Raw genomic sequence first — 115,343 nt, forward strand, 5'->3', positions numbered from 1 at the left:
CATTCGGCATTACCTTCATTACTTGTTTCAGGTATGCCTGAGTGGCAAGTGCATAACCAGAGCGACAAACATCTCCAGAGCTGGTATTGCCGTCAACTACGTTCTGCACTGTTATTTCATGAGCCTCGGATTGCGGCGTTGCAGGTCAATTTGAAAGAAGCGTACAGCCACACGCTGGCGATCAGCCTTGAGATAATGCTGCACCACGACGATGAACCGCTAACGTTTGATCTGGTCTGGGATAGTGGCGGTTGGTGTAGTGCGACGCTGGAGAATGTCAGCTAAGCACAATCTCCAGCTCGCGCAGTTCGCGCCAGAAGCGTTCGGCCACGGGATTCATACGGGTGTTCATCCGGTATGCATAGGCCTGAATCGGGATCACCAGTTCGTCCCGATTCAGAACGATAAGCTTCCCGCTGCGAATTTCTTGTTGGATGGCGTACTCCGGCAGCCAGGCAATCCCACAGCCGTCGAGGGCAACCTGCTTTAAAAGCTCGCTCATCGACGAGACAAAAAAGGTGCTGAAACTTAACTCACTGTGGCGCGTCAGGGTACGGTTAATCAATCGCCCCATGTAGGAGTTGCGGCTGTAATTCAGTAACGGAAAGTGTGGCTGTGCGAGGTTAAAAAGTGCTTCTCCGTGTTCGTCACTGGCGCAGACGGGGAACAATTGAGATTCAAATAAGCGAATGTGGTCAAACGGCGCTTCCAGCAAATCTTCGTCATGAAAGGAAAAAATACAGTCGCTTTGCCCTTCACGCAGTTTATCGACCGCTTCATCAACATCAATGGCTTCAATCGCCCAGGTAAAGAGCGGCGGCATCTGGCTGATAATTGACGGTAAAAGACCGAGAGAAAGAGAGTGTGCAGCGGCTACCTTGATTTTACGTTGCGCGTAATCGCTGCCGCCACGCAGTTCTGCAAGGTTGCTCTCTAACTGTTGCAGCAGATGGCGGATCTGCGAATGGAAGATTTTCCCTTGTTCCGAGAGTTGCAGAGGCGTCACCTGGCGGTTAAACAATTCAACGCCAATTGCCTGTTCCAGCGCGCGGATGCGACGGCTAAATGCGGGTTGTGAGACGTTGCGACTGACTGCCGCCTGGGAAAAGTTGCGGCATTTTTCCAGGGTCAGAAAATCATAAAGCCATTTTGTTTCAATATTATGCAAAACCGCACCACAGTCATCCATTACGTTTTACTCTGTCAGCCGCCCTTGCGGGCATTCTACGTCCATTCGGGCGGCTGACAACCGTTTATGCCGTTTCAAACGTTCCTTTCACGCAGGCTTTGCCGTCTTTAACCATCAGTTTGCCGCGGGCGTATACCTGTTCAATGCGCAGTTCTGGCGTCATGACCAGTAAGTCTGCGTCATTGCCTGGCAGAATTTCGCCTTTCCCGCTCAGGTTAAGGAAACCGGCTACGCTACTGGTGAGCGGGCGCAGGGCATCGCTGATACTGAAATCATAGTCTTTGACCAGAACCTGCACGGTTTCCAGCAACGTTTCAAAACCTGCAACACCGATATGGGTTAAATTCCCTTCGTCATCGAAGAACGGCTGGCTACCGTTGCCGTCAGAGCTGAGGGTGACGCGTGCCAGCGGAATACCGGCCTGAACGGCGCGGGCAATACCTTCGGCAGGGGCGACTGGTTCGTCAATGCTGCTGGTGATGTCGATGGTACCGCCTTTGCGCGCAAACTCCAGCGCCTGTTCAAACAACGGTACGTTGCGGTTAACGTGGGTCGGCAGCAACTTATTGATGGGAACATCGCAGTTTTCCAGCAGGTCATAGATAGGCTGCAATGCCTTTTTGCTGTCGCCCATGTGGAACACAGTGACGCCAGGCTTACCGCCGAGCAAACCGCCAACGCGGGATTCCGCCGCCATATTGGCCAGGTGATAAACGTCCGGTGCGGCAGAGCGGTGATCAGAGATAGCGCATTTCACGCCAATCACGCGATCGATAATTGCCACGTCTTTTTCCACGGAACCTGTAATGGTGCGGGAAGGTACATGATAAGCGCCGGTCAGCATCCAGGCGCTGATGCCTTCCTCATTGAGCGCACGGGTCTTGGCGAGCAGGGATTCCGGGTGGCGAGAGACAGAGTCGGTGCCCAGCAGTCCAACCACTGACGTGACGCCCGCTTCTGTCAGACGACTTAACGCCACTTCCGGCGTACGCGTAGTGGGGCCAGCTTCTCCGCCACCGCCAATCAAATGGACGTGTTGATCAATAAAACCAGGGCAGAGGATCTGCCCGCGGAGATCGACGACCATGCAGTCAGGTACGATGTCAGAAGGGATATTGCTGGCAACTGCGATAATTTTGCCGTTAGCGACGAGGACATCGCAAATTCCCCGATCTTCCGGCGCATACAAATGCGCTCCCTGCAGCAGGGTAAAACCGGCTGCGGAATAATCAATCATGATAACTCCTTGTTAAACAATAAGCTGCATAACCCAGATCGACAGCAATGCGTTAATGACGCAGACCGTAATGATGTGCGGGTAATATTTGGCATTCACTTCGGCTGTCCCCAGGCAGCGACCGACATTTTGCACCGGGTTGCCCATTAAATACATTGCAGGCAGTAAAACAGTGACATCGTGGCCGGTTAATGCGCCGGCGGTTGCCAGACTGGCGGCAACACCGACTGCGCCGCCCATACTCATTAATGCGGCTAAAAGGACGGTTGCCGCTTCACCGGGCAATCCCCACAGCGCCATTACGGGTTCACAGATATGCCCCACCCAGTCGAGCAGGCCGGTAATTTTCAGCGCCTGAATGATGACAAATGCCATCACCACGTTCGGCAGCAGGTTGGTGGTGGCGATAGTAAAGCCACGGCGTGCGCCATCGATAAACATATCCATGACATTTTTGCGGACCTGAGTTGTCATGCTTGCGCTCCTTGCGTTGGGTTGCGACGTTCTTCGAAGTTAAGCCAGACGCGCAAAATGTTGGCTCCGACAAATTTAAACACCAGGATGACGGCTAAAGGTACGATTACGGACGTGCCCAGAAAGGCAAACACCGCGACGCCGGAAGAGAAGTAGTTGGTGATGATGGCGCTACCGCTGGTTTGATATGCGGCGAAAATCACTTTATCGCGTTCGGTAATTTCACCTTCCTGCGCCAGCTCTTTGGTCATACCGGCGGCGGCATCGGTGTTTTGTAGGTTAGCGATCAGCGCCAGCGAGCAGATTCCTGGAATGCCCAACAATGGTTTTAGCACAGGTGTCATTAACTGCTGCGCGGCGCGTAATCCACCAAGACCATCGGTAATTGAAATAATCCCCAGAGAGAGAATGACTGATGGTGCCAGCTCCAGCGCAAAGAGAAAGCCATCTTTAGCCCCCGCGCCACCCGCTCCGCGAAACGAGGTGGTGGCTCCGTTCGCACCAGGCAGTTGCCCAAACGATCCGTTCAGAACGGAAAAATCAAAAACGCGCCACCAGCTGTCTGTCCCGGAAAAAACACCGGAAAAAAAGATTATGGTAAGAAAAAAAGCCAGATACCCTTTAATGCCCACTTTTTCTGTCGCCAGCTCCCCGGCTACAGCATCCCCTTGTTGTGTCATAACAATCCCCATTGTTTTTTTGTGTTTGTGTGTTGCTTGAGCCAGGAAAATTCCTGGAGCTGAAAAACCTTATCAGCCATGTGGGTATGGGGAAAATGCAAGTATGTTTCTGGCTATGCGTTTTTTGCATAGCGGAAAAATTACGCTGTTTGAACAAGATGCTGCGAAGGATTTCGTTGCAGAAAATTCATAAATCCAGTGACAATGACGTGAGTAAATAAAAACGGAAAATCCAGGGACGAAAACGCGATGGTAAAGTACAACGAAAAAGAGCTGGCGGATACAAGCAAGTTTTTAAGTTTTGTTCTCCGACATAAACCGGAGGCGATTGGTATCGTACTTGACCGTGAAGGATGGGCGGATATTGATAAGCTCATACTTTGTGCACAAAAAGCAGGTAAGCGGTTAACCCGTGCATTACTGGATACCGTTGTCGCCACCAGCGATAAAAAGCGTTTTAGTTATTCCAGTGATAGTAGGTGCATTCGCGCGGTTCAGGGGCATTCGACTTCGCAGGTCGCCATTGCCTTTGCCGAAAAAACACCGCCACAGTTTCTCTACCACGGTACGGCAAGCCGCTTTCTTGACGAGATAAAAAAACAAGGGCTGATTCCAGGAGAGCGTCATTACGTGCATCTCTCTGCTGATGAAGCAACGGCACGCAAAGTGGGAGCAAGACACGGATTGCCGGTTATTTTAACCGTCAAAGCACAGGAAATGGCGAAACGAGGCATCCCTTTCTGGCAAGCGGAAAACGGGGTCTGGCTGACATCAACGGTTGCTGTTGAGTTTCTTGAGTGCCCGAAGAAAAGAGCTGATTAATGTTTGCTCGTGCCAGATGCGGCATAAACGCCTTGCGCTCCCTACAAAAGCATAAAAATTCAATATATTAGAGAGATAGTGTAAGCCTGATAAGCGTAGCGCATCAGGCAATTTGGCTTTTGTCATGAGTCTGAAAGGATACCCTCGCAAAAGGGTATCCTTTAATAACTACTTCAGAAATTAAAGTGATTTACGGCAGGCAGTTAGTTGAGCGCTGGAATCTGCGTCGCTTCCAATCCTGCCCGTCAGCATCTGCACATAGACGTGTCTATTGTAATCATCCTGTTGATTGGTCCAGTAAGCACCCGCGGTAAATTGCGAATCACTGGAAAACTCCCCAACGTTCCCCCACTCACCATATAGCGATCCCAACGTGCGTTTGTTTTCGCCAGACGTTAAATGTGCGACGCCAGGAAGATTATATCCATCACTTTTCGCGTTGCAGAACGCATTGGCAGTTAGCCAGATATTGGTTTGATTCCCATGATTCACCCACCAGCCTTTCAGCTTAATTAATGTCTGGTAGGTTGTACCTCCTTGTCTGGGAACAGCGCTTATTACGACTGAAGTTTGGTCGCCGGTATTTGTGAAAGAAACTTTACCTGAAGCATCGACAGACACCCAACTCTGTGAACTTGTGAACATATAATCACTAACGGTTTTACCCGCTTCAAAGTTGTCATCATTAAGTGTGTAGTACGCCCCTATAAAACCTTCACTGGGGAATGTAGCCGTTGTGAAGGTATGGTTGTTGACTGTTACATGACCGTGCATGTCTTTTATTGAGCGGACAAGATCCAGTGATATGCTTAAGTTTGCTTGATGAACACCGTTCAGCATAGGAATGAGAGTCGCTCTGCCCTCTACGCCGCCAGTGACAGTGACGGTGTACTCGCCATAATTTCTTTGGCTGTAATCAATATTGCTCAACTTCAGGAGGTTCACGTAGGCACCTGACTGGACAAATTCCAGATGATCAGACGTCACTATCGGGTTACCGTACTTGTCTTGCAATATTAACGTAAGTGTCGCGCTCTCCTGGAAGTCAGCCATAAAAGAGCTAACGCTAGATTTCAATGTTGATTTACTTTCATCTGCCGTACCAGGAATCAATGTAATGGCTGCGGATTTGTGGACTGTGCCAGGGACCTGAACATTGACAATTAGAGCTTCTGCCAATGTACCTGTTATTGTCGCCGTGACTTGCCCGGACTGATCGGTACGCGTAGTTGGATTATTAATCACCGGGCTGCCTTTGGTGTCTAAGCTGTAACTAACGTCGACACCTTCAACCGGGAATCCATAATCATCTTCTACTCGTGAAGTGATGGTGCTGCTATCAACCCCGTCGGCGATTATGGTGTCAGGAGAAGCCACTACACTCACAACATGTGCCGTTGTAGCATCAGCCTTAACCGCAACCGTCACCTGGCTCTGAACGGGAACGTCTTTGCCCATTGTGGCCGTAACGGTATATACATTGACTTTGTCACTGGTCAGCGTCACTTTGGCCTGACCTGACTGATCAGTCAGGATTTCCCCTGTATTGCTTAGCGTTGCACCATCAGGTGTTACGCTAAAGGTGATAATTTGCCCCGGCATCAATTCACCCTGAATATTTCTTGCCGTTGCGGTCAGTGTAATACCTTCACTGTTATGGACCGTGGTTTCTGGCTTCGATGATGTTAACTCGAGTTTGCCCTTTGCCACACTCACGTCAACTTTACGACTACTGTTATTGTCCAGCGATGCTGTCACCTGATAGACCCCAGGCTGGGTGCTGATAAGGTTAACGTACGCATAGCCGTTATTATCGGTGTAAGCCGTATCGTCTATCGTAATGTTAGCGGTTGGCAGCGCACTTAATCTGACGCGTTGACCGGCTATGACGTTATTAAACGCATCCTGTACGTGTATTCGTAGCGTGATGTTTTCGCCAACCATTATCGTTTTTTCGGCTCCGGTTATACTTATTATCTTCGCCGAACTTTCATCCGGGAGCACTGATAAACTAAACGTTTTATTATCGGATGATTGCGCTTTCCGGCTCACCACTACGTTATGTTGTCCGGCAATATTGCTGGTCATTATTACCGTCGCTTGACCCTGCGTATTGGTGGTGACTTCTGTTCCGCTTAGTGTGACATCGTTACTCTGGAAAGTGACCTGTTGGTCTTTAAGCGGATTTTGGTAAGCGTCCAGGATCGTTGCTGTCAGGGTACTCCCCGTACTGTTGCCAGCAACTATGGTATATAATGAGGCAGTCAGCGGCTGGAGCTGCGCGCTGCTTGTATCCCCAATAAAATAGACTAGCTGATTAGCACTGGTATTATTTCTGCTCAGTGTCGCCGTCACTGTAAACTCACCCGCTTTTGTGCCTCGCAATGTGACCACGGCATTGCCGTTTGAATCGGTGCGAGCGGTGTCACTACTTAGCGTGAAGTTCCCTGTCATAGATGCTGGCAAGGTAAATTTCACATCCTCATCCGGTAGTGAGTGTCCATAAACATCTTTCACACTGGCAGTCAGGGTAACGGTATCTGTATTGTTAGCAATCGTACTGCCCGATCCGGCATTCAAAATAATTACCGATTGTTCCCTGTTTGGGACCACGGTAACCGTAACCGACTGGTGAATATTTTTATCCGCCTCAAGCGAGGCATCGACGGTATAGTTACCTGCTTTTGAACTGGTCAGGTGCACCCGCGCAATCCCGGACTGGTCAGTTGTGGCGGTCGTGTTGTCCAGTTGCGAGTCAGTTGGTGCCACAAAATTCACTTTCATATCTTTTAACGGGTTGTTATGAAAGTCTGTGACGGTGGCGGTCAGGGTACTACCCTGGCTATTACCAGCACTAATGGTATCTGGCGCGGCAACCAGTTGTTTGAGTTTTGGCGTATTCGAATCGCTAACAAATTTCGCAGTTACCCGTTGAGTAGAACCATTTGGCAGCGTAGCGCTAATCGTATTTTCTTCCGCAACCTGACTTATCATGTTGATTGTGGCAACACCATGTGCATCAGTATTTTGCTGCGTCGGTTCTACAAATTCCGCGCTTCCTTTCTCATTCTTAAAGGTGACCTGATGATTTCTCAGGGGATTATCACTCTCATCAGTGACGTTAATAGTGATGGTATTAAACGTCTTTTTATCGGCGTAAACGTCATTATTCGTTGCGGATAATGTGGCGACGTGAGCCTTATTCTGGTTTGCTTCGATATTATAAATATGCGATTGCAGAGGAGTATTCCAGTTGTGAAGGCTAAGTTGTGCCCTCAGGGCTGCTCCTTGCTTATGGGCCGGATAATTCGCTGCATAAACGCCCGGATGCTCTTCGTGCCAGACAACCGTGGCGCCAGGTTTGCTGTTCTCGACAGTGACGGCTTTTACCAACGCGTCTTCTTGATATTCAACCGGTTTATTTTTGTCGTCTTTCAGTTCTACCCTGACTTTGATGTCGTCTCCGGCATAATACAATATGTTATCTATGGATATTGAAGAATGGTCGCGGGATGAGACAACAGGGACGATATTAACGACGATGGATTCTTTTACCGCACTCTCACCGTTAAGTTGCGGTGTCAGTGTTACTGAACCTGAAGTCGTTCCTGCAGTCAGCATCTGTGTGTAGCTACCATCCCCGTTATCTGTCCAGTCAGACAGAGTGATATCCTGAACACCTTCACTGCGGGTTTGCAGTGCCAGCCCCGGAACCGGGGTACCGTCGGAATCGTGCGCAGTCACAGTCAATGTGGTAGTCGATTTTTTATCTGCTGCCAGGGTTAGCGGATTAACGGATAACAGAGAATCTTTCTGGCTTAATGCCGGAGCCTGGATGACGACCATGCTTTGCTCACGATGTGACAGATTACCTTTTACATCCTCAGCGGTAACGTCTATCGGCCACGTATTATCGGTTTCCGGGGTGTTAGTGAAGCGGTAACCAGGCAGCGTGACCGTGATATCTTTTCCGGAAGTGCTGACTTTTCCTCCAGCAGATTCCAGCGCAGCAGCGTCGATTTTATAGCCTTTCAGGGCATATTTGGTCTGTAGCGAGGAAACCAGCGGTTTTATTTCTCCCGATTTCCCTTTCACTGGGTCCAGCAGACTCAGGCGGATAAGCTCTTTCTTGCGGTATTCCAGAACGATGTTGTTGTTGCGATCAATCAGGTCATAACGACTACCGGCCAGACTGCGCCGTCCGGCCACTTCGTCCGGGTTAAGCTGTTTCTGCATTGAGCTGCTGGGTTGCCAGGTCAGATCAACGGCAAACCGTGAGTCATTTTCACCTTGTTTCCCCTGACGCTGTTCTGCACTGAGAGTCAGAAGCGGGAAGGGGGTATAGTTGAGGCCTGCGGTAATAGCATGGGGATTACTTTGACGATCATTCTTGTCAAACAGCGCCACTTCATCGCCATAGTATTGTTCATAGACCAGTTTTCCACCCAGATGCGGCCAGGCAGGTAACCAGCCTTCTGCGCGTAAATCCCAGCCGTTAGCCGGGCGGGCTTCGTAGTCATTATCCAATTCTGGTGCGCTACGCCAGCCGGTCAGGCCGATATAAGCATTGCTGCTCAACTTCAGATAGTCACGCCAGTATTCTGCGCCAAGTCCCGCGCGGGAGTGATAGCGGCTCAGGTCGTGATCAAAAAACAGGTTGATGCCTGACATCCAACTGGGGGTGAAGTAACGCCAGCCTAAACCGGTGTTGATCTGGGTGCGATCGTCCGTTCGGTGAAGAGTATGCTGGCTGAAGAGCAGATAATCGGGTGTGTCATACCATGGATGCAGGAAGTCGAATTCCGAATTTTTCAGGCTAAAATCTTCATCCACGCCCAGAGAGATTTTCGCGGTGCCAAAGTCATTTAACCAATCAGTCATCGTGCCAGAGGCTTCTGAAGACGCCCAACCACGCGCCATGCTGCTCGCCTGCTCACTATTCATATCTTGTGAAAGCAGAGTGCCAACTCGCTGTGAAGTACTGGCTATTTGATTCTCCAGAGTGTTTTCGGCATTCGCCGGTGATACGGCATTTTGTAGCTCATGACTTCTCTGCGAGGTTGTTGCCGGAACATCCAGTTCTTCACCCTGACGCACGTTATCAAAGCCGCGGGCAAAAGTACGAAACTGATTAAGACGACGAAGCTCTTCCAGTGAAATACCAAACCGGTCAGCAACACTTTGCGCTGATTCCAGCGCGCCAAGCGTGTAAGGTACGGTTTTATTTTCTGTAAGAGGGGGAGGAGATGAAACTGTCATCTGGGGTTTAGCGTGTACCACATTTTGTGCAGTCACCATGACGGGGAAAAAAATTTGTGTGAATAAACAAACTCCGGCGGCCAGGCGGCGTATTTTGTCACCCAGACCGCATAAAGAGTTTTGATCATTATTTTTTATTTGCTGCGCATTTGTCGAAGCCATAGTGACCTTCCGTGAAAAAACAGAATTAAACGTGTTTTTTCTAGCACGGAGGTATAAAACGATCCTGACTATAATATGACCAGAAATAATGAATTAGCCGTAAATTTGCTAAACCATGAATAATAGTGGCGGTGGCTGAGCACCGCCAAAGAACAAGGGGGTTTTAGTTATTTTACGTGCTGTACTGAAAAGTTAAATTCATTAAATCAACTAAGAGTAATTCGTATGTATTTTGAATATTTGCATCCCGCAGATTAACGCTGCGATAAATAGCGCAGCTGCGCCACAGAGCGTGGCACTGGCGAGCGCCGACGTTCCGTTGCCGAGCATGCTGGTCAGCACCGGGCCAAGAATTTGCCCGATACCATAAATGAGTGTCACAAAGCCCAAAAGGTTAAGATTTCCCGGCACGCTAAGCTGGCGGGCGATGGTCATCACCAGCGAGGTCGTCCCCATAAAGGTGCCGCCAAAACCAATACTGCTGATGATGAGTAATAAAGGAGAGCTACTGGCGAGGGTTAACAGCACGCAGACAGCCTGCACCAGCAAATTTGCGGTCAGGCAAGGTAATGCTCCCCACCGTTTGGCTGCCCATAGCCAGCCAAAACAACCTGGGACAATCGACAAGCCAACCAGTGTCCAAAGGTGAGCCGTCAGCACAGGCTGGCCCGCGTCTTTCGCCATGAGCGGCAGGTAGGTGGCGACGATGATATAACCAAAACCCGCCAGACCATACAAAATCGCCAGTAACCACCAGCTCATGGGTTGTTGCGCGATTTTTGCCAATGGCGCTGGCGCGATAATATGTTTCTTCGACGGAATGAGCAGCGCCAGAACAAGCAATATTATGGCAGAAAGTGCCCCGGCACCTTGCCACAACGTTTGTGAAGAGAGGGAAAAATGCAGGCCTGCCAGTACATATTCATTACCCAGAGCAATACCGACGCCAACGCCAGAAAATAGCGCCGCAAGAACAAAGGGATGGCGGGTATGTTGCATGATAAGCGTCGAGCCGAAAATCAACATCCCGGCGCTGGCGACCCCTGCCAGAAAGCGAATGATGAAAACCAGAAGAAACGGCGGCAACCACGCCATCGCGAGGATTAATAATCCAGTTGCGAGGGCGGAAGTTAACAGGAATGGGCGCAGGCGTGAGGGCAAATGAAACGCGCCGAATGAAAACAGCAGGCTCCCCGCCAGATACCCGGCATAGTTACCACTGGCGATCCACGAGAGTTCGCTAAAGGAAAACTCGCCTTCCGCTAGCATGACTGGCAGCATAGGCGTATAGAGAAAGCGGCCTAAACCCATACCTAAGGTCAGAACCAGCATCCCGAATAACGCGGTGCTGAAAGAAAAACGTTCTACAGGATGCGATGTCGAATTCATGTTCTGCCTGATTTGTATTAATTGAGTTAACAATTTAATAACAAAAAAGGCGAGCCTGCCAGACTGTTATTGTGATTTTGTCGACGTAAAGCGATAAAAAAGATTGGGTTCGCCAACGATATAGATGTTGCCACTGGCATCCATCGCTATCCCTTCCGCCTGCTTGATATTGTGTGAAAGGCCATACCTGCCTTTGGTTAACGACATTTCGCCGATAACGTCACCTGTCACGGTCACTTCCTGCAGGGCGCGTGACTCATGTGACAACACCAGCAACGTATTTTTTTGTGGGTTAAATTCCGCGCCAGAAACATCATCCAAAGTAAACTGACGCTGCAACGCTTTATCTTTGCTGATATGCAACTCATCGCTACGCAATAGCCCGGTAACTTTGTAGACCTCTATCGGATTTTTCTCTTTAAAAAACCAGAAGGTATGGTCCTGAGAGGAATAAGCCAGCCCTTCAAAGCCACAGTTGGTTGGCGTTTCCTGCAATGGGATTTTAATTTTTTTGAGGATGCTCACTTCCGAATCAGCGTTAAGTGAAATCACATAAATGGCATAATCACGTTCATCACTGATGACAAATTTATTATCACCAATGTATTCAATCGTCTCGAGATCCTTAACGAAATCGAGCGGAATGGTGCGGATCAGATCGCCCTCGGTCGTCATTTCAACGATGGTTGCAGGTTTGTTGATAGTGCTAAACAAGGTATTGCTCTGCGCAGACCAGGTCAGTGAGGAGATATTTTTAGTTACTCCTGTAATCTCTTTACCATCGATAGTGGCCTGATAATTCTGAAACCCTGCGACATGCTGGCTTTTACGGACGCAGGATTGCACAAAAAACAGGCTTACCGCCACGATGGCGCAAAGAAAAACGATAAAGGTGATGCGCTTTTTCAACTTGTTGCTCCTTATTATTGCTTTTTTCTCGTCAAATTCAGTGCGACAGATAAGGAGTATACGGATGAAGCTTAATGAATTCTTAACGCGGGGCGATGAAATAGTAAACGCCGCAGGGGAGTTGCGGCGTTTGTCTTTGGATGGCGGAACATTTTCAGCTTACATCGACTGATAAATGCGCCTCATCCATGAATGATAGATGAGGCGGTTAACAATTTATATCCTCTGCCATACTCACTCTGTTTGGGTGATTATTGAACTATTCGTCAACTATATACGTTGGCTGATAAGACGTTAAACCCGGAATGGAAAAACTGCTATTCACTTCTTTCTTTAAACGGGCTTGATTAAAACTGTTACTGTCCTGTTGCTCGGTACTGTTCTTGTCTTGTTTATCGGTACTGTCATTGGCTTTTTTATCGATATTATCATTGTAAAGATATGCACTCTTAAGAGAAACATTATTCACTTTGGCATTGAAAAAACAGGCATTTTTAAAAATTGTATCTATAAATATCGTATTGAACAACCATGCATGGTTAAATAGAATATTAGAACCTTCTGTACCAGTGAAATTAGTATTGTTAAATGTTGCAGCAGAAAAGTTTGTATTAAACAGTTTGCATTTTGTTAAATTAGCGTTTGTAAAATTGGTAAACATGCAGACAGTACCAGTAAGATCATATTCTGAAAGATCTTTATCCGATAGATCGGAATAATTTAGTATTGCTCCAGTAAGAATTACTTTAGGTGTACCAGGTATTCGAGGTGTTGCAGGTATTTTAGGTGCTCCAGGTATTTCAGGTATTTTAGAAGTATCAGATGTTGCAGATGTTGCAGATGTTGCAGATGTTTCATATAGAATGACTGATGTGAAATCTATGTGTTCAAGATAAGCATTACTAAGGTCACTTCCAGTAAAATTAACGCCAGTGAGAACTTTTCCGCTGAAGTTACAGTTTCGTAGATTTGCGTTTTTGAAATTTACATAAGTCAAGTGGCGAACTTTACGAAAATCATTATTTTCTAATGTGGCATTTTCGAATTTTGCATTACGCAGATCACAATCTGTAAAATCCACGCCTTCACAGATCGTACCGGAGAAATCCGCTTTTCTAAGAATGCTGCCATTAAAATTGACATTCCTTAGAGCCATTTTAGACAAGTCTATGCCGGTTAAATCCATTCCCGCTAAATTCAACCCTTTGATACACCGTTGACCCGTTGAATCTTTAGGAATAGCAGTGCTAATAGTATTGATAACAACATCACCTATCGTGAAGGTCATTGTAATTTCTGCGTCAGAGATAGAGAGTTTTCGCGTAAGGCGTTCACTCTTATCTCCAGTGATACTCTTCTGAGCAACGTAAAAGCGCTCACATGTATGACAAAATCTTTTCCAGCTCTCATTTGGTGTCAGATTATTGTCCGGGAGGAAATTAGCAATGCTATAAAGATCGTTCAGGACGCTACTTCTTATTTCAGGAGAGGCGCACTCTATAATTTCAGAGGTGGATATTGTATTTTTTATTTTATCTCTATTATCCGTGAAATTTCGTGATCCTGATATATTTGGCTGCTGGTGATTTTCTCTGTAGTATTGCAGCACATTTTCCCATTGTAAGTTTGTCAACGAGATAGTTTCAGTCTCGTTATTATTATCCCGTATGGTTAATTGACTTTCTACTGGGTCAAAAGAAATCATGAAGTTATTCAGATGTCGATATTGATGAGTGGCATCTAATTTCACTTCAAATGAATTTGAACTTTTGCAGGCATGTGTTAAAAACTTATCAAAGGGAAGGTATTGCTCTTTTTCTACGTGCTGTGGGTCATTTCGCAAAACAGAGAAAATGCTCTCTTTCAAATTGTTCTTGTCAATATAGATTGGTAGTTGCGCTTTTTGTTCCATTATTTTAATAAACTGCTGCAGTTGCTCGGTTTTAACATTGCAACTATGACTTATATCTTTGTGGTAAACAGTTAATACGCTTTCATTATCATCTTGTCGATTAAATATTATTTTTAGATCGTTAATTTCAAACTCATTTAAACCATTTCTTTTGGTTTTGGCGATGATTTGTTCTGTTGTTGATGAATATCGATTTAAGGTTAATTCGAGATTGTCGGGATTAGAGATAAGGTGAATAAAAACATTCAGTACACGCTTAATAAAACCATCATTCAAATGATTTATATCATAATTAATTTGTTTTTGTATGGTTTCAATTTCCGTGTTAATGTCAAATGGTTGGTTGCTTTTTTTATGGCAAGGTTTTAGTCCCGAATACATGTCGAGTGTTGGAAGAATATCGCCGTATATGTTAAATGTGGAGCCCATATTTTTATCCTTGAATTGTGAAATGTTCTTCTAAATATAAAATAATCATGGGGGGGTAAAGATAAGCTTCACACTGAAACTTATCTTTATCATTACCACACCCGGTAATCATTTTATTTCTCTATGCATAATTATGTTTTAAGTATAATATAATGTTTATTGTATTTTAGACGCGCAATAGCAAGGTGCTATCAAAAATCGCTCATTTTGTGGATGGGAAATATTTCACAGCAGGCGAGATATTTAATACAACTTCCTTCATGCAGGATTATGTGCAGCCAAATATCCGGGCGTTATATTTAAAGATCTTATTGCCTGGTTGACGCTTCTGAGTCGTAATGCACCACGCACTGCCAGTTGCTGCCCTGCTGGCAATATATCGCTTCGGTCTGCCCAGGGATCACCCATTGTATTTCCTCGCCGGGCAGACAGGTCAGCCAAATACATAACCCGCAGCCGCCGCGTAAATCACGGGGAATATCGCTGACGCGAAAAGTCATGCCCGCTGCCTGCAACGCCTTGCGGGTTTGTATGACGCCGACCGTGGAGTGAAATAAAAATAAAAACTCTTTCATCGGCGTTTTCTCACTCGTTGACCAATTACCGCTGCGCCAATTGCGCCAGCAAATTGCGCATCAGGATGGGTATTTACCGGCATTCCCAGGTGAGTTTCCAACATCCGGGCAAACGTCTGGCAATGACTAACGCCACCAGTAAACAGAATCGGCGCTTCACAGGAGAGACGAGCAATGAAATTGGCACTCCGCCGCGCCATCGCGTTAATCACTCCAGCGAGAATCGCTTCTGGCGCGACGCCCGCTGAGCGCAGGCTGATCACTTCTGATTCGGCAAACACCGTACACATACTCGTGATGGCGTGCGGCGTGACATTTTCGGTAATGCTGTCGAGTTGCTCGACGCTGGTGCCAAGCGTGCGCGAGATCACCTCCAGGAAACGCCCGGTGCCCGCCGCGCATTTGTCATTCATCAGGAAATCGCACAGGTTACCGTCGTCATCAAGCTGAATCACTTTGCTGTCCTGACCACCGATGTCGATTACCCCGCGCGTTGCTGGCGCAAGAAAACGTGCGCCCAGCCCGTGACAGGAGATTTCCGTCACCTGTTTATCGGCAAAATCCACCAGTTGCCGCCCGTAGCCGGTGAGCGTCAGAAACGGCGTTGTTTCTAACCCTTCGCGCAGAGTTTCCCAGGCTTCAGTAATTGCTGTTGCCGGGCGAAAGGGTGTTGGAACGAGGAAACGGCGCGTAATCACGCCGTCTGCCAGTAAGATCCCTTTGGTGGCGGTTGAGCCGGAATCAATGCCAATCGAATATGCCACTGCCACTCCTTACAGCATCTCAATAAAGGCCGCGACACGGGTGCTGAGCTGCCCGACATCTGAGGTGGAGTAGTCTGTTTCAATAGCGATATAAGGAATGTTGTGCTGCTGACGCACATGACGTTTAATCGCCAGCGATTCCACCGCGTAGGTATGGCACGCCTGCAAAATCACATCAACTACGCCATCGACCTGATATTCTTCAACCATCTGGCTGAGCATTTGCAGGCGCTGATCGTTCGGCGAAACACAGGAGCAGCCAATCGCCAGATATTTATCCGCCAGCGCGTCGTAGACATCGCCCGTTTCTGCCACGCATTGCTCGGTCGCTTTCGCCCCGGTGCAGTTTTCATAACCGACAACCCAGCCGCCATTCTCTTCAATCGCGCGCACCACTTTCTCTGCTGCGCCGCCAATTGGGCAGCCGGTGATTAAAATGCGTGGACGCGGGTCCAGTCGCTGGCCTTCTTCCCACTGCTGACGAACGCGGGCGGTCATTGCATCCAGTTCATTGATCAACGCTTCTTTTTCAAAACGGAAGGTTGCGCCGTAGACCACTTTCAGAATGTCGCTGCCGCTAAGCGCTGGAGGATTTAACTGCCCAAGATGATAAAAATTGGCCAGTGCGCGACGTTCGCGGTTTTTCAACGCAATGGAGTCGCGCAATGCATCTTCGCTAATCTCGTGCCCAAAACGTTCTTCTACCGCTTTTTGTAAGCGCAGCATCTCAGCTTTCCATAATGCACGCGAGGCATCGTCCTTAATGCTGTTGGGCAATTGCATCACATGAACGGGCTTAAACTCTGCCATGTATTCATACATTTTCTTTTTGCCGTCGCAGGTGGTTTCACCCACCACCAGATCGGAAAAGTAGAAGTAGGGGCATTTATCGGTTTTGCCGAAGCCATAGCTGCTTTTAATCAGCGGGCAGAGATTGCGCGGCAGGTCTTTTTCCGCTTCTTCAATGGTTTCATCAGAGGTGGAACAGAGTGAAACCACAACCGCACCGGCTGCCATTGGGATCTCTTGCGGCATAAAAGTACAGTAGGTACCAACCAGCGGAATGCCGCGCTCCTTGAGATCCATGACGGTGAGAAAGCCTTTCTGGCGAGCTTCAGAGAACTGATCGAAAATAGCGGGTAGATCGGTGACAAGTGACATGATTTTCCTTCCCCGTACCACGGGAGATAATGAAAAGAGGCCACATTATTACCATTCTTTTAGTGTGGTTTATTTGATCTCTCTCGCGGTTAGCCACTTAGTTTTTCATGGATTTCTAAAAATTGCCGAGGGGAAACAAGGCCGGGAGCTGCGACAGCAAATATAAAATCAGCCCAATACATCCGCCAACCAGCGTACCGTTAACACGAATAAACTGCAGATCTTTGCCGATATTTAACTCGATTTGCCGCGACATATCCCTGGCATCCCAGCTTTTTACCGTATCGCTGATGTGGCGCGTCAGGAATGCGGAAAACTCAGGCGCAACGCGGTGCGCGGCTTGTTCCAGATGACTATTTAACGACGCCCGCAAGGCATCATCGGCAATTAACGTTTCGCCAAACCATTGACCCGCTCGTGCGATACGTTCTTTCACACGAGAATCTTCGCTGTTGATATCCGCTTTCAGCCATTCCCGTAAATCCCCCCACAATTCACTGAGATAGCGGTTAAAAGCTTCATCTTCTTTCAGATAGCTTTTTACGGCATCGGCTCGCGCTGCCATTTCCGGATCGTTTTTCAGCTTGTCGATCAGGGCGAAGGTGGCGCGATCAAACGCATGGCGGATCTGATGCGCACGATCGCGACTAATATCATCAAGCAAAGAATTCACCGCGTCAGAAACTAACTCCGCGCTATGTTCGCCCAGCCATTCAGTGGGCAAAATTTTGGCTTTTAGCGGATGCTCGCTCTCCAGCCAGCGAACAATTTGCTGGGCGATAAACTTGCGCGATTTATCGCGCTGAAGCAGGGCGATCAACTGTGCGATCAGCGTATCCAGCAGCACCTGATGGCGATCGTTTTTAGTCATGCTTTCCAGCATCAGTGCACTGGTGCCAGAAAGATCGACCTTATCAATCGCCCGATGGACTGCGCGCTTAAGCAGGCGTTGAATACGCGCATCATCGGTCAGTTCAAGAAAACCACTCATGATCTGCAGCAGATGTTGACCGACGCGGCGGGCGTTCTCCGGCTGACTAAACCAGTTACCGATCAATAACGCTGGTTCATGACGCCGAATCAATGCCACCAGCGACTGGGTATCGAGAAATTTTTCCTGCACGAACTGGCCGAGATTTTCACCAATCCTGTCTTTATTACGCGGGATAATCGCCGTATGACGAGAAATGATCGGAATCGGCACGCGGCGAAATAGCGCCACCACCGCAAACCAGTCAGCCAGCGCGCCGACCATCGCCGCTTCAGCAATCGCCTTCACGCCGCTCACCCAAAAATTGGGCGGCAAAAACAGCGTAACGACAAAGGTAGCAGCGGCGATAAGCAGTAAAGAGAGCGCCAACCTTTTGGCGCGTCTGAGTTCGATGAGTTTATTCATAACGTTAAGAATAGAGCCTGACGGCAGGATCGCGCAAAAATCACCGCTCCTCCACCAGCTCGGCAGCCTGATGTTGGCGCACGCGATTGAGCAATCCCGCTAGGGTGAAAACGACAATAACGCCCGTCACAACGGCTAACAGATGAAACGGCAAGCGACCGCCGTTAAACCATAGCCAGCGGCCGATTTCGACCGAGACCGACATCACCATCAGGATCACCATATTTAGCGATGCGGAGACGGTCCCTTTCGGTAAGTTATTGGAAAACAGCGTAAAGCGGAATAAGGTCGGGAAAATCAAACCAATCCCGAAAGCATACAGACTGGTGCCCAGCACCGACCACAGCCAGACGTGCGGCGACAGCAGATTGCCGATAATCAACAGCGAGAGGCCGACCAGTTGAATGGGTACGGCACGCCAGATAAACCGCGGTTCGGTCGGATCTTTAACGAAACGCGCCACGATGGCATTCGCAACAATCACCGCGCCGAACACCGGAACCTGTGTCCAGGCGAACTGCGAAGTTGTTAAGCCGCCTGCATCGATAAGGATCACCGGCGAGACAGCCACCCAACTCATCATCGGGATATAGCTTAAAGAGATGGTTGCTGCGCCAAAGAGGAACAGCCGATTGCAAAAGACATTACGAAAATCGCGCAAGACGCTTTTGGCGCTAAACGGAACCGCGCCGCGCTTCACTGTCTCTGGCATCGCCAGCAGTAAGCCAACAAATGAGATAAAACCCATAATCGCAATGATGGCAAAAAGGACTTTCCAGTGCACAAAGTGCATCAGAGCTGCGCCGGAAAGCGGGCCGATAATTGGCGCAATCAGTACGATGGAGGTGATAATCGCCATCAACTTGATCCCTTTTGTCTGCCCGAACGCTTCCTGCACCGTGACATAACCGACGGTAGCAATAAAACAGATACTGGTGCCCTGAATTGCACGCGCGATAAGAAATTGTGTCATTGACGTTGTGAACATTGTCGCGGCGCAGGCAAGGGTAAAAATAAGCGCCCCGGTAATCAGCACCGGCCTGCGGCCAATTCTGTCGGAAAGCGGCCCCAGCAGCCACTGTAACGCCATACCGCCAGCAAGATAGAGACTGACGGCAGCAGGGGCCAGACTGACATCGGCATTAAAATCACGTACTACATTAATAATCCCTGGCTGGATTAGATCCGTCGACAGGTACGCGGCAAAGTCATACAAAATCAACGCCATCGGGAAAAACAGCGTGGCGGCATGGCGGGCAAAAAAACGTGGCATAACAAACAACTCCTTGTCCGGAGAACCCCAACGGGGAAAACGAAATTCAATACCGTCGGTAATGACGAAAGGCAGGTGAGAAGGGCAACGAGACTGCAAATGTACTGAATTTCATGTAATCAACCACACTGCCTGTGAACACACAGACAGAGAAATACTTTCTGACTTCGGGTCAGAATGTATAACGATTACAAATAGTCATCAGCACATTACACCTCTTGAATTGATGGGTTGCATAGAAAATATACACCTTAAGTGTAATTAAAATTTGCGGTTAATCAAAAGAGCGCGGTGGAAAGGGGAATATCTGCCGGGTACAGGACATGTAAAAACACGAGCCTGTTTCCGGAAAAATGTATCGTTTGCAGAAGAATAAAAATAGCCTGGAAAGCCACTCGGGGAATGGGAAATTGCCGGGTGAGAATGGTTTTGTTAGTCGCTAAAGTCAGGCCATCTTTTTCAACAGGTGATGGATCGCCATGACAAACTTCACGACCAGCACGCCGCATGATGCATTATTTAAAACCTTTCTCACGCACCCTGACACTGCGCGGGATTTTATGGAGATTCACTTACCTAAAGATTTACGTGAACTGTGCGATCTCGATAGCTTAAAACTGGAATCCGCCAGCTTTGTCGATGAAAAATTGCGGGCGCTACACTCCGATATTTTATGGTCGGTAAAGACCCGCGAAGGCGATGGCTATATCTATGTGGTGATTGAACATCAGAGCCGCGAGGATATTCACATGGCTTTTCGGCTGATGCGATATGCCATGGCGGTGATGCAGCGCCATATCGAACATGATAAACGCCGACCGCTACCGCTGGTCATCCCGATGCTGTTTTATCACGGTAGCCGTAGTCCTTATCCCTGGTCTTTGTGCTGGCTGGACGAATTTGCCGACCCGACTACCGCACGGAAGCTTTATAACGCCGCGTTCCCGCTGGTGGATATCACTATCGTGCCGGATGACGAGATTGTGCAGCATCGCAGAGTCGCCCTGTTGGAGTTGATCCAAAAGCATATTCGCCAGCGCGATCTAATGGGGCTTATTGATCAACTGGCAGTATTACTGGTTACAGGGTGCGCTAATGACAGCCAGATAACTGCGCTGTTAAATTACATTTTACTGACTGGCGATGAAGCGCGTTTTAAGGCGTTTATCAGCGAACTTACCAGGCGAATGCCACACCACAGGGAGCGAATAATGACAATTGCAGAGCGAATTTATAATGATGGATGGCTGTTGGGGAGGGAGAAAGGGAAAGAAGAAGGGGAACAACGCCTCCTTAGATTGTTGTTGCAGAATGGGGCAGATCCTGAATGGATACAAAAGATTACCGGACTTTCGGCGGAGCAAATGCAGGCATTAGATCAGCCCTTGCCTGAAAGCAAGCGTGATCCATGGATCGAGTACTAATCAGAGACTGATGACAAACGCAAAGCAGCCTGATGTGCTACGCTTATCAGACCTACATTTTCTCTACAATCTATTGAATTTGCGCGGTTTGTAGGCAGGATAAGGCGTTCACGCCGCATCCGGCATGAACAAAGCGTACTTTGCTTAATTCAGGCTGGAACGTGACGATGACCCTGCAAAGATAAAACGAGTCACACGCGATTCGTGAGAGGAAATCAGGCGCTTCGCCACTATTTCGAATTCATTCCATTGCCCGATACACGGCCTCGCCAATTTGCTTCAGTGCTTCGCGATAGGTTTCGCTGAGCGGTAAAGCGCAGTTGATGCGTAGACAATTACGGTATTTGCCGGAAGCCGAGAAAATCGAGCCTGCCGCCACCTGGATTTTCATGCGGTACAGCTGTCGCGCAACGCAGACCATATCGACCTGTTCAGGCAATTCTATCCACAGTAAAAATCCGCCTTTCGGGCGCGTAATACAGATTTCGCAGGGAAAATATTCCCGTATCCAGCAGGTATAAAGCGCCAAATTGCGCTGATAATTCTGCCGCATCCGCCGAATATGGCGATGATAGTGACCTTCCAGCACAAACGTTGCCGCCGCCATTTGCGTGGACGGCACATTAAAGCTGCTGATGGCATATTTCATATGCAGCAGTTTATCGTGATAACGTCCCGGCGCGACCCAGCCCACGCGCAGGCCTGGTGCAATGCTTTTACTGAACGAGCTGCACAACAGCACTCGCCCGTCGATATCCCAGGAATGAATGGTCCGCGGGCGCGGATACTCCGTCGCCAGTTCGCCGTAGACATCATCTTCAAAAATCACAATATCATGACGCTGAGCGAGAGAGAGAACGGCCCGTTTGCGTGCGTCCGGCATAATAAATCCCAGCGGATTATTACAGTTTGGCACCAGAATGATGCCTTTAATCGGCCACTGTTCCAGCGCGAGTTCCAGCGCTTCAACGCTGATGCCAGTTTCTGGATCGGTTGGGATTTCAATCACTTTCACGCCCATGCCGCGCAGCATCTGCATCGAACCGTAATAACAGGGGGATTCGACCGCGACAATATCGCCCGGTTTACACACTGCCATTAACGCCAGCGACATCGAGTTATGGCAGCCGCTGGTGATGATGATGTCATCGGCGGTGACTACCGAGCCGCTGTCGAGCATCAGGCGGGCAATCTGCTCTCGCAACACTCGCTGACCGGCTAACAAGTCATAACCGAGAACGGTTTGCAGATTATGCTGTACCACCCGGCTTAGCTCCCGCCAGAGTGGTTTCAGGCTGGGCGTTTCGACATCCGGCGTGCTTTTGCTTAACGGAACAATGGAACTGTCGCTATGCGCCTCCAGCATATCCAGTACCTGATCCCACTGGGTAATTTCCACCGGGCGCTGCACCGGACGTGACATCGGCGGCACTGGCGGCTGGGCTTTACGTTGTGCGACAAAATACCCCGAACGCGGCTGCGGAGTGATGAGCTTCATCGTTTCCAGCATCTGATACGCCTGCTGCACGGTGCTGATACTGACGCCGTGCTCCTGACTCAAGTTACGCACCGACGGCAATTTCTCCCCGTGACGATACAGCCCTTGCTCAATCCGCCCGGCAAGCAGAGTCGCCAGATGTTGATAACGCGTCATGCTGTACTCCTTATTTGGACCATACAGAGAGAAAAACCGGTACAGATGAGGCTAAAAAACCGGATGCAGATGTTGTTTTAACCTGTCTGTATGTTAAATAAAACTAATATTTGCATCTGTATTGTGAACTGCCAGAAGGCGGATGATGAAGCCTCTGAAAGATGAGGAGGCAGCAGATGGAATTTCACGAAAACAGAGCTAAAGCGCCGTTTATCGGCCTGGTGCAACTCTGGCAGGCGGTGAGGCGTTGGCGGCGGCAAATGCAGACCCGACGCGTGTTACAGCAGATGAGTGATGAGCGGTTGAGAGATATTGGGTTACGCAGGGAGGATGTGGAGTGAGGGGGCAATTCATCGCAGATAAACCGGATTTCTCTATAACCTTCACAAGGAAGTGGTTATTATTGCGAAATCATCGCTTCACGGATAGACGTCAGAATGAAAGCTACAGAAGCTCGCCTACTCGATTATTTAAAACGTTCGCAGCAGTTTGTTATTCCCATTTATCAACGGACTTATTCATGGACCGGGCAACAATGTCGGCAACTTTGGGACGACATCATTCGTGCCGGAAAGCGTGACGATATATCAGCGCATTTTATCGGTTCGGTTGTTTATATAGAGCAGGGATTGTATCAGGTTTCTGGTATTTCTCCGTTGCTGGTCATTGATGGTCAGCAGCGGCTGACGACCGCAATGTTGCTGATTGAGGCTTTATCGCGCCATCTTGGCGAAGACGAAGTTTTTGATGGCTTTTCGGCAATGAAATTGCGTAATTATTATTTGCTCAATCCTTATGAGTCCGGCGAGAAAGGATTTAAATTACTGCTTACCGAGACTGATAAAGACAGTTTGCTGGCGTTAATAAAACAAAGACCAATGCCAGAAAACTATTCCCATCGAATAATGGAAAACTTTACTTTCTTTGATGAACAAATTGCCAAACTCGGTGATGACTTGATCCCCTTATGTCGTGGGTTAGCAAAGTTATTAATTGTCGATGTGGCGCTTAATCGTGGTCAGGATAATCCGCAACTGATTTTTGAAAGTATGAACTCCACCGGTAAGGCGTTAAGTCAGGCCGATCTGGTGCGCAATTTTATTCTGATGGGTCTCGAACCAGAGTATCAAACCCGGTTGTATGAAGATCACTGGCGACCCATGGAAGTCGCCTTTGGTCAGCAAGGTTACAGCGAATATTTTGACAGTTTTATGCGTCATTATCTGACGGTAAAAACGGGGGAGATCCCTCGGACAGATGAAGTCTATGAGGCTTTTAAACTCCATGCCCGTAGCCAGAGTGTTGCTGAAAAAGGCGTAGATCGGCTGGTTGAAGATATTCACATCTACGCGGAGTATTACTGTGCAATGGCATTGGGAAAAGAAAGTGACAAATCGCTTGCTACGGCTTTTCAGGATTTGCGCGAGTTAAAAGTCGATGTGGCGTATCCTTTCTTACTGGCGCTTTATCATGACTATAAAAATGGCGTTTTGTCTCGTGAAGATTTCCTGAGCATAATTCGTTTAATTGAATCTTATGTTTTCCGCCGTGCAGTATGTGCGATTCCAACAAATTCTCTTAACAAGACGTTTGCCACTTTTTATAAAGTTATTAATAAAGAAAATTATCTGGAAAGTATTCAGGTACATTTTCTGAATCTACCTTCATATCGTCGTTTCCCCAACGATGATGAATTTAAACGGGAATTAAAAGTTCGCGATCTCTATAACTTCCGCAGTCGCAGTTACTGGTTACGACGACTGGAAAACAATAAACGCAGAGAGCGCGTGGAAGAGTTTACGATTGAGCACATTATGCCGCAGAACGAAAATTTGTCGGCTAAATGGCGCGAAGAGCTGGGAAGCGACTGGCAGCGTATTCATAAAGAATTGTTGCATACGTTGGGGAATCTCACTTTAACGCGCTATAACTCCCGCTACAGTGACAGACCTTTCGCGGAAAAACGCGATATTGAAGACGGCTTTAAGCATAGCCCGCTTTATTTGAATATCGGTCTTGGACAGTGCGAAAAATGGGATGAAGCTGCCATTCACGCCCGAGCCGATCGTCTGGCCGATCTCGCGGTTCAGGTCTGGCAAGCGCCTTCTCTTCCTGAAGAGGTTTTAGCTGTTTATCGGGGGCAGCCGGAAAACAAAACCAGTTACAGCCTGAGTGATTATCCTTTTCTTGCTGATGGTTCGCATAGCCGGGTGTTATTCGATCATCTTAGCGATGAAGTTTTGCGCCTGGACGCAGGGATCACGCAGGAAGTATTGAAGCTCTATATTGCGTTTAAAGCGGAAACGAATTTTGTTGATGTTGTGCCGCAAAAAAGCCGACTGCGATTGTCGCTTAATATGCAGTTTCATGAACTGGTCGATCCGAAAGGTATTGCCAAAGATGTGACAAATGTTGGGCGCTGGGGCAATGGCGATGTAGAAATTGGTTTCAGCGACCTCGCACAACTTCCTTACATTATGGGATTAATTCGTCAGGCATTTGAAAAACAGATGGAGAGCGCGTTGGTATAACGTGGCGAATAATACCCGGTAGCACTGGCGCTACCGGGTCAATGTATCAGGCGACTTTCTGTTTACCGGCAATCACCCCAATAAACTCCTGCACCTGCTTCTGTTTACGCGCTGACAGTTTGCACACCTGGCGCAGTGACTGCATCAGTTCGCTCTCCTCGGCGGCGGGTGGTTGGGCGGTGAGGACAATACAGCCTTCCATCACTTTGACATCTACCGCCGTGCCGGTGGTAAAACCGGCGGTTTCCAGCCACTGACCTTTCAGAGTGATGGCGGGAATACGGCTGTAATCCGGGTAGCGGCTCGCATAACTCACGGTTAATTGACGGTTATTTGCCGGGGAGACTTCTGCTTCGAACGGTTGTGCAATAGAATGCGTGTCAGTCATGATTACTATTCTCGTGAAATAGGGATTGTGATGAGCGGTGCGGGTGTGTTGGCGCACATTCGCACCGCGCTAAATACCTGGACATATCATCAGTAAATATGGGGAAAGTCCAGCTAAAAATTAATGAAAATAAGATGAAAATTAGCGAAAAATATAATTTTTGGTGATGTGAATAAAGCGGCTATTTAGCCGCTTTATTGGTTTTATGAGGGCGAGAAAATTAGTTTATCGCCGCGTCAGTGAGTGCATCTGCAAGGTGCAGTTGGGTTTGTTTTTTTAGATTTATATAATTTTTCAATCTATCACAATAAGCTAATAGCATATTTATTCGTTCTGTAATACGAAATTGTTCTTCTAATGGAGGCAACGGTAAAACCAAATTGAAAAGTTTATCTGAAACAAGTTTACATGTGCCATGAGAGGAGCGGTCAACTAAGCATATTACTCGAGTCTCGTTTGCTTTAAGTAAGTAAATTAAAAAATCAGTATTTAATTGATTAGTTGATATGGCTTTCATATCTTGATTAATAGTGACTTCTTTTTTTGTTATTGCTACGGGGAATGTATGGGCTAAAATCATGCCTCGGACAACAAAAATAAGACTATTTTCAGGAATTAGATGTACTGAACTCTCCAATACAGCCTCTTTTGAAATATTTAGTTGACTTTTGGAGATGTAATTAACCTTCATATCCTTTGGTGAAACCCATGGAATATTACCTTTCCAAAAATCAGGATTGTTTTTACTTGGGGTTCCGCCCCCTTTAACTTCACCAATATTTCCTAGTCTAATCCATTCCCACCCTTCCGGCAGTTCAAAAGGTTTTTCCTCATCGCTAATCGGCGGCAACGGTTTTTGTTTTTTTATTTTTCCTTCTTTCACCAGTTGAGCTTTTTCCTGCGCAATTCGTTTGAGCAGTTCAGAGGCTGGTTCGTCATTCGGATCATGCGGCACAAGTTTGCCCATTACGGCCAGTTGCAGAATGGTCTGTTTTAACGCATCCACGCTGGCTTCGGTGGTAAATAGGGTGTCGAAATGCTCGCTAATACGCGCCCAGTTTTCAGCCAGTTCCTCGGCGTTTTGGCTGTCTGTAAGCGTTCCCAACAGGGTTTCAACCAGTTGCTGATGTGCGTCCAGAGTGGTCAGGGATTGCTGTTCCAGTTGGTCACATAGGGACATGAACTCCTGTACTTTGGATACAATACGTATTTGTTCTTGGTAAGGTGGTAAAATAACAGGGATCTCTTTTAACTTAGACGCTTTTATTCCTGTTGCGGTCATGCCTGTAGATTTGTCACTTAGTTGTGACTGGAAGGGGATCGCCAGGATTTGAATAAGCATAAAAGGGCTTATCTCTGGAGTATGCCATTGAAAACAGATAGAACGTTGAGCAAGAGCGAACTTTCCGTCTAAATCAATAATCGCTGCATTCCCCAGTGGTGCTTCAGTTGTGAATAAAATATCACCACATTTAGGAAAGCCTCTTGTCATCCATGATATGTAATCTTCTTCAGATATGAATTCTTCTGGATTGAGATCAATATAGCCCTTTCTGATATTTTTTGCTGTTATAAGCCTTATACCATTTTCTTTTTTATGTGGTGTTTTTCCTCGGTAATCGATGAATTTAGCTAAATTACCAAGTCTTATCCATGACCACTTTTCGGGGGTATCGATATAATATTCATTTCCATGGATATTAGTGCTTGCTGTGGTTTTCATACCATTATTGCGCGCTAATTCTTTTTTCCGTTCTTCATTACGCTTCAGCAGCTCCGACGCCGGTTCATCATTCGGATCCTGCGGCACCAGTTTACCGCGCACAGCCAGTTCCAGAATCAGCTCACGTAATTTCTTAATGCCATATAAATCAATTTTTCCGGAACTGCCGCGCCCGGCGGTGGAACGGGTTTGCAACGCCGAGGTCCAGGTTTCCATATGATCAACGATCAGCTTTTCCACACTCATCAGTTAACCTCCTTGCCAGACAGCGCAGCGCCAAGAATATCGCGCAGTTGATTACGCAGCGTCTGGATCTCCGCCTGCTGCTTTGCATACTGCGCTAACAGCTCGTCCGGATCATGGCTAACGGTTTCCGCCTGATGTGGGTTTTTAATATCCAGATTGAAGTTACGCGCAATCACGTCATCAATGCTGACTTTCCACGCCTGCTCATTCTCGACGCGGCTGGCAAAACCATCGGCCTCGTTCCCCCACCAGTCGATTTCCGCCTGAAACTCTTCAAACTTCATCGGCTTGGTTTTACTGTAATTTTTCACGCCCGCCGGATACGGATGCTCATAGAACCAAATCTCTTTGGTTGGCTGACCTTTGGTAAAGAACAACAGGTTGGTTTTAATGCCGGTATAGGGGTTAAACACCCCATTCGGTAAACGCACGATGGTATGCAGGTTGCACTCTTCGGTAAGCAGTTTTTTGATTTTGGTTTTAACGCCTTCGCCAAATAGTGTGCCATCCGGCAATACCACCGCCGCGCGACCGTTTTTCGCCAGTACTTCCACAATCAGTTGCAGGAACAGATCCGCCGTTTCGCGGGTTTGCATCTCTGCCGGAAAGTTCTTCTCAATACCGTCTTCTTCCGTGCCACCAAACGGCGGGTTGGTAACAATGACATCCAGTTGCTCATCCCAGGAGGAAAGCGGTTTGTTCAGGGTGTTGTCGTGACGAATTTGTACTGGTACTTCAATGCCGTGCAGCAGCATATTGGTGGTCGCCAGCAGGTGCGGAAGCTGTTTTTTCTCGACACCGTGGATCTGTTGTTGCAGCGTCTGATGATCGGCGACGCTCTTCACGTATTTGTTCTTTACATGATCAAATGCGCAGGCAAGAAAACCGCCCGTACCGCAGGCCGGGTCCATAATGGATTCGCCGAGTTTCGGATCAACGCGATCCACCATAAAGCGAGTGACGGCGCGTGGAGTATAGAATTCGCCAGCATTGCCCGCAGATTGCAGATCTTTAAGGATCTGTTCGTAAATATCACCAAACAGATGGCGTTCGCTGGCGCTGGTAAAGTCAATTTCGTTCAGCTTGTTGATCACCTGACGCAGTAGCGTACCGTTTTTCATATAGTTATAGGCATCGCTGAACGCCTGCTTCACCACGTAGCCGCGTGGGTTTTTATCGATAGGCGCAGTGAGGTTTTTCAACGCCGGGAACAGATCATCATTAACGAATTCCAGCAGGGAATCACCGGTAATGCCCTGCGCGTTTGCGGCCCAACTGCGCCATAAATAACGCTGTGGGATCGGATATTGATAGTTATCCTGCTCCAGTTCCAGCGCCTCTTCCTGGGCATCGAAGATTTTCAAAAACAGCAGCCAGGAGAGTTGACCGAGACGCTGCGCATCGCCGTCCACACCGGCATCTTTGCGCATAATATCTTGTAATGATTTGATTACTGAACTGATAGACATGTTGTATTCCATGAAAAACAAGGCCTTCTGCAACATGATGGTTGCAGAAGGCGCAAAAGAGAGTTGTTAAGCAGAGCGGGGCGGTAATTGGTAGATTTCGTTTTCCAGCTCGCTGAGCGCCTGATTATACCCGTTACGGTCGCCAAATCCGGTTTTAATAATCTCCGGTAAGGTGCCCATGCTGTCGAATGGTTTAAGTTTCAGCACCTGAATACTTTCGATCTCCTGTACGCCCGCATCGGCGTATTTATCCAGCAGATTATCGAGCACGGTTTGCGCTGCTTCAGAGTATTTTGTGAAGTAGTTCCGCTTGCGCACGTTCTCGGCACGCTCTTTGCGGGTTAACGGCGGCTGACCATACACTACGTGGCAAAGCATGTCGAACGGGTCGAGATCTTTACCGACTTCTTCTGCCAGTACTTCCCAGATGATCCCCTGTTGCTCCAGCTCGTGAATGATCGCTTCTTTGCGATCGGCGTCCTGCCACTTGCGGGTAAAGTCATCCAGCGAGGCATATTCTTTGAGCAGTGTTTTGCGGGTGTAATCTTTAAAAGATTCGGTAACCAGTTTACCGTCGGCATCGTAATACTGAACACGCTGCGCAATAACGCCCACCGCTACACCGTTGACGTGAAACTTGCGGATTTTCTTCTCGTCTTCTTCCGGAAGTGGGCCGACATCATCGCTATCGGTAACCTGGTATGGTGGCACAGGCGGTTCATCAACGCCTGTTACCTGTTCGTCGTCATGTCCGCTGATTTCTTCGAGTTTCTCTTCAAAATCAGATTCTGGATCGGCGATATCCTCTGGTGTGGTATCCATGACTTTTTCGGGAATGCCATCGAAACGCTCATCGGCAAACAGTTCGGTGGCTTTTTTAAAGTCGAGGATGGTAAACCAGAGTTTGCCGTAACGTTCGTCGATGCGTGTACCACGACCGATAATCTGCTTGAATTTGGTCATCGACTGGATGTTCTGGTCCAGTACTACCAGTTTGCAGGTTTTAGCATCCACACCAGTGGTCATCAGCTCTGAAGTGGTCGCGATAACCGGGTACGGTTTTTTCGGGTTGATGAAGTTATCCAGCTGAGCTTTGCCAATTTCATCATCGCCGGTGATTTTCATGACGTATTTGTCGTTCTTTTTCACCTGCTCCGGGTTGAGATTAACCAGGGCGCGGCGCATACGTTCTGCATGATCGATGTCGTTACAGAAGACGATGGTTTTATCCATCGGGTTGGTGCGCTTGAGGTAGTCGGTAATGGTTCTGGCAACCAGTTCTGTGCGTTCGTCGATTACCATCGTGCGATCGAAATCTTTCTGGTTATAGATACGATCGTCGATCACTTCGCCGTTTAAGTCAGTTTGCCCTTTGGTTGGGCGCCAGCCTTGCAGATCAACATCAATATCAACACGGACAACTTTATAAGGGGCGAGGAAGCCGTCTTCGATCCCTTCTTTTAGCGAGTAGACGTAAACCGGATCGCCGAAGTAATCCGTGCTGGAGACTTCATGCGTCTCTTTTGGCGTGGCGGTTAAGCCAATTTGGGTGGCGGAACTGAAATAATCAAGGATCTCTCGCCAGGCGCTGTCTTCGGATGCGCTGCCGCGATGGCATTCGTCGATGACTATCAGATCGAAGAAATCTGGTGCGACTTGTTTAAACGCTTTTTGGTCTTCCTCCGGGCCAGTTATAGCCTGATAGAGCGCGAGGTGAATTTCATAAGCGGGATCAATGGTGCGTCCGCTGACTTTGGTCATTGCCGTACCAAATGGCTGGAAATCATTATTTTTGGTTTGGTCGACCAGAATGTTGCGATCGGCAAGGAACAGAATGCGTTTTTTATTTTTTGATTTCCACAGGCGCCAGATGATCTGGAATGCGGTATAGGTTTTCCCTGTTCCGGTCGCCATGACCAACAGAACGCGGTTTTGCCCGTTGGAGACGGCTTCAATGGTTTTGTTGATTGCCTGAAGCTGGTAATAACGTGGCGATTTACCGCTGCCATCGTCGTAATAGTCCTGAGTAATAACCGGAAGCTGAGCTTGTGTGTATCCTTTCCAGAGGCAGAATTTTTGCCAGAGTTCAGCGGGGGAAGGGAAGTCATCCAGCGTTATTTGCTTTTCAAGGCATTCACCTTCGGCTGCGGTGGCATCGCGGAAGATAAAGCCATCACCGTTGGTGGCAAAAACAAAAGGAACGTCCAGCAGGCGCGCATATTCAATGCCCTGTTGCATCCCTTTGCCAATTTCATGTTTGTTGGCTTTTGCTTCAATCACGGCTAAGGGAATGCCTGGTTTGTGATACAGCACGATGTCAGCAGATTTTACCGTTCTGCGTGCCGCAACTTTACCACGTACGATGACTTTACCGTCCCGGAGTTTGACCTCCTGTCTGATTTGCGTTGTGTTGTCCCAGCCTGCATTGAGAATGGCTGGCATAACGCATTTGGTAATGATGTCTGCTTCCGTCAGGTTACTTAGGTTCAGTTCCGCCATTGGGTATTCTCGCTTTTATCAGGACGATTCTGATTGTACATAAAATCAATAGCCTGGCTATGACTTAGGGCGGTATGAGAGCATTATGTTCTGGAGATAACTCGCATAATGGTGCAGTGAAGGTCGCAGTCAAGAAGGAAGTTAGGGTATAATTCATGTTGATTAAGGGGCTGAAATTTTGATTCAGCGCCCTATTTTTATGAATAAATAATTCGATAAATTTTTAAAGGTAATTTTACCATGAGTAATGCGGATGTAGAAAACGACAGCATTGAACTCGAAGATCAAGAAGAGCTTGAGTTAACATCTCATCCGCATCAAATGGGGACAGATACTGAGGTTCGAATTGCAAAAGAGCAATCCAGTGTTTTCGAATTACTCCGTCGCGAAGCTCGTGGGCAACTGGTTCTTGCTCCAGATTTTCAGCGTAAACTTGTCTGGGATAGAAAACACCAGTCAGAATTAATTGAATCTATTTTAATGGGGATTCCTATTCCATTAATTTATCTTTTTGAGGATGAAAATGGTGTCAGGCAAATCATTGATGGCAAACAACGAATATCTGCATTGAAACGCTATGTTAACAATGAATTTTCTTTAACTGATTTATCTATGTTGCCTGACTTGAGAGGAAAAAAATTTTCTGATATTCCTCCATTATTACAAGCAAAGCTTGAAGATTGCCAGTTACATTCTTATGTGATTCAACCCCCAACACCTGAATATGTGAAATTTAATATTTTTGAGCGTGTAAATCGAAGTGGTATTAATCTAAATAAACAGGAAATGCGGCATGCTCTTTATCAAGGCAAGGCCACAAAGTTAATTAAGGATCTCGCTGAACACGAGTCTTTCAGGCTTGCAACAGGTAATGGCGTAAAATCTGAGCGTATGCGAGACAGATATCTGGTTTTGCGGTTCGTAGGATTTTATTTGCTTGTAACAAATCAAATGCCAGGTGTTGAATTTAGGTCTGATATTGATGCTTTTTTAGCATCTGCGATGAAATTCATTAATACAAAAGCTGATGATGAGTTACTGGAAGAAGTTGAAGATGCTTGTATAACTGGTATGACTAATGTCTATAAAGCGTTGGGTTCAGAAGCATTTAGATTTTCAACAAAATCAGGTGCTAAAAGGCGACCAGTGAATATGGGATTATTCGAAGTGTTAGTTATGGTATTCAGTCAGATAAGTTTTGAATTTTTATCAAAAAATATTGAATTAAAACAGCTTATTGAACAATACAAGTATAATTTTGATGAGATTGGTATTTTTTCTGGTGCAATTGATACAACACAATATGTAAATATGCGTTTTGATTTTGCGAAGGAAATAATGGAAAGGATTAAAAATGCTTACAAATATTAACATTCAAGGATTTAAAAGTTTAGGCTCAACAAGTCTGGTGTTATCACCACTGACCATTTTAACTGGAACTAACTCTTCTGGTAAATCCAGCGTTATTCAGGCATTGATGTTACTAATTAAAAATAGCGCTTCTGTTAATCAGTATAGTATGGAAGAAGTTATCCGATTTCTAGCTGATTTTCCTGTTATTAGAAATAAAAAAAATAACGCAAAATCTATTGTTATAACAGTCCAGGATACAGAAAAAAATTCTCATTCGTTAACGCTCAACTCAGAAAATATCGAAATTGATAGTCGTCTGGGATATCAATACGAGCCAAGAGTGCCTGGTAGTGAACCTGAGTTGCTCTATCTGAATGCCAACCGCTTGGGGGCACAAGAATTTGTGCCCACCGCAGAACGTCGAGTAGGTGTTGCAGGAGAATTCTTGTTTTCAACATTTGATAAAATGAAACATTTGCCAGTACCTGAATATCTGGTGAAAGTTCACGAATCTACAACACTTGCATATCAATTATCTTATTGGTTGAAACTGATTACAGGAACGACGTCTGAATTAGTTACTGAAAAAGTTGGTGACCAGATTAAGGTCGCTTTTACCTTAAAAGAGCTTGAAGGAAATGTTTCTCCTCTTAATCTTGGGGCTGGGATGAGTTATATTGCAAAGGTTTTGATTATTTGTTTGATGGCAAAAAAAGGCGATCTTATTTTGCTAGAAAATCCCGAAATTCAATTGCATCCGAAAGCGCAGTCTCATTTGGCAATTTTTTTAGCATTTGTAGCAAGTAAGGGTATCCAGATTATTGTAGAAACGCATTGTGAACATTTAATCAATAAACTTGCGTATTTGGTTTATGAAGATGTTATAACTTCTGAGGATATTTCTGTACATTATAAACCTGATGTGGATAAAGATTTTATCTCGATGAGAGTTAATGAAGGTGGGAAATTTACCGATCTGCAAGAGAATGTTACGGGATTCCCTTTAGGTTTTTTTGATGCAACCTTAGATGATTTGATGAAGATGAGGTAAAGAAATGTCTTATCAAATGGTTCTTGATACATCTTTATTAGTTGCATATGAAAATATGGATGATAAGAATAAGGTGAAGAGATTACATAAAAAACTAGTACTACCTTATTTAACTAACAAAAGGCAATGGATTGAGGCAAGAAATTTAGGATTGAAGATGCCGGAGTTAGAATATCGACAATATTTATCTATGTTAGCAAGTCAGCCTGAAAGTGATGATGATCTTGTTACTTTAGCATCTAAATCGTTGTTGAAAATAATCCTTACTGAGAATGATAATTTATCACTTCCCTTTGTACATTATAAAAAAGGTATGGTTAATAATCAAGTTACCGTTACATTAAGCCCTACAGATAATAGAATATATTTAAAAAAGTATCTGGAAATGCTATGTTGCAATGCAAAAAAAGTAATTATATGCGATAATTACTTTGCACAGAATTGGGAGAATACATGCAGCTTATTTCATTCCGTACTACCTAGAAAAGAGCTTGTTATTGAATTTTCAGAAATCGCAGTAGGTGTCGCTGCAGTCCAAAACGGAAGTAAAATAAATAGTAATTTTGTTCATTGTATCCATCCTGAATGGAGTGTGCAAATCACTACAAATCCCAAATATACAAACTGCCATGATCGCTATTTACTAATTGAAAGTCCGGAAGGAAAAATAGAAGTCATGCTGTCGAGTGGCTTTGACCATATATGGAAAGCAAGTCCTAAAGAACTTACCTGTGTATTTCGTGATGTTTCATAAGAGAATTGCACTTTCTTAAGCCGGTGGGGTATATATATCTTCCGGCTTAAGAAAAATGTGAAATTTTACTTCCTCAATCCCGCAAACGCAGCCCGAATCTCTTCCTCCGGCAGCTGAATCCCGATAAACACCATCGTGCTATGCGGTTTTTCATCGCCCCACGGGCGGTCCCAGTCGGCGCTGTAGAGGCGCTGGACGCCCTGGAACAGCAGGCGATTTGGTTCGCCGTCAATCCATAGCATCCCTTTGTAACGCAGCAGTTTATCCGCCGACTCCAGCAGCAGGTTTTCCATCACGCGGGAAACTTCGCTGATATCTACCGGGTAATCCAGTTCTACCACAATCGACGAAATATCGTTTTGTTTATCCGCGATAAAGTGGAAACGCGGTTTGGTGCTGACGACGTTTTCTTCCAGCATAAAACCGTTGGTGTTGAACAGCAGGCCCAGATCGATGTCGCCGTGGGTGACGGTGTAGACCGGTGCGCGGGCGTTGATGCGTGCCAGGCGTTCACGCAGTTTTTCTGCTTCGCCTGCGACGTCGGTTTTGGTCAGCAGAATGCGGTCGGCGTAGCCAACCTGTGACTGGGCGATGGTGAACTGGTTCATCTGCTCATCGGCATGTACCGCATCCACCAGCGCAATCACGCCGTCCAGCAGGTAACGCTGGCATAAAATCTCATGGGAGAAAAAGGTCTGAATAATCGGGCCGGGATCGGCCATGCCGGTGCATTCAATGACCAGACGATCGAACTGAATATTGCCCTTGTCGAGATTATCCAGCAGGTCGAGTAGCGCGTCCTCCAGCTCGTTGGAGCGCGAACAACAGATGCAGCCGTTGGTCAGCGTTTTGATCTGCGTGGCGCGGTCGCCAATCAGTTGATCATCAACGGAGACTTCGCCGAATTCGTTTTCAATCACGGCAATCTTGTAGCCGTGCTGTTCATTAAGAATATGGCGCAGCAGGGTGGTTTTGCCTGCGCCTAAAAAACCGGTGAGTAGGGTAACTGCAATCGGGTTCATGCTCTCTCCATTAACAACAGCGCATACCGCCTTTACCATCGCCGCCGTAGCGCGCGTTCTGGCGTTCGCGGAAGAATTCTTCATAGCTCATGTACGGCTTGTCGGGATGGTTGGTCTTCATATGCTCGACGTAGTTGTCGTAGTCTGGAATGCCAATCAACATCTTCGCCGCCTGGCCGAGATATTTTTTTGCCTGTCCTAAGTTACCAAACATAGTTCACTCTGATAAGAACAAAGCCCCGCCGAAGCGGGGCTAAACACGGTTAGTGGTGCGAAGAGATCTTCACGCCGCCTTCCGGGATTGGAACGTACGGAGTTTCTTTGTCAGTACGTTTGTCGCTGTTACGCACCTTCAGCCAGGTTTTGAAACCGTAGAAGATGATGCTGTACACCACAATCAGGAACAGAATACTCAGACCCGCGTTGGTGTAGTTGTTCACAACGATGTGGTTCATGTTGGCAATCTGCTGTGCCGTCAGGTCAGTACCGTTAGCAATCTTCTCTTTGTACTGGCTTGCCATGTAGAAGAAGCCTTCCATCTGCGGGTTGGTGCTGAACAGTTTCAGGCCCAGCGCCCAGGTGGTGCAGATAAGCAGCCATACAGCCGGAACAACAGTCACCCAGATGTATTGGGTGCGCTTCATCTTAATCAGCACAACGGTGCCCAGTACCAGCGCTACGGCTGCCAGCATCTGGTTGGAGATACCGAACAGCGGCCACAGGCTCTTAACGCCGCCCAGCGGATCGACCACGCCCTGATACAGCAGGTAGCCCCACAGACCCACACAGCCCGCAGTACCGATGATACCGGCAACCAGAGAGTCGGTTTTTTTCAGGAACGGGATGAAGTTACCCAGCAGGTCTTGCAGCATAAAGCGGCCAGAACGGGTACCCGCATCCAGCGCGGTCAGGATGAACAGGGCTTCGAACAGAATACCGAAGTGATACCAGAAGCCCATGTCAGCCATCGGCAGCACTTTGTGGAACACGTGAGCGATACCTACCGCCAGCGTCGGCGCACCACCTGCACGGTTCAGGACAGAAGGCTCACCAATGTCTTTCGCGGTTTGCAGGATCTGCTCTGGCGAAATCACGAAGCCCCAGGAGCTGACAGTCGCTGCCGCGTGTGCGGTAACGTCTTTCAGCTGCGCCATGATGATCGGCGCGTTCTCGCCACCCATTTCATGCAGGTTAGGCATGGTGATGCCAAGGCCCGCAGGCGGGGTATTCATCGCGAAGTAAAGACCCGGTTCGATGATGGACGCAGCAACCAGCGCCATAATCGCCACGAAGGACTCCATCAGCATTGCGCCGTAGCCAATGAAACGCGCGTCGGTTTCGTTAGCCAGCAATTTCGGCGTTGTACCGGAAGAGATCAGCGCGTGGAAGCCAGATACCGCACCACAGGCGATGGTGATGAACAGGAACGGGAACAGAGCGCCTTTCCACAACGGGCCAGTACCGTCAATGTACTGGGTCATCGCAGGCATTTTCAGTTCCGGGTTCAGCACCACGATACCCAGCGCCAGGCCGACGATAACGCCGATTTTCAGGAAGGTTGCCAGATAGTCGCGCGGTGCGAGGATCAGCCACACCGGCAGCAGTGCGGAAACAAACGCATAGCCAATCAGTGCGAAGGTAATTGTGGTGTCTTTAAAGGTCAGTGCCGGACCCCAGTACGGATCGTGAGCAATCACGCCACCGAAGTAGATAGAGGCAACCAGCAGCACGATACCAATAACAGAGACTTCACCTACACGCCCCGGACGGATAAAGCGCATGTAGATACCCATGAACAGCGCAATCGGTACGGTTGAGCAAACGGTGAAGACCCCCCACGGACTTTCGGCCAGGGCTTTAACCACAATCAGCGCCAGAACGGCGAGGATGATGATCATGATTAAGAAACAGCCAAACAGCGCGATAGTCCCCGGTACTGGCCCCATCTCTTCTTTGATCATCTCACCGAGAGATGCGCCGTTACGGCGAGAAGAGATAAACAGCACCATAAAGTCCTGTACCGCACCGGCCAGCACTACCCCCGCCAGCAGCCACAGTGTGCCAGGCAGGTAGCCCATCTGCGCGGCGAGAACCGGACCAACCAGCGGACCAGCACCGGCGATAGCGGCGAAGTGGTGACCAAACAACACGTAACGGTTGGTCGGAACATAGTTCAGACCGTCATTGTTAATAACCGCAGGCGTCGCGCGCGTGGGGTCGAGTTTCATCACTTTCTGGGCGATGTACAGACTGTAGTAGCGATAAGCCACCAGATACACTGACACAGAGGCGACCACGATCCACAGGGCACTGACGTGCTCCCCCCGACGTAATGCAACTACCGCGAGGCAGAATGCACCGATGATTCCAAGAATCACCCAGGGTATGTGCTTGAATATCTTTTTAGTATCCATAGTAAAACCTGGTATGTATTGATTAATAGTTGGCCGAAGCCGTTCTAGGTTTGCGTTGCGTTTGAGGAGGTAAATTGACCGCTATCCTGCAGTGATGTTGCCAGAGTTACGCGCGCGTAAAGTAAGGTAAATAACTGAGTGGTTATATTTGGGACGTAAGCGGTCAGGAATGGCGGTGAGCGGTTGGGCAAGAATTATTCGTCGGGTGGATATGTGATTGAGATCACAATAAAAATGCCCCTTCGATAATTAACCGAAGGGGTATTCTTAGAAGAGAGTGTCTAATTCTGCCAGTACGTTGTAGTCGTCATCAGCCAATAACAACGTTTTCCATTTGTCGAAGGTCAGGCACGGATGCGATGTGCCAAACACCAGAATATCCCCCACTTGCACGTCGCTATTAGCTGACAGTTGCAACATGCAGTGCTGATCCATAATGCCTGTACTGCGAATCGCCTGTGGATCAAATGCCAGTGATTTGCCGTTGCGATAGTGGGCGACTGGTTGCGGCAGTCCGGCGTCGAAGGCGCAATCACGCTTACCAAAATTTACCACCGCACGATCAGCTTCCGGCACCGATTGCACCATGGCGACCAGTTCCAGCGCAGATGTGAGATCGCCTGCCAGATCACAGGCCACAGGATCACGGGCGAGCAACTGTTGTTGTGCCGCGTCGTAGATCCCGGTGTCGTGAGTGATGTAGCAGCCAGGGCGAATAACAATGCGGCAGTTATCAGGCTTTTCTGCCGCCAGCCAGATATTGCACACCACGTCATACCAGACCGTGCCTGCTCCGGTGAGAATAAACTCGCCATCAACCAAACTTGCCATATCACAGGCCAGTTGTGCGGCATCCCGCAGCAGAGCTTCTACCTGCGGTTGTGGATCGTCACCGTGTAAAACACCTTCATATAACTCAAGCCCGCGCAGACGTAGCCCTGGTAATTGGGCCGCCTGTTTAGCCAGTGCCAGTACGGCATCCGTTGAGCGGCAACCACAGCGTCCGCCGGGAACACCCAGCTCAATCATCACGTTCAGTGTCTGTTGCTGACTGGCAAAAAAGGCAGACAAAGCGCGGGCGTTCTCAATGCTGTCGATACAGCAGATAAAATCGACCGTCGGGTAATGTTGTTGCAACCGGGCAATCAACTGCATATTCGCCTTGCCGACCAGCTGGTTAACCATCAGCACTCGCTGAATACCGCTCGCCATTGCCGCACCAGCCTGCCATGCGCTACCGACACCTATTGCCCAGGCACCAGCCGCCTGCTGCGCCTGAAAAATCCACGGCGTCATGGTGGTTTTACCGTGCGGTGCCAGTGAAACGCCGCGCGCGTCAGCGTAGCGTTGCATCCACGTAATGTTGTTCTCCAGGGCCTGCTTTTTAATGATCGCGGCAGGTAAACAGACATCTTCGGCAAGGAGATTTGCGGGCATTTGCATCAGGGCAGATTTATGGGGAACCAGAGGTTCTGAGTGGTATTTCATAACATTTACCTTTTAAGTTTTTCACCGTATCGGATGTGAGTATTATTTGTAACTAAATGAAATATAAATATTTAGTTTATTTATCTTATAGTTTATGAATAAAAGTATCATAAAATCATCTGGGTTTTGCGTAGTTTTCCACTGTTTTTCGTCCTTGTAAATGGTTAACTTGTCACCATTGCAGAAATGGAGTGACGAACATGCAGGTTGACTGGTTAATCAAAAATGTGACCGTTATCGACGGTAGCGGCGGCCCTGAATTTCGCGGTGACGTGGCAATAACAGGTGATCGGATTGTCGATATTGCCCCTGCGCTTAACGTTACGGCGCAGCAGGTCATTGACGGGGAAGGGCGGGTGCTGGCACCAGGGTTTATCGACGTTCATACCCATGACGATATCAACGTTATTCGCATCCCGGAATATCTGCCAAAGATCAGTCAGGGGATCACTACGGTGATTGTCGGTAACTGCGGGATCAGTGCGGCGTCGGCGAAAATGAAAGGTGAAGTTCCTGACCCGATGAATCTGTTGGGGGAAGCGGAGCACTTTATTTATCCTACCGTTGAAAGCTATGCCCAGGCAGTGGAAGCAGCCAGGCCGTCACTGAACGTTGGCACGCTGATTGGTCATACGGCGCTGCGTAATAACCATATGGACGACCTGTTTCGCCCGGCGACGGCGGATGAAATTGCCGCCATGCGCGCCGACTTACGTCTGGCGTTGAGTCAGGGGGCGCTGGGGTTAAGTTCCGGGCTGGCCTATGCCACAGCATTTCAGGCGACTACCGAAGAAGTCATGGCGCTGGCGGAAGAATTAGCCGGTGAGAAGGGCGTTTATACCACCCACCTGCGTTCTGAATTTGAACCGATTCTCGATGCCCTGGATGAGGCGTTTCGTATTGGGCGTCATGGCAAAGTGCCTGTCGTGGTTTCCCATCATAAATGCGCCGGGGCGAAAAACTGGGGGCGGACAAAAGAAACGTTGGCCTTTTTTGACCAAATGCGTCAACACCAGGAAATTGGCTGCGATGTCTACCCTTACTCAGCCAGCTCTTCAACGCTGGATCTCAAACAAGTCACCGACGAATTCGATATTATGATCACCTGGTCACAAACACATCCGCAGCAGGCCGGGAAAACACTGGCGCAAATCGCCATCGACTGGCAGATGAGTATGCTGGAGGCCGCGAAGCTGCTAATGCCTGCCGGGGCTATCTATTACAACATGGACGAGCGCGACGTCCGCCGAGTGTTGAGTTATCCGGTCAGTATGATTGGCTCTGACGGCCTGCCCAATGATCCCATGCCGCATCCACGTTTATGGGGCGCCTTCCCTCGTGTGCTGGGCCACTATTGCCGTGATGAAGGCTTATTCCCACTGACCACGGCTATCCACAAAATGACCGGGCTTTCTGCCAGCCGTTTTCGCCTGCCCCAGCGTGGACTGGTGAAAGTCGGTTATTTTGCGGACCTGGTGTTGTTCGATCCACAAACCATTCGTGATGTTGCCAGCTTTTCTGATCCCAAACGCCCGGCAGATGGCATTGAGGCGGTGATGGTGAACGGCGTTATGAGCTATGGTCGCGATAAACATATTACAGGCCGTGCGGGACGCTTCCTGCGCCGGCAGACCTCACATTAAGGAGTGAATATGAGCATTAAACGTTACGGTACGGAAGGTGGAACAGGCACTGGCGGGCAGCATTTGCCTTTTGCCAGGGCGGTTGAGGCGGGCGGCTGGCTGTACGTCTCCGGGCAAACACCCATGAAAAACGGTGAAGTGGTAGAAGGCGGAATCGTTGAACAGTCACGACTGGCGATCCAAAACTGTGTCGACATCATGACTGAAGCCGGTTATAGCCTGGCGGATGTGGTTCACGTGAAAGTGATCCTGACCGACGCCCGCTATTTCCAGTCATTTAATAAAGTATTCAGAGAATTTTTTGGCGAGAATCCGCCTGCACGTATTTGTTGTGTGGCTGATCTGGTTGTCGATTGTAAAGTCGAAGTCGATGTGACCTGTTATAACGCGACCCGCTAATAAATTTAAGAATTAAAAAAACAGACCGCAATTGAGTGCTGAATACATTCAGCACTCCGGGAACTCTTACATTATTCTCTCTCTACTGGCAGGATGTGAATTATGAACAGTCATATCTTTTTAGTCGGCTTTATTATTTATGCCATCGCCATGATTTGGCTTGGTTGGTTTGTTTCTCGTAATCAGAAAAGCGGAGAAGATTTTCTGTTGGGCGGGCGTTCGCTGCCGCTGTTTCTGACGCTGGGGTCAACCGTTGCCACGATGGTTGGCACGGGTTCCAGTATGGGCGCAGTGGGCTTTGGCTACAGCAATGGCTGGGCCGGAATGCTTTATGGCGTCGGTGGGGCCGTAGGTATATTACTGGTGGCGTGGCTGTTTGCACCGGTACGTAAATTACGTTTTATGACCATGAGTGAAGAAATATCTTATTATACTGGCGGCAGCCATTTAATTAAAAATATTGTCGGCCTGATGATATTTATTGCCTCTATTGGCTGGCTGGGGGCGCATATATTAGGTGGAAGTATGTATCTTGCCTGGGCAACAGGTATTGATCTTACGGTGTCAAAATTAATTATTGCCTTAGCTTTTGCGATTTACGTTATTATCGGCGGTTATTCGGCGGTAGTGTGGACAGATACTATTCAGGCCCTAATTCTGTTCTTTGGCTTTATATTAATGGCTATTCTTGCCGTTGTTCACGTTGGTGGCTGGAGTGCGATTGAACAGGCGATGGACCCAAAAGCGATGAGCCTGTTTGCGATTGATAAAATGGGCGTGCTGCCTGCGCTTTCGCTGGCGCTGGTTATTGGTGTCGGCGTACTGGCCACACCATCTTATCGCCAGCGTATTTACTCGGGAAAAGACGTTCCCTCTGTACGGCGTTCATTTGTTATTACTGGCGTGTTGTATCTGTTCTTCTCGATTCTGCCTGCCATTATCGGCATGGCGGCGTTCACCATGAACCCGAATCTGGAAAACAGTAACTATGCCTTCTTGTTCGCGACCAGCTTCTTACCTGCCATTCTTGGGCTGGTGGTGCTGATTGCCGGGCTTTCAGCCACCATGTCTTCCGCCAGTTCTGATGCCATTGCGGCGGTGGCGATTATGATGCGCGACGTCTACACCATGATTACCGGCAGAATGCCGCCGGAGGACAAGGCCATTACTTACTCACGCTGGATGTTGACCTTTGTTATTGGCCTGGCGCTGGTCTTTGCTCTGACCTCTAATGACATCATCAGCTACATTACCAAAATGATTTCGATGCTGATGTCCGGGCTGTTTATCTGCTCGATTCTCGGTCGCTTCTGGCTACGCTTTAACTGGCAGGGCGCGCTGGCGGCGTTAGTGAGCGGTATGGTGATGTCAATTGTGGTGCTGATGAATGCCGACTGGCTGGCTTACTGGGGTAACCCGTGTATTCCGTCAGTGCTGGGCAGCCTGGTCGCTGGCGTACTGGTGACGTTGGTAACGCCAGCTAGTCAGGTCAGCCGGGAAGAAGCTTTGGCGATTATCACCAATGAGCGTGAAAACCAGAGTGTCGTGATCACCAAACCTGAAGAAGCATAACCGACAATGCTAATCGCCAAGTGGCTGGCGGTTAGCGCCCCCACGGTGGCTGTCTAACACCAGTTTTATCCGCCGCAGGCGATCTTTCGCCTGCGCTTTATTTGCCATTGCCAGTTCTGTTGCCAGTACATCGACCATGGCTAACATCGCGTAGCGGGAAGGCGTGGGTTTAAAGATGTAATCACTCTCCTGAACCAGCAGCGGCAATACCAGATCCACCTGTTCCGCCAGCGGTGTTTGTGCTGGCGTAATGGCAATAACACGCGCGCCATACTGACGGGCGATTGCCGCACTTTCGATGATTTCCGGTGTATAACCGCCCAGCGACAGCACAATCACCACATCCTGCGGCATCACTGCCGAGCACATCATTCTCATCATCAGGGCATCATTCTGACTGACCACTGGTAGCCCCAGACGGAATAAACGGTACTGAATCTCCTGTGAACAGATAGTGGAACCGCCGCCAGTTCCCAATGCAAGAATTTGCCGCGCCTGACTTAACCAGCTTACCGCCTGGCTGATGGCATTCATATCCAGCGAACGACGATGCGTTTCCAGCACGCTAATAATCGCTTCGTAGATCCCCTGAACACCGTCAAGATCCGGTACATCGAGAATAAACCGCTGCCCGATAGCCAGTGACTGCGCCAGTTTGACTTTCAGCTCGCGGACATCTTTGCACCCCAGTGCACGGGCAAAACGCGTCACCGACGCCTGACTGGTTTGCGTTAACCGTGCCAGCTCAGCAATTGGCAGTTCCACCGCGGCGGGGACATCATCAAGAATAAATTGTGCGATACGCTTTTCAGTGGCTGTTAACGCCATAAACCGTTCGGTAATGCAGGAGATGATATCGATGCTATAAGCCATAGGAGTATCACTGATTCGAAGAAGATTGATACTTTGTACCATAAACTGCCGCTATAGAGTGTGACCCTCACAAAAAACGCAAGTTTGCTGCAACAAAAGCAGTGCCGACGCTTTTCCATAGCATAAAGTTTTCCACCACCAGGCCGACAACCAGTGTATCTGTCTAGTGGAAAGAGAAACCATGTTAAAACGTATCAAGATCGTGACCAGCTTACTGCTGGTTTTGGCCGTTTTTGGCCTTTTACAACTGACATCAGGCGGTCTGTTCTTTAATGCCTTAAAGAATGACAAAGAAAATTTCACTGTTTTACAAACCATTCGCCAGCAGCAATCCACGCTGAATGGCAGCTGGGTCGCGTTGTTGCAGACGCGTAACACCCTCAACCGCGCGGGTATCCGCTACATGATGGATCAGAACAATATTGGTAGCGGTTCAACCGTTGCCGAGCTGATGCAGAGTGCCAGTATTTCGCTGAAACAGGCGGAAAAAAACTGGGCGGATTACGAAGCATTGCCGCGTGACCCGCGTCAGAGCACCGCCGCAGCGGCAGAGATCAAACGTAATTACGATATTTATCACAATGCGCTGGCGGAACTGATCCAACTGTTAGGTGCAGGCAAAATCAACGAATTCTTTGATCAGCCGACTCAGGGATATCAGGACGGTTTCGAGAAGCAGTATGTGGCTTACATGGAGCAAAACGATCGGCTCTATGATATCGCCGTCAGCGATAATAATGCCTCCTACAGCCAGGCGATGTGGATTCTGGTGGGCGTGATGATCGTCGTACTGGCGGTCATCTTCGCCGTCTGGTTCGGTATTAAAGCCTCGTTGGTAGCGCCAATGAATCGCCTGATTGACAGCATTCGTCATATTGCAGGTGGCGATCTGGTGAAACCGATTGAGGTGGATGGTTCTAATGAGATGGGGCAACTGGCAGAGAGTTTGCGCCATATGCAGGGAGAGCTGATGCGTACCGTCGGTGATGTGCGCAACGGGGCCAATGCTATCTATAGCGGTGCCAGCGAAATCGCCACCGGCAATAACGATCTCTCTTCGCGCACCGAGCAACAGGCCGCTTCGCTGGAAGAGACGGCAGCCAGCATGGAGCAACTGACCGCAACAGTGAAACAGAACGCCGAGAATGCGCGTCAGGCTAGCCATCTGGCGTTAAGTGCTTCCGAAACGGCGCAACGTGGCGGCAAAGTGGTTGATAACGTGGTGCAGACCATGCGCGATATCTCTACCAGCTCGCAGAAAATCGCCGATATTATCAGCGTAATTGACGGCATTGCCTTCCAGACCAATATTCTGGCTTTGAACGCGGCGGTTGAGGCTGCGCGCGCGGGTGAGCAAGGGCGCGGTTTTGCGGTGGTTGCGGGAGAAGTGCGTAATCTGGCCCAGCGCAGCGCCCAGGCGGCTCGCGAAATTAAAAGCCTGATTGAAGACTCAGTGGGGAAAGTGGATGTTGGCTCTACGCTGGTCGAAAGCGCCGGGGAAACCATGGCAGAGATTGTCAGCGCTGTGACCCGCGTGACGGACATTATGGGCGAAATTGCTTCTGCTTCTGATGAGCAGAGCCGTGGTATCGATCAGGTTGGCTTAGCGGTTGCTGAGATGGACCGGGTAACTCAACAGAACGCTGCGCTGGTGGAAGAATCTGCCGCTGCCGCCGCCGCGCTGGAGGAGCAGGCCAGTCGCCTGACCGAAGCTGTGGCAGTGTTCCGGATTCAGCAAGAGCAGCAACGCCAGCGCGAAGCATCGGCAGTAGTAAAAACCGTGACGCCATCTGCGCCGCGCAAGGTGGCAGTGGCAGATAGCGGAGAGAACTGGGAAACGTTTTAATCGCCATAAAATGCCCGATAAGCAAAATGTTATCGGGCATAGGGAAATTAATCTTTACGTGGGTCGTTGATCGGCTGACGAACCAGGAAGATGTATGCCAGTGCACCCGCCGCGGTGACGCAACCGCAGATGATTAGCGCCAGACGGAATGAGTGGGTGGTATCGACAATAAAACCAGTAATGATCGGCGCAAAAGAGGCGCAGATGAAGCTGGCAAAGTTCTGGATACTGCCCACCGATGCAGTCATGCGAGAAGCGACAGCGACGTGGATCAATCCCCAGCAGGATGTTCCGGCAAAGTGAATGCAGAACAGTGCCATGCCAATCAGCAGAACCGCCGTCATGGATGTTGTCGCTTGCGGTACTACCAGCGTAAAGGCGGCAGAACAGAACATCCCGGCAATAATGCAGATCTTACGGCTTTTAATCGGAGCCATTCCTCCTTTGACCAGCCAGTCGGTAACGTAACCATTGACCAGCATCCCGGCAGCCCCAAACAGGAAAGGGATAGCCGCCATCAACCCGGTGCTTTTTAAATCCAGATTATAGGCTGTTTGCAGGTAACCTGGCAGCCAAGCCAGATACAGCCACGCAGTGTAATTGATGCCACTGAATCCGAGCATCATTCCCCACATTGTGCGGTTACGGAACAGGCTGCGCCATTCAGCAAAACTGAGTGGATCACGGCGGGCATTGACGCTACCGGCATTGAGATAGGCTTGTTCAACGGCAGTCAGTTCTACGTGCTCGCGGTTGCGATAGAGCATATACCAGCCAATGGCGAGAAAAATACCCAACACACCAATGGTAATAAACATCCCGCGCCAGCCCATCACCAGCATCATCGCCGCCAGAATCGGTGGGCTTACGGCAACGCCAATGGTAGAAGCTGCGTTGAAGAAGCCCATCGGGCGTCCGCGCTCTTTGATGTTGAACCAGTCGTTAATGACTTTTACACCGCATGGGTTCATCGGCGCTTCACCAATCCCCATACCGATACGCACCAACACGAACTGCGTAAAGCTGTGCACCATGCCAGACATTGCCTGGAACAGTGACCAGAAGAACATCCCCAGTCCCAGCATCAGGCGCGGGCCTTTACGATCCAATAGTGGGCCGCAAGGAAGTTGCGCAATCCCGTAGGCGAGTGAAAACACGGAGAGCAAAGCGCCGATTTCGGTGGCACTTAATCCCAATTCTTCACGAATCGTTAAATTTGCTACCGACAGTGAACTGCGGTCGAGATAATTGATTACCGCCGCAAAAAATAATAACAACATGGCGGTGGTTTGAATGCGTTTAATTCGGGTACTGCGTTGAACTAATCCATCTGGTGGCACGGGAATATCTGCCGACGAAGATGGAGTAAATGAAGAACGCGGATCGAGGGTGATATTTTCTTTTTCCACGCCGGACTCCTGTATTTATAATTTTAATTGTTTACGTAATTGTGCATTACGCAAGGTTGACATTAACGGCAGGTAAAAGTTTTAGGACTTTACTACCGCTCACAAAAACATTTTTAGTCGACTGATTGTGAGCATAGGTAAGCGGGAATTTTCCGGTATTTATCTTTTGATAAAACCGTGCACCCGCTAATAGTTTGCTGTTTTTAATCCGTACTTAATGAGCATAACGCGTGTTCTCATTAATGGATCGAATCATTGATTGTTTAGCTGAATTCAAATGGTTACGGAGCGCAAGGGTGGCATCCAGGTCACTGCGGCAAATCAGAGCGCTGAGAATGGTCATATGCTCATCGACGGCAATGATATTGCGCTGTTTAAGATCGCTTTCGTCCCATTGATAGTGAAAATGAAAGATGACTGAGATGATCTCAAGCGATTGATCAAAAAAGATATTATCGGCAGCTGAAAGCAGTAAGGAGTGAAAATCTCTGTCAAGTTGCGAGAACATGCGAAAGCTGTTGCCGATGTTGTCACGCAGTAGTCGATGACGTTCGAGCATGGTTTTCGCCTGCAGCCAGCGGGGATCGTGATCAGGCAGGTTGAGAAAGTGCTGAAGTGAATGAGTTTCGAGCATTTCGCGTAGCTCAAACAGCTGCTCGGCGTAGGATTGATCGAATTGCTTCATGCTCCACTGGCCGCGCTTTTCGCTCTGAATAAGATTATAACGACCGAATTTTAAAAGATATTCTCTTACTACAACCGGGCTGACACCCGCGGCCCGAGCCAGTTGCAGTTCAGAAAAAGTTTCCCCTGGGCGTAACTGGCGCTGGTTTATCATCGTGAAAAAAGCCTGCTCAAACACTTTGTTTTGTTCACTCATTGAAGCGGTAGTACAGGCGAAACCGTCATCATGGTCAGGTTTACGCGCAATAACATAGTCGTTTCCAACCTGCGTCAAGACGCCGCATTCGCGTAAGTGGCTGAGAATATGACGCACTGTGGTGCGGCTGATGTTGTACATTTCCGCCAGCGCACTTTGCGATGGAAGTGGGGAAGGGATGTGACCCCGCGCCATATCATCAATGACCTGGTTAATCACATTGTGGCGTAAATTTTGTGAGCGACTCATATTTTCCTCCTTGTGAGTCCATTAAAACCCGATTTAAAACATTTTTATGCGTGTGTTTTCACAAAATAGATTTTCCGTTCCGCTGCCATTTTTCATTTTCATTGATATCTAAGGCAACAAAAAATGGAGAGCCGAATCATGTCTACGATGAATGTTTTAATTTGCCAGCAGCCGAAAGAATTAGTCTGGAAACAACGCGAGATACCTATTCCGGGTGACAATGAAGCATTAATAAAAATTAAGTCTGTCGGGATTTGCGGTACCGATATTCATGCCTGGGGTGGAAATCAACCATTTTTTAGTTATCCACGCGTTTTAGGCCATGAAATATGTGGGGAGATTGTTGGGCTGGGTAAAAATATTGCTGATCTTAAAAATGGTCAGCAAGTTGCTGTGATCCCTTATGTTGCCTGTCAGCAATGCCCGGCATGTAAAAGCGGTCGCACCAATTGCTGTGAAAAAATTTCAGTTATTGGCGTGCATCAGGATGGTGGTTTTAGTGAGTATTTGAGCGTGCCGGTGGCGAACATTTTGCCCGCAGACGGTATTGACCCGCAGGCGGCAGCATTGATTGAACCTTTCGCTATTAGCGCACATGCGGTGCGTCGTGCAGCCATTGCTCCCGGCGAGCAGGTGCTGGTGGTCGGGGCGGGGCCAATCGGTCTGGGCGCGGCGGCAATCGCTAAAGCTGATGGCGCACAGGTGGTGGTGGCGGATACCAGTCCGGCACGCCGAGAACATGTGGCAACGCGTCTGGAGTTGCCCGTGCTGGACCCGTCAGCCGAAGATTTTGACGCGCAGCTGCGGGCGCAGTTTGGTGGTTCGCTGGCGCAGAAAGTGATCGACGCGACAGGTAATCAACATGCGATGAATAACACCGTAAATCTGATTCGTCACTGCGGCACGGTGGTATTTGTCGGTCTGTTTAAAGGTGAGTTGCAGTTCTCCGATCCGGAATTCCATAAAAAAGAAACGACGATGATGGGCAGCCGCAACGCCACGCCGGAAGATTTCGCTAAAGTCGGTCGACTGATGGCGGAAGGAAAAATCACTGCCGACATGATGTTAACCCATCGCTATCCGTTCGCCACGCTGGCAGAAACCTATGAGCGCGATGTGATTAACAACCGTGAGTTGATTAAGGGTGTAATTACTTTCTTATAAGGCGAGATTATTAAAGTTGCCATGCAGCGTCCGGGGAAGTGTTGGGCGCTGTTTTTTTTGTTTCTTAATAATGTGTTGTGAGCCGGAGAAGATGTGTAGGTCGCACCTTATGCGACCTACAAATCAGTCAGGAATTACCCTTCACGTTCCACCACTTTAATTTCCACCATGCCGATACCAAGCTTACGCGGCGAGTGTCCGAGGATATTCCCTTCGTTGGTTGAGACGGGTTCAGGTGGCACAATCACCAGCGTGTCAGCATCGGTTGGGTTATCGAAATGCAGCGTGGTGGTGGTTACTTCATTGCCCAGCACAAGGGTTTGTTCTTCATTGCCTACGCGTACCGGAATAGGACGGCTGGCGTTATTGCCGTATGCTTTGGCGGTAATCACCAGGTCAAATTTCTTCGGCAGCGGATGCTTGTACTCGATTTTTACTTCGTCGCCCAACTGTGCGTTGGACCAGCGGCCCCACGACTCCGGACGGGAAATCCCGCTAAACTGTTTCACCTCTTCTGGCGCACCGGCGACGTTAAAGATGAAACTGTCGGCTTTGTAGCGAATATCGTTATCAACAATCTTCAGCGTATCGACATTGCCTTTGTAACGCGCCATGTCGATGACCGTATCTTTAAATGCCGTTTTGCCCTTCCATGTTGTTTTATCAACATGCTGGACAATTTGCTGACCGCCAAGCTGCCCTTGCGAGACACACCAGTCGGTGGAAAGTGCCAGTTCCGGAGCCCAGAGTTGTGCCATCTTATAGCAACGGTCAACCCAGACGAAATTGTCGCGTGGAGCAAAATCGGCCAGCTGGAAACGCAGCGGTGCTGAGTATTCACTTTCCGGCAGCGGTTCTACGCGCTTGTCTGAAACCCGCAACAGCAGCGGCAAACGGAAATGGCTACCCGAGAAGGCAATCATGTTTTTCTGCTGGTCGATGGTGAACTCTTTCATCTCTTTAGGGAATTTCCACAGGCGGATGATATCTGGCTTCCACGCCAATGTTTTCTCTTTGATATTGAGGAAGATTTCCGACATCGACTGCCCGGATAAACTGCTACGACCAAGTCCGAGATAGTTATCGCCACCGAGAATGTCCAGCACCGTCGCGCCGTTATCCATCGTGTTACGCTTCACCGCCAGCGTCTCTTGCTGCGGCTTGTCGCCACGGATGACAAAAAACAGGTTATTGCGATCCTGTTTATTAAGGTATTTCCACGCCGTGTTGTTCATCGCTAAATGGTCAGAAGAGACGACGATAACAGTATCTTTAAACCACGGTGACGCTTTGATTTTGTTGATAAACGCCGCGATATTCTCCTGGCTGCAACTTACCGCACTGAATGACTGATTCGGCTTACCGTCAAAATCATATTTTTTGCGGTTACAGGTGCGCGAGATAAAACCATCCGGGTGATGGGTATCGACCGTCAGGGTAAACAGTGAGAATCGCTGGCCAGAGCGGGAAAGCTCTTCAAACTTTTTCCACGCTTCATCCAGCACGGTATCGTCGTAGAATCCCCAGTCGTTGCGATAGTGTGGGTCGGCCACCACGTTTTTCAGCTCTTCTGAGCCGTATAAGTGGTCGAAGCCGTGCGATTTCAGGAACACATCTTTACCGGCAAAACGCAGATTCGCGCCCTGCACGAAATAGTTCTGATAACCCGAGTTTTTCAGGATATCGCCCAGACAGATGTTCTGCGGGAAGAAGCTGGAGACAGAGGCGGAGGCGTTGCCTTCAAAGGGGGCAAACAGCGGTATGCCGCACTGAGAAGCCACCATGCCCGCAATCGTGTAATCCGTTCCTGGCAGCTGCTGCGTGTGGCTGAAATCCAGGCCTTCATTTTTCAACGCGCCCAGTTCAGGCGTGAGATCCGGGAAAGCCTCGTTATCAAAATAGGTTCGCTCGAGACTTTCGCCGTAGATATAAACCAGGTTGAGTTTCGGGTCAGGGATAGTTTTCGACGGCTCTTTATAATAAGCCGCAAAGTCCGGGTCGCCGTCGCGTGACTGGGATTTCACCAGTTCCGTTATCTGACGAAATGCCGGGCTGGCGTCCACTGAACCCAGCGCCAGTAAGAGTGCCAGCAGGCTGTAACCAAAATGGTGCGGATGATGACGACGACGGCGCAGGATCCAGCCCAGAGCACCGAACACCGCCGTCAGCCCCAGCACAATGCCGATACCCGGCAGGATGTATTTGCTGACGCCAGCACCGGTCAGGCTGTTGGTTAAGGTATAGAGAACCGCGTCGTTAATACCATCACCAGTAAAATAGTCGCTGGCAAACAGGGTGATATTTAAAACGACAAATAGCCCCAGCACCGTTAACGTGGCTGCAAACCACCAGGTGTTACGTCCCGCTTTCCATGCGTAAATGAGCACAGAGGCGAGAAAAAGGGCGAAAGAGAGTAGTTCTGACAACGGGCGATCCTCACTAAACCGGGCCGTTTAGCCAACGTTTAAGCTTTTTGAGAAGCACAATGTAATGGCGTCGCCATATTGCTGCAATTCTAGTGTCAAAAAAATGCGATGTTGTTAGGAATTAGTTTATAAACAGACTTTTTTGATTACGGTCGCTTCCCGTGTAACAGGGGGAAAACCGTCCAGGAGCAGGGAAAAGGGCAGGAGAGAGCCGCGTCAGCCGGGTAACAGCTAAAACGCGGCGTTTCGCGGATCAGGAAATGAAGTTTAGCCCCTGCTTTAACACCAGATCACAGGCCTTGGTTTTCACCTTTTCTGCCAGCGGAGTCGTTCCGATGTTATCCAGATTGAGTTGCTGACCATCTTTGGTTTTCAGCAAACCCTGAATGCCATCCAGATAGTTGGTGTCTTCTTTTTGCTCTTCACTGTTCAGGCCCAGCTTTTCCAGCACCTGGTTCTTGATGTTTTCGGCATCGGTTACCGAAGCCAACTTCTGCTTCGCGCAGTATTGCAGTATGCCTGCGGCATTGTTCATGTTATCTGCGCTTAAGGCCTGGTTCCCGCTGCTAAGCAAGCTAGTTAATGAAGCGAGCGACCAACCGCCTTCTTGTGTCGTGCTGTTTTGGTTGCCAAGTTCGCTGGCGGCGCTGGAGAGCGCATCTTTCCAGGACGCAGCATGCACCCCGGTGGAAATTAATGCGCTGGCGGCAATGGCACAGCACAGAAGATGTTTAATAGTTTTCATCATCATTACTCAAGGTGGAATTGTGTCGCAGTATACCGCCAGAAATTGGGATTAATACTCTTTACCCGTTACTCGGCTACGGTAGCTATCCCAGTTGAAGATCACCCACAAACTGTTACCCAGGCGCATACGATCCATCACGCGTTCGCCCAGCAACTTGGTCATCTCTTCCATATTACTGTTGGTCAGCATCCCGGTTGGGCGTTTGGAAGAAGAGCGGCGATCGACGATCTGGTTGATGATCACTTTTTCGTATTTCGATTCGGTCTGCACACCGATCTCATCGATCACCAGCAGATCAACGTTGCTCAGATCGTTAAGCAGTTGTTCTTCGCTGGTACCGCTATTCCTGAAGGTATCTTTCATCGCCGACATAATATCGGCCACGGTGATGATCAATACGGATTTACCGCGTAGCAGTAGCTCGTTGCAGATTGCCGCCGCCAGATGGTTTTTGCCGGTTCCTGGCTTGCCAGAAAAGATGAAGCTGGCGATGTTGCCGTCAAACTCTTCGACATACTGGCGTGCTTTGCTTAACGCATTCATCTGCCCTTCACACTCAACGCGATAGTTCTCAAAGGAGCAGTTCTGATGCAGTGGACGAATACCGGAGCGGTTAAAGGTGCGCTGCATTTTCATCGCCCGATTTTCACGTTCGAGAGCGGCGGAGCGGATCGCCCCTTGTTCTTTCTGCCAGGCCAGTAGTTCTTCACCCGTTTTAAACGCAGGTTTGATATGGGCAGGCATCATTTTTTGCAGGCGTTGCATCAGGTCGCCAACGTTTTTCATCGTTACCCTCTGAATCCTGGTGGAATTTGGCTGTCAGGTTCGCTGACCGTATTCACATCTCGTTTCGGCAGTCCGCCGTTGCTGGCACGGCCGATTTGCAGGCTGCGCGCCAGTTTTTGTTGCCACTGTACATGGTGAAAGACTTTACCTTCCGCCTGCCAGTAGGCAATGAATGAGGCCAGTTCTTCGGTGGTCACCGGCTCTTTTAGCGCCACGCCCCATAGCGCCGCCAGGCGGATAAAGTCGGCATCGGGTTGCCAGTCCGGATACATGGCGAATTTCCCCATGGGTACAGCAACGGGAGCGGCTTGCGGTTCCTGATAGAGTTGATCGTCCAGAGCGACATCGCTTCCTGGACGCGCCAGCTTTTCTTCCAGCGCCAGCAGTTCAGCCAGGCGCGCAGGCGTGACGGCATAAAACGCCGGGGCATTGTTAGCAAATACGGCAACCACACCGCCTTCAGCTTTTGCCAGAACGGTTTGGTGATCGTGTACCAGGGCGTCAATACCAACGACGTCCGGGGTCAAAACTCTGGAAGACATACTGTTTCTCAAATATGGAACGATGAACGAGAAGGGAGATAACTTTTATAGTAACACACGGAGGAGAGGAGGCTGTCTCTCATCCGCGTGCTTTAAGTGAGGCAATTTTATACGCGAGGGCGTTTGCGGTACAACCATAATCCAGGAATGGAAAGGCCGATGGATAATGCACCAACAATCGATGAAGCTGTAAGAAAGTTGGTTAACAGGGTAATCATCAACGGTTCGCTGTAACCTAGCTGGCTGATTTTTACCGCCGAAATCATTGCAGTATAAGCAGAGATGCCCGGAAACATGGGGATAACAGCCGCCACGGTAAACACTTTCGGATGTGCCAGATACCAGCGCGACCATTGAATACCAATGGTGCCGACCAGCATAGAGGCCATAAAGGTTGACCATTCAATATTCAGCCCGCTGGTCATTAAGATCATTCGGGAACCATGACCTATCGCACCAAGCAGCGCACACCAGCGTAACGCCCGAACGGGAACGTTGAACACCATCGCAAAGCCGACCGCTGGAATGGCGGCGAGGATCATATCCTGCGCCAACGCTAACAGAAATTCGATCACACCCATCCGCGTAGCCCCCAAATTGTCAGTGCCATCACCACGCCGACGCAGGTAGCCAGTGTCAGCAGACTTGCGATCGCCCAGCGTGCCAGTCCGGTATTGATGTGGCCTTTAAACATATCGGCGACGGCATTAATCAACGGAAAGCCCGGCACCAGCAAGAGAACGCTGGCGGCCATCGCAATGGTGGGGGTATTACTGAAAGTGGGAAGTTGCAAAAGCAAACCGGAAATGGTGGTGGCGGCGAAAGCGGTGAGGCAAAAGTTGATCTGTGGATGAAGATGACGTTGTGCCAGCAGCTGGCGGATATACATCGCGGCCGTACTGGCAAAGAAGGTGATGACGGCACCGTCCCAGCCACCGTTATTGAGTTTACAGAAACAGGCGCAAGAAAGGCCGACCATCAAGGCTACCAGCCATCGCGGGTAACGTAATGGCCGAATTTGGCTAAATCTTTTCTCTACGCCTTTGTAATCCAGCAGATGATGCTCCGCCAGAATCACAATGTGCTGGACTTCAGTCACCACATGCATATTAATGCCGCGATCGTGATTTTTACGTGTCGATGTCAGGCATTGCCCATCTTTAATGGTTGTCAGCACGATGGCGTTCGAAGAGATAGAACTTTCGACGCTATCCATTCCCAACGCCCGACCCAGTCGTGAGGAAAGTTCATCAACCAACGCGCTTTCCGCACCATGTTGCAAAAGAAATAATCCGCACTGGATACAAAGCCGTGTTACGGCTCGCTGTTGCTCAGTTTGCATAACTCGCCCTTTGTCATAGACGTGCTGCGTATTGTTCAGATAATGAGAATCCATTTGTATCATGAAGCGCGGTTGTTTTGCGGCAGGTTAAGATCAAAATTGCGCTGATTAATCCTGGTTATCGGGAGAAGCTCGGTGTTAAAAAGCGAATTATCTCTCGCCGCAAACAAATTATCGCATGAATATTATCACTATAATGAATTTATTGTTTAGCCCTTACGAATCAGGATAAAAGATAACTGGGCGCGTTTTTTAATTTTAACAAGTTAAAACTATCAGATTTTATTGAATAAATATTGATTGTGTGATTTTGCATCCTGCGGGAAGGGATATCAGTTAATTATAAATTAAATGAATGAGGATTCTGTTTTTCATTAAGTATTTCTAACAACTTAATGTAGATATTTTAAATGTCTCCAGGCTATTTCACCAGGTTATCATTTGATGCTAACCTTCTGACACATGCAGTGGAGTTATTGTGCAGCAGGAGTATGCTGATATGAAAGTGAATGCAAAGGATAATTTATTCGCTTAATCTATTAATTTGCTGGGAACATTTAAGGAATGAATATCCTGAATAAACCATCATGATTTTTAGACAGTGGATGTGGAGGAAATATGTTGCCAGGATGCTGCAAAAATGGAATTGTTATCAGTAAAATACCTGTTATGCAAGCAGGGTTAAAAGAGGTCATGAGGACTCACTTCCCTGAATATGAAATAATATCCAGCGCCTCTGCGGAGGACCTTACCTTATTACAATTACGTCGTTCCGGATTAGTTATTGCAGATTTAGCCGGTGAAAGTGAAGATCCTCGTTCTGTTTGTGAGCATTATTATTCTTTAATCTCACAATATCGGGAAATTCACTGGGTTTTCATGGTGTCACGCTCCTGGTATTCCCAGGCAGTAGAACTTCTCATGTGCCCTACGGCGACATTATTGTCTGATGTTGAACCCATTGAGAATCTGGTTAAGACCGTGCGTTCTGGCAATACGCACGCAGAGCGTATCAGCGCCATGCTGACCTCTCCGGCAATGACTGAAACGCATGATTTTAGCTATCGCTCCGTCATTCTCACTCTTTCAGAGCGTAAAGTACTGCGGCTATTAGGTAAAGGATGGGGCATCAACCAGATAGCTTCATTGCTTAAGAAAAGTAATAAAACTATCAGCGCCCAAAAAAACAGTGCGATGCGTCGACTGGCAATTCACAGCAACGCTGAAATGTATGCATGGATAAATAGCGCGCAGGGTGCAAGAGAACTTAACTTGCCTTCTGTTTATGGAGATGCCGCAGAATGGAACACAGCCGAATTAAGAAGAGAAATGTCGCACTCATAGAAAAATGCGTCATGAGCAGTATCGGTATTGAGAGTTTATTCAGAAAGTTTGCAGGTAACCCTTATAAGCTCCATATCTATACCAGTCAGGAGTCATTTCAGGATGCCATGTCGCGGATCTCGTTTGCGGCGGTCATTTTTTCTTTTTCTGCCATGAGAAGTAAACGCAGAGAGGGATTATCTTGCCTGACTGAACTGGCGATTAAGTTTCCGCGTACCCGACGTTTAGTTATTGCGGATGATGATATTGAAGCTCGGCTGATTGGTTCATTGTCGCCATCACCGCTGGACGGTGTATTAAGTAAAGCGTCGACGCTGGAGATTTTTCATCAGGAACTCTTTTTGTCATTAAATGGTGTGCGTCAGGCGACCGACCGATTGAACAATCAGTGGTACATTAACCAAAGCCGGACGCTAAGCCCGACGGAGAGAGAAATATTGCGCTTTATGTCGCGTGGCTACTCAATGACACAAATTGCCGAGCAGCTTAAACGCAATATCAAAACGATCCGCGCGCATAAATTTAATGTAATGTCGAAACTGGGCGTCAGTTCTGATGCAGGGTTGTTGGAGGCCGCAGACATTCTGTTATGTATGCGTCATTGCGAAGCAAGTAACGTGTTGCACCCCTATTAATACGCTTAATGCCGGGTTTACTTCCCCGGCAAATTTTTCTATTTCAGCGTACAGTCACCACATTGCTGCACATCCGGCAAGCGATAACGCTGGCAGCAAGTGCGGCGCACCAGCAGGCCGTCGCGCAGCACCACGGTACGCCAGAGTGGATTATCTTCACCGGTAGTGAGCGTTTTCTCAAAAAAGAGGGCATGGCGCAGCGATTCAACCGTCGCCTCGCCGAGCAGCTGCTTCATCTCAGTGAGGTACCAGTTGATCAAATAACCGGTATTACTCCAGATAAGTTTACCGTTAATTTCTCCAGTCGCTTCTAATGCTTGCACAACCGGAACAAGCGCCTTGCTAATTAACGTTTCCATTCGCTGCTGCGGTGAATGTGGTGTTGCGTTTTTATCTTCATACACATCGACCCAGAAACAGGCGGCGCGTCCGGTTTCGTGAAACTCAACGTGGAAATGTTCCGGCGACACATCTAATGCTTTTTCCTGCGTTAACAGGGCCAGCATTAATGGCGGCACCATCAGGCCGATGTACCATTGCGCCCACAGGGAGATCAGCGGCTTATTCTCGCGGATCATCGTTGGTTGATTGCGGTAGATATGATCGGAATAAACAGCTAACAGAGAACTTAACGCATTCGGTGATGACCATTGCGCCAGCGTCAGGGCACTAAATGGGGCGGGTTCATCCAGGCGGATAAACTCCAGCAAATGTTCACGATTTTCTGCGATCGTCGACCGTACTGCTTCTGCAAGTCCAGGATCCTGCGGCTGGAGATGCGTTCGCCAGATAACATCTTCATAGAGCGGTGCGGAACGATAGGCCATAATCGTGATAGTAATCTAAATGATAATGATTGCTAATCCTAACGATAGGTTTACCCGATAGCAAGGGATTTCTCTGGCTTGCAAATGATAAAAATTATCATATGATATTAGTTATCATTATCAATGAAAGAGATGAAACCATGTTGCAACGTATGCTGGGCAGTGGTTGGGGAGTGTTGCTGCCGGGATTGCTGATTGCAGGGCTGATGTATGCGGATTTATCGCCGGATCAGTGGCGGATTGTTATTCTGATGGGATTGGTGTTGACGCCGGTAATGTTGTATCACAAACAGTTACGGCATTACGTTTTGCTACCATCGTGCCTGGCGCTTATTGCTGGTGTCATGCTGATGATAATGAACTGGAATCAGGGATGAAAAAACAAGGAAGAAACAAGAAAGGAAGTAAAGATAATTGGTGCGAGGGGGGGGACTTGAACCCCCACGTCCGTAAGGACACTAACACCTGAAGCTAGCGCGTCTACCAATTCCGCCACCTTCGCACAGTCATCTTACTTTTTTTGATATCGCCTCGTTTGGTGCGAGGGGGGGGACTTGAACCCCCACGTCCGTAAGAACACTAACACCTGAAGCTAGCGCGTCTACCAATTCCGCCACCTTCGCCCAGTGCGAGCAATATCAACGTGGTTTTTGGTGCGAGGGGGGGGACTTGAACCCCCACGTCCGTAAGGACACTAACACCTGAAGCTAGCGCGTCTACCAATTCCGCCACCTTCGCATACCATCAATTCTTAAAAAGAATTGCTACCACGGAGGCGCATTCTAGTGGTTTTCAGCTTTTCGTCAATAGTTAATTATCGCCAGATGTGTGATTGCTGGAAAAATGTCCATCAGGAAACTAACGTGCAGGTTTTGTAGGTCGGATAAGGCGTTCACGCCGCATCCGACACGGTATTTGGGTGCAGATGCCAGATGCGACGCGGGCGCGTCTTATCTGGCCTACGAAGGGCTAACTTGCAGGTTTTGTAGGTTGTATAAGGCGAGCACGCCGCATCCGACACGGCATGCGGCGACAGGTACCAGATACTTAACCTTTCTTCGCCTGGCGGGTCATAATGGCGCGATACACCTTGAAGCGCCCGGTTTGCGCGATCACTTCGTGGAAGCCAAATGTCTCATCCAGCACGTCCGGGTAAGGCAGGAAGGCGTTCGCCACAATTCTCAGCTCGCCGCCGCTGTTAAGATGACGCACCGCGCCGCGAATCAGCGTTTGTGCTGCATCCAGACTGGTTTGCATCCCATCGTGGAACGGCGGATTGGAGATGATCATATCAAAACGACCTTTCACCTCAGAAAAGACGTTGCTGGCAAAGACTTCACCTTCAATACCGTTGGCCGCAAGTGTTGCACGGCTGGCTTCAACTGCTGGCGCAGAAACATCGCACAACGTGAGACGAATCTTCGGTGAGTGGCGTGCAAAGGCAACTGAAAGAACGCCTGCACCGCAGCCGACATCCAGCACTTTACCTTTCGTGTGCGGGGTTAACGTCGAAAGCAGCAACTGGCTACCGACATCCAGACCGTCGCGGCTAAACACGCCCGGCAGCGTTTTGACCGTCAGGCCATCGACGTTATATTCGCCCCAGAATTTATCGGCATCAAATACCGGCTGTTTTTCCAGACGACCAAAATAGAGGCCACAGCGACGGGCGCTGTCGACTTTATTCAACGGCGCATAATCTGCCAGCATCTGCTCGGCGCTGCGCACGCCGCTGCGGTTCTCGCCAACAACAAAAATATCCGTTCCCACCGGCAGCAGAGAAAGTAAATTCATCAACTGGAACTGGGCTTCCGGTTTGTTCTTCGGCCAGTAGTAAATCAGCGTATCGCAATCTGCGACGTCATCCGCCGTGGCGACCAGACTAAAACGGGCGTTATCCCCCATCTGGCGGCTTAACACCTGCCAGTGGTGGAATTGCTGGGTATGAGCACGGCTGGCCGCGGTATCTAAACGCGCGGGCAGGTCATCCTGTAAGTCTCCGGCAAAAAGAATACGGCTTTGTTCGAAATCATCACTGTGACGCAGCAAGACTTCACTTGCCGGGGTAAATGCAGACATGGAATGCTCCTCAATTGATACTGGCGGCGATTATAGCCATATGTTGGCGCGGTATCGACGAATTTGCTATATTTGCGCCCCTGACAACAGGAGCGATTCGCTATGACATCCCGACGAGACTGGCAGTTACAGCAGCTGGGCATTACCCAGTGGTCGCTGCGTCGCCCTGGCGCGTTGCAGGGGGAGATTGCCATTGCGATCCCGGCACACGTCCGTCTGGTGATGGTGGCAAACGATCTTCCCGCCCTGACCGATCCTCTGGTGAGCGATGTTCTGCGTGCATTAACCGTCAGCCCCGATCAAGTGCTGCAACTGACGCCAGAAAAAATCGCGATGCTGCCGCAAGGCAGTCGCTGCAACAGCTGGCGGTTGGGTACTGACGAACCGCTATCACTGGAAGGCGCTCAGGTGGCATCACCGGCGCTCACCGAATTACGGGCAAACCCAACGGCACGCGCCGCGTTATGGCAACAAATTTGCACATATGAACACGATTTCTTCCCTCGAAACGACTGATTTACCAGCGGCTTTCCACATTGAACAACGCGCCCACGCCTTTCCGTGGAGTGAAAAAACCTTTGCCAGTAATCAGGGCGAGCGTTATCTCAACTTTCAGTTAACGCAAAACGGCAAAATGGCGGCGTTTGCGATTACGCAAGTGGTGCTGGATGAAGCTACATTGTTCAATATTGCGGTCGATCCTGACTATCAGCGTCAGGGACTGGGAAGGGCGCTGCTGGAACATCTGATCGACGAACTGGAAAAACGCGGTGTGGCGACGTTATGGCTGGAAGTCCGTGCCTCAAACGCTGCCGCCATTGCCCTGTACGAAAGTTTAGGCTTTAACGAGGCGACGATTCGCCGCAATTACTACCCCACCAAGGACGGTCGCGAAGACGCCATCATCATGGCGTTGCCAATCAGTATGTAAGACAAGGTGGAATAATGAAGTGGGACTGGATTTTCTTTGATGCCGATGAAACGCTGTTTACCTTTGACTCATTCACCGGCCTGCAGCGGATGTTTCTTGATTACAGCGTCACCTTTACCGCTGAAGATTTTCAGGACTATCAGGCCGTTAACAAGCCACTGTGGGTGGATTATCAAAACGGCGCGATCACTTCATTACAGCTTCAGCACGGGCGTTTTGAGAGCTGGGCCGAACGGCTGAACGTCGAGCCAGGTAAACTCAACGAGGCCTTCATTAATGCGATGGCGGAAATTTGCACGCCGCTGCCGGGCGCGGTTTCCCTGCTTAATGCCATTCGCGGCAACGCCAAAATCGGCATCATCACCAACGGCTTTAGCGCCTTGCAGCAAGTGCGTCTGGAACGCACGGGCCTGCGTGATTATTTCGATTTGTTGGTGATTTCCGAAGAAGTTGGCGTAGCCAAACCGAATAAGAAAATTTTCGATTATGCGCTGGAACAGGCGGGCAATCCTGACCGTTCACGCGTGCTGATGGTTGGCGACACTGCCGAGTCCGATATTCTCGGTGGCATCAACGCCGGGCTTGCGACCTGCTGGCTGAATGCTCACAATCGCGAGCAACCAGAAGGCATCGCGCCTACCTGGACCGTTTCTTCGTTGCACGAACTGGAGCAGCTCCTGTGTAAACACTGATTGCCTCCCCCCCGTTGATGGGTAAAATAGCCGCAATTTTTCGTTTTCAACAAGCGCGGCGCGATGCCGCTTACTCAAGAAGAAAGAATTATGACGTTGTCTCCTTATTTGCAAGAGGTGGCGAAGCGCCGCACTTTTGCCATTATTTCTCACCCGGACGCCGGTAAAACGACCATCACCGAGAAGGTGCTGCTGTTCGGACAGGCCATTCAGACCGCCGGTACAGTAAAAGGCCGTGGTTCCAACCAGCACGCTAAGTCGGACTGGATGGAGATGGAAAAGCAGCGTGGGATCTCCATTACCACCTCTGTGATGCAGTTTCCGTATCACGACTGCCTGGTTAACCTGCTCGACACCCCCGGGCACGAAGACTTCTCGGAAGATACCTATCGTACCCTGACGGCGGTGGACTGCTGCCTGATGGTTATCGACGCCGCAAAAGGTGTTGAAGATCGTACCCGTAAACTGATGGAAGTTACCCGTCTGCGCGATACGCCGATCCTCACCTTTATGAACAAACTTGACCGTGATATCCGCGACCCGATGGAGCTGCTCGATGAAGTTGAGAACGAGCTGAAAATCGGCTGTGCACCGATCACCTGGCCGATTGGCTGCGGCAAGCTGTTTAAAGGCGTTTACCACCTTTATAAAGATGAAACCTATCTCTATCAGAGCGGTAAAGGGCGCACCATTCAGGAAGTCCGCATTGTTAAAGGGCTGAATAACCCGGATCTCGATGCTGCGGTTGGTGAAGATCTGGCACAGCAGCTGCGTGACGAACTGGAACTGGTGAAAGGCGCGTCTAACGAGTTCGACAAAGAATTGTTCCTTGCGGGCGAAATCACTCCAGTGTTTTTTGGTACTGCGCTGGGTAACTTCGGCGTCGATCATATGCTGGATGGCCTGGTAGAGTGGGCACCTGCGCCGATGCCGCGTCAGACTGATACCCGTACCGTAGAGGCGAGCGAAGATAAATTTACCGGCTTCGTATTTAAAATTCAGGCCAACATGGACCCGAAACACCGCGACCGCGTGGCGTTTATGCGTGTGGTATCTGGTAAATATGAAAAAGGTATGAAGCTGCGCCAGGTGCGCACCGCGAAAGATGTGGTGATCTCCGACGCGCTGACCTTTATGGCGGGCGACCGTTCGCATGTTGAAGAAGCGTATCCGGGCGACATCCTTGGTCTGCACAACCACGGCACTATTCAGATCGGCGACACCTTTACCCAGGGTGAGATGATGAAGTTCACCGGTATCCCGAACTTTGCGCCGGAACTGTTCCGTCGTATCCGCCTGAAAGATCCGCTGAAGCAAAAACAGCTGCTCAAAGGGCTGGTACAGCTTTCCGAAGAGGGCGCGGTGCAGGTGTTCCGTCCGATCTCCAACAACGACCTGATCGTTGGTGCGGTTGGTGTGCTGCAGTTTGATGTGGTGGTAGCGCGCCTGAAGAGCGAATACAACGTTGAAGCAGTGTATGAGTCAGTCAACGTTGCCACTGCACGCTGGGTAGAATGTGCGGACGCGAAGAAATTCGAAGAGTTCAAGCGTAAGAACGAAAGCCAACTGGCGCTTGATGGCGGCGATAACCTCGCTTACATCGCTACCAGCATGGTCAACCTGCGCCTGGCGCAGGAACGTTATCCGGACATTCAGTTCCACCAGACTCGCGAGCATTAATTCTTGCCTCCAGGGTGCGGCAGCCGCTGCGCCCTGTCAATTTCCCTTCCTTATTAGCCGCTTACGGAATGTTCTTAAAACATTCACTTTTGCTTATGTTTTAGGGGATATCCCGAGCGGTTTCAAAATTGTGATCTATATTTAACAAAGTAATGACATTTCTGACGGCGTTAAATACCGTTCAATGCGTAGATATCAGTATCTAAAGCCGTCGATTGTCATTCTACCGATATTAATAACTGATTCAGAGGCTGTAATGGTCGTTATTCATCACCCATCGATTTTGTGATGGAGACCATTGACTTCTGTAGAGGGTGAAGTCTCTCCCTATTCAGCAATGCAACCTCGTGTTGCCAGGCTCAAATTACGAGCAAACATACAGGAATAAATCGATGACTATGACAAGACTGAAGATTTCGAAAACTCTGCTGGCTGTAATGTTGACCTCTGCCGTCGCGACCGGCTCTGCCTACGCAGAAAACAACGCGCAGACTACCAATGAAAGCGCAGGGCAAAAAGTCGATAGCTCTATGAATAAAGTCGGTAATTTCATGGATGACAGCGCCATCACCGCGAAAGTGAAGGCGGCCCTGGTGGATCATGACAACATCAAGAGCACCGATATCTCTGTCAAAACCGATCAAAAAGCCGTGACTCTGAGCGGTTTCGTTGAAAGCCAGGCCCAAGCCGAAGAGGCAGTGAAAGTGGCGAAAGGCGTTGAAGGCGTGACCTCTGTCAGCGACAAACTGCACGCTCGCGACGCTAAAGAAGGTTCTGTGAAGGGCTACGCGGGTGACACCGCCACCACCAGTGAAATCAAAGCCAAGCTGCTGGCGGACGATATCGTCCCTTCACGTAAAGTGAAAGTTGAAACCACCGATGGCGTGGTCCAGCTCTCCGGTACCGTAGATTCTCAGGCACAGAGCGACCGTGCTGAAAGTATCGCCAAAGCGGTAGATGGTGTGAAAAGCGTTAAAAATGATCTGAAAACTAAGTAATTCGTCGTAATTCGTCCTCCCGAACTTTGTCGGGAGGCGCGATGTGCACCACACTAAAAATATCGCATTGAGTGATTTTCACGCTCATATCAAGCGGTGACATTAACTATGGTAAAGGAGACGCTTATGTTTCGTTGGGGCATCATATTTCTGGTTATCGCGTTAATCGCCGCCGCACTTGGGTTTGGTGGTCTGGCCGGTACCGCTGCGGGCGCAGCTAAAATTGTCTTTGTCGTCGGGATTATTCTGTTCCTGGTGAGTTTGTTCATGGGCCGAAAACGACCCTAGATTTCAGACCATTAAGAAAATTTTATCCAAAGCCAGTCCAACGGACTGGCTTTTGCGGTTTTAGCGAATAATAAATTGCGTTACTTTGTCATTCTTTCACAACAAAAACAGGAAGGCAGAGGTGGGGCAGCGAATACCTGTAACGCTTGGTAATATTGCGCCGTTATCGCTAAGGCCGTTCCAGCCTGGACGGATTGCTCTGGTGTGCGAAGGCGGCGGACAGCGTGGAATTTTCACAGCTGGCGTGCTGGATGAGTTTATGCGCGCGCAGTTTAATCCTTTCGATCTTTATCTTGGCACATCTGCCGGAGCGCAGAACCTCTCGGCGTATATCTGCAATCAGCCCGGTTACGCGCGCAAAGTCATCATGCGTTACACCACAAAACGCGAATTTTTCGATCCATTGCGCTTTGTCCGTGGAGGAAATCTTATCGATCTCGACTGGCTGGTGGAGGCCACCGCAAGCCAGATGCCGTTGCAAATGGACACCGCAGCGCGGCTATTTGACAGCGGCAAATCGTTTTATATGTGCGCTTGTCGTCAGGATGACTATGCGCCGAATTACTTTTTGCCAAACAAACAGAACTGGCTGGATGTGATTCGCGCCTCCAGTGCGATACCGGGCTTTTATCGTACCGGAGTGTCGCTGGAAGGCATTAATTACCAGGATGGCGGGATCAGTGATGCGATCCCGGTTAAAGAGGCAGCAAGGCAGGGCGCAAAAACGTTAGTCGTCATCCGCACTGTGCCGTCACAAATGTACTACACGCCGCAGTGGTTCAAACGCATGGAACGCTGGCTGGGTGACAGTAGCCTGCAGCCGCTGGTCAATCTGGTGCAGCATCATGAAACCAGCTATCGTGAGATTCAGCAATTTATTGAGAAACCACCGGGCCAGTTGAGGATATTCGAAATTTATCCGCCGAAGCCATTACATAGTATCGCGCTCGGCAGTCGGATTCCGGCGCTGCGTGAAGACTATAAGCTTGGGCGTTTATGCGGGCGTTATTTTCTGGCAACGGTCGGTAAGTTATTGACTGAAAAAGCGCCGCTGAGCCGCCATCTGGTGCCGGTGGTGACGCCGGAGTCGATCGTTATTCCGCCTGCACCCGTCGCTAACGATACGCTGGTTACCGAGGTGATAGACGCTCCACAGGCGAACGACCCGACATTTAACAATGAGGATTTGGCTTGATTTGCCGTTTTATCGACACCCACTGCCATTTTGATTTCCCGCCGTTTAGTGGCGATGAAGAGGCCAGCCTGCAACGCGCGGCACAAGCGGGCGTAGGCAAGATCATTGTTCCGGCCACCGAGGCGGCAAATTTTGCCCGCGTGCAGGCGTTAGCGGAAAATTATCAACCGCTGTATGCCGCTTTAGGGTTGCATCCGGGGATGTTGGAAAAACATAACGATGCATCGCTGGATCAGTTACAGCAGGCGTTGGGAAGACGTCCGACGAAGGTGGTGGCGGTGGGGGAGATCGGCCTGGATCTCTTTGGTGACGATCCGCAATTTGAGAGGCAGCAGTGGTTGCTTGATGAACAACTGAAACTGGCGAAACGCTACGATCTGCCGGTGATCCTTCATTCACGGCGCACGCACGACAAACTGGCGATGCATCTTAAACGCCAAAATTTGCCACGCACTGGTGTGGTTCATGGTTTTTCTGGCAGCCTGCAACAGGCCGAACGGTTTGTGCAGCTGGGCTACAAAATTGGCGTAGGCGGTACTATCACCTATCCACGCGCCAGTAAAACCCGCGATGTCATCGCAAAGCTGCCGCTGGCATCGTTGTTGCTGGAGACCGACGCACCAGATATGCCGCTCAATGGTTTTCAGGGGCAGCCTAATCGCCCTGAACAGGCCGCCCGTGTGTTTGCCGTGCTGTGCGAGTTACGCCCGGAACCCGCGGATGAGATTGCCGAAGTGTTGCTTAATAACACGTATGCGGTGTTTAACGTTCGTGGGTAGTCTGCCCTTCGTAAGCCGGATAAGGCGTTCACACCGCATCCGGCAGTCGACGCACAATGCCTGATGCGACGCTGACGCGTCTTATCATGCCTACAAGTCTGTGCCGAACCGTAGGCCGCATCCGGCATGTCACAAATACAGCGCCGGAAATATCAACCGGCTTACCCCGCGCTCCCGTAACGCATCAGCTAATTGCTCAACGTCTTGCGGCGTGGCGCTCGCCCAGCTTTGCGCCTCGCCATACACGCCGTGAGCATGAAACGCGTTCAGGCGTACCGGAACATCGCCAAGTCCCTTGATAAACGCCGCCAGCTCATCGATATGCTGCAAATAATCCACATGGCCTGGGATTACCAGCAAACGCAGTTCTGCCAGTTTGCCGCGCTCGGCAAGCAGACTAATGCTGCGCTTGATCTGCTGATTATCGCGTCCGGTTAGCTGTTGATGACATTCGCTTCCCCACGCTTTGAGATCGAGCATCGCGCCGTCGCACACCGGGAGTAATTTTTCCCAGCCGGTTTCGCTCAACATGCCGTTACTGTCCACCAGACAGGTGAGATGACACAGTTGTGGATCATTTTTGATAGCAGTAAACAGCGCCACCACAAACGGTAACTGGGTCGTGGCTTCGCCGCCGCTTACCGTTATCCCTTCAATAAACAGCACCGCTTTGCGGACGTGACTAAGCACCTCGTCCACGTTCATGGATTGCGCCATCGGCGTAGCGTGTTGTGGACACATCTTCAGGCAGGTATCACACTGCTCGCAGACGGCTGCGTTCCACACTACTTTGCTGTTAACAATCTGCAACGCCTGATGCGGACACTGTGGCACGCACTCCCCGCAATCATTACAGCGCCCCATTGTCCACGGATTGTGACAGTTTTTGCAGCGCAGATTACAGCCCTGTAAAAACAGAGCCAGACGACTACCTGGCCCGTCAACGCAGGAGAAGGGGATAATCTTACTGACTAAAGCGCATCTGCTGTTCATGGCTTATAACGCGCGGCTGGCGTTCCAGAATACGAGTGTTGCGTGCGGCTTCTTCTCCCAGCCAGGTGGTATTGGTACGTGAACCTTCGGCACGATATTTTTCTAAATCCGACAAACGCACCATATAACCGGTAACGCGAACCAGATCGTTACCGCTGACATTGGCGGTAAATTCACGCATTCCGGCTTTAAAGGCACCGAGGCAAAGCTGTACCAGCGCCTGCGGATTACGTTTGATGGTTTCGTCGAGCGTCAAAATGTCGCTGATGCCGGAATAATAATAAGCATGATGCGGGGCGACAGTTTGCAGATGGGTGATCGGATCTGGCTCATCGCCATACGGCAAACGCGCGCCCGGCGTGGTGCCGATATCGGAACTTATCCCCGACTGTGCGTGTAACATGGCGCGTTTTTGCCAGCCATATTTCACGGGGGTATTGGCGACAAACTCCGCCAGTTGCGCGCTAATGCGATAACTCACTTCATTTGCGGCGGCTTCTTTACCGTAACGCGCGGCAACTCCTTCTTTTTCACACAGCAAGTTAACCGCTTCCGCCAGCCCATACATGCCAAACATTGGCACAAAACGTTCAGGGTTAATCAGCCCTTCTTTCACCAGGAAGCTATTCTCAAAGAAGTGTGATTGTTGATAGAGGAATTCACACCGCGCATCGATGATGGCGATCTGCTGTTGGCAGTAGTGCGGTAGAGTGCGCGTAAAGAAGTCATCCAGCGATTCACTGCGCTCGGCAATGGCTTTCAGGTTGAGGCGTACCAGCGTGCTGCCACCACCCGCTAACGGCAGTGAGTTGTAACAGCTCACAATCCCGTAGCTCCCTTTTGTGAAAATTTTATCATGCACGGGACCGTTGGCGATGTGCGGTTTGCTACATTCACAGATGTTTTTCGCCACTTCCAGCAGCAGGTCATCAGGGGTGATTTCAGGATCGTAGATAAAAGTCAGGTTCGGTGAAACCTGCTTCAGCTCTGCGTCTGCGCGTAAAATCGCACGGGTAATGGGTGAATCAGATGGGCCAATATTGGCGTGCATAAAGGCGTCTGGCAGGGTTCTGTCGAGGTAACGCCAGAAACGTTTTATTCGAATATCGATCTCGTCTTGTGTTAGAATTCTAACATACGGTTGCAACAACGCATCCAGTTGCCCCAGGTAGACCGGCATCGATGTGACCGAAGGAACGTGGTGGTAAAGAATGGTCAGCAGAGAGAGTGCGTCATCAAGATCTTTTGCGCCTTCCAGCTCCAGCCATTCGGAACCGTTGGCCAAAAAACGGGCGTAATCGGGTAAGACATAGCGCGGTTTATACGGCGCATGACCTTCAAACATATCGCAGATTACACCTTCATCCAGCGCGCGGCGGGCTTCGGCAGGAAGCTGTGGGTAAGGCAGATTGTTTTCTGCTTCCAGCGCCAGAAAATGGCGTTTCTGCTCCGGGCTAAGTACCGGGCTGGTGACAATTTGCTGGCAACGTTGTTGCAGTGCATTTTCATGAGAAGTGGGCATCTTCTGTTCCTTTTTATGCCGAAGGTGATGCGCCATTGTAAGAAGTTTCGTGATGTTCACTTTGATCCTGATGCGTTTGCCACCACTGACGCATTCATTTGAAAGTGAATTATTTGAACCAGATCGCATTACAGTAATGCAATTTTGTAAGTAGATTTCCTTAATTGTGATGTATATCGAAGTGTGTTGCGGAGTCGATGTTAGAATACTAACAAACTCGCAAGGTGAATTTTATTGGCGACAAGCCAGGAGAATGAAATGACTGATCTGAAAGCAAGCAGCCTGCGTGCACTGAAATTGATGGACCTGACCACCCTGAATGACGACGATACCGACGAGAAAGTGATCGCCCTGTGTCATCAGGCCAAAACTCCGGTAGGTAATACCGCCGCTATCTGTATCTATCCTCGCTTTATCCCGATTGCTCGCAAAACGCTGAAAGAGCAGGGTACCCCGGAAATCCGTATCGCTACGGTAACCAACTTCCCACACGGTAACGACGATATCGAAATCGCGCTGGCCGAAACCCGCGCGGCAATCGCCTACGGTGCCGATGAAGTTGATGTGGTGTTCCCGTACCGTGCGCTGATGGCGGGTAACGAGCAGGTAGGTTTTGACCTGGTGAAAGCCTGTAAAGAGGCTTGCGCGGCAGCGAATGTACTGCTGAAAGTGATCATCGAAACCGGCGAACTGAAAGACGAAGCGCTAATCCGCAAAGCGTCTGAAATCTCCATTAATGCGGGTGCTGATTTCATCAAAACCTCTACCGGTAAAGTAGCAGTGAACGCGACGCCGGAAAGCGCGCGCATCATGATGGAAGTGATCCGTGATATGGGCGTAGAGAAAACCGTTGGTTTCAAACCTGCGGGCGGCGTGCGTACTGCGGAAGATGCGCAGAAATATCTCGCGATTGCAGATGAACTGTTCGGTGCTGACTGGGCAGATGCGCGTCACTACCGCTTTGGTGCTTCCAGCCTGCTGGCAAGCTTGCTGAAAGCGCTGGGCCACGGCGACGGTAAGAGCGCCAGCAGCTACTAAGCTGCCTTTTGCCAGAGGGTGGATGCCGGATGCGGCGCGAACGCCTTATCCGGCCTACGGGTCGAGTGCCGTGTAGGCCTTGTAAGATGCGTCAGCATCGCATCAGGCAATAACAACATCCGCCATCTGGCAACAACGCCTTCAAACTTATTCCACGGGAGGTTACCTTGTTTCTCGCACAAGAAATTATTCGTAAAAAACGTGATGGTCATGCGCTGAGCGATGAAGAAATTCGCTTCTTTATCAACGGCATTCGCGACAACACTATCTCCGAAGGGCAGATTGCCGCCCTCGCGATGACCATTTTCTTCCACGATATGACAATGCCGGAGCGTGTCTCGCTGACGATGGCGATGCGAGATTCAGGAACCGTTCTCGACTGGAAAAGCCTGCATCTGAATGGCCCGATTGTTGATAAACACTCGACCGGCGGCGTCGGCGATGTGACTTCGCTGATGTTGGGGCCAATGGTCGCAGCCTGCGGCGGCTATATTCCGATGATCTCCGGTCGCGGCCTCGGCCATACTGGCGGTACGCTCGACAAACTGGAATCCATCCCTGGCTTCGACATTTTCCCGGATGACAACCGTTTCCGCGAAATTATTAAAGACGTCGGCGTGGCGATTATCGGCCAGACCAGCTCACTGGCTCCGGCAGATAAACGTTTCTACGCGACCCGCGATATTACCGCAACCGTGGATTCCATCCCGCTGATCACTGCCTCGATCCTGGCGAAGAAACTTGCGGAAGGTCTGGACGCGCTGGTGATGGACGTGAAAGTGGGTAGCGGCGCGTTTATGCCGACCTACGAACTCTCTGAAGCCCTTGCCGAAGCGATTGTTGGCGTGGCTAACGGTGCTGGCGTGCGCACCACCGCGCTGCTCACCGATATGAATCAGGTGCTGGCCTCCAGTGCAGGTAACGCGGTTGAAGTTCGTGAAGCGGTGCAGTTCCTGACTGGTGAGTATCGTAATCCGCGTCTGTTTGATGTCACGATGGCACTGTGCGTGGAGATGCTTACCTCCGGCAAACTGGCGAAAGATGACGCCGAAGCGCGCGCGAAATTGCAGGCGGTACTGGACAACGGTAAAGCGGCAGAAGTCTTTGGCCGTATGGTAGCGGCACAAAAAGGCCCGACCGACTTCGTTGAGAACTACGCGAAGTATCTGCCGACAGCGATGCTGACGAAAGCAGTCTATGCTGATACCGAAGGTTTTGTCAGTGAAATGGATACCCGCGCGCTGGGAATGGCAGTGGTTGCAATGGGCGGCGGTCGCCGTCAGGCATCTGACACCATCGATTACAGCGTCGGCTTTACTGATATGGCGCGTCTGGGCGAGCAGGTCGACGGCCAGCGTCCGCTGGCGGTTATCCACGCGAAAGACGAAAACAGCTGGCAGGAAGCGGCGAAAGCGGTGAAAGCGGCAATTAAACTTGCCGATAAAGCACCGGAAAGCACACCAACTGTCTATCGCCGTATCAGCGAATAACGGTATACTGATCTGATCATTTAAATTTGAAGCACTGAGTACGGAGAACATATGAAACGTGCATTTATTATGGTGCTGGACTCATTCGGCATCGGCGCTACAGAAGATGCAGAACGTTTTGGTGACGTCGGGGCTGACACCCTGGGTCATATCGCAGAAGCTTGCGCCAAAGGCGAAGCTGATAACGGTCGCAAAGGGCCGCTGAATCTACCAAATCTGACCCGTCTGGGGCTGGCGAAAGCACACGAAGGTTCTACCGGTTTCATTCCGGCGGGAATGGACGGCAACGCTGAAGTTATCGGCGCGTACGCATGGGCGCACGAAATGTCATCCGGTAAAGACACCCCGTCTGGTCACTGGGAAATCGCCGGTGTCCCGGTTCTGTTTGAATGGGGATACTTCTCCGATCACGAAAATAGCTTCCCGCAAGAGCTGCTGGATAAACTGGTCGAGCGCGCTAATCTGCCGGGTTACCTCGGTAACTGCCACTCTTCCGGTACGGTCATTCTGGATCAGCTGGGCGAAGAGCACATGAAAACCGGCAAGCCGATTTTCTATACCTCCGCTGACTCAGTGTTCCAGATTGCTTGCCACGAAGAAACCTTTGGCCTGGATAAACTCTACGAACTGTGCGAAATCGCCCGTGAAGAGCTGACCAACGGCGGCTACAATATCGGTCGTGTTATCGCTCGTCCGTTTATCGGCGACAAAGCCGGTAACTTCCAGCGTACCGGTAACCGTCATGACCTGGCTGTTGAACCGCCAGCACCGACCGTGCTGCAGAAACTGGTTGATGAAAAACACGGCCAGGTGGTTTCTGTCGGTAAAATTGCAGACATCTACGCTAACTGCGGCATCACCAAAAAAGTGAAAGCGACCGGCCTGGACGCGCTGTTTGACGCCACCATCAAAGAGATGAAAGAAGCGGGTGATAACACCATCGTCTTCACCAACTTCGTTGACTTCGACTCTTCCTGGGGCCACCGTCGCGACGTCGCCGGTTATGCTGCGGGTCTGGAACTGTTCGACCGCCGTCTGCCAGAGCTGATGTCTTTGCTGCGCGATGACGACATCCTGATCCTCACTGCTGACCATGGTTGTGATCCGACCTGGACCGGTACTGACCATACCCGTGAACACATTCCGGTACTGGTTTACGGCCCGAAAGTAAAACCGGGTTCGCTGGGGCACCGTGAAACTTTCGCGGATATCGGCCAGACTCTGGCAAAATATTTTGGTACTTCTGATATGGAATATGGCAAAGCCATGTTCTGATGGATTTGGGCGGAGCAGTGACTCCGCCTTTAATATGTCACAAAAAGGATAAAATGATGGCTACTCCACACATTAATGCAGAAATGGGCGATTTCGCTGACGTAGTTTTGATGCCAGGCGACCCGCTGCGTGCGAAGTATATTGCTGAAACTTTCCTTGAAGATGCTCGTGAAGTGAACAACGTTCGCGGTATGCTGGGCTTCACCGGTACTTACAAAGGCCGCAAAATTTCTGTAATGGGCCACGGTATGGGTATCCCGTCCTGCTCCATCTACACTAAAGAACTGATCACCGATTTCGGCGTGAAGAAAATCATTCGCGTTGGTTCCTGTGGCGCAGTTCTGCCGCACGTAAAACTGCGTGACGTAGTGATTGGTATGGGTGCCTGCACCGATTCCAAAGTTAACCGCATCCGTTTTAAAGACCATGACTTTGCAGCTATCGCTGACTTCGACATGGTGCGTAACGCAGTAGATGCAGCTAAAGCACTGGGCATTGATGCTCGCGTTGGTAACCTGTTCTCCGCTGACCTGTTCTACTCTCCGGACGGCGAAATGTTCGACGTGATGGAAAAATACGGCATCCTCGGCGTGGAAATGGAAGCAGCAGGTATCTACGGCGTCGCTGCAGAATTTGGCGCGAAAGCCCTGACCATCTGCACCGTGTCTGACCACATCCGCACTCACGAGCAGACCACTGCCGCTGAGCGTCAGACCACCTTCAACGACATGATCAAAATCGCACTGGAATCCGTTCTGCTGGGCGATAAAGAGTAATTGTGTTTTGCTGAAAGGCGATTGCCTTGTGAAGCCGGAGCGGGAGACTGCTCCGGCTTTTTAGTATCTATTCATCAATAGCGACTGATTTATAGATTTACTATTATTTTTCATATAGATAGAAAATTAAATCCATTCGAGTATCTATTCACGAATCTATTCATTTATGTTCAGCCGTCATCCAGTAAGGGCATATCAGCAACTCTGGCGGACAACCATAAATTCCTGCCATTTTGTTTTTGATGTTTGAACTAAGCCGTTCCGTCTTTTCGATTTGTTTTAGAGAATTAATCGAGATATCCAACATTTTACTAACTTCAGCAAGTGATAGTTTATGCCTGATACGCACGGCGGTTAGCCAGGATATACCCTGGCTGAACATTAAATTGATAATCTCCCGTTCCTGGTTCTTCAGATCGATCATATTTCCTTCCCTGGATATTTTAATCAGCGAGTTACCGCACCGCCCCTGCCATCCACGCCGATAATTCCCTTAGCTCTTTTTCCTGTTCAGGGAAGTCAACCAACAGCGCTTCACACTCTTGTTGCAGCATGTCAGCGCGGTACAGGCAGCCTTGCAGTCGTCCGGCGAGAGCTTCCAGAGGTGCGGGGTTGAGGCTATCGGTAAACACCTGGGCGCGGGTGATATGGCCTTTTTCGACGTCGAAATGCAGTTCCACGCCGCCCCAGGTAAAGCGTTCATCCAGCAGATGCGAGAACGCTGGAGCCTGTCCGAAATTCCATTCCCAGCTACTCTGGCGGGCAAAGGTTTCGGCGAAGTTCGGCAAGTCTGGCGTTTTGTCCGGGGAGATAATTTCCGCTTCTACACGCTCGCCATAATGGGCGAAAAAGGCCTCGGTTATGGCTTCGCAAACCTGCTCATGGGTAATTCCCGGCAGCAATTCGGTCAGATTGGTCACGCGGGAACGTACCGAGGTAATGCCTTTCGCCGCCAGTTTCTTTTTATCCGGGTTGAGATAGTTTGCCAGGCGGCTAAGGTCGGCATTGAGTAGCAAGGTGCCGTGATGGAAGCCACGATCTTTGGTTTCGCGATAGGCCGAGCCTGAGACTTTACGGTCGCCTTCGGCGGTTTTCACCACCAAATCGTTACGTCCGGACGCTTCGGCGCTGACACCGAGCGCGTTCAGTGCATTGAGCACAATCGAGGTGGAGATCGTTTTATCGTATTCCGGCTTGCCAGCCATGAAGGTAAAACAGGTATTGCCGAGATCGTGGAACACCGCGCCGCCACCGCTACTGCGCCGCGCCAGGCGAACGTTATCTTCTTCCATCCGCCGGGTATTACACTCTTTCCACGGGTTCTGCGCGCGACCAATCACCACGGTGTCAGCATTGCGCCAGAGAAACAGAACGCGCTGCGTGGCGGGCATCTGGCGAAAAATACACTCTTCCACCGCAAGGTTAAACCACGGATCGTAAGAGTCAGAGATGAGCAGGCGTAATGTGGACATAACGATTTCCTTTCTTGTAGTAATGGGTCACTCTTTTTTCTCGCTTTCTTCCTCTTCCGGCACCGGTTTGCTGGCGGTTAACAGGAAGGGGGATTGCTGCCAGCGGGTGCGTTTACCCTGTAGCAGCGTGCGGGTCAGCACCACGCCGATTGCCAGCGAGAGCAACAACATCAGGCGTAAAATGTTAGTGGTGTTATCCACCTGTTGAGCTTCGGTGGCGAGCGTATGGGTGTCGAGCGTCAGGCGCAGATAGCCAAGCGGACCATTTTTCCCTGCAATGGGTTCGACAATCTGCAGGTTAAAATAGCCGCCCGCTTTTTTACCGTCGAGCGCCAGCCGGTCACGCACTTCGACGCTTTCGCCAGAACGGGCGATAAGATCGCCTTGTTCGTCATACACGCCCGCGTCGAGGATGCGGCTTTCATCCGTTAACTGATCGAGGATCGCCTGAATACGTTTTTCATCCGGCGAGTCGGTGCGCATCAGCGGCGCAACGTTCAGCGTTACCTGCCGCGCCAGGGTGCGGGCCAGTTCTTCCAGCTGTGGATTACGCTGTCGCTGGTGGTTTTGACTAAACCATGATGCCCCCTGCATCAGCGCCACTAACAAGGCAAGACAGAACAGGACAATCACTGCCCGATGCAGCCGGAATTTCAGTTTTGTGCGAGCCATCTTCCACCCTTTGAAAATTTGAGACTTAATGTTGCCAGAAGCAATGGATACAAGGTAGCCTCATGCGTTATTTTCCCTGCTTCGAACGATTTTACAGGAGCCTTAATGCCTAACATTACCTGGTGCGACCTGCCTGAAGATGTCTCTTTATGGCCTGGTCTGCCTCTTTCATTAAGTGGTGATGAAGTGATGCCACTGGATTACCACGCAGGTCGTAGCGGCTGGCTGCTGTATGGTCGTGGGCTGGATAAACAACGTCTGACCCAGTACCAAAGCAAACTGGGCGCGGCGATGGTGATTGTTGCCGCCTGGTGCGTGGAAGATTATCAGGTGATTCGTCTGGCAGGTTCGCTTACCGCCCGGGCTACGCGCCTGGCCCATGAAGCACAACTGGATGTCGCGCCGCTGGGGAAAATTCCGCATCTGCGCACGCCAGGTCTGCTGGTGATGGACATGGATTCCACCGCCATTCAGATTGAATGTATTGACGAAATTGCCAAACTGGCCGGAACCGGCGAGATGGTGGCGGAAGTAACCGAGCGGGCGATGCGCGGCGAACTCGATTTTACCGCCAGCCTGCGCAGCCGCGTGGCGACGCTGAAAGGCGCTGACGCGAACATTTTGCAACAGGTGCGGGAAAATCTGCCGCTGATGCCAGGCTTAACGCAGCTGGTACTCAAACTGGAAACGCTGGGCTGGAAAGTGGCGATTGCCTCCGGCGGTTTTACCTTCTTTGCCGAATACCTGCGCGATAAGCTGCGCCTGACCGCCGTAGTAGCCAATGAACTGGAGATCATGGACGGTAAATTTACCGGTAATGTGATTGGCGACATTGTAGACGCTCAGTATAAAGCGAAAACCCTTACCCGCCTGGCGCAGGAGTATGAAATCCCGCTGGCGCAAACCGTGGCGATTGGCGATGGTGCCAACGACCTGCCGATGATCAAAGCGGCAGGTCTGGGGATTGCCTACCATGCCAAGCCAAAAGTGAATGAAAAGACGGAAGTCACCATCCGTCACGCTGACCTGATGGGGGTATTCTGCATCCTCTCTGGCAGCCTGAATCAGAAGTAATTGTCCGCCCGTCATCCTGCGGGCGGCACAGTATTAACGAGGTACACCGTGGCAAAAGCTCCAAAACGCGCCTTTGTTTGTAATGAATGCGGGGCCGATTATCCGCGCTGGCAGGGGCAGTGCAGCGCCTGCCATGCCTGGAACACCATCACCGAGGTGCGTCTTGCTGCGTCGCCAACGGTGGCGCGTAACGAGCGTCTCAGTGGCTATGCCGGTAGCGCCGGGGTGGCAAAAGTCCAGAAACTCTCCGATATCAGCCTTGAGGAGTTGCCGCGTTTTTCCACCGGATTTAAAGAGTTCGACCGCGTATTAGGCGGTGGCGTAGTGCCAGGAAGCGCTATTCTGATTGGCGGTAACCCAGGAGCCGGGAAATCCACGCTGCTACTGCAAACGCTGTGCAAACTGGCGCAGCAGATGAAAACGCTATATGTCACTGGCGAAGAGTCGCTGCAACAGGTGGCAATGCGCGCTCATCGCCTCGGCCTGCCGACTGACAATCTCAATATGTTGTCGGAAACCAGCATCGAACAGATCTGCCTGATTGCCGAAGAAGAGCAACCGAAGCTGATGGTCATTGACTCCATCCAGGTGATGCATATGGCGGATGTACAATCATCGCCTGGCAGCGTGGCACAGGTGCGTGAAACGGCGGCTTATCTGACGCGCTTCGCCAAAACGCGCGGTGTGGCGATTGTCATGGTGGGGCACGTAACCAAAGATGGTTCGCTGGCAGGCCCTAAAGTGCTGGAACACTGTATCGACTGCTCGGTGCTTCTGGACGGCGATGCCGACTCCCGTTTCCGCACCCTGCGCAGCCATAAAAACCGCTTCGGCGCGGTAAATGAACTGGGCGTATTTGCGATGACCGAGCAGGGGCTGCGTGAAGTCAGTAACCCTTCGGCAATTTTCTTAAGTCGCGGCGATGAAGTGACCTCCGGCAGCTCAGTGATGGTGGTGTGGGAAGGAACTCGTCCGCTGCTGGTGGAGATCCAGGCGCTGGTCGATCACTCGATGATGGCGAATCCGCGCCGCGTGGCAGTGGGGCTGGAGCAAAACCGTTTGGCGATCCTGCTGGCGGTGTTGCACCGTCACGGTGGTCTGCAAATGGCCGATCAGGATGTATTTGTGAACGTGGTCGGCGGCGTGAAGGTGACGGAAACCAGTGCCGATTTAGCGTTACTACTGGCGATGGTTTCCAGCCTGCGCGACAGACCGCTACCGCAGGATCTGGTGGTGTTTGGTGAAGTCGGGCTGGCAGGGGAGATCCGCCCGGTGCCCAGCGGCCAGGAGCGGATTTCTGAAGCGGCGAAACATGGTTTTCGGCGGGCGATTGTTCCGGCAGCCAACGTGCCGAAAAAAGCGCCGGAAGGGATGCAGATTTTTGGCGTTAAAAAACTCTCCGACGCGCTTAGCGTGTTCGACGACTTATAATGAGAGATACGGAGGGAGATATGTCGTCATTTGATTATCTGAAAACTGCCATCAAGCAACAGGGCTGTACGCTACAGCAGGTGGCTGATGCCAGCGGTATGACCAAAGGGTATTTAAGCCAGTTACTGAATGCCAAAATTAAAAGCCCCAGCGCGCAAAAGCTGGAGGCGTTGCACCGTTATTTGGGACTTGAATTTCCCCGGCAGAAGAAAACTATTGGTGTTGTATTCGGTAAGTTTTACCCGCTGCATACCGGACATATCTACCTTATCCAGCGTGCCTGTAGTCAGGTTGACGAGTTGCATATCATTATGGGCTTTGACGATACCCGTGACCGCGCACTGTTCGAAGACAGCGCCATGTCGCAGCAGCCAACGGTGCCGGATCGTCTGCGCTGGTTATTGCAAACTTTTAAATATCAGAAAAATATTCGCATTCATGCTTTCAACGAAGAGGGTATGGAGCCGTATCCGCATGGCTGGGATGTGTGGAGCAACGGCATCAAAAAGTTTATGGCTGAAAAAGGGATCCAGCCGGATCTGATCTACACCTCGGAAGAAGCCGATGCGCCACAGTATATGGAACATCTGGGGATCGAAACGGTGCTGGTCGATCCGAAACGCACCTTTATGAGTATCAGCGGTGCGCAGATCCGCGAAAACCCGTTCCGCTACTGGGAATATATTCCCACCGAAGTGAAGCCGTTCTTTGTGCGCACCGTGGCGATCCTCGGCGGCGAATCGAGCGGTAAATCCACCCTGGTAAACAAACTTGCTAATATCTTCAACACTACCAGTGCATGGGAATATGGTCGCGATTATGTCTTTTCGCATCTTGGCGGCGATGAGATTGCATTGCAGTATTCCGACTACGATAAAATCGCGCTTGGACACGCTCAATATATTGATTTTGCAGTAAAATATGCCAATAAAGTGGCGTTTATCGACACCGATTTTGTGACAACTCAGGCGTTCTGCAAAAAGTACGAAGGGCGCGAGCATCCGTTCGTACAGGCGCTGATCGATGAATACCGTTTTGATCTGGTGATTCTGCTGGAGAACAACACGCCGTGGGTGGCGGATGGTTTACGCAGTCTCGGCAGTTCGGTGGATCGCAAAGAGTTCCAGAACTTGCTGGTGGAGATGCTGGAAGAGAACAATATCGAATTTGTGCGGGTTGAAGAGGACGATTACGACAGCCGTTTCCTGCGCTGTGTGGAGCTGGTGCGGGAGATGATGGGGGAGCAGGGATAATCATCTTTATAAGATGTTGAGTGATATTACTGATTCAAAAGTGTACTTAGTACTCCATTTTGGTGTACAATGTACCTGCCAGGGAGGGGTAATGGGCAAGGCGATAATATTTATAGAGACGCCAATGTTTACGCGTCAGATCAAGCAGATTGCAACCGATGATGAATTAAAGGAATTGCAAAAAGAACTCATCGGAACTCCCGATAAAGGTGATCTCATTCAGCAGACTGGTGGATTGCGTAAAGTCCGAATGGCTGCGGGTTCACAGGGAAAAAGTGGCAGTGTCAGAATAATTTACTTTCTGGCGACGGAAGAGATTATTTATTTGATTATGGCCTATCCGAAGAATGCCAAAGACAGTCTGACAGATACGGAAAAAGCTCAACTAAAGAAGTTGACGAAACTGCTCAAAGGTGAGGTATAAAATGAGTTTTTTTGATGAGTTGAAAACCTCTCTGGAAGAGGCTGTCGAGATTAAACAAGGTTTAAAAGAACCTGCACGGGTGACCCGCTACGAAATTGCGGATGTTAAAGCTATTCGTGAGCAACTCAACGTTTCGCAAAGTGAGATGGCAAAAGCTCTGGGAACCAGTGTGGATACCATTAAAAGCTGGGAATCGAAGCGAAGAAATCCTACGGGATTGGCTGCAAAAGTACTTGCCACAATTAAAGAAAATCCTGCCTTTTTCCGGGAACTTGCCTCCCATTAATCATTTAACTATTACCGGATGCGATGCTGGCGCGCCGCATCCGGCATTTTATGCATTACTTCGCAATACGCTTGTACTTGATACGCTTCGGCTCCAGCGCGTCTGCGCCCAGCGTGCGTTTCTTGTACTCTTCGTACTCGGTAAAGTTACCTTCAAAGAACTCAACTTTACCTTCATCCTGGTAATCCAGAATGTGTGTGGCGATACGGTCGAGGAACCAACGGTCGTGCGAGATAACCATCGCGCAGCCCGGGAACTCCAGCAGGGCGTTTTCCAGCGCACGCAGGGTTTCGATATCCAGGTCGTTGGTCGGTTCGTCGAGCAGCAGCATGTTGCCGCCAACCTGCAGCAGCTTCGCCAGATGCAGACGACCACGCTCACCACCGGAGAGTTCGCCAACGCGTTTACCCTGATCAACCCCTTTAAAGTTAAAGCGGCCAACGTAGGCGCGGCTTGGCATCTCGGTGTTACCGATCTTCATGATATCCAGCCCGCCGGAAACTTCTTCCCAAACGGTTTTGCTGTTATCCATTGAGTCACGGAACTGATCGACAGATGCCAGTTTCACCGTTTCACCTAAAGTGATGGTGCCGCTGTCTGGCTGTTCCTGACCAGAGATCATACGGAACAGGGTTGATTTACCCGCGCCGTTCGGACCGATGATCCCGACGATCGCCCCTTTAGGGATCGAGAAGCTCAGATCATCAATCAGCAGACGATCGCCGTAAGATTTACGCAGGTTGCTGACTTCCAACACTTTATCGCCCAGACGCGGTCCAGGTGGAATAAACAGTTCGTTGGTTTCGTTACGTTTCTGATATTCGGTGCTGTTCAACTCTTCAAAGCGCGCCAGACGTGCTTTACCTTTCGACTGACGGCCTTTAGTTCCCTGACGTACCCACTCCAGCTCTTTCTCGATCGACTTACGACGCGCTGCTTCTTGTGAAGCTTCCTGCGCCAGACGCTGATCTTTCTGCTCCAGCCAGGAGGAGTAGTTACCTTCCCACGGAATACCTTCACCGCGGTCAAGTTCGAGGATCCAGCCTGCAACGTTATCGAGGAAGTAACGGTCGTGGGTAATTGCCACCACGGTGCCCTCGAAGTCGTGCAGGAAGCGTTCCAGCCATGCTACGGATTCGGCATCCAGGTGGTTGGTCGGTTCGTCGAGCAGCAGCATGTCTGGTTTTTCCAACAGCAGGCGGCACAACGCCACGCGACGACGCTCACCACCGGAAAGGTTAGCGATTTTCGCGTCCCAGTCCGGCAGACGCAGCGCATCAGCCGCACGCTCCAGCTGAACGTTCAGGTTATGACCGTCATGAGCCTGAATGATCTCTTCCAGACGGCCTTGTTCAGCGGCCAGCTTGTCAAAATCGGCATCCGGATCGGCGTACAGCGCGTACACTTCATCCAGACGTTTCAGAGCGTTAACCACTTCAGAAACCGCTTCTTCAATGGACTCACGCACGGTGTGTTCCGGGTTCAGCTGAGGTTCCTGCGGCAGGTAACCAATCTTGATGTCTGGCTGCGGACGCGCTTCACCTTCGATGTCTTTATCAATGCCCGCCATAATGCGCAGCAGGGTAGACTTACCCGCGCCGTTCAGACCCAGGACACCAATTTTTGCCCCAGGGAAGAAACTCAGAGAGATGTTTTTCAAAATATGACGTTTCGGCGGAACAACTTTGCCGACACGATGCATGGTATAAACGAATTGAGCCACGTTGGACTTCGCCTCTATGTTTATCGTGATGATGAGTTTTCAAAGGCGAAGTGTAGCCTGTTTCCTTATCTAATCCCAGCCGGTCGATCACCCTCGCAGTAAAAGTAAAAAAGTGTCCGTAACGTGGCGTAAACGGCAATGACTGGTTAGCATAAATCTATTACGCGGCATGACGCTGCATTGATGTATTGACACTTAGAGGATGCGCTTGTGGAAAAAGCCAAACACGTTACCTGGCGGCTGTTGGCTGTCGGTGTCTGTCTGCTGACGGCCAGCAGCGTGGCGCGAGCCGACTCACTGGATGAGCAGCGTAGCCGTTACGCGCAAATTAAGCAGGCCTGGGATAATCGACAAATGGATGTGGTCGAACAAATGATGCCTGGACTGAAGGATTATCCACTTTATCCCTATCTGGAATACCGCCAGATCACCGATGATCTGATGAATCAACCGGCGGTCACTGTCACTAACTTTGTTCGCGCTAACCCCACGCTTCCTCCCGCTCGCACGCTACAATCTCGTTTCGTCAATGAACTGGCGCGGCGTGAAGACTGGCGTGGTTTGTTAGCCTTTAGCCCGGAAAAGCCCGGAACTACCGAAGCGCAATGTAATTACTACTATGCGAAATGGAACACCGGGCAGAGTGAAGAAGCCTGGCAAGGGGCGAAAGAGCTGTGGCTAACCGGCAAGAGCCAGCCTAACGCCTGTGACAAGTTATTTAGCGTCTGGCGTGCGTCAGGCAAACAAGATCCGCTGGCGTATCTGGAACGTATCCGTCTGGCGATGAAAGCGGGTAACACAGGCTTGGTGACAGTGCTGGCAGGGCAGATGCCTGCTGATTACCAGACTATCGCCTCGGCGATTATTTCTCTGGCGAACAACCCTAATACGGTACTGACCTTCGCGCGTACAACCGGTGCGACCGATTTTACCCGTCAAATGGCGGCGGTGGCGTTTGCCAGCGTGGCGCGGCAGGATGCTGAAAATGCACGGCTGATGATTCCATCGCTTGCTCAGGCACAGCAGCTTAATGAAGATCAGATTCAGGAACTGCGCGATATCGTCGCCTGGCGTTTGATGGGCAACGATGTCACCGACGAGCAGGCGAAATGGCGCGATGACGCCATTATGCGCTCGCAATCCACCTCGTTGATTGAACGCCGAGTGCGGATGGCGCTTGGTACTGGCGATCGGCGTGGCCTGAATACCTGGCTGGCGCGTTTGCCGATGGAAGCGAAAGAGAAAGATGAATGGCGTTACTGGCAGGCCGATTTATTGCTGGAACGCGGACGTGAAGCTGAAGCGAAAGAGATTCTGCATCAACTCATGCAACAGCGTGGTTTCTACCCGATGGTTGCTGCACAGCGCATCGGCGAAGAGTATGAGCTGAAGATTGATAAAGCGCCGCAGAATGTTGACAGCACCCTGACTCAGGGGCCGGAGATGGCGCGCGTGCGCGAGTTGATGTACTGGAATCTCGATAACACCGCGCGTAGCGAGTGGGCCAATCTGGTGAAGAGCAAGTCAAAAACAGAGCAGGCGCAGCTGGCACGGTATGCTTTCAACAACCAATGGTGGGATCTCAGCGTTCAGGCGACGATCGCCGGGAAGTTGTGGGATCATCTGGAAGAACGATTCCCACTGGCCTACAACGATCTCTTCGAACGTTACACCAACGGCAAAGACATCCCGCAAAGCTATGCAATGGCGATTGCCCGTCAGGAGAGCGCCTGGAATCCGAAAGTGAAATCACCGGTAGGGGCCAGCGGCCTGATGCAGATTATGCCCGGTACGGCGACCCATACGGTGAAGATGTTCTCTATTCCTGGCTACAGCAGCCCTGGGCAATTGCTGGATCCGGAAACGAACATCAACATCGGCACCAGTTACCTGCAATATGTTTATCAGCAGTTTGGCAATAACCGTATTTTCGCCTCAGCAGCTTATAACGCCGGACCTGGACGAGTGCGCACCTGGCTCGGCAACAGTGCTGGTCGTATCGACGCAGTGGCATTTGTCGAGAGTATTCCGTTCTCCGAGACGCGCGGTTATGTGAAGAACGTGCTGGCTTATGACGCTTACTACCGCTATTTCATGGGGGATAAACCAACGTTGATGAGCGCCACGGAATGGGGACGTCGTTACTGATCCGCACGTTTATGATATGCTATCGTACTCTTTAGCGAGTACAACCGGGGGAGGCATTTTGCTTCCCCCGCTAACAATGGCGACATATTATGGCCCAACAATCACCCTATTCAGCAGCGATGGCAGAACAGCGTCACCAGGAGTGGTTACGTTTTGTCGACCTGCTTAAGAATGCCTACCAAAACGATCTCCATTTACCGTTGTTAAACCTGATGCTGACGCCAGATGAGCGCGAAGCGTTGGGGACTCGCGTGCGTATTGTCGAAGAGCTGTTGCGCGGTGAAATGAGCCAGCGTGAGTTGAAAAATGAACTCGGCGCTGGCATCGCGACGATTACGCGTGGTTCTAACAGCCTGAAAGCCGCGCCTGTCGAGCTGCGCCAGTGGCTGGAAGAGGTGTTGCTGAAAGATCACTGATACACGGCATTATGAAACGGACTCAGCGCCAGGATCACCGCCTGGTGATAGACGCTGGCGCGAGTGAGCTTCCCGGCGGTAAATACGCCGATTGCACCTTCTTTACGGCCAATTTCATCAATGCCAGTATAACGCGACATCACAGGGCCGAGCGCCTCGCCTTCACGCACTTTCTCCAGAATCACCTCAGGCAACGGCAAAGTTGCCGAACGCGCTTCGCCACGCTGGCTGGCGTTTTCAATCACCACCCAACTGAAGGTGCTGTCACCATCAATCCCTGCTTCAATCGCCACCCAAAAATCAGCCTCTGGATGTAAACAGCGAGCATTTGCCACCCGATTTCGTGCGCCAGCGCGCGTTTCCTCACTGCCAAAGGGCTGTTCCGGTACACCGCTCTCGACGGCAACGGATGCAATATGGCAGGATCCTTCGCCGAAGATCTCGTGAAATGCCTGCAGAATGGCCTGAATTTTAGCGGGATTGGTGGTCGCACAGACAACTTGGTGCATAATCAGCATTACTCAGAAAATTAACGTTACAGCAGTATACGGAAAAAAAGCATGTTACAGGTATACCTAGTCCGCCACGGTGAAACGCAGTGGAACGCCGAGCGACGTATTCAGGGCCAGTCTGACAGCCCGCTGACTGCCAAAGGTGAGCAACAGGCGATGCAGGTGGCGACCCGTGCCAAAGAGCTTGGCATTACGCATATCATCAGTAGCGATTTAGGGCGCACCCGCCGCACGGCGGAAATCATCGCCCAGGCCTGCGGCTGTGACATCATCTTTGATTCTCGCCTGCGTGAATTAAATATGGGTGTACTGGAAACAAGAAATATCGATTCACTCACCGAAGAAGAAGAAAACTGGCGTCGCCAGCTGGTCAATGGCACTGTCGACGGACGTATTCCTGAAGGCGAGTCAATGCAGGAGCTCAGCGATCGTGTCAATGCGGCGCTGGAATCTTGCCGGGAATTACCGCAGGGAAGCCGACCGCTGCTGGTGAGCCACGGTATTGCACTGGGATGCCTGGTGAGTACGATTCTCGGATTACCAGCATGGGCAGAGCGTCGCTTACGTCTGCGTAACTGTTCTATTTCGCGCGTGGATTATCAGGAAAGCTTGTGGCTGGCGTCTGGCTGGGTGGTTGAAACCGCAGGGGACATCTCGCATCTGGACGCCCCTGCATTAGATGAGCTGCAGCGTTAACGACGGATCGGAATCAGCAGTTCACAGCGCAGATTAATTGGGCGATCTCCCGCTTTGGCATCTTCTGCCGGGTAGTATCGCTCAATATCCTGACCTTTACGGCGCGTCAGGTTAAGCATTGGCATGCACGTTCCGTATACCGTCAGGATAAACTCCTGCACGCCTGTTCCCAGACCTTCATAGGTAAACATCACATATTCACCGCCTTGCAGCATCACAGGATGCCCGGTCAATACATAGCCATCTGCCTGATCCTGGGCTAATGCGGTGGTATAGAACACCTCTTGCTCGTCGTCTTTATCCTGGCTCGGACGCGTTTCATTCAGGCCGTAGAGCACAGGCGGAATGGTCGGCGCGTTGCCAAGAAAATCGTGCCAGAACTGATAACGCATTTCATGGCGGAAATCAGAGATTTGTTCCAGCGAACAGGAGTAACTCTGGGTAACACCAATCAGCGGCGTATCTTCCAGGGTGACAAATTTGTGCTCTGGCATGGTGAATTCACCCAGACGCAGCGGAGGGCGAATACCAAAGGCGCTCCATTCAGGAGAACGGCGGTAAAGAGCAGGAGTCTGGGCAAACTGCTTCTTGAATGCGCGAGTAAATGTCTGTTGAGAGTCGAAGCGGTATTGCAGCGCGATATCCAGAATTGGACGCGCAGTCAGGCGTAGTGCGACCGCCGATTTCGACAAACGACGAGCACGAATATACGCGCCAATAGCATGACCAGTGACATCTTTAAACATTCTCTGTAAGTGCCACTTGGAATAACCTGCTTTCGCCGCTACATTGTCGAGCGACAGGGGCTGATCCAGATGACCTTCCAGCCAGATTAAAAGGTCGCGAATAATGCCGGCCTGATCCATAAAATATCCTCATCCTTTCAACAACGAGCACCTGACATCAGGTAATTGGATAATAGCATTTTTTGCTGTTTTAGCATTCAGTGTTTTTTTCTTAGTCGAGTATGTTTTAGGTCTTGACGGAAATAAAAGTATTGAGATTTTGTTCTTAATCAATATGTTATTTATCGTGGTGAACTAATTGCTCATGTAATAGATAAAAATGGTAACAATATGAAATACAAGCATTTGATTCTGTCTTTAAGCCTGATAATGCTGGGGCCGTTGGCTCATGCAGAAGAGATTGGTTCGGTCGACACTGTATTTAAAATGATCGGTCCTGATCACAAAATTGTCGTAGAAGCCTTTGACGATCCCGATGTGAAAAATGTCACCTGCTATGTGAGCCGGGCGAAAACCGGCGGTATTAAAGGGGGATTGGGCCTGGCGGAAGATACTTCCGATGCGGCTATTTCTTGTCAGCAAGTCGGGCCGATTGAACTGTCAGATCGCATTAAAAACGGCAAAGCTCAGGGCGAGGTAGTATTCAAAAAACGCACGTCGTTGGTCTTTAAGTCGTTACAGGTCGTGCGCTTTTATGACGCTAAACGCAACGCGCTCGCTTACCTGGCTTACTCCGACAAAGTCGTAGAAGGTTCGCCGAAAAACGCGATTAGCGCGGTTCCTGTCATGCCGTGGCGGCAATAACAGAGGCGATTTATGCAACGGGAAACGGTCTGGTTAGTGGAAGATGAGCAAGGGATAGCCGACACGCTAGTCTACATGTTGCAACAGGAAGGTTTTGCCGTCGAGGTCTTTGAGCGAGGCTTGCCGGTGCTGGATAAAGCTCGCCAGCAGGTTCCCGATGTCATGATTCTCGATGTTGGTTTGCCTGATATCAGCGGCTTTGAATTGTGCCGCCAGTTACTGGCGCTCCATCCGGCGTTACCTGTACTGTTCCTGACGGCCCGAAGTGAAGAGGTCGATCGCCTGCTTGGGCTGGAAATTGGCGCTGACGACTACGTGGCTAAACCGTTTTCACCTCGCGAAGTGTGCGCCAGAGTGCGCACCTTACTGCGTCGGGTGAGGAAGTTCTCGACGCCGTCTCCCGTTATCCGTATTGGTCATTTTGAATTGAATGAACCTGCGGCGCAGATCAGCTGGTTTGACACGCCATTAACGCTGACGCGGTATGAGTTTTTGCTGCTGAAAACATTACTCAAGTCGCCGGGCCGCGTCTGGTCCCGCCAGCAACTGATGGATAGCGTGTGGGAAGATGCGCAGGACACCTACGATCGCACCGTCGATACCCACATTAAAACGCTGCGTGCCAAGCTGCGCGCCATTAACCCCGATCTTTCCCCGATTAATACTCATCGCGGCATGGGATATAGCCTGAGGGGACTGTAATGCGTATCGGCATGAGGTTGTTGCTGGGCTATTTTTTACTGGTGGCAGTGGCGGCCTGGTTCGTACTGGCAATTTTTGTCAAAGAAGTTAAACCGGGCGTGCGAAGAGCAACGGAGGGAACGTTGATCGACACCGCAACGTTGCTGGCGGAGCTGGCGCGTTCTGATTTGCTCTCTGGTGATCCAACGCATGGGCAACTGGCGCAGGCGTTTAATCAGTTACAACATCGCCCGTTTCGCGCCAATATCGGTGGCATTCACAAAGTTCGTAATGAATATCATGTCTACATGACTGATGCGCAGGGCAAAGTATTGTTCGATTCGGCAAATAAAGCCGTTGGACAGGATTACTCGCGCTGGAATGACGTCTGGCTAACGTTGCGTGGTCAGTATGGTGCGCGCAGCACGTTGCAAAATCCTGACGATCCCGAAAGTTCTGTGATGTATGTTGCCGCGCCAATTATGGACGGCTCGCGGCTTATTGGCGTTTTGAGCGTAGGCAAACCGAACGCGGCGATGGCTCCGGTCATTAAGCGCAGCGAGCGGCGAATTTTATGGGCCAGCGCCATTTTGTTGGGGATTGCACTGGTGATTGGCGCAGGCATGGTTTGGTGGATCAACCGCTCCATTGCCCGGCTCACTCGCTATGCTGATTCCGTCACTGACAATAAGCCCGTTCCTCTCCCCGATCTCGGTAGTAGCGAGCTGCGTAAACTCGCGCAGGCGCTGGAAAGTATGCGCGTGAAGCTGGAAGGGAAAAACTATATTGAGCAGTATGTTTACGCATTAACTCATGAGCTAAAAAGCCCACTGGCGGCGATTCGTGGAGCGGCGGAAATTTTACGCGAAGGCCCGCCGCCGGAAGTGGTGGCTCGTTTTACCGACAACATTCTGACGCAAAATGCGCGAATGCAGGCACTGGTGGAAACGTTACTACGCCAGGCAAGACTGGAGAATCGTCAGGAAGTCGTTCTGACTGCTGTTGATGTGACGGCATTATTTCGCCGCATCAGCGAAGCGCGCACCGTGCAGTTGGCGGAAAAAAACATCACTCTACATGTTATGCCCACCGAGGTTAACGTTGCTGCTGAATCGGCGTTACTGGAGCAGGCGCTGGGGAATTTACTGGATAACGCCATCGATTTTACCCCCGAGAGCGGTCGTATAACGCTAAGCGCCGAAGTGGAGCAGGAACACGTCACGCTTAAGGTGCTGGATACCGGTAGTGGTATTCCTGACTACGCGCTTTCACGTATTTTTGAACGCTTTTACTCTTTGCCGCGTGCAAATGGGCAAAAAAGCAGCGGTCTGGGGTTGGCGTTCGTCAGTGAGGTCGCCCGTTTGTTTAACGGCGAAGTCACGCTGCACAACGTGCAGGAAGGTGGCGTGCTGGCCTCGCTTCGACTTCACCGTCACTTCACATAGCTTCAAATTCTTCCCACATAGCCTTTGTAACCTGCGGTCATTGCAAAGGAGAAGACTATGTTGAAATCCCCCCTGTTCTGGAAAATGACCACCCTGTTTGGTGCAGTATTGCTGTTGTTGATTCCGATAATGCTGATTCGGCAGGTGATTGTCGAACGTGCCGATTACCGTAGCGATGTGGAAGATGCGATTCGGCAAAGTACCAGCGGGCCGCAGAAACTTGTTGGACCGCTCATCGCTATTCCTGTGACCGAGCTTTATACGGTGCAGGAAGAGGATAAAACCGTGGAGCGGAAACGAAGTTTTATCCATTTTTGGTTACCTGAGTCATTGATGGTTGATGGCAATCAGAACGTGGAAGAACGCAAGATTGGGATTTATACCGGTCAGGTCTGGCATAGTGATTTAACGCTAAAAGCCGATTTTGATGTTTCGCGTCTTAGCGAACTCAATGCGCCAAATATCACCTTAGGCAAGCCATTTATTGTGATTGGCGTCGGGGATGCGCGTGGTATAGGTGTGGTGAAAGCACCTGACGTTAACGGAACGGCGCTGACCATTGAACCCGGTACCGGGTTAGAGCAAGGCGGGCAGGGCGTGCATATCCCTTTACCCGAAGGGGACTGGCGGAAGCAGAACCTGAAGCTGAATATGGCGCTGAATTTAAGCGGTACCGGCAATCTTTCTGTGGTGCCTGCCGGGCGTAATAGCGAAATGACCTTAACCAGCAACTGGCCGCATCCCAGTTTTTTAGGTGATTTTCTGCCAGCCAAACGGGAAGTCAGCGAGTCTGGTTTTCAGGCGCAATGGCAAAGCAGCTGGTTTGCTAATAATCTCGGTGAGCGTTTTGCTTCAGGTAATGATACCGGCTGGGAAAACTTCCCGGCGTTTAGCGTCGCAGTGACGACGCCAGCCGATCAATACCAATTAACGGACCGTGCGACTAAGTACGCCATTCTGCTGATTGCACTGACTTTTATGGCGTTCTTTGTTTTTGAAACGCTCACCGCGCAACGTTTACACCCAATGCAATATTTGCTGGTGGGGCTTTCATTGGTGATGTTTTATTTGCTCTTGCTGGCGCTTTCTGAACATACCGGTTTTACCGTGGCATGGATAATCGCCAGTCTGATTGGGGCGTTAATGAACGGTATTTATTTGCAGGCGGTATTGAAAGGCTGGCGCAACAGCATGTTGTTTACCCTCGCGCTGTTGTTGCTGGATGGTGTGATGTGGGGACTGCTCAACTCTGCCGATAGCGCGCTGTTGTTGGGAACCAGTGTGCTGGTGGTGGCGCTGGCCGGCATGATGTTTGTGACCCGTAATATCGACTGGTATGCGTTTTCACTGCCGAAAATGAAAGCCAGTAAAGAAGTTACAACGGACGATGAGTTACGTATCTGGAAATAAGGTTGAAAAATAAAAACGGCGCTAAAAAGCGCCGTTTTTTTTGACGGTGGTAAAGCCGATTAATCTTCCAGATCACCGCAGAAGCGATAACCTTCACCGTGAATGGTGGCGATGATTTCCGGCGTATCCGGCGTAGATTCGAAATGTTTACGAATACGGCGGATCGTCACGTCTACAGTACGGTCGTGCGGTTTCAGCTCACGGCCGGTCATTTTCTTCAGCAGTTCAGCACGGGACTGAATTTTGCCTGGGTTTTCACAGAAGTGAAGCATGGCGCGGAACTCACTGCGCGGCAGCTTGTACTGCTCGCCATCAGGGCCGATCAGCGAACGGCTGTTGATGTCCAGTTCCCAACCATTGAACTTGTAGCTTTCAACGCTACGACGTTCTTCGCTGACAGTACCAAGATTCATGGTACGGGACAGCAGGTTGCGTGCACGAATAGTAAGTTCACGCGGGTTGAACGGTTTGGTGATGTAGTCATCTGCACCGATTTCGAGGCCGAGAATTTTATCGACTTCGTTGTCACGGCCAGTCAGGAACATCAACGCAACATTCGCCTGCTCGCGCAGTTCACGCGCTAACAGAAGACCGTTCTTACCCGGCAGATTGATATCCATGATCACCAGGTTGATGTCATATTCAGAGAGGATCTGATGCATTTCCGCGCCATCTGTCGCTTCGAAAACATCATAGCCTTCCGCTTCGAAAATACTTTTCAACGTGTTGCGTGTTACCAACTCGTCTTCAACGATAAGAATGTGCGGGGTCTGCATGTTTGCTACCTAAATTGCCAACTAAATCGAAACAGGAAGTACAAAAGTCCCTGACCTGCCTGATGCATGCTGCAAATTAACATGATCGGCGTAACATGACTAAAGTACGTAATTGCGTTCTTGATGCACTTTCCATCAACGTCAACAACATCATTAGCTTGGTCGTGGGTACTTTCCCTCAGGACCCGACAGTGTCAAAAACGGCTGTCATCCTAACCATTTTAACAGCAACATAACAGGCTAAGAGGGGCCGGACACCCAATAAAACTACGCTTCGTTGACATATATCAAGTTCAATTGTAGCACGTTAACAGTTTGATGAAATCATCGTATCTAAATGCTAGCTTTCGTCACATTATTTTAATAATCCAACTAGTTGCATCATACAACTAATAAACGTGGTGAATCCAATTGTCGAGATTTATTTTTTATAAAATTATCCTAAGTAAACAGAAGGATATGTAGCATTTTTTAACAATTCAACCATTAGTACAGTCAGGAAATAGTTTAGTCTTTTTTAAGCTAAGTGAAGGGCTTTTTCTGCGACTTACGTTAAGAGTTTGTAAATTCGATCCGCGTAATAAGTTGACAATGATCACCCTGTGCGCGGTTATTAGGTCAAGAAGAGTGGCAATATGCGTATAACGATTATTCTGGTCGCACCCGCCAGAGCAGAAAATATTGGGGCAGCGGCGCGGGCAATGAAAACGATGGGGTTTAGCGAGCTGCGAATTGTCGATAGTCAGGCACACCTGGAGCCAGCTACCCGCTGGGTCGCACATGGATCTGGTGATATTATTGATAATATTAAAGTTTTCCCAACTCTGGCTGAATCGTTACACGATGTCGACTTCACTGTCGCCACCACTGCACGCAGTCGGGCGAAATATCATTACTACGCCACGCCGGTGGAACTGGTGCCGCTGTTAGAGGAAAAATCCTCGTGGATGAGCCATGCAGCGCTGGTGTTTGGTCGCGAAGATTCCGGGCTGACTAACGAGGAGTTAGCCTTGGCTGACGTTCTTACTGGTGTCCCGATGGTGGCAGATTATCCTTCGCTGAATCTGGGACAGGCGGTGATGGTTTATTGCTATCAATTAGCAACATTAATACAACAACCGGCCAAAAGTGACACAACGGCAGACCAACATCAACTGCAAGCTTTACGCGAACGAGCCATGTCATTGCTGACGACCCTGGCAGTGGCAGATGACACAAAACTGGTCGACTGGTTACAACAACGGCTGGGGCTTTTAGAGCAACGAGACACGGCAATGTTGCATCGTTTGCTGCATGATATTGAAAAAAATATCACCAAATAAAAAACGCCTTAGTAAGTATTTTTCAGCTTTTCATTCTGACTGCAACGGGCAATATGTCTCTGTGTGGATTAAAAAAAGAGTCTCTGACAGCAGCTTCTGAACTGGTTACCTACCGTGAGTAAATTAAAATTTTATTGACTTAGGTCACTAAATACTTTAACCAATATAGGCATAGCGCACAGACAGATAAAAATTACAGAGTACACAACATCCATGAAACGCATTAGCACCACCATTACCACCACCATCACCATTACCACAGGTAACGGTGCGGGCTGACGCGTACAGGAAACACAGAAAAAAGCCCGCACCTGACAGTGCGGGCTTTTTTTTCGACCAAAGGTAACGAGGTAACAACCATGCGAGTGTTGAAGTTCGGCGGTACATCAGTGGCAAATGCAGAACGTTTTCTGCGGGTTGCCGATATTCTGGAAAGCAATGCCAGGCAGGGGCAGGTGGCTACCGTCCTCTCTGCCCCTGCCAAAATCACCAACCACCTGGTGGCGATGATTGAAAAAACGATTAGCGGCCAGGATGCTTTACCCAATATCAGCGATGCCGAACGTATTTTTGCCGAACTTCTGACGGGACTCGCCGCCGCTCAGCCGGGATTCCCGCTGGCGCAGCTGAAAACTTTCGTCGACCAGGAATTTGCCCAAATTAAACATGTCCTGCATGGTATTAGTTTGTTAGGGCAGTGCCCGGATAGCATCAACGCGGCACTGATTTGCCGTGGCGAGAAAATGTCGATCGCCATTATGGCCGGCGTGTTAGAAGCGCGTGGTCACAACGTTACCGTAATCGATCCGGTCGAAAAACTGCTGGCAGTCGGTCATTACCTCGAATCTACCGTCGATATTGCTGAGTCCACCCGCCGTATTGCGGCAAGCCGCATTCCGGCTGACCACATGGTGCTGATGGCAGGTTTCACCGCCGGTAATGAAAAAGGCGAACTGGTGGTGCTTGGACGTAACGGTTCCGACTACTCCGCCGCGGTACTGGCTGCCTGTTTACGCGCCGATTGTTGCGAGATCTGGACGGACGTTGACGGGGTCTATACCTGCGACCCGCGTCAGGTGCCCGATGCGAGGTTGTTGAAGTCGATGTCCTATCAGGAAGCGATGGAGCTTTCCTACTTCGGCGCTAAAGTTCTTCACCCCCGCACCATTACCCCCATCGCTCAGTTCCAGATCCCTTGCCTGATTAAAAACACCGGAAATCCTCAAGCACCAGGTACGCTCATTGGCGCCAGCCGTGATGAAGACGAATTACCGGTCAAGGGCATTTCCAATCTGAATAATATGGCAATGTTCAGTGTTTCCGGCCCGGGGATGAAAGGAATGGTCGGCATGGCGGCGCGCGTCTTTGCAGCGATGTCACGCGCTCGCATTTCAGTGGTGCTGATTACGCAATCGTCTTCTGAATACAGTATCAGTTTCTGCGTTCCACAAAGCGACTGTGTGCGAGCTGAACGGGCGATGCAGGAAGAGTTCTATCTTGAACTGAAGGAAGGCTTGCTGGAGCCGCTGGCGGTGACGGAACGGCTAGCCATTATCTCGGTGGTAGGTGATGGTATGCGCACCTTGCGTGGGATCTCGGCGAAATTCTTTGCCGCGCTGGCCCGCGCCAATATCAACATTGTCGCCATTGCTCAGGGATCTTCTGAACGCTCAATCTCTGTCGTGGTAAATAACGATGATGCGACCACTGGCGTGCGCGTTACCCACCAGATGCTGTTCAATACCGATCAGGTTATCGAAGTGTTTGTGATTGGCGTCGGTGGTGTTGGCGGTGCGCTTCTGGAGCAACTGAAGCGCCAGCAAAGCTGGCTGAAGAATAAACATATCGACTTACGTGTCTGCGGCGTTGCCAACTCAAAGGCTCTGCTCACCAATGTGCATGGCCTTAATCTGGAGAACTGGCAGGAAGAACTGGCGCAAGCCAAAGAGCCGTTTAACCTCGGGCGCTTAATTCGCCTGGTGAAAGAATATCATTTGCTGAATCCGGTGATTGTCGACTGTACCTCCAGCCAGGCGGTGGCGGATCAGTATGCTGACTTCCTGCGCGAAGGTTTCCACGTGGTTACGCCAAACAAAAAGGCCAACACCTCGTCGATGGATTACTACCATCAGTTGCGTTATGCGGCGGAAAAATCGCGGCGTAAATTCCTCTATGACACTAACGTTGGGGCTGGATTACCGGTTATTGAGAACCTGCAAAATCTGCTCAACGCAGGTGATGAATTAATGAAGTTCTCCGGCATTCTTTCCGGTTCGCTTTCTTATATCTTCGGCAAGTTAGACGAAGGCATGAGTTTCTCCGAGGCGACCACGCTGGCGCGGGAAATGGGTTATACCGAACCGGACCCGCGAGATGATCTTTCTGGTATGGATGTGGCGCGTAAGCTATTGATTCTCGCCCGTGAAACGGGACGTGAACTGGAACTGGCGGATATTGAAATTGAACCTGTGCTGCCCGCAGAGTTTAACGCAGAGGGTGATGTTGCAGCTTTTATGGCGAATCTGTCACAGCTCGACGATCTCTTTGCCGCACGCGTGGCGAAGGCTCGTGATGAGGGCAAAGTTTTGCGCTATGTTGGCAATATTGATGAAGATGGCATCTGCCGCGTGAAGATTGCCGAAGTGGATGGCAATGATCCGCTGTTCAAAGTGAAAAATGGCGAAAACGCCCTGGCCTTCTATAGCCACTATTATCAGCCGCTGCCGTTGGTTCTGCGCGGATATGGCGCGGGCAATGACGTTACAGCTGCTGGTGTCTTTGCCGATCTGCTACGTACCCTCTCATGGAAGTTAGGAGTCTGACATGGTTAAAGTTTATGCCCCGGCTTCCAGTGCCAATATGAGCGTCGGGTTTGATGTGCTCGGGGCGGCGGTGACACCTGTTGATGGTGCATTGCTCGGAGATGTAGTCACGGTTGAGGCGGCAGAGACATTCAGTCTCAACAATCTCGGACGTTTTGCCGATAAGCTGCCGTCAGAACCACGGGAAAATATCGTTTATCAGTGCTGGGAGCGTTTTTGCCAGGAGCTGGGCAAGCAAATTCCAGTGGCAATGACGCTGGAAAAGAATATGCCGATCGGCTCGGGCTTAGGCTCCAGTGCCTGTTCGGTGGTCGCGGCGCTGATGGCGATGAATGAACACTGCGGCAAGCCGCTTAATGACACTCGTTTGCTGGCTTTGATGGGCGAGCTGGAAGGGCGTATCTCCGGCAGCATTCATTACGACAACGTGGCACCGTGTTTTCTTGGTGGTATGCAGTTGATGATCGAAGAAAACGACATCATCAGCCAGCAAGTGCCAGGGTTTGATGAGTGGCTGTGGGTTCTGGCGTATCCGGGGATTAAAGTCTCGACGGCAGAAGCCAGGGCGATTTTACCGGCGCAGTATCGCCGCCAGGATTGCATTGCGCACGGGCGACATCTGGCAGGCTTCATTCACGCCTGCTATTCCCGTCAGCCTGAGCTTGCCGCGAAGCTGATGAAAGATGTTATCGCTGAACCCTACCGTGAACGGTTACTGCCAGGCTTCCGGCAGGCGCGGCAGGCGGTCGCGGAAATCGGCGCGGTAGCGAGCGGTATCTCCGGCTCCGGCCCGACTTTGTTCGCTCTGTGTGACAAGCCGGATACCGCCCAGCGCGTTGCCGACTGGTTGGGTAAGAACTACCTGCAAAATCAGGAAGGTTTTGTTCATATTTGCCGGCTGGATACGGCGGGCGCACGAGTACTGGAAAACTAAATGAAACTCTACAATCTGAAAGATCACAATGAGCAGGTCAGCTTTGCGCAAGCCGTAACCCAGGGGTTGGGCAAAAATCAGGGGCTGTTTTTCCCGCACGACCTGCCGGAATTCAGCCTGACTGAAATTGATGAGATGCTGAAGCTGGATTTTGTCACCCGCAGTGCGAAGATCCTCTCGGCGTTTATTGGTGATGAGATCCCGCAGGAAATACTGGAAGAGCGCGTGCGCGCGGCGTTTGCCTTCCCGGCTCCGGTCGCCAATGTTGAAAGCGATGTCGGTTGTCTGGAATTGTTTCATGGGCCAACACTGGCATTTAAAGATTTCGGCGGTCGCTTTATGGCACAAATGCTGACCCATATTGCGGGCGATAAGCCAGTGACCATTCTGACCGCGACCTCCGGTGATACTGGAGCGGCAGTGGCTCATGCTTTCTACGGTTTACCGAATGTGAAAGTGGTTATCCTCTATCCAAGAGGCAAAATCAGTCCACTGCAAGAAAAACTGTTCTGTACATTGGGCGGCAATATTGAAACTGTTGCCATCGACGGCGATTTCGATGCCTGTCAGGCGCTGGTGAAGCAGGCGTTTGATGATGAAGAACTGAAAGTGGCGCTGGGGCTAAACTCTGCTAACTCCATTAACATCAGCCGTTTGCTGGCGCAGATTTGCTACTACTTTGAAGCTGTTGCGCAGCTGCCGCAGGAAGCGCGCAACCAGCTGGTTGTCTCGGTGCCGAGCGGTAACTTCGGCGATTTGACTGCGGGCCTGCTGGCGAAATCTCTTGGCCTGCCGGTGAAGCGTTTTATCGCTGCCACTAACGTGAACGATACAGTGCCGCGTTTCCTGCACGACGGGCAGTGGTCCCCTAAAGCGACTCAGGCGACGTTATCCAACGCGATGGACGTGAGTCAACCGAACAACTGGCCGCGTGTGGAAGAGTTGTTCCGCCGCAAAATCTGGCAACTGAAAGAGCTGGGTTATGCAGCCGTAGATGATGAAACCACGCAACAGACAATGCGTGAGTTAAAAGCGCTGGGCTATACCTCGGAGCCGCACGCTGCCGTAGCTTATCGTGCGCTGCGTGACCAGTTGCATCCAGGCGAATATGGCTTGTTCCTCGGCACCGCGCATCCGGCGAAATTTAAAGAGAGCGTGGAAGCGATTCTCGGTGAAACATTGGATCTGCCAAAAGAGCTGGCAGAACGTGCTGATTTACCCTTGCTTTCGCATAATCTGCCCGCCGATTTTGCTGCGTTGCGTAAATTGATGATGAATCATCAGTAACATCTATTCATTATCTCAATCAGGCCGGGTTTGCTTTTATACAGCCCGGCTTTTTTATGAAGAAAATATGGAGAAAAACGACAGGAAAAAAGGAGAAATTCTCAATAAATGCGGTAACTTAGAGATTAGGATTGCGGAGAATAACAACCGCCGTTCTCATCGCGTAATCTCCGGATATCGACCCATAACGGGCAATGATAAAAGGAGTAACCTGTGAAAAAGATGCAATCTATCGTACTCGCACTTTCCCTGGTTCTGGTCGCTCCCATGGCAGCACAGGCTGCGGAAATTACGTTAGTCCCGTCAGTAAAATTACAGATAGGCGATCGTGATAATCGTGGCTATTACTGGGATGGCGGTCACTGGCGCGACCACGGCTGGTGGAAACAACATTATGAATGGCGAGGCAATCGCTGGCACCCACACGGACCGCCGCCACGTCATAACAAGCACCATGATCATCGTAATGACCACCGTGGCGATCATCGTCCGGGGCCGGACAAACATCATCGCTAAATATGAATGCCGGATTGCCATCCGGCATTTACTGCAAACTTAACGCTGCTCGTAGCGTTTAAACACCAGTTCCCCATCACTGGAGGAAGCTTCATCAAAGAAGTAACCTTCGCTATTAAAGCCAGTTAGTTGCTCTGGTTTGGTCAGCCGATTTTCAATAATGAAACGACTCATCAGACCGCGCGCTTTCTTAGCGTAGAAGCTGATGATCTTAAATTTGCCGTTCTTCTCATCGAGGAACACTGGCTTGATAATCTCGGCATTCAATTTCTTCGGCTTCACCGATTTGAAATACTCATCTGACGCCAGATTAATCACCACATTATCGCCTTGTGCTGCGAGCGCCTCGTTCAGTTTGTTGGTGATGATATCTCCCCAGAATTGATACAGATCTTTCCCTCGGGCATTCTCAAGACGGATCCCCATTTCCAGACGATAAGGCTGCATTAAATCGAGCGGGCGCAGTACGCCATACAAGCCGGAAAGCATTCGCAAATGCTGTTGGGCAAAATCGAAATCGTCTTCGCTGAAGGTTTCGGCCTGCAAGCCAGTATAGACATCACCTTTAAATGCCAGAATCGCTTGTCGGGCATTCTCTGGCGTGAAATCTGGCTGCCAGTCATGAAAGCGAGCGGCGTTGATACCCGCCAGTTTGTCGCTGATGCGCATCAGCGTGCTAATCTGCGGAGGCGTCAGTTTCCGCGCTTCATGGATCAGCAGCTGGGAGTTGTCTAACAGCTCCGGCAGCGTATAGCGCGTGGTGGGCAACGGGCTTTGGTAATCGAGCGTTTTCGCAGGTGAAATAAGAATCAGCATATCCAGTCCTTGCGGGAAATTTATGCCGACTTTAGCAAAAAAAGAGAATGAGTTGATCGATAGTTGTGATTACTCCTGCGAAACATCATCCCACGCGTCCGGAGAAAGCTGGCGACCAATATCCGGATAACGCAACGGATCAAACACCGGGCGCACGCCGAGTTTACGCTGGCGTAGATAATCACTGGCAATGGTATGAACCACAGGCGAGAGCAGTAATATGGCGGTCAAATTGGTAATAGCCATGCAGGCCATTATGATATCTGCCAGTTGCCACATCAGCGGAAGACTTAGCAAGGTGCCGCCGATGACCGTTGCGAAGGTGCAGATTCGCAGACACCAGATCGCTTTAGGGTTGTTCAGGCGTAAGAAGAAGAGATTGTTTTCGGCATAAATGTAGTTGGCAACGATGGAGCTGAAGGCAAACAGAATAACCACGAGGGTAACAAACTCCGCACCCCAGGAGCCCATTAGCACCCGCATCGCCTTCTGGATAAGCTGAATACCTTCCAGCGGCATGTAGGTTGTGCCGTTACCCGCCAGTAATATCAGCATGGCGCTTGCCGTACAGATGACCAGGGTGTCGATAAAAATGCCAATCATCTGGACAATCCCTTGCGCTGCGGGATGCGGAGGCCAGGACGCAGCTGCCGCTGCCGCGTTTGGCGTCGACCCCATTCCCGCCTCATTGGAAAACATACTGCGCTGAAAACCGTTAGTAATCGCCTGGCTTAAGGTATATCCCGCCGCGCCGCCTGCCGCTTCCTGCCAGCCAAAAGCACTCTCAAAAATAGACCAAATGACGTGGGGAAGTTGCCCGATATTCATTACGCAAATTACCAGGCTGGTCAGTACCCAGATTATCGCCATCAACGGGACAAACCCCTGCATGAGCCGGGCGACGCCATGAAGACCGCGAGTGATTGCCAGCAGAGCAAAGACAGCAAGAATAATGCCTGTCACCAGCGGGGGAAAATCAAAAGAAAAACTCAGGGCTCGGGCAACGGCGTTCGCCTGAACTCCGCTGAAAATTATGCCGTAGGCGATGAGCAAAAAGAGGGCGAACAGAACGCCCATCCAGCGCATCCCCAGCCCGCGCGCCATATACCATGCCGGTCCGCCACGAAACTGCCCATTAACGTCACGTTCTTTATAAAGTTGTGCAAGGGAACATTCGGCAAACGAGGTCGCCATGCCGATAAACGCGGCAACCCACATCCAGAAGACGGCACCTGGTCCACCGGCGGTAATAGCCAGCGCAACGCCAGCCAGGTTGCCGCTACCCACGCGCGCCGCAAGACTGGTACACAATGACTGAAATGAGGTTAAACCGCCTGGCTGTGGATGAATGCTATTTTTAAGACTTTTGCCAAACTGGCGGATGTAGCGAAACTGCACAAAACCGGTGCGAAAAGTGAACCAACAACCTGCGCCGAAGAGCAGGTAAATCATTACCGAGCCCCAGAGGACGCTGTTAATAAAGGAAAAAAAATCTGGCATGCATATCCCTCTTATTGCCGGTCGCGATGACTTTCCTGTGTAAACGTTACCAATTGTTTAAGAAGTATATACGCTACGAGGTAGTTGATAACTTCTGCGTAGCATACATGAGGTTTTGTATAAAAATGGCGGGCGATATCAACGCAGTGTCAGAAATCCGAAACAGTCTCGCCAGGCGATAACCGTCTTGTCGGCGGTTGCGCTGACGTTGCGTCGTGATATCATCAGGGCAGACCGGTTACATCCCCCTAACAAGCTGTTTAAAGAGAAATACTATCATGACGGACAAATTGACCTCCCTTCGTCAGTACACCACCGTAGTGGCCGACACTGGGGACATCGCGGCAATGAAGCTGTATCAACCGCAGGATGCCACAACTAACCCTTCTCTCATTCTTAACGCAGCGCAGATTCCGGAATATCGTAAGTTGATTGATGATGCTGTCGCTTGGGCGAAACAGCAGAGCAACGATCGCGCGCAGCAGATCGTGGACGCGACCGACAAACTGGCAGTAAATATTGGTCTGGAAATCCTGAAACTGGTTCCGGGCCGTATCTCAACTGAGGTTGATGCGCGTCTTTCCTATGACACCGAAGCGTCAATTGCGAAAGCAAAACGCCTGATCAAGCTCTACAACGATGCAGGTATTAGCAACGATCGTATTCTGATCAAACTGGCTTCTACCTGGCAGGGTATCCGTGCTGCAGAACAGCTGGAAAAAGAAGGTATCAACTGTAACCTGACCCTGCTGTTCTCCTTCGCTCAGGCTCGTGCTTGTGCGGAAGCAGGCGTGTTCCTGATCTCGCCATTTGTTGGCCGTATTCTTGACTGGTACAAAGCGAATACTGATAAGAAAGAGTACGCTCCGGCAGAAGATCCGGGCGTGGTTTCTGTATCTGAAATCTACCAGTACTACAAAGAGCACGGTTATGAAACCGTGGTGATGGGCGCAAGCTTCCGTAACATCGGCGAAATTCTGGAACTGGCAGGCTGCGACCGTCTGACCATCGCACCGGCGCTGCTGAAAGAGCTGGCTGAGAGCGAAGGGGCTATCGAACGTAAACTGTCTTACACCGGCGAAGTGAAAGCGCGTCCGGCGCGTATCACTGAGTCCGAGTTCCTGTGGCAGCACAACCAGGATCCAATGGCAGTAGATAAACTGGCAGAAGGTATCCGTAAGTTTGCTGTTGACCAGGAAAAACTGGAAAAAATGATCGGCGATCTGCTGTAATCATTCTTAGCGTGACCGGGAAGTCGGTCACGCTACCTCTTCTGAAGCCTGTCTGTCACTCCCTTCGCAGTGTATCATTCTGTTTAACGAGACTGTTTAAACGGAAAAATCTTGATGAATACTTTACGTATTGGCTTAGTTTCCATCTCTGATCGCGCATCCAGCGGCGTTTATCAGGATAAAGGCATCCCTGCGCTGGAAGAATGGCTGACATCGGCGCTAACCACGCCGTTTGAACTGGAAACCCGCTTAATCCCCGATGAGCAGGCGATCATTGAGCAAACGTTGTGTGAGCTGGTGGATGAAATGAGTTGCCATCTGGTGCTCACCACGGGCGGAACTGGTCCGGCGCGTCGTGACGTAACGCCCGATGCGACGCTGGCAGTAGCGGACCGCGAGATGACGGGCTTTGGTGAACAGATGCGCCAAATTAGCCTGCATTTTGTTCCAACCGCGATCCTTTCGCGCCAGGTGGGCGTGATTCGCAAACAAGCACTAATCCTTAACTTACCCGGTCAGCCGAAGTCTATTAAAGAGACGCTGGAAGGGGTGAAGGATGCAGAGGGTAACGTTGTGGTACACGGTATTTTTGCCAGCGTACCGTACTGCATTCAGTTGCTGGAAGGGCCATACGTTGAAACGGCACCGGAAGTAGTTGCAGCATTCAGACCGAAGAGTGCAAGACGCGAAGTTAGCGAATAAAAAAATCCCCCCGAGCGGGGGGATCTCAAAACAATTAGTGGGATTCACCAATCGGCAGAACGGTGCGACCAAACTGCTCGTTCAGTACTTCACCCATCGCCAGATAGATTGCGCTGGCACCGCAGATCAGACCAATCCAGCCGGCAAAGTGGATGATCGCGGCATTACCGACAATGTTACCGATCGCCAGCAGGGCAAACAGCACGGTCAGGCTAAAGAAAACGAATTGCAGAACGCGTGCGCCTTTCAGCGTGCCGAAGAACATAAACAGCGTAAATACGCCCCACAGACCAAGGTAGACACCAAGGAACTGTGCATTTGGCGCATCGGTCAGACCCAGTTTCGGCATCAGCAGAATCGCAACCAGCGTCAGCCAGAAAGAACCGTAAGAGGTGAATGCGGTTAAACCGAAAGTATTGCCTTTTTTGTACTCCAGCAGACCAGCAAAAATTTGCGCGATGCCGCCGTAGAAAATGCCCATTGCAAGAATAATACCGTCAAGAGCGAAATAACCCACGTTGTGCAGGTTAAGCAGAATGGTGGTCATGCCGAAGCCCATCAGGCCCAGCGGTGCCGGATTAGCCAACTTAGTGTTGCCCATAATTCCTCAAAAATCATCATCGAATGAATGGTGAAATAATTTCCCTGAATAACTGTAGTGTTTTCAGGGCGCGGCATAATAATCAGCCAGTGGGGCAGTGTCTACGATCTTTTGAAGGGAAAATGAAAATTTTCCCCGGTTTCCGGTATCAGACCTGAGTGGCACTAACCATCCGGCGCAGGCAGGCGATTTGCAGTACGGCTGGAATCGTCACGCGATAGGCGCTGCCGCTGACCGCTTTAACCCCATTTAGTGCCGCGCCTACAGGGCCTCCCAGCCCCGCGCCGCGCAGCAAACCATGCCCAAGTACGCTCATTGCTGCGTGGGTGCGTAAAATGCGGGTCAATTGGCTGGAAAGCAAATGCGACACGCCTTTTGCCAATAATTTGTCTTTCATCAGCAGCGGCAGCAGCTCTTCCAGCTCATTCACCCTGGCATCGACCGCGTGCAGAAACTCCTGCTTATGTTCCTCGTCCATTTTCTTCCAGGTATTACGCAGAAATTGTTCCAGTAACTGTTGCTCAATTTCAAACGTAGACATCTCTTTGTCGGCTTTCAGCTTCAATCGTTTTGAAACATCGAGCAAAATGGCCCGATACAATTTACCGTGTCCACGCAGTTTGTTGGCGATACTATCGCCACCAAAATGCTGTAATTCTCCGGCAATCAGCTGCCAGTTGCGGCGATGTTGCTCGGGATGTCCTTCCATCGATTTAAACAGTTCGTTGCGCATCAGTACGCTGGAGAGGCGAGTTTTGCCTTTTTCATTATGGGTGAGCAGCCGGGCGAAATTTGCCAATTGTTCCTCACTACAATGCTGGAGAAAATCCAGATCTGAATCATTCAGGTAATTAACATTCATTTTTTGTGGCTTCTATATTCTGGCGTTAGTCGTCGCCGATAATTTTCAGCGTGGCCATATCCGATGAGTTCACCGTATGGCCGGAAAAGGTGATTTTTGAGACGCAGCGTTTATTGTCGTTATCGCTGTTAATGTTGATCCAGTCAGTGGTTTGCCCTTCTTTTATTTCTGAAGGAATATTCAGGCTCTGACTGGCGCTACGGGCGGCTTTGAAATAAACCGATGCACCACTTAACTGTAAATCGCCATGGTCGGCAGTAAGTTGAATGCGTTTAACAATGCGACAAACAGGAAGTTTCAGCGCCAGATCGTTGGTTTCGTTACGCGGCATCGCAATGACGCCGAGGATTTTATGGTCGTTTGCCTGCGCTGTGCAGCAAAGCAACAGGCTAATTGCCAGGCTGGCGGAAAGCGTAAAAACGGATTTCATAAGTATTCTCTTAGTGGGGAGAGGTAGGGGATGAATACCCACTAGTTTACTGCTGATAAAGAGAAGATTCAGGTACGTAATATTTTCTTTTTATTACAATTTTTCTATGAATGTCTTAGCTGCCATTCATTCTTTATATGAATAAAATTGCTGTCAGTTTCGTGTCTTCTTCTGGCATATCGCGAAATTTCTGCGCAAAAGCACAAAAAATTTTTGCATCTCCCCCTTGATGACGTGGGTTACGACCCCATTTAGTAGTCAACCGCAGTGAGTGAGTCTGCAAAAAAATGAAATTGGGCAGTTGAAACCAGACGTTTCGCCCCTATTACAGACTCACAACCACATGATGACCGAATATATAGTGGAGACGTTTAGATGGGTAAAATAATTGGTATCGACCTGGGTACTACCAACTCTTGTGTAGCGATTATGGATGGCACCACTCCGCGAGTGCTGGAGAACGCCGAAGGCGATCGCACCACGCCTTCTATCATTGCCTATACCCAGGATGGTGAAACTCTGGTTGGTCAGCCGGCTAAACGTCAGGCAGTGACAAACCCGCAAAACACCCTGTTTGCGATTAAACGCCTGATTGGCCGCCGCTTCCAGGACGAAGAAGTACAGCGTGATGTTTCCATCATGCCGTTCAAAATTATTGCTGCTGATAACGGCGACGCTTGGGTCGAAGTTAAAGGCCAGAAAATGGCACCGCCGCAGATTTCTGCTGAAGTGCTGAAAAAAATGAAGAAAACCGCGGAAGATTACCTGGGCGAACCGGTAACTGAAGCTGTTATTACCGTACCGGCATACTTTAACGATGCTCAGCGTCAGGCAACCAAAGACGCAGGCCGTATCGCTGGTCTGGAAGTAAAACGTATCATCAACGAACCGACCGCCGCTGCGCTGGCTTACGGTCTGGACAAAGGTACTGGCAACCGTACTATCGCGGTTTATGACCTGGGTGGTGGTACTTTCGATATTTCCATTATCGAAATCGACGAAGTTGACGGCGAAAAAACCTTCGAAGTTCTGGCAACCAACGGTGATACCCACCTGGGGGGTGAAGACTTCGACAGCCGTCTGATTAACTATCTGGTTGAAGAATTCAAGAAAGATCAGGGCATTGACCTGCGCAACGATCCGCTGGCAATGCAGCGCCTGAAAGAAGCGGCAGAAAAAGCGAAAATCGAACTTTCTTCCGCTCAGCAGACCGACGTTAACCTGCCGTATATCACTGCAGACGCGACCGGTCCGAAACACATGAACATCAAAGTGACTCGTGCGAAACTGGAAAGCCTGGTTGAAGACCTGGTAAACCGTTCCATTGAGCCGCTGAAAGTTGCACTGCAGGACGCTGGCCTGTCCGTATCTGATATCGACGACGTTATCCTCGTTGGTGGTCAGACTCGTATGCCAATGGTTCAGAAGAAAGTTGCTGAATTCTTTGGTAAAGAGCCGCGTAAAGACGTTAACCCGGACGAAGCTGTAGCCATCGGTGCTGCTGTTCAGGGTGGTGTTCTGACTGGTGACGTAAAAGACGTACTGCTGCTGGACGTTACCCCGCTGTCTCTGGGTATCGAAACCATGGGCGGTGTGATGACGACGCTGATCGCGAAAAACACCACTATCCCGACCAAGCACAGCCAGGTGTTCTCTACCGCTGAAGACAACCAGTCTGCGGTAACCATCCACGTGCTGCAGGGTGAACGTAAACGTGCAGCTGATAACAAATCTCTGGGTCAGTTCAACCTGGATGGTATCAACCCGGCACCGCGCGGTATGCCGCAGATCGAAGTTACCTTCGATATCGATGCTGACGGTATCCTGCACGTTTCCGCGAAAGATAAAAACAGCGGTAAAGAGCAGAAGATCACCATCAAGGCTTCTTCTGGTCTGAACGAAGATGAAATCCAGAAAATGGTACGCGACGCAGAAGCGAACGCCGAAGCTGACCGTAAGTTTGAAGAGCTGGTACAGACTCGCAACCAGGGCGACCATCTGCTGCACAGCACCCGTAAGCAGGTTGAAGAAGCAGGCGACAAACTGCCGGCTGACGACAAAACTGCTATCGAGTCTGCGCTGACTGCACTGGAAACTGCTCTGAAAGGTGAAGACAAAGCCGCTATCGAAGCGAAAATGCAGGAACTGGCACAGGTTTCCCAGAAACTGATGGAAATCGCCCAGCAGCAACATGCCCAGCAGCAGACTGCCGGTGCTGATGCTTCTGCAAACAACGCGAAAGATGACGATGTTGTCGACGCTGAATTTGAAGAAGTCAAAGACAAAAAATAATCGCCCTATAAACGGGTAATTATACTGACACGGGCGAAGGGGAATTTCCTCTCCGCCCGTGCATTCATCTAGGGGCAATTTAAAAAAGATGGCTAAGCAAGATTATTACGAGATTTTAGGCGTTTCCAAAACAGCGGAAGAGCGTGAAATCAAAAAGGCCTACAAACGCCTGGCCATGAAATACCACCCGGACCGTAACCAGGGTGACAAAGAGGCCGAGGCGAAATTTAAAGAGATCAAGGAAGCTTATGAAGTTCTGACCGACTCGCAAAAACGTGCGGCATACGATCAGTATGGTCATGCTGCGTTTGAGCAAGGCGGCATGGGCGGCGGCGGTTTTGGCGGCGGCGCAGACTTCAGCGATATTTTTGGTGACGTTTTCGGCGATATTTTTGGCGGCGGACGTGGTCGTCAACGTGCGGCGCGCGGTGCTGATTTACGCTATAACATGGAGCTCACCCTCGAAGAAGCTGTACGTGGCGTGACCAAAGAGATCCGCATTCCGACTCTGGAAGAGTGTGACGTTTGCCACGGTAGCGGTGCAAAACCAGGTACACAGCCGCAGACCTGTCCGACCTGTCATGGCTCTGGTCAGGTGCAGATGCGCCAGGGCTTCTTCGCTGTACAGCAGACCTGTCCACACTGTCAGGGCCGCGGTACGCTGATCAAAGATCCGTGCAACAAATGTCATGGTCATGGTCGTGTTGAGCGCAGCAAAACGCTGTCCGTTAAAATCCCGGCAGGAGTGGACACTGGAGACCGCATCCGTCTTGCGGGCGAAGGTGAAGCGGGCGAGCATGGCGCACCGGCAGGCGATCTGTACGTTCAGGTTCAGGTTAAACAGCACCCGATTTTCGAGCGTGAAGGCAACAACCTGTATTGCGAAGTCCCGATCAACTTCGCTATGGCGGCGCTGGGTGGCGAAATCGAAGTACCGACTCTTGATGGTCGCGTCAAACTGAAAGTGCCTGGCGAAACCCAGACCGGTAAGCTGTTCCGTATGCGCGGTAAAGGCGTCAAGTCTGTCCGCGGTGGCGCACAGGGTGATTTGCTGTGCCGCGTTGTCGTCGAAACACCGGTAGGCCTGAACGAGAAGCAGAAACAGCTGCTGCAAGAGCTGCAAGAAAGCTTCGGTGGCCCAACCGGCGAGCACAACAGCCCGCGCTCAAAGAGCTTCTTTGATGGTGTGAAGAAGTTTTTCGACGACCTGACTCGCTAACCTCCCCAAAAGCCTGCCCGTGGGCAGGCCAGGTAAAAAACAGGGTGCGTTGAAGATATGCGAGCACCTGTAAAGTGGCGGGGATCACTCCCCGCCGTTGCTCTTACTCGGATTCGTAAGCCGTGAAAACAGCAACCTCCGTCTGGCCAGTTCGGATGTGAACCTCACAGAGGTCTTTTCTCGTTACCAGCGCCGCCACTACGGCGGTGATACAGATGACGATCAGGGCGACAATCATCGCCTTATGCTGCTTCATTGCTCTCTTCTCCTTGACCTTACGGTCAGTAAGAGGCACTCTACATGTGTTCTGCATATAGGGGGCCTCGGGTTGATGGTAAAATATCACTCGGGGCTTTTCTCTATCTGCCGTTCAGCTAATGCCTGAGACAGACAGCCTCAAGCACCCGCCGCTATTATATCGCTCTCTTTAACCCATTCTGTTTTATCGATTCTAATCCTGAAGACGCCTCGCATTTTTGCGTAATTAATCTTTAGTACATTGTTTATTTTAACTCTTATGTGCGTTTTCATTTACAAAAGTTGAGATTATGAACAAGAGGTTTAAGTTATGCCTGAATGGTGAGTTATTACTGGAGAAAGTAATAGAAGATACAAAATATTCTTGTACAGAATTGAATTTTCTTTTTGTGAGGAAAAATGTTTATAAATCAATGAGTGATATTTAAAATCGACACACTTTTTGAAACACGATACCTCCACACCCGGGGGTAAAAGTAATCTGCGATCTCCATCACGCTTTGCCATTCACCTTTAAATATACTTTCTGAGTCGTTCTTAATCAAAATGAATTATCTGATGTATTGATTTCTATGGAACCATAAAAACAATGAATGGAGAGCATATTATATGTCTGCCAAAAGACGGCTTCTTATTGCGTGTGCCCTGACAACGATTTTCTATCATCTTCCTGCATATTCTTCATTAGAATATAAAGGTTTCTTTGGCTCAATAAATGCAGGTTATGCAGACTGGAATAGTGGATTTGTAAATACTCACCGTGGTGAAGTATGGAAAGTGACTGCGGATTTTGGGGTAAATTTTAAAGAAGCAGAATTTTACTCATTTTATGAAAGTAATGTACTCAATCATGCTGTAGCAGGGAGAAATCATACGGTTTCAGCAATGACGCATGTCAGACTCTTTGACTCTGATATGACATTCTTTGGCAAAATTTATGGCCAATGGGATAACTCATGGGGTGACGATCTGGACATGTTTTATGGATTCGGTTACCTCGGCTGGAACGGCGAGTGGGGCTTTTTTAAACCGTATATTGGATTACATAATCAATCTGGTGACTACGTATCAGCTAAATATGGTCAAACGAATGGTTGGAATGGTTATGTTGTTGGCTGGATAGCAGTATTGCCATTTATGTTATTTGACGAAAAATTTGTTTTATCTAACTGGAATGAAATAGAACTGGACAGAAATGATGCCTATGCGGAACAACAATTTGGTCGGAATGGGCTAAATGGCGGTTTAACAGTGGCCTGGAAGTTCTATCCTCGCTGGAAAGCCAGTGTGACGTGGCGTTATTTCGATAATAAGCTGGGCTACGATGGCTTTGGCGATCAAATGATTTATATGCTTGGTTATGATTTCTAATTTTTTATCAGGGAATAATTATGCAGAAAACGTTAATGGCCAGTTTGATCGGCCTTGCAGTTTGCACAGGGAATGCTTTTAGTCCTGCCTTAGCCGCAGAGGCTAAACAACCTAATTTAGTCATTATTATGGCGGATGATTTAGGTTATGGCGATTTAGCAACATATGGTCATCAGATCGTTAAAACACCTAATATCGACAGGCTTGCCCAGGAAGGGGTCAAATTTACTGACTACTATGCCCCCGCCCCTTTAAGTTCACCTTCACGCGCTGGGCTATTAACCGGCCGGATGCCATTTCGTACTGGAATTCGCTCATGGATTCCTTCAGGCAAAGATGTTGCCTTAGGGCGTAACGAACTCACGATTGCTAATCTACTCAAAGCGCAAGGGTACGACACGGCAATGATGGGTAAGCTGCATCTGAATGCAGGCGGCGATCGTACCGATCAGCCTCAGGCAAAAGATATGGGCTTTGATTACTCACTGGTTAATACGGCGGGTTTTGTTACCGACGCTACTCTGGATAATGCGAAGGAGCGTCCCCGTTTTGGTATGGTGTATCCGACGGGTTGGTTGCGTAACGGGCAACCTACACCTCGTGCCGATAAAATGAGTGGTGAGTATGTCAGTTCGGAAGTCGTTAACTGGTTGGATAACAAAAAGGATAGTAAGCCTTTCTTCCTTTATGTCGCTTTTACCGAAGTGCACAGTCCCCTGGCTTCGCCCAAAAAATACCTCGACATGTACTCACATTATATGAGCGACTATCAGAAGCAGCATCCTGATTTATTTTATGGCGACTGGGCGGATAAACCCTGGCGTGGTACAGGAGAATATTATGCCAACATCAGTTATCTGGATGCTCAGGTTGGAAAAGTACTGGATAAAATCAAAGCGATGGGTGAAGAAGATAACACCATCGTTATTTTTACCAGTGATAACGGCCCAGTAACCCGTGAAGCACGTAAAGTTTATGAACTGAATTTGGCAGGGAAAACTGATGGATTACGTGGTCGCAAGGATAACCTTTGGGAAGGCGGCATCCGTGTTCCGGCGATTATTAAATACGGAAAGCATCTTCCAAAGGGAATGGTTTCAGATACGCCAGTTTATGGTCTGGACTGGATGCCAACGCTGGCGAAAATGATGAACTTCAAATTACCGACGGACCGCACTTTTGATGGCGAATCGTTGGTTCCTGTCCTTGAGAACAAGGCGCTAAAACGTGAAAAGCCATTAATCTTCGGAATTGACATGCCATTCCAGGATGATCCAACCGACGAATGGGCGATACGTGATGGTGACTGGAAAATGATCATCGATCGTAACAATAAGCCAAAGTACCTATACAACCTCAAAACCGATCGTTTTGAGACCATTAATCAGATAGGTAAAAATCCAGACATTGAAAAACAAATGTATGGTAAGTTCTTAAAGTATAAAGCCGATATTGATAATGATTCATTAATGAAAGCCAGGGGTGATAAACCAGAAGCAGTGACCTGGGGCTAACCTGATAATCATAATAAATGTAATGTATGCCATTTAGGGCTATGCCCGCCTGATTCAGTGCTACGCATTGAATCAGGTTCTTTTCGCGTTGAACAATATCAAGATACGGCTATTCGCAGGGAGTGGATATGTTTACCAACGTAAATGTTGATTGTTGCAAAACACCAGGATGTAAAAACCTGGGGGTGCTGAATAGCCAGGATTATGTCGCACAGGGTAAAAATATTTTATGCCGTGAATGTGGTTACTTGTTTCCAGTGATATCTGAACAGTCGCTTAATATTTATCGTAATATTGTGAATCACTCCTGGAGAGGTTTGATTTGCCAATGTTCAACTTGCGGAGGCACGTCCCTCAAAAAATATGGATATTCTGCACAAGGCCAGAGGAGAATGTATTATCATCATTGTTCCAGAACTTTTATCACTCTGGATCATGTAAATACAACGCCGCGAAGAACACATTTAGCATTGATGATTGAGCAAGGGGCCTCACTTGCAGATATCCGTAAATTATTACTTCTTAATAGCACAGGGCTTAACCGTGAGTTGATGAAACTAGCCCGGGAAGTAAACTATAAAGAAAGTTGCCAGTACTCTTCTGCTTCTGATATTTCTCTCGCTACCCGCGCTTTTCGCGTAAAGTTTAACGGTAGTAACAACTATCTTTATAGTCTTGTTACCGCAGAAGAACAAAGCGGTAGAGTCGTCGCTATTTCAACAAATTATTCTTCATCAGCGGTAGAGTCGCATTATCAATATGCATCAAGTTATGAAGAGCGTTTGTCTCCAGGTACACTGGCGCATCACGTACAACGCAAGGAGTTACTTACTATGCGACGTGATACTTTATTTGATATTGATTATGGTCGGGCGATATTACATCAAAACGATCCGGGGATGCTGGTGAAACCTGTTCTTCCGGCGTATCGCCATTTTGAACTGGTTAGAGTACTGACTGAAGCATATTCTATAAATATTCAACACTACCTTGATCACGAGTGCTTTATATTAGGCGGTTGTCTAATGGCTAATTTACAGCATATTCATCAAGGCCGGTGCCATATTTCATTTGTGAAAGAACGCGGCGAGAAAACGACTCATTATGATACGCCGCCGCGGTTGTTTTTGAGTGGTGGCGTGAGAAATAATGTCTAGCGTGCATTTTCCGCCCGTGATTATTCAATGGCTGTTTGTAACCTTACAGGAAACAAGAAAGCAAATGAAATGCGGTATTCGACGTTAGCAAGCGCGACTCGTTTTATCAACTTCCTGGAGTCTCATCCCTTTCTATCCTCATTAAACCGAATGTCGCCTGCCAATGTTGTCTCCACATTAGATATTTTCAAGCATCTCTGGAATAAACAGCTATAGCACAGTGCGATTTTATTATTACTTTTCCTAATTAATCCCTCAGAAATCCTCACCTTAAGCTATGATTATCAGGGCTTAGGGTCACTCGTGAGCGCTTACAGCCGTCAAAAACTCATCTCATCACTGATGACGCAAATCCTTCAATGGATCGTAAAAAACGAATTATTCCTACACTATAATCTGATTTTAACGAAGATTTGTGCGGGGTAAAATAGTAAAAACGATCTATTCACCTGAAAGAGAAATAAAAAGTGAAACATCTGCATCGATTCTTTAGCAGTGATGCCTCGGGAGGCATTATTCTTATCATTGCCGCTATCCTGGCGATGATTATGGCCAATAGCGGCGCAACCAGTGGATGGTATCACGACTTTCTGGAGACGCCGGTTCAGCTCCGGGTTGGTTCACTCGAAATCAACAAAAACATGCTGTTATGGATAAATGACGCGCTGATGGCGGTATTTTTCCTGTTAGTTGGTTTGGAAGTTAAACGTGAACTGATGCAAGGATCGCTAGCCAGCTTACGCCAGGCCGCATTTCCAGTTATCGCCGCTATTGGTGGGATGATTGTGCCGGCATTGCTCTATCTGGCCTTTAACTATGCCGATCCGATTACCCGCGAAGGGTGGGCGATCCCGGCGGCTACTGACATTGCCTTTGCACTTGGTGTGCTGGCGCTGTTGGGAAGTCGTGTTCCGTTAGCGCTGAAGATCTTTTTGATGGCTCTGGCTATTATCGACGATCTTGGGGCCATCATTATCATCGCATTGTTCTACACTAATGACTTATCGATGGCCTCTCTTGGCGTCGCGGCTGTAGCAATTGCGGTACTCGCGGTATTGAATCTGTGTGGTGTGCGCCGCACGGGTGTCTATATTCTGGTTGGCGTGGTGTTGTGGACTGCGGTGTTGAAATCGGGGGTTCACGCAACCCTGGCGGGGGTAATTGTCGGCTTCTTTATTCCTTTGAAAGAGAAGCATGGGCGTTCTCCAGCGAAGCGATTGGAGCATGTGTTGCACCCGTGGGTGGCGTATCTGATTTTACCGCTGTTTGCATTTGCTAATGCTGGCGTTTCACTGCAAGGCGTCACGCTGGATGGCTTGACCTCCATTCTGCCATTGGGGATCATCGCTGGCTTGCTGATTGGCAAACCGCTGGGGATTAGTCTGTTCTGCTGGTTGGCGCTGCGTTTGAAACTGGCGCATCTGCCTGAGGGAACGACTTATCAGCAAATTATGGCGGTGGGGATCCTGTGCGGTATCGGTTTTACTATGTCTATCTTTATTGCCAGCCTGGCCTTTGGTAGCGTAGATCCAGAACTGATTAACTGGGCGAAACTCGGTATCCTGGTCGGTTCTATCTCTTCGGCGGTAATTGGATACAGCTGGTTACGCGTTCGTTTGCGTCCATCAGTTTGACAGGACGGTTTACCGGGGAGCCATAAACGGCTCCCTTTTCATTGTTATCAGGGAGAGAAATGAGCATGTCTCATATCAATTACAACCACTTGTATTACTTCTGGCATGTCTATAAAGAAGGTTCCGTGGTTGGCGCAGCGGAGGCGCTTTATTTAACACCACAAACCATTACCGGACAGATTCGGGCGCTGGAAGAGCGCCTGCAAGGCAAATTATTTAAGCGCAAGGGACGTGGTCTCGAACCCAGCGAGCTGGGAGAGCTGGTCTATCGCTATGCCGATAAAATGTTCACCTTAAGCCAGGAAATGCTGGATATCGTGAACTATCGCAAAGAATCCAATTTATTGTTTGACGTTGGCGTGGCTGATGCACTTTCTAAACGCCTGGTCAGTAGCGTACTTAACGCCGCAGTGGTAGAAGGCGAGCCGATTCATCTTCGCTGCTTCGAATCCACCCACGAAATGCTGCTGGAGCAATTAAGCCAGCATAAACTGGATATGATCATTTCCGACTGTCCGATAGATTCTACGCAGCAGGAAGGCCTGTTCTCCGTGAGAATTGGCGAATGTGGCGTGAGCTTCTGGTGTACAAATCCACCACCGGAAAAACCATTCCCGGCTTGTCTGGAAGAACGGCGGCTTTTGATTCCTGGGCGACGTTCAATGTTAGGGCGCAAATTGCTTAACTGGTTTAACTCCCAGGGATTAAACGTAGAAATCCTCGGCGAGTTTGATGATGCCGCGTTGATGAAAGCTTTTGGTGCGATGCACAATGCAATCTTCGTTGCCCCAACGCTTTATGCATATGACTTTTATGCCGATAAAACTGTCGTAGAAA

General features: G+C 49.8%; 103 protein-coding genes, 3 tRNA genes, 2 pseudogenes and 1 other annotated feature (2 of these 109 running past the window's edge). Of the genes and pseudogenes, 57 read left to right on the forward strand and 51 right to left on the reverse strand.

The window, feature by feature from the left end:
• A protein-coding gene (gene iraD / locus FQZ95_RS10555; protein WP_000986225.1) for an anti-adapter protein IraD crosses the window boundary here: on the forward strand, nucleotides 1-285 show its 3' portion. 108 nt of this gene lie to the left of the window's left edge; the window shows 285 of its 393 coding nt (coding positions 109-393); the start codon falls outside the window, past its left edge; it ends in the stop codon at nucleotides 283-285.
• Here iraD and hypT read toward each other — a convergent pair.
• From hypT to FQZ95_RS10575, 4 genes are all read right to left on the reverse strand, one after another.
• The gene (gene hypT / locus FQZ95_RS10560; RefSeq protein ID WP_000340767.1) at nucleotides 278-1,189 is read right to left on the reverse strand and encodes a hypochlorite stress DNA-binding transcriptional regulator HypT; all 912 of its coding nucleotides are present in this window, start codon (nucleotides 1,187-1,189) and stop codon (nucleotides 278-280) included. The genes iraD and hypT overlap by 8 nt on opposite strands.
• A gap of 64 nt (nucleotides 1,190-1,253) precedes the next feature.
• The gene (gene iadA / locus FQZ95_RS10565; RefSeq protein ID WP_000568398.1) at nucleotides 1,254-2,426 is read right to left on the reverse strand and encodes a beta-aspartyl-peptidase; all 1,173 of its coding nucleotides are present in this window, start codon (nucleotides 2,424-2,426) and stop codon (nucleotides 1,254-1,256) included.
• Between the two features lie 12 nt (nucleotides 2,427-2,438).
• Nucleotides 2,439-2,900, reverse strand: a complete 462-nt coding sequence (locus FQZ95_RS10570; protein WP_000211971.1) for a YjiG family protein — start codon at nucleotides 2,898-2,900, stop codon at nucleotides 2,439-2,441.
• Entirely contained in the window at nucleotides 2,897-3,580 is a 684-nt protein-coding gene (locus tag FQZ95_RS10575) for a nucleoside recognition domain-containing protein (RefSeq protein WP_001295597.1), read from the reverse strand. The genes FQZ95_RS10570 and FQZ95_RS10575 overlap by 4 nt, the downstream gene beginning before the upstream one ends.
• A 249-nt stretch (nucleotides 3,581-3,829) precedes the next feature.
• Between FQZ95_RS10575 and kptA the strand changes: the two genes are divergently transcribed.
• Nucleotides 3,830-4,402 (forward strand): RNA 2'-phosphotransferase, encoded by a 573-nt coding sequence (gene kptA, locus FQZ95_RS10580; RefSeq protein WP_105288105.1) that lies wholly within the window; start codon nucleotides 3,830-3,832, stop codon nucleotides 4,400-4,402.
• A gap of 180 nt (nucleotides 4,403-4,582) precedes the next feature.
• On the opposite strand, the gene iatD is transcribed toward kptA, so the two are convergent.
• The 9 genes from iatD to mdtM form a co-directional block, all read right to left on the reverse strand.
• Nucleotides 4,583-9,823 (reverse strand): inverse autotransporter IatD, encoded by a 5,241-nt coding sequence (gene iatD, locus FQZ95_RS10585; RefSeq protein WP_105288104.1) that lies wholly within the window; start codon nucleotides 9,821-9,823, stop codon nucleotides 4,583-4,585.
• A gap of 210 nt (nucleotides 9,824-10,033) precedes the next feature.
• The gene (locus tag FQZ95_RS10590) at nucleotides 10,034-11,212 is read right to left on the reverse strand and encodes an MFS transporter (RefSeq protein ID WP_072651896.1); all 1,179 of its coding nucleotides are present in this window, start codon (nucleotides 11,210-11,212) and stop codon (nucleotides 10,034-10,036) included.
• A gap of 66 nt (nucleotides 11,213-11,278) precedes the next feature.
• On the reverse strand, nucleotides 11,279-12,121 hold the full coding sequence (locus FQZ95_RS10595) for an SdiA-regulated domain-containing protein (RefSeq protein ID WP_123057330.1): 843 nt from the start codon (nucleotides 12,119-12,121) through the stop codon (nucleotides 11,279-11,281).
• 259 nt (nucleotides 12,122-12,380) lie between these two features.
• Complete coding sequence (locus FQZ95_RS10600; RefSeq protein WP_160530170.1) at nucleotides 12,381-14,462, reverse strand: pentapeptide repeat-containing protein; 2,082 nt, start codon at nucleotides 14,460-14,462, stop codon at nucleotides 12,381-12,383.
• Between the two features lie 308 nt (nucleotides 14,463-14,770).
• Nucleotides 14,771-15,037: a DUF3343 domain-containing protein gene (locus FQZ95_RS10605; protein ID WP_000657672.1), complete on the reverse strand. Its 267-nt coding sequence runs from the start codon at nucleotides 15,035-15,037 to the stop codon at nucleotides 14,771-14,773.
• The gene (yjiL, locus tag FQZ95_RS10610; RefSeq protein WP_088144641.1) at nucleotides 15,034-15,801 is read right to left on the reverse strand and encodes a putative 2-hydroxyacyl-CoA dehydratase activator YjiL; all 768 of its coding nucleotides are present in this window, start codon (nucleotides 15,799-15,801) and stop codon (nucleotides 15,034-15,036) included. The genes FQZ95_RS10605 and yjiL overlap by 4 nt, the downstream gene beginning before the upstream one ends.
• 9 nt (nucleotides 15,802-15,810) lie before the next feature.
• Nucleotides 15,811-16,962, reverse strand: a complete 1,152-nt coding sequence (locus tag FQZ95_RS10615; protein ID WP_105288102.1) for a double-cubane-cluster-containing anaerobic reductase — start codon at nucleotides 16,960-16,962, stop codon at nucleotides 15,811-15,813.
• A 115-nt stretch (nucleotides 16,963-17,077) separates the two neighbouring features.
• Nucleotides 17,078-18,358: a DUF445 domain-containing protein gene (locus tag FQZ95_RS10620; protein ID WP_001037418.1), complete on the reverse strand. Its 1,281-nt coding sequence runs from the start codon at nucleotides 18,356-18,358 to the stop codon at nucleotides 17,078-17,080.
• A 40-nt stretch (nucleotides 18,359-18,398) separates the two neighbouring features.
• Complete coding sequence (gene mdtM / locus FQZ95_RS10625; RefSeq protein WP_160530171.1) at nucleotides 18,399-19,631, reverse strand: multidrug efflux MFS transporter MdtM; 1,233 nt, start codon at nucleotides 19,629-19,631, stop codon at nucleotides 18,399-18,401.
• 479 nt (nucleotides 19,632-20,110) lie between these two features.
• On the opposite strand from mdtM, the gene FQZ95_RS10630 reads away from it, so the two are divergent.
• Entirely contained in the window at nucleotides 20,111-21,055 is a 945-nt protein-coding gene (locus FQZ95_RS10630) for an Rpn family recombination-promoting nuclease/putative transposase (RefSeq protein WP_088541487.1), read from the forward strand.
• A 241-nt stretch (nucleotides 21,056-21,296) separates the two neighbouring features.
• Here the strand turns inward: FQZ95_RS10630 and FQZ95_RS10635 are convergent, their stop codons facing one another.
• Nucleotides 21,297-22,709 (reverse strand): aminotransferase-like domain-containing protein, encoded by a 1,413-nt coding sequence (locus FQZ95_RS10635; protein ID WP_160530172.1) that lies wholly within the window; start codon nucleotides 22,707-22,709, stop codon nucleotides 21,297-21,299.
• A 176-nt stretch (nucleotides 22,710-22,885) separates the two neighbouring features.
• On the opposite strand from FQZ95_RS10635, the gene FQZ95_RS10640 reads away from it, so the two are divergent.
• From FQZ95_RS10640 to FQZ95_RS26385, 3 genes and pseudogenes are all read left to right on the forward strand, one after another.
• A complete protein-coding gene (locus FQZ95_RS10640) occupies nucleotides 22,886-23,050 on the forward strand; it encodes a DUF1127 domain-containing protein (protein WP_000394281.1) in 165 nt (54 codons plus the stop codon).
• A 96-nt stretch (nucleotides 23,051-23,146) separates the two neighbouring features.
• Nucleotides 23,147-23,800: pseudogene (locus FQZ95_RS26380) on the forward strand (DUF262 domain-containing protein); the annotation flags it as partial.
• Between the two features lie 276 nt (nucleotides 23,801-24,076).
• Nucleotides 24,077-25,240, forward strand: coding sequence for a GmrSD restriction endonuclease domain-containing protein (locus FQZ95_RS26385; RefSeq protein WP_105288099.1), 1,164 nt, complete (start codon nucleotides 24,077-24,079; stop codon nucleotides 25,238-25,240).
• A 46-nt stretch (nucleotides 25,241-25,286) separates the two neighbouring features.
• Here the strand turns inward: FQZ95_RS26385 and symE are convergent, their stop codons facing one another.
• From symE to hsdR, 4 genes are all read right to left on the reverse strand, one after another.
• A complete protein-coding gene (symE, locus tag FQZ95_RS10655) occupies nucleotides 25,287-25,628 on the reverse strand; it encodes an endoribonuclease SymE (RefSeq protein ID WP_105288098.1) in 342 nt (113 codons plus the stop codon).
• Between the two features lie 220 nt (nucleotides 25,629-25,848).
• Entirely contained in the window at nucleotides 25,849-27,597 is a 1,749-nt protein-coding gene (locus FQZ95_RS10660) for a restriction endonuclease subunit S (RefSeq protein ID WP_160530173.1), read from the reverse strand.
• Nucleotides 27,597-29,066: a type I restriction-modification system subunit M gene (locus FQZ95_RS10665; RefSeq protein ID WP_001387312.1), complete on the reverse strand. Its 1,470-nt coding sequence runs from the start codon at nucleotides 29,064-29,066 to the stop codon at nucleotides 27,597-27,599. The genes FQZ95_RS10660 and FQZ95_RS10665 overlap by 1 nt, the downstream gene beginning before the upstream one ends.
• A 66-nt stretch (nucleotides 29,067-29,132) precedes the next feature.
• Nucleotides 29,133-31,565 carry an EcoAI/FtnUII family type I restriction enzme subunit R gene (gene hsdR, locus FQZ95_RS10670; protein WP_160530174.1) on the reverse strand — a complete coding sequence of 811 codons (2,433 nt, stop codon included), beginning with the start codon at nucleotides 31,563-31,565 and terminating at the stop codon, nucleotides 29,133-29,135.
• 240 nt (nucleotides 31,566-31,805) lie between these two features.
• Here hsdR and FQZ95_RS10675 point away from each other — a divergent pair, with 240 nt between their 5' ends.
• From FQZ95_RS10675 to FQZ95_RS10685, 3 genes are read left to right on the forward strand one after another with little or no spacing between them, the layout of a single operon-like run.
• Nucleotides 31,806-32,936, forward strand: coding sequence for a DUF262 domain-containing protein (locus tag FQZ95_RS10675; protein WP_105277254.1), 1,131 nt, complete (start codon nucleotides 31,806-31,808; stop codon nucleotides 32,934-32,936).
• Nucleotides 32,920-33,969 (forward strand): AAA family ATPase, encoded by a 1,050-nt coding sequence (locus tag FQZ95_RS10680; protein WP_105277255.1) that lies wholly within the window; start codon nucleotides 32,920-32,922, stop codon nucleotides 33,967-33,969. The genes FQZ95_RS10675 and FQZ95_RS10680 overlap by 17 nt, the downstream gene beginning before the upstream one ends.
• A 4-nt stretch (nucleotides 33,970-33,973) precedes the next feature.
• A complete protein-coding gene (locus FQZ95_RS10685) occupies nucleotides 33,974-34,723 on the forward strand; it encodes a hypothetical protein (protein WP_105277256.1) in 750 nt (249 codons plus the stop codon).
• A gap of 65 nt (nucleotides 34,724-34,788) precedes the next feature.
• Here the strand turns inward: FQZ95_RS10685 and yjiA are convergent, their stop codons facing one another.
• From yjiA to FQZ95_RS10705, 4 genes are all read right to left on the reverse strand, one after another.
• The gene (gene yjiA / locus FQZ95_RS10690) at nucleotides 34,789-35,745 is read right to left on the reverse strand and encodes a GTPase (RefSeq protein ID WP_001297640.1); all 957 of its coding nucleotides are present in this window, start codon (nucleotides 35,743-35,745) and stop codon (nucleotides 34,789-34,791) included.
• A gap of 10 nt (nucleotides 35,746-35,755) precedes the next feature.
• The gene (locus FQZ95_RS10695; protein ID WP_000467859.1) at nucleotides 35,756-35,959 is read right to left on the reverse strand and encodes a YbdD/YjiX family protein; all 204 of its coding nucleotides are present in this window, start codon (nucleotides 35,957-35,959) and stop codon (nucleotides 35,756-35,758) included.
• Nucleotides 35,960-36,008: 49 nt separating this feature from the next.
• Nucleotides 36,009-38,159 (reverse strand): pyruvate/proton symporter BtsT, encoded by a 2,151-nt coding sequence (btsT, locus tag FQZ95_RS10700; RefSeq protein WP_001314407.1) that lies wholly within the window; start codon nucleotides 38,157-38,159, stop codon nucleotides 36,009-36,011.
• Nucleotides 38,160-38,426: 267 nt separating this feature from the next.
• Nucleotides 38,427-39,647, reverse strand: coding sequence for an amino acid deaminase (locus FQZ95_RS10705; protein WP_160530175.1), 1,221 nt, complete (start codon nucleotides 39,645-39,647; stop codon nucleotides 38,427-38,429).
• 200 nt (nucleotides 39,648-39,847) lie between these two features.
• On the opposite strand from FQZ95_RS10705, the gene FQZ95_RS10710 reads away from it, so the two are divergent.
• The 3 genes from FQZ95_RS10710 (at nucleotide 39,848) to FQZ95_RS10720 (ending at nucleotide 43,261) form a co-directional block, all read left to right on the forward strand.
• Nucleotides 39,848-41,290, forward strand: a complete 1,443-nt coding sequence (locus FQZ95_RS10710; RefSeq protein WP_160530176.1) for an N-acyl-D-amino-acid deacylase family protein — start codon at nucleotides 39,848-39,850, stop codon at nucleotides 41,288-41,290.
• A gap of 9 nt (nucleotides 41,291-41,299) precedes the next feature.
• Nucleotides 41,300-41,689, forward strand: a complete 390-nt coding sequence (locus tag FQZ95_RS10715; RefSeq protein ID WP_000023754.1) for a RidA family protein — start codon at nucleotides 41,300-41,302, stop codon at nucleotides 41,687-41,689.
• A gap of 102 nt (nucleotides 41,690-41,791) precedes the next feature.
• Nucleotides 41,792-43,261: a sodium:solute symporter family protein gene (locus tag FQZ95_RS10720; protein ID WP_160530177.1), complete on the forward strand. Its 1,470-nt coding sequence runs from the start codon at nucleotides 41,792-41,794 to the stop codon at nucleotides 43,259-43,261.
• A 9-nt stretch (nucleotides 43,262-43,270) separates the two neighbouring features.
• Here FQZ95_RS10720 and FQZ95_RS10725 read toward each other — a convergent pair whose 3' ends face one another.
• The gene (locus FQZ95_RS10725; RefSeq protein ID WP_032185835.1) at nucleotides 43,271-44,134 is read right to left on the reverse strand and encodes a MurR/RpiR family transcriptional regulator; all 864 of its coding nucleotides are present in this window, start codon (nucleotides 44,132-44,134) and stop codon (nucleotides 43,271-43,273) included.
• 181 nt (nucleotides 44,135-44,315) lie between these two features.
• On the opposite strand from FQZ95_RS10725, the gene tsr reads away from it, so the two are divergent.
• Nucleotides 44,316-45,980, forward strand: coding sequence for a methyl-accepting chemotaxis protein (gene tsr / locus FQZ95_RS10730; RefSeq protein WP_000919558.1), 1,665 nt, complete (start codon nucleotides 44,316-44,318; stop codon nucleotides 45,978-45,980).
• Nucleotides 45,981-46,027: 47 nt separating this feature from the next.
• On the opposite strand, the gene FQZ95_RS10735 is transcribed toward tsr, so the two are convergent.
• Together FQZ95_RS10735 and FQZ95_RS10740 are read right to left on the reverse strand one after the other, a co-directional pair.
• A complete protein-coding gene (locus FQZ95_RS10735; protein ID WP_000410144.1) occupies nucleotides 46,028-47,389 on the reverse strand; it encodes an MFS transporter in 1,362 nt (453 codons plus the stop codon).
• Nucleotides 47,390-47,603: 214 nt separating this feature from the next.
• Nucleotides 47,604-48,518 (reverse strand): GntR family transcriptional regulator, encoded by a 915-nt coding sequence (locus tag FQZ95_RS10740; protein ID WP_000091572.1) that lies wholly within the window; start codon nucleotides 48,516-48,518, stop codon nucleotides 47,604-47,606.
• Between the two features lie 138 nt (nucleotides 48,519-48,656).
• Between FQZ95_RS10740 and lgoD the strand changes: the two genes are divergently transcribed.
• Nucleotides 48,657-49,682, forward strand: a complete 1,026-nt coding sequence (gene lgoD, locus FQZ95_RS10745; protein WP_160530178.1) for an L-galactonate oxidoreductase — start codon at nucleotides 48,657-48,659, stop codon at nucleotides 49,680-49,682.
• A gap of 134 nt (nucleotides 49,683-49,816) precedes the next feature.
• Here the strand turns inward: lgoD and opgB are convergent, their stop codons facing one another.
• From opgB to FQZ95_RS10775, 6 genes are all read right to left on the reverse strand, one after another.
• The gene (opgB, locus tag FQZ95_RS10750; protein WP_160530179.1) at nucleotides 49,817-52,108 is read right to left on the reverse strand and encodes a phosphatidylglycerol--membrane-oligosaccharide glycerophosphotransferase; all 2,292 of its coding nucleotides are present in this window, start codon (nucleotides 52,106-52,108) and stop codon (nucleotides 49,817-49,819) included.
• Nucleotides 52,109-52,361: 253 nt separating this feature from the next.
• Nucleotides 52,362-52,856, reverse strand: a complete 495-nt coding sequence (yjjA, locus tag FQZ95_RS10755) for a DUF2501 domain-containing protein YjjA (RefSeq protein WP_077630113.1) — start codon at nucleotides 52,854-52,856, stop codon at nucleotides 52,362-52,364.
• A gap of 48 nt (nucleotides 52,857-52,904) precedes the next feature.
• Nucleotides 52,905-53,642, reverse strand: a complete 738-nt coding sequence (gene dnaC, locus FQZ95_RS10760; protein ID WP_000799911.1) for a DNA replication protein DnaC — start codon at nucleotides 53,640-53,642, stop codon at nucleotides 52,905-52,907.
• A 2-nt stretch (nucleotides 53,643-53,644) separates the two neighbouring features.
• Nucleotides 53,645-54,184 (reverse strand): primosomal protein DnaT, encoded by a 540-nt coding sequence (gene dnaT, locus FQZ95_RS10765; protein WP_000098814.1) that lies wholly within the window; start codon nucleotides 54,182-54,184, stop codon nucleotides 53,645-53,647.
• 107 nt (nucleotides 54,185-54,291) lie between these two features.
• Nucleotides 54,292-54,765 (reverse strand): threonine/serine exporter, encoded by a 474-nt coding sequence (locus FQZ95_RS10770; RefSeq protein ID WP_000538188.1) that lies wholly within the window; start codon nucleotides 54,763-54,765, stop codon nucleotides 54,292-54,294.
• The gene (locus FQZ95_RS10775) at nucleotides 54,756-55,526 is read right to left on the reverse strand and encodes a threonine/serine ThrE exporter family protein (RefSeq protein WP_160530180.1); all 771 of its coding nucleotides are present in this window, start codon (nucleotides 55,524-55,526) and stop codon (nucleotides 54,756-54,758) included. The genes FQZ95_RS10770 and FQZ95_RS10775 overlap by 10 nt, the downstream gene beginning before the upstream one ends.
• A 618-nt stretch (nucleotides 55,527-56,144) precedes the next feature.
• Here FQZ95_RS10775 and FQZ95_RS10780 point away from each other — a divergent pair.
• Together FQZ95_RS10780 and bglJ are read left to right on the forward strand one after the other, a co-directional pair.
• Entirely contained in the window at nucleotides 56,145-56,870 is a 726-nt protein-coding gene (locus FQZ95_RS10780) for a helix-turn-helix domain-containing protein (protein ID WP_000936635.1), read from the forward strand.
• Entirely contained in the window at nucleotides 56,828-57,505 is a 678-nt protein-coding gene (bglJ, locus tag FQZ95_RS10785; protein ID WP_001353481.1) for a DNA-binding transcriptional activator BglJ, read from the forward strand. The genes FQZ95_RS10780 and bglJ overlap by 43 nt, the downstream gene beginning before the upstream one ends.
• Nucleotides 57,506-57,543: 38 nt before the next feature.
• Here bglJ and fhuF read toward each other — a convergent pair whose 3' ends face one another.
• Nucleotides 57,544-58,332, reverse strand: coding sequence for a siderophore-iron reductase FhuF (gene fhuF, locus FQZ95_RS10790; RefSeq protein WP_088541478.1), 789 nt, complete (start codon nucleotides 58,330-58,332; stop codon nucleotides 57,544-57,546).
• 140 nt (nucleotides 58,333-58,472) lie between these two features.
• On the opposite strand from fhuF, the gene FQZ95_RS10795 reads away from it, so the two are divergent.
• On the forward strand, nucleotides 58,473-58,709 hold the full coding sequence (locus tag FQZ95_RS10795) for a DUF1435 domain-containing protein (RefSeq protein WP_140423060.1): 237 nt from the start codon (nucleotides 58,473-58,475) through the stop codon (nucleotides 58,707-58,709).
• A gap of 38 nt (nucleotides 58,710-58,747) precedes the next feature.
• Here FQZ95_RS10795 and FQZ95_RS10800 read toward each other — a convergent pair.
• The 4 genes from FQZ95_RS10800 to rsmC form a co-directional block, all read right to left on the reverse strand.
• Nucleotides 58,748-58,834: transfer RNA gene (locus tag FQZ95_RS10800), tRNA-Leu, on the reverse strand.
• Nucleotides 58,835-58,868: 34 nt separating this feature from the next.
• Nucleotides 58,869-58,955, reverse strand: a tRNA-Leu gene (locus FQZ95_RS10805).
• A gap of 28 nt (nucleotides 58,956-58,983) precedes the next feature.
• Nucleotides 58,984-59,070, reverse strand: a tRNA-Leu gene (locus tag FQZ95_RS10810).
• Nucleotides 59,071-59,379: 309 nt separating this feature from the next.
• Nucleotides 59,380-60,411: a 16S rRNA (guanine(1207)-N(2))-methyltransferase RsmC gene (rsmC, locus tag FQZ95_RS10815; protein WP_088541476.1), complete on the reverse strand. Its 1,032-nt coding sequence runs from the start codon at nucleotides 60,409-60,411 to the stop codon at nucleotides 59,380-59,382.
• A 102-nt stretch (nucleotides 60,412-60,513) separates the two neighbouring features.
• Between rsmC and holD the strand changes: the two genes are divergently transcribed.
• The 8 genes from holD (at nucleotide 60,514) to FQZ95_RS10855 (ending at nucleotide 66,974) form a co-directional block, all read left to right on the forward strand.
• Nucleotides 60,514-60,927, forward strand: a complete 414-nt coding sequence (gene holD / locus FQZ95_RS10820) for a DNA polymerase III subunit psi (protein WP_000204018.1) — start codon at nucleotides 60,514-60,516, stop codon at nucleotides 60,925-60,927.
• The gene (gene rimI / locus FQZ95_RS10825; RefSeq protein WP_001092449.1) at nucleotides 60,896-61,342 is read left to right on the forward strand and encodes a ribosomal protein S18-alanine N-acetyltransferase; all 447 of its coding nucleotides are present in this window, start codon (nucleotides 60,896-60,898) and stop codon (nucleotides 61,340-61,342) included. Before holD ends, rimI begins: the two co-directional genes overlap by 32 nt.
• A 14-nt stretch (nucleotides 61,343-61,356) precedes the next feature.
• Complete coding sequence (gene yjjG / locus FQZ95_RS10830; RefSeq protein WP_000870712.1) at nucleotides 61,357-62,034, forward strand: pyrimidine 5'-nucleotidase; 678 nt, start codon at nucleotides 61,357-61,359, stop codon at nucleotides 62,032-62,034.
• 90 nt (nucleotides 62,035-62,124) lie between these two features.
• Complete coding sequence (gene prfC / locus FQZ95_RS10835) at nucleotides 62,125-63,714, forward strand: peptide chain release factor 3 (RefSeq protein WP_160530181.1); 1,590 nt, start codon at nucleotides 62,125-62,127, stop codon at nucleotides 63,712-63,714.
• Nucleotides 63,715-64,106: 392 nt separating this feature from the next.
• The gene (gene osmY / locus FQZ95_RS10840) at nucleotides 64,107-64,712 is read left to right on the forward strand and encodes a molecular chaperone OsmY (protein ID WP_160530182.1); all 606 of its coding nucleotides are present in this window, start codon (nucleotides 64,107-64,109) and stop codon (nucleotides 64,710-64,712) included.
• 126 nt (nucleotides 64,713-64,838) lie between these two features.
• Nucleotides 64,839-65,000, forward strand: a complete 162-nt coding sequence (locus FQZ95_RS10845; protein WP_000490275.1) for a DUF1328 domain-containing protein — start codon at nucleotides 64,839-64,841, stop codon at nucleotides 64,998-65,000.
• A 121-nt stretch (nucleotides 65,001-65,121) separates the two neighbouring features.
• Nucleotides 65,122-66,195 carry a patatin-like phospholipase family protein gene (locus FQZ95_RS10850; RefSeq protein WP_160530183.1) on the forward strand — a complete coding sequence of 358 codons (1,074 nt, stop codon included), beginning with the start codon at nucleotides 65,122-65,124 and terminating at the stop codon, nucleotides 66,193-66,195.
• Entirely contained in the window at nucleotides 66,192-66,974 is a 783-nt protein-coding gene (locus FQZ95_RS10855; protein WP_032183151.1) for a metal-dependent hydrolase, read from the forward strand. Before FQZ95_RS10850 ends, FQZ95_RS10855 begins: the two co-directional genes overlap by 4 nt.
• Before the next feature lie 129 nt (nucleotides 66,975-67,103).
• Here the strand turns inward: FQZ95_RS10855 and FQZ95_RS10860 are convergent, their stop codons facing one another.
• Together FQZ95_RS10860 and FQZ95_RS10865 are read right to left on the reverse strand one after the other, a co-directional pair.
• Nucleotides 67,104-67,967, reverse strand: a complete 864-nt coding sequence (locus FQZ95_RS10860; protein WP_001088431.1) for a YjjW family glycine radical enzyme activase — start codon at nucleotides 67,965-67,967, stop codon at nucleotides 67,104-67,106.
• Nucleotides 67,939-69,489, reverse strand: coding sequence for a YjjI family glycine radical enzyme (locus FQZ95_RS10865; RefSeq protein WP_160530184.1), 1,551 nt, complete (start codon nucleotides 69,487-69,489; stop codon nucleotides 67,939-67,941). Before FQZ95_RS10865 ends, FQZ95_RS10860 begins: the two co-directional genes overlap by 29 nt.
• A 258-nt stretch (nucleotides 69,490-69,747) precedes the next feature.
• On the opposite strand from FQZ95_RS10865, the gene deoC reads away from it, so the two are divergent.
• The 4 genes from deoC (at nucleotide 69,748) to deoD (ending at nucleotide 74,068) form a co-directional block, all read left to right on the forward strand.
• Nucleotides 69,748-70,527, forward strand: a complete 780-nt coding sequence (gene deoC / locus FQZ95_RS10870) for a deoxyribose-phosphate aldolase (RefSeq protein ID WP_097504704.1) — start codon at nucleotides 69,748-69,750, stop codon at nucleotides 70,525-70,527.
• A 167-nt stretch (nucleotides 70,528-70,694) separates the two neighbouring features.
• On the forward strand, nucleotides 70,695-72,017 hold the full coding sequence (gene deoA, locus FQZ95_RS10875) for a thymidine phosphorylase (RefSeq protein ID WP_160530185.1): 1,323 nt from the start codon (nucleotides 70,695-70,697) through the stop codon (nucleotides 72,015-72,017).
• A 51-nt stretch (nucleotides 72,018-72,068) separates the two neighbouring features.
• Complete coding sequence (gene deoB / locus FQZ95_RS10880; protein ID WP_000816471.1) at nucleotides 72,069-73,292, forward strand: phosphopentomutase; 1,224 nt, start codon at nucleotides 72,069-72,071, stop codon at nucleotides 73,290-73,292.
• Between the two features lie 56 nt (nucleotides 73,293-73,348).
• Nucleotides 73,349-74,068 carry a purine-nucleoside phosphorylase gene (gene deoD, locus FQZ95_RS10885; RefSeq protein WP_000224877.1) on the forward strand — a complete coding sequence of 240 codons (720 nt, stop codon included), beginning with the start codon at nucleotides 73,349-73,351 and terminating at the stop codon, nucleotides 74,066-74,068.
• A 160-nt stretch (nucleotides 74,069-74,228) separates the two neighbouring features.
• Here deoD and FQZ95_RS10890 read toward each other — a convergent pair whose 3' ends face one another.
• From FQZ95_RS10890 to FQZ95_RS10900, 3 genes are read right to left on the reverse strand one after another with little or no spacing between them, the layout of a single operon-like run.
• Nucleotides 74,229-74,492 (reverse strand): helix-turn-helix domain-containing protein, encoded by a 264-nt coding sequence (locus FQZ95_RS10890; RefSeq protein WP_160530186.1) that lies wholly within the window; start codon nucleotides 74,490-74,492, stop codon nucleotides 74,229-74,231.
• Nucleotides 74,493-74,523: 31 nt separating this feature from the next.
• Entirely contained in the window at nucleotides 74,524-75,540 is a 1,017-nt protein-coding gene (gene lplA / locus FQZ95_RS10895) for a lipoate--protein ligase LplA (RefSeq protein ID WP_000105850.1), read from the reverse strand.
• Between the two features lie 27 nt (nucleotides 75,541-75,567).
• Complete coding sequence (locus tag FQZ95_RS10900) at nucleotides 75,568-76,212, reverse strand: YtjB family periplasmic protein (protein WP_088540302.1); 645 nt, start codon at nucleotides 76,210-76,212, stop codon at nucleotides 75,568-75,570.
• Between the two features lie 105 nt (nucleotides 76,213-76,317).
• Between FQZ95_RS10900 and serB the strand changes: the two genes are divergently transcribed.
• From serB to nadS, 5 genes are all read left to right on the forward strand, one after another.
• Nucleotides 76,318-77,286 (forward strand): phosphoserine phosphatase, encoded by a 969-nt coding sequence (serB, locus tag FQZ95_RS10905; RefSeq protein ID WP_001132956.1) that lies wholly within the window; start codon nucleotides 76,318-76,320, stop codon nucleotides 77,284-77,286.
• Nucleotides 77,287-77,334: 48 nt separating this feature from the next.
• The gene (gene radA, locus FQZ95_RS10910; protein WP_001029698.1) at nucleotides 77,335-78,717 is read left to right on the forward strand and encodes a DNA repair protein RadA; all 1,383 of its coding nucleotides are present in this window, start codon (nucleotides 77,335-77,337) and stop codon (nucleotides 78,715-78,717) included.
• Between the two features lie 20 nt (nucleotides 78,718-78,737).
• Nucleotides 78,738-79,970, forward strand: a complete 1,233-nt coding sequence (gene nadR, locus FQZ95_RS10915) for a multifunctional transcriptional regulator/nicotinamide-nucleotide adenylyltransferase/ribosylnicotinamide kinase NadR (RefSeq protein WP_000093833.1) — start codon at nucleotides 78,738-78,740, stop codon at nucleotides 79,968-79,970.
• Between the two features lie 91 nt (nucleotides 79,971-80,061).
• The gene (locus FQZ95_RS10920; RefSeq protein ID WP_000513551.1) at nucleotides 80,062-80,394 is read left to right on the forward strand and encodes a type II toxin-antitoxin system RelE/ParE family toxin; all 333 of its coding nucleotides are present in this window, start codon (nucleotides 80,062-80,064) and stop codon (nucleotides 80,392-80,394) included.
• 1 nt (nucleotide 80,395) lies between these two features.
• Nucleotides 80,396-80,680 carry a NadS family protein gene (nadS, locus tag FQZ95_RS10925; RefSeq protein ID WP_000007436.1) on the forward strand — a complete coding sequence of 95 codons (285 nt, stop codon included), beginning with the start codon at nucleotides 80,396-80,398 and terminating at the stop codon, nucleotides 80,678-80,680.
• A 55-nt stretch (nucleotides 80,681-80,735) separates the two neighbouring features.
• Here the strand turns inward: nadS and ettA are convergent, their stop codons facing one another.
• Nucleotides 80,736-82,403 (reverse strand): energy-dependent translational throttle protein EttA, encoded by a 1,668-nt coding sequence (gene ettA / locus FQZ95_RS10930; RefSeq protein ID WP_000046749.1) that lies wholly within the window; start codon nucleotides 82,401-82,403, stop codon nucleotides 80,736-80,738.
• 210 nt (nucleotides 82,404-82,613) lie between these two features.
• On the opposite strand from ettA, the gene sltY reads away from it, so the two are divergent.
• Entirely contained in the window at nucleotides 82,614-84,551 is a 1,938-nt protein-coding gene (sltY, locus tag FQZ95_RS10935; RefSeq protein WP_160530187.1) for a murein transglycosylase, read from the forward strand.
• Nucleotides 84,552-84,640: 89 nt separating this feature from the next.
• Nucleotides 84,641-84,967: a trp operon repressor gene (gene trpR / locus FQZ95_RS10940; protein ID WP_000068678.1), complete on the forward strand. Its 327-nt coding sequence runs from the start codon at nucleotides 84,641-84,643 to the stop codon at nucleotides 84,965-84,967.
• On the opposite strand, the gene yjjX is transcribed toward trpR, so the two are convergent.
• Complete coding sequence (yjjX, locus tag FQZ95_RS10945; protein WP_022646480.1) at nucleotides 84,961-85,476, reverse strand: inosine/xanthosine triphosphatase; 516 nt, start codon at nucleotides 85,474-85,476, stop codon at nucleotides 84,961-84,963. The genes trpR and yjjX overlap by 7 nt on opposite strands.
• Nucleotides 85,477-85,527: 51 nt before the next feature.
• Here yjjX and gpmB point away from each other — a divergent pair, with 51 nt between their 5' ends.
• Nucleotides 85,528-86,175 carry a 2,3-diphosphoglycerate-dependent phosphoglycerate mutase GpmB gene (gene gpmB, locus FQZ95_RS10950; protein WP_000942351.1) on the forward strand — a complete coding sequence of 216 codons (648 nt, stop codon included), beginning with the start codon at nucleotides 85,528-85,530 and terminating at the stop codon, nucleotides 86,173-86,175.
• Here the strand turns inward: gpmB and robA are convergent.
• Complete coding sequence (gene robA, locus FQZ95_RS10955; RefSeq protein ID WP_000371666.1) at nucleotides 86,172-87,041, reverse strand: MDR efflux pump AcrAB transcriptional activator RobA; 870 nt, start codon at nucleotides 87,039-87,041, stop codon at nucleotides 86,172-86,174. The two genes, gpmB and robA, sit on opposite strands and share 4 nt — an antisense overlap.
• 210 nt (nucleotides 87,042-87,251) lie before the next feature.
• On the opposite strand from robA, the gene creA reads away from it, so the two are divergent.
• From creA to creD, 4 genes are read left to right on the forward strand one after another with little or no spacing between them, the layout of a single operon-like run.
• Nucleotides 87,252-87,725, forward strand: a complete 474-nt coding sequence (gene creA / locus FQZ95_RS10960; protein WP_000875487.1) for a protein CreA — start codon at nucleotides 87,252-87,254, stop codon at nucleotides 87,723-87,725.
• A gap of 12 nt (nucleotides 87,726-87,737) precedes the next feature.
• Complete coding sequence (gene creB / locus FQZ95_RS10965) at nucleotides 87,738-88,427, forward strand: two-component system response regulator CreB (RefSeq protein WP_001188682.1); 690 nt, start codon at nucleotides 87,738-87,740, stop codon at nucleotides 88,425-88,427.
• A complete protein-coding gene (gene creC, locus FQZ95_RS10970) occupies nucleotides 88,427-89,851 on the forward strand; it encodes a two-component system sensor histidine kinase CreC (protein WP_160530188.1) in 1,425 nt (474 codons plus the stop codon). The genes creB and creC overlap by 1 nt, the downstream gene beginning before the upstream one ends.
• A 57-nt stretch (nucleotides 89,852-89,908) precedes the next feature.
• Nucleotides 89,909-91,261 carry a cell envelope integrity protein CreD gene (creD, locus tag FQZ95_RS10975; protein ID WP_032183159.1) on the forward strand — a complete coding sequence of 451 codons (1,353 nt, stop codon included), beginning with the start codon at nucleotides 89,909-89,911 and terminating at the stop codon, nucleotides 91,259-91,261.
• Nucleotides 91,262-91,320: 59 nt separating this feature from the next.
• Here creD and arcA read toward each other — a convergent pair whose 3' ends face one another.
• Nucleotides 91,321-92,037, reverse strand: coding sequence for a two-component system response regulator ArcA (arcA, locus tag FQZ95_RS10980; protein ID WP_001194358.1), 717 nt, complete (start codon nucleotides 92,035-92,037; stop codon nucleotides 91,321-91,323).
• Between the two features lie 95 nt (nucleotides 92,038-92,132).
• Here arcA and yjjY point away from each other — a divergent pair, with 95 nt between their 5' ends.
• The 7 genes from yjjY to FQZ95_RS11015 all read left to right on the forward strand — a co-directional run bounded on the left by yjjY (nucleotide 92,133) and on the right by FQZ95_RS11015 (nucleotide 98,918).
• On the forward strand, nucleotides 92,133-92,273 hold the full coding sequence (yjjY, locus tag FQZ95_RS10985) for a protein YjjY (RefSeq protein WP_001303782.1): 141 nt from the start codon (nucleotides 92,133-92,135) through the stop codon (nucleotides 92,271-92,273).
• A gap of 399 nt (nucleotides 92,274-92,672) precedes the next feature.
• Nucleotides 92,673-93,359, forward strand: coding sequence for a tRNA/rRNA methyltransferase (locus FQZ95_RS10990; RefSeq protein ID WP_001223153.1), 687 nt, complete (start codon nucleotides 92,673-92,675; stop codon nucleotides 93,357-93,359).
• Nucleotides 93,360-93,572: 213 nt separating this feature from the next.
• Entirely contained in the window at nucleotides 93,573-93,638 is a 66-nt protein-coding gene (gene thrL, locus FQZ95_RS10995) for a thr operon leader peptide (RefSeq protein ID WP_001386572.1), read from the forward strand.
• Nucleotides 93,574-93,693 (forward strand) — a sequence feature (Thr leader region). It overlaps the preceding gene by 65 nt.
• A gap of 25 nt (nucleotides 93,694-93,718) precedes the next feature.
• Nucleotides 93,719-96,181, forward strand: coding sequence for a bifunctional aspartate kinase/homoserine dehydrogenase I (gene thrA / locus FQZ95_RS11000; RefSeq protein WP_001264706.1), 2,463 nt, complete (start codon nucleotides 93,719-93,721; stop codon nucleotides 96,179-96,181).
• A 1-nt stretch (nucleotide 96,182) separates the two neighbouring features.
• On the forward strand, nucleotides 96,183-97,115 hold the full coding sequence (gene thrB / locus FQZ95_RS11005; RefSeq protein WP_000241660.1) for a homoserine kinase: 933 nt from the start codon (nucleotides 96,183-96,185) through the stop codon (nucleotides 97,113-97,115).
• On the forward strand, nucleotides 97,116-98,402 hold the full coding sequence (gene thrC / locus FQZ95_RS11010; RefSeq protein ID WP_000781057.1) for a threonine synthase: 1,287 nt from the start codon (nucleotides 97,116-97,118) through the stop codon (nucleotides 98,400-98,402).
• Between the two features lie 213 nt (nucleotides 98,403-98,615).
• On the forward strand, nucleotides 98,616-98,918 hold the full coding sequence (locus FQZ95_RS11015; RefSeq protein ID WP_032183165.1) for a DUF2502 domain-containing protein: 303 nt from the start codon (nucleotides 98,616-98,618) through the stop codon (nucleotides 98,916-98,918).
• Nucleotides 98,919-98,957: 39 nt separating this feature from the next.
• Here FQZ95_RS11015 and yaaA read toward each other — a convergent pair whose 3' ends face one another.
• Nucleotides 98,958-99,734 (reverse strand): peroxide stress protein YaaA, encoded by a 777-nt coding sequence (gene yaaA / locus FQZ95_RS11020; RefSeq protein WP_032183167.1) that lies wholly within the window; start codon nucleotides 99,732-99,734, stop codon nucleotides 98,958-98,960.
• 69 nt (nucleotides 99,735-99,803) lie between these two features.
• The gene (locus FQZ95_RS11025) at nucleotides 99,804-101,234 is read right to left on the reverse strand and encodes an alanine/glycine:cation symporter family protein (protein ID WP_001112573.1); all 1,431 of its coding nucleotides are present in this window, start codon (nucleotides 101,232-101,234) and stop codon (nucleotides 99,804-99,806) included.
• Nucleotides 101,235-101,512: 278 nt separating this feature from the next.
• On the opposite strand from FQZ95_RS11025, the gene tal reads away from it, so the two are divergent.
• Nucleotides 101,513-102,466: a transaldolase gene (gene tal, locus FQZ95_RS11035; protein ID WP_000130187.1), complete on the forward strand. Its 954-nt coding sequence runs from the start codon at nucleotides 101,513-101,515 to the stop codon at nucleotides 102,464-102,466.
• Between the two features lie 114 nt (nucleotides 102,467-102,580).
• Nucleotides 102,581-103,168, forward strand: coding sequence for a molybdopterin adenylyltransferase (gene mog, locus FQZ95_RS11040; protein WP_088541472.1), 588 nt, complete (start codon nucleotides 102,581-102,583; stop codon nucleotides 103,166-103,168).
• Between the two features lie 34 nt (nucleotides 103,169-103,202).
• Here the strand turns inward: mog and satP are convergent, their stop codons facing one another.
• The 3 genes from satP to FQZ95_RS11055 all read right to left on the reverse strand — a co-directional run bounded on the left by satP (nucleotide 103,203) and on the right by FQZ95_RS11055 (nucleotide 105,061).
• Entirely contained in the window at nucleotides 103,203-103,769 is a 567-nt protein-coding gene (gene satP / locus FQZ95_RS11045; RefSeq protein ID WP_000528541.1) for an acetate uptake transporter, read from the reverse strand.
• A gap of 148 nt (nucleotides 103,770-103,917) precedes the next feature.
• A complete protein-coding gene (gene msyB, locus FQZ95_RS11050; RefSeq protein WP_001102367.1) occupies nucleotides 103,918-104,631 on the reverse strand; it encodes an acidic protein MsyB in 714 nt (237 codons plus the stop codon).
• A 25-nt stretch (nucleotides 104,632-104,656) separates the two neighbouring features.
• Entirely contained in the window at nucleotides 104,657-105,061 is a 405-nt protein-coding gene (locus FQZ95_RS11055) for a DUF2541 family protein (protein WP_000843576.1), read from the reverse strand.
• Nucleotides 105,062-105,436: 375 nt separating this feature from the next.
• On the opposite strand from FQZ95_RS11055, the gene dnaK reads away from it, so the two are divergent.
• A complete protein-coding gene (dnaK, locus tag FQZ95_RS11060; RefSeq protein WP_000516135.1) occupies nucleotides 105,437-107,353 on the forward strand; it encodes a molecular chaperone DnaK in 1,917 nt (638 codons plus the stop codon).
• An 88-nt stretch (nucleotides 107,354-107,441) separates the two neighbouring features.
• Nucleotides 107,442-108,572, forward strand: coding sequence for a molecular chaperone DnaJ (gene dnaJ, locus FQZ95_RS11065; RefSeq protein WP_001118464.1), 1,131 nt, complete (start codon nucleotides 107,442-107,444; stop codon nucleotides 108,570-108,572).
• A gap of 103 nt (nucleotides 108,573-108,675) precedes the next feature.
• On the opposite strand, the gene mokC is transcribed toward dnaJ, so the two are convergent.
• A complete protein-coding gene (gene mokC / locus FQZ95_RS11070; RefSeq protein WP_000809168.1) occupies nucleotides 108,676-108,828 on the reverse strand; it encodes a type I toxin-antitoxin system toxin MokC in 153 nt (50 codons plus the stop codon).
• Between the two features lie 611 nt (nucleotides 108,829-109,439).
• Here mokC and FQZ95_RS11075 point away from each other — a divergent pair.
• From FQZ95_RS11075 to nhaR, 5 genes and pseudogenes are all read left to right on the forward strand, one after another.
• Nucleotides 109,440-110,201: an outer membrane protein OmpK gene (locus FQZ95_RS11075; RefSeq protein ID WP_088541471.1), complete on the forward strand. Its 762-nt coding sequence runs from the start codon at nucleotides 109,440-109,442 to the stop codon at nucleotides 110,199-110,201.
• 20 nt (nucleotides 110,202-110,221) lie between these two features.
• Nucleotides 110,222-111,715, forward strand: a complete 1,494-nt coding sequence (locus tag FQZ95_RS11080; protein ID WP_088541470.1) for a sulfatase family protein — start codon at nucleotides 110,222-110,224, stop codon at nucleotides 111,713-111,715.
• A 128-nt stretch (nucleotides 111,716-111,843) separates the two neighbouring features.
• Nucleotides 111,844-113,088: pseudogene (locus tag FQZ95_RS11085) on the forward strand (cytoplasmic protein).
• A 251-nt stretch (nucleotides 113,089-113,339) separates the two neighbouring features.
• Nucleotides 113,340-114,506 (forward strand): Na+/H+ antiporter NhaA, encoded by a 1,167-nt coding sequence (nhaA, locus tag FQZ95_RS11090; RefSeq protein WP_000681360.1) that lies wholly within the window; start codon nucleotides 113,340-113,342, stop codon nucleotides 114,504-114,506.
• A gap of 65 nt (nucleotides 114,507-114,571) precedes the next feature.
• Nucleotides 114,572-115,343, forward strand: partial view of a transcriptional activator NhaR gene (gene nhaR, locus FQZ95_RS11095; protein ID WP_001300855.1) — the 5' portion only. It continues 128 nt past the right edge of the window; the window shows 772 of its 900 coding nt (coding positions 1-772); its start codon is at nucleotides 114,572-114,574; its stop codon lies off the right edge, out of view.

The organism is Escherichia sp. HH41S, from assembly GCF_009820115.1.
Classification (GTDB): Bacteria; Pseudomonadota; Gammaproteobacteria; order Enterobacterales; family Enterobacteriaceae; genus Escherichia; species Escherichia coli_F.

Bases quoted from the DNA above. Each gene is read 5' to 3' on its own strand.
- hypT (WP_000340767.1), bottom strand. From the start codon at position 1,189: ATGGATGACTGTGGTGCGGTTTTGCATAATATTGAAACAAAATGGCTT.
- iadA (WP_000568398.1), bottom strand. From the start codon at position 2,426: ATGATTGATTATTCCGCAGCCGGTTTTACCCTGCTGCAGGGAGCGCAT.
- FQZ95_RS10570 (WP_000211971.1), bottom strand. From the start codon at position 2,900: ATGACAACTCAGGTCCGCAAAAATGTCATGGATATGTTTATCGATGGC.
- FQZ95_RS10575 (WP_001295597.1), bottom strand. From the start codon at position 3,580: ATGACACAACAAGGGGATGCTGTAGCCGGGGAGCTGGCGACAGAAAAA.
- kptA (WP_105288105.1), top strand. From the start codon at position 3,830: ATGGTAAAGTACAACGAAAAAGAGCTGGCGGATACAAGCAAGTTTTTA.
- iatD (WP_105288104.1), bottom strand. From the start codon at position 9,823: ATGGCTTCGACAAATGCGCAGCAAATAAAAAATAATGATCAAAACTCT.
- FQZ95_RS10590 (WP_072651896.1), bottom strand. From the start codon at position 11,212: ATGAATTCGACATCGCATCCTGTAGAACGTTTTTCTTTCAGCACCGCG.
- FQZ95_RS10600 (WP_160530170.1), bottom strand. From the start codon at position 14,462: ATGGGCTCCACATTTAACATATACGGCGATATTCTTCCAACACTCGAC.
- FQZ95_RS10605 (WP_000657672.1), bottom strand. From the start codon at position 15,037: ATGAAAGAGTTTTTATTTTTATTTCACTCCACGGTCGGCGTCATACAA.
- FQZ95_RS10615 (WP_105288102.1), bottom strand. From the start codon at position 16,962: ATGTCACTTGTCACCGATCTACCCGCTATTTTCGATCAGTTCTCTGAA.
- FQZ95_RS10620 (WP_001037418.1), bottom strand. From the start codon at position 18,358: ATGAATAAACTCATCGAACTCAGACGCGCCAAAAGGTTGGCGCTCTCT.
- mdtM (WP_160530171.1), bottom strand. From the start codon at position 19,631: ATGCCACGTTTTTTTGCCCGCCATGCCGCCACGCTGTTTTTCCCGATG.
- FQZ95_RS10630 (WP_088541487.1), top strand. From the start codon at position 20,111: ATGACAAACTTCACGACCAGCACGCCGCATGATGCATTATTTAAAACC.
- FQZ95_RS10635 (WP_160530172.1), bottom strand. From the start codon at position 22,709: ATGACGCGTTATCAACATCTGGCGACTCTGCTTGCCGGGCGGATTGAG.
- FQZ95_RS10640 (WP_000394281.1), top strand. From the start codon at position 22,886: ATGGAATTTCACGAAAACAGAGCTAAAGCGCCGTTTATCGGCCTGGTG.
- FQZ95_RS26385 (WP_105288099.1), top strand. From the start codon at position 24,077: ATGGCATTGGGAAAAGAAAGTGACAAATCGCTTGCTACGGCTTTTCAG.
- symE (WP_105288098.1), bottom strand. From the start codon at position 25,628: ATGACTGACACGCATTCTATTGCACAACCGTTCGAAGCAGAAGTCTCC.
- FQZ95_RS10660 (WP_160530173.1), bottom strand. From the start codon at position 27,597: ATGAGTGTGGAAAAGCTGATCGTTGATCATATGGAAACCTGGACCTCG.
- FQZ95_RS10665 (WP_001387312.1), bottom strand. From the start codon at position 29,066: ATGTCTATCAGTTCAGTAATCAAATCATTACAAGATATTATGCGCAAA.
- hsdR (WP_160530174.1), bottom strand. From the start codon at position 31,565: ATGGCGGAACTGAACCTAAGTAACCTGACGGAAGCAGACATCATTACC.
- FQZ95_RS10675 (WP_105277254.1), top strand. From the start codon at position 31,806: ATGAGTAATGCGGATGTAGAAAACGACAGCATTGAACTCGAAGATCAA.
- FQZ95_RS10680 (WP_105277255.1), top strand. From the start codon at position 32,920: ATGCTTACAAATATTAACATTCAAGGATTTAAAAGTTTAGGCTCAACA.
- FQZ95_RS10685 (WP_105277256.1), top strand. From the start codon at position 33,974: ATGTCTTATCAAATGGTTCTTGATACATCTTTATTAGTTGCATATGAA.
- yjiA (WP_001297640.1), bottom strand. From the start codon at position 35,745: ATGAACCCGATTGCAGTTACCCTACTCACCGGTTTTTTAGGCGCAGGC.
- FQZ95_RS10695 (WP_000467859.1), bottom strand. From the start codon at position 35,959: ATGTTTGGTAACTTAGGACAGGCAAAAAAATATCTCGGCCAGGCGGCG.
- btsT (WP_001314407.1), bottom strand. From the start codon at position 38,159: ATGGATACTAAAAAGATATTCAAGCACATACCCTGGGTGATTCTTGGA.
- FQZ95_RS10705 (WP_160530175.1), bottom strand. From the start codon at position 39,647: ATGAAATACCACTCAGAACCTCTGGTTCCCCATAAATCTGCCCTGATG.
- FQZ95_RS10710 (WP_160530176.1), top strand. From the start codon at position 39,848: ATGCAGGTTGACTGGTTAATCAAAAATGTGACCGTTATCGACGGTAGC.
- FQZ95_RS10715 (WP_000023754.1), top strand. From the start codon at position 41,300: ATGAGCATTAAACGTTACGGTACGGAAGGTGGAACAGGCACTGGCGGG.
- FQZ95_RS10720 (WP_160530177.1), top strand. From the start codon at position 41,792: ATGAACAGTCATATCTTTTTAGTCGGCTTTATTATTTATGCCATCGCC.
- FQZ95_RS10725 (WP_032185835.1), bottom strand. From the start codon at position 44,134: ATGGCTTATAGCATCGATATCATCTCCTGCATTACCGAACGGTTTATG.
- tsr (WP_000919558.1), top strand. From the start codon at position 44,316: ATGTTAAAACGTATCAAGATCGTGACCAGCTTACTGCTGGTTTTGGCC.
- FQZ95_RS10740 (WP_000091572.1), bottom strand. From the start codon at position 48,518: ATGAGTCGCTCACAAAATTTACGCCACAATGTGATTAACCAGGTCATT.
- lgoD (WP_160530178.1), top strand. From the start codon at position 48,657: ATGTCTACGATGAATGTTTTAATTTGCCAGCAGCCGAAAGAATTAGTC.
- yjjA (WP_077630113.1), bottom strand. From the start codon at position 52,856: ATGATGAAAACTATTAAACATCTTCTGTGCTGTGCCATTGCCGCCAGC.
- dnaC (WP_000799911.1), bottom strand. From the start codon at position 53,642: ATGAAAAACGTTGGCGACCTGATGCAACGCCTGCAAAAAATGATGCCT.
- dnaT (WP_000098814.1), bottom strand. From the start codon at position 54,184: ATGTCTTCCAGAGTTTTGACCCCGGACGTCGTTGGTATTGACGCCCTG.
- FQZ95_RS10770 (WP_000538188.1), bottom strand. From the start codon at position 54,765: ATGGGTGTGATCGAATTTCTGTTAGCGTTGGCGCAGGATATGATCCTC.
- FQZ95_RS10775 (WP_160530180.1), bottom strand. From the start codon at position 55,526: ATGCAAACTGAGCAACAGCGAGCCGTAACACGGCTTTGTATCCAGTGC.
- FQZ95_RS10780 (WP_000936635.1), top strand. From the start codon at position 56,145: ATGTTGCCAGGATGCTGCAAAAATGGAATTGTTATCAGTAAAATACCT.
- bglJ (WP_001353481.1), top strand. From the start codon at position 56,828: ATGGAACACAGCCGAATTAAGAAGAGAAATGTCGCACTCATAGAAAAA.
- fhuF (WP_088541478.1), bottom strand. From the start codon at position 58,332: ATGGCCTATCGTTCCGCACCGCTCTATGAAGATGTTATCTGGCGAACG.
- FQZ95_RS10795 (WP_140423060.1), top strand. From the start codon at position 58,473: ATGTTGCAACGTATGCTGGGCAGTGGTTGGGGAGTGTTGCTGCCGGGA.
- rsmC (WP_088541476.1), bottom strand. From the start codon at position 60,411: ATGTCTGCATTTACCCCGGCAAGTGAAGTCTTGCTGCGTCACAGTGAT.
- holD (WP_000204018.1), top strand. From the start codon at position 60,514: ATGACATCCCGACGAGACTGGCAGTTACAGCAGCTGGGCATTACCCAG.
- rimI (WP_001092449.1), top strand. From the start codon at position 60,896: ATGAACACGATTTCTTCCCTCGAAACGACTGATTTACCAGCGGCTTTC.
- yjjG (WP_000870712.1), top strand. From the start codon at position 61,357: ATGAAGTGGGACTGGATTTTCTTTGATGCCGATGAAACGCTGTTTACC.
- prfC (WP_160530181.1), top strand. From the start codon at position 62,125: ATGACGTTGTCTCCTTATTTGCAAGAGGTGGCGAAGCGCCGCACTTTT.
- osmY (WP_160530182.1), top strand. From the start codon at position 64,107: ATGACTATGACAAGACTGAAGATTTCGAAAACTCTGCTGGCTGTAATG.
- FQZ95_RS10845 (WP_000490275.1), top strand. From the start codon at position 64,839: ATGTTTCGTTGGGGCATCATATTTCTGGTTATCGCGTTAATCGCCGCC.
- FQZ95_RS10860 (WP_001088431.1), bottom strand. From the start codon at position 67,967: ATGAACAGCAGATGCGCTTTAGTCAGTAAGATTATCCCCTTCTCCTGC.
- FQZ95_RS10865 (WP_160530184.1), bottom strand. From the start codon at position 69,489: ATGCCCACTTCTCATGAAAATGCACTGCAACAACGTTGCCAGCAAATT.
- deoC (WP_097504704.1), top strand. From the start codon at position 69,748: ATGACTGATCTGAAAGCAAGCAGCCTGCGTGCACTGAAATTGATGGAC.
- deoB (WP_000816471.1), top strand. From the start codon at position 72,069: ATGAAACGTGCATTTATTATGGTGCTGGACTCATTCGGCATCGGCGCT.
- deoD (WP_000224877.1), top strand. From the start codon at position 73,349: ATGGCTACTCCACACATTAATGCAGAAATGGGCGATTTCGCTGACGTA.
- FQZ95_RS10890 (WP_160530186.1), bottom strand. From the start codon at position 74,492: ATGATCGATCTGAAGAACCAGGAACGGGAGATTATCAATTTAATGTTC.
- lplA (WP_000105850.1), bottom strand. From the start codon at position 75,540: ATGTCCACATTACGCCTGCTCATCTCTGACTCTTACGATCCGTGGTTT.
- FQZ95_RS10900 (WP_088540302.1), bottom strand. From the start codon at position 76,212: ATGGCTCGCACAAAACTGAAATTCCGGCTGCATCGGGCAGTGATTGTC.
- serB (WP_001132956.1), top strand. From the start codon at position 76,318: ATGCCTAACATTACCTGGTGCGACCTGCCTGAAGATGTCTCTTTATGG.
- nadR (WP_000093833.1), top strand. From the start codon at position 78,738: ATGTCGTCATTTGATTATCTGAAAACTGCCATCAAGCAACAGGGCTGT.
- FQZ95_RS10920 (WP_000513551.1), top strand. From the start codon at position 80,062: ATGGGCAAGGCGATAATATTTATAGAGACGCCAATGTTTACGCGTCAG.
- nadS (WP_000007436.1), top strand. From the start codon at position 80,396: ATGAGTTTTTTTGATGAGTTGAAAACCTCTCTGGAAGAGGCTGTCGAG.
- trpR (WP_000068678.1), top strand. From the start codon at position 84,641: ATGGCCCAACAATCACCCTATTCAGCAGCGATGGCAGAACAGCGTCAC.
- yjjX (WP_022646480.1), bottom strand. From the start codon at position 85,476: ATGCACCAAGTTGTCTGTGCGACCACCAATCCCGCTAAAATTCAGGCC.
- gpmB (WP_000942351.1), top strand. From the start codon at position 85,528: ATGTTACAGGTATACCTAGTCCGCCACGGTGAAACGCAGTGGAACGCC.
- robA (WP_000371666.1), bottom strand. From the start codon at position 87,041: ATGGATCAGGCCGGCATTATTCGCGACCTTTTAATCTGGCTGGAAGGT.
- creA (WP_000875487.1), top strand. From the start codon at position 87,252: ATGAAATACAAGCATTTGATTCTGTCTTTAAGCCTGATAATGCTGGGG.
- creB (WP_001188682.1), top strand. From the start codon at position 87,738: ATGCAACGGGAAACGGTCTGGTTAGTGGAAGATGAGCAAGGGATAGCC.
- creC (WP_160530188.1), top strand. From the start codon at position 88,427: ATGCGTATCGGCATGAGGTTGTTGCTGGGCTATTTTTTACTGGTGGCA.
- creD (WP_032183159.1), top strand. From the start codon at position 89,909: ATGTTGAAATCCCCCCTGTTCTGGAAAATGACCACCCTGTTTGGTGCA.
- arcA (WP_001194358.1), bottom strand. From the start codon at position 92,037: ATGCAGACCCCGCACATTCTTATCGTTGAAGACGAGTTGGTAACACGC.
- yjjY (WP_001303782.1), top strand. From the start codon at position 92,133: ATGACTAAAGTACGTAATTGCGTTCTTGATGCACTTTCCATCAACGTC.
- FQZ95_RS10990 (WP_001223153.1), top strand. From the start codon at position 92,673: ATGCGTATAACGATTATTCTGGTCGCACCCGCCAGAGCAGAAAATATT.
- thrA (WP_001264706.1), top strand. From the start codon at position 93,719: ATGCGAGTGTTGAAGTTCGGCGGTACATCAGTGGCAAATGCAGAACGT.
- thrB (WP_000241660.1), top strand. From the start codon at position 96,183: ATGGTTAAAGTTTATGCCCCGGCTTCCAGTGCCAATATGAGCGTCGGG.
- thrC (WP_000781057.1), top strand. From the start codon at position 97,116: ATGAAACTCTACAATCTGAAAGATCACAATGAGCAGGTCAGCTTTGCG.
- yaaA (WP_032183167.1), bottom strand. From the start codon at position 99,734: ATGCTGATTCTTATTTCACCTGCGAAAACGCTCGATTACCAAAGCCCG.
- FQZ95_RS11025 (WP_001112573.1), bottom strand. From the start codon at position 101,234: ATGCCAGATTTTTTTTCCTTTATTAACAGCGTCCTCTGGGGCTCGGTA.
- tal (WP_000130187.1), top strand. From the start codon at position 101,513: ATGACGGACAAATTGACCTCCCTTCGTCAGTACACCACCGTAGTGGCC.
- mog (WP_088541472.1), top strand. From the start codon at position 102,581: ATGAATACTTTACGTATTGGCTTAGTTTCCATCTCTGATCGCGCATCC.
- satP (WP_000528541.1), bottom strand. From the start codon at position 103,769: ATGGGCAACACTAAGTTGGCTAATCCGGCACCGCTGGGCCTGATGGGC.
- msyB (WP_001102367.1), bottom strand. From the start codon at position 104,631: ATGAATGTTAATTACCTGAATGATTCAGATCTGGATTTTCTCCAGCAT.
- FQZ95_RS11055 (WP_000843576.1), bottom strand. From the start codon at position 105,061: ATGAAATCCGTTTTTACGCTTTCCGCCAGCCTGGCAATTAGCCTGTTG.
- dnaK (WP_000516135.1), top strand. From the start codon at position 105,437: ATGGGTAAAATAATTGGTATCGACCTGGGTACTACCAACTCTTGTGTA.
- dnaJ (WP_001118464.1), top strand. From the start codon at position 107,442: ATGGCTAAGCAAGATTATTACGAGATTTTAGGCGTTTCCAAAACAGCG.
- mokC (WP_000809168.1), bottom strand. From the start codon at position 108,828: ATGAAGCAGCATAAGGCGATGATTGTCGCCCTGATCGTCATCTGTATC.
- FQZ95_RS11075 (WP_088541471.1), top strand. From the start codon at position 109,440: ATGTCTGCCAAAAGACGGCTTCTTATTGCGTGTGCCCTGACAACGATT.
- FQZ95_RS11080 (WP_088541470.1), top strand. From the start codon at position 110,222: ATGCAGAAAACGTTAATGGCCAGTTTGATCGGCCTTGCAGTTTGCACA.